The following is a 115,343-nucleotide window of genomic DNA, read 5'->3' on the forward strand; positions in this document are numbered from 1 at the left end:
TATGGAGGAAAAAATAATCAAGGCCTTTGATACCTTCGATATTAGTGAAACAGATAGGCTCCTTGAAGGTAATATAGAAATAAAGATAGATCCTGTTATATTAAAAAGAATAAAAATATCTACTTATGAAAAGGCAGGTATCAATAAGAAAAAAATCGTACCCAAAAAGAAGCTTCTATTAGCTGCAGCAGTATGTGCACTTCTTCTTACATGTATGTTTGCAATCGGTATAGGAAATGTTGCTGATGCGTTCACAAGGTTCTTTGGATTTGCTCCTGGTTATGGTATTCTCGAAAACAACCAGAGTATAGAATATATAATTGAGAGCCAGAACATAAAAGCAGAGGATGAAGAAGTAGCTATTACCATAAAAACTGCTGTAGCATCTAAAGATAATATAAGTGTTTATGTTGAACTGAAAAGAAAGAATTTTACTGAGGCTGATTTAATAAAACTAAAAAAGTTAGAAATGGATAATCTCAAAAAAGAAGAATCTTATAACTTGAAACCGTCCCTTATTTTGTATGCAGGTGATAAAGCTTATGCATCTGATTCAGGGATATATAGCAGTGGAGGTAAAGTTGATGATGCAAATGTCAGTTTCACTGTTGACCCTTCAGATATAAATACTGATATAACCTATAAAATAGTGTACAATAACAATAAAGCGATTCCAAGCTTTAAACTTAAAAAGATAAGTATCTTTAATACGTTAGATGAAATAGGATCTACACAAACCCATAACAATATTTCAATTACAGCTATAACAACTAAAAAAGACGGGCAGATTCAGGTGGACCTATACCCTATAAATAAAAGTAAATACAGAATAAAGTCATTTACAAAGGACCTATATAAAGGCTATGGAGATAGAGATCTCAAATTACAGACAAATAAAGAATTAAAAAGTTATTCTTCATCGGGCAATTGGTTAGGGTCAGCCTTTAGTATACCTTTCAACATTTTGCCAGATGAAAAAGCATTATTTATAAAAATTCCGTACTTAATTGTAACTACTAATGAGAGTAATATTATAAACATTAAAATTCCCGAACTTGGGAAGAAAATTTATTTAAATAAAGAAGTCAAATTCAGGGATTCAATAATGATTATAACTGATGTGGAGAAGATAAAAGAACAAAATCGTGAAAACGAGAATCTTAAGATAAATTTAAAATATAAAAACTTTGATAAAAACAAGATTATATTTAATGCCAGATTTGGAAAGCTAGATTTTTGGGGAAATCCTAAAGGTGGTGGATATTCTTTTACCAATTATGGCGATCATGTAAGTGCAATAAATCTGTATCTTGATAGAGATGATGGTGATAGTGTAAAACTTAAAATTGATCAGCCTGAATATTATCTCCTTAGCGAATACAATATAAAAATTAAGGAATGACAAACTTGCCTGATATATAGTATTATTTCCTATCGCATGCAGATAATAAATCATAGATTTATATGCTATAAAAAAATTCAACACTAAAGAAAAAGAGTGATACTATGTTTAATAATAGAAAGGATGCAGGAAAAAAGCTGGCTTTAAAATTGGAAAAATATAAGGATGATGATGTTATTGTTCTGGCAGTTCCAAGAGGTGGTATCGTAATTGCTCTGGATACCATTAAAAAATACGGCTTTAAATGGGACCTTGCAATATCAAGAAAAATAGGGGCTCCAAGCAATAAGGAAATGGCAATTGGTGCAGTTTCAGCTGATGGAAGCTATTTTGTCAACAAAGAGTATGTTGATATTTTTGATGTGTCAAAAAATTATATAGATGGGGAAATCGCTCAAGAAACAAATGAAATTAAAAGAAGAATGAAGGAATACAGAGGAGACGATTCCTTACCCGATGTAAAAAATAAAACAGTAATTATTATGGATGATGGTATTGCTACGGGATATACAATACTGGCTACTGTGAAATCAGTTAAAAAACAAGGTGCAGTAAAAACAGTTCTGGCTGTGCCCGTCGGCCCTAATGAAACTATCGAGGAACTTCAAAGTATCTTTGATGATGTTATATGCCTTGAGGTACCTAAAGGCTTTATTTCGGTTGGGATGTATTATATGAATTTTGACCAGGTTTCAGACGAAGAAGTATTTAAGATTATGAAGGAGCTGAGGAGCTAAAATATGAACTATAAGCTGGTTGCAGTTGATTTGGACGGGACACTGCTTACACCTGAGCTTGATATATCAGATGAAACTATTGATGCCATAAGAAAAGTTACGCATAAAAATGTTATGGTAACATTGTCTACGGGCAGAATGTTCCTTGCCGCAATTCCACTTGCACATGAGCTTGAACTCGATGTTCCGATTATAACGTGTAATGGAGCATTAACAAAGTGCTCCAGGACCGGCAAGGTATTTGATAAAAAGATCATACCCAAACAGCATTACTCCCAAATCATAAAATATTGCCAAAATAATGGATTATCCACAAGTGTCTATAGTGATGATGAGATATTTACTCATGAAAACAGTGCAAATATGGATATACATAGAGAAATGGATATAGCTAAACCTCGGATTATAAGCGATATGGAATCTTTGAATGGTGAGTCAGTGATAAAAATATTATTTAATTGCAATAAGAAATCCAAGCTTAATCATCATTCGGAAGAGTTGTACAATGCTTTTAAAAATAAGCTTACTTTCTATTTCTCCCTGCCATATTTTGTTGAAATAGTGAATAAAGATGCCAATAAACGTACCGCTCTAGAAAACCTTTGTGCTAAGTTGAATATTTCCAGGAAAGAAATCATAGCAATTGGCGATAATTTCAATGACCTGGAAATGATCCGTTTTGCCGGCTTAGGAGTAGCAATGGGTAATGCACCTGATTATTTAAAACAAGAAGCGGATTTTGTTACACACTCAAATGATGAAGATGGAGTACGATATGTTTTGGAAAAGTTTGTTCTAAAAAACAACTAAATAAATATATTTAGGGCCATTATTGGATATCAGAGAGAACTGTACCGATTCCGACCTTTTCCAAGATTTTATGGACGTATAATATTACCAGTACAAAAAATATCAGTGCGATAATTAAGGAAAATATTTTACAAAAATTAAAAACTAAAAATACAGCTAATCAGGAAACTGTGTATTTCCAGGTATTATAAAGTTCCCTTCTGTTCCTTCCTCAGGAAGGGAATTGATAGTATCCAGAACAGTATATCCCCGAATATCGGTTATCCTAATTTTAGGAATTGTTGTCCCCATATTGGTGGCTATAAAATGATTCCATGGTGTCTTTTCCATGTTAATCCAGTTTCCATCCTGATAGTATTCCATTTTCAGTACAGGGTAAATGTGATTTCTTACTTGAATCGCAGCCCAGTGTGGACTGCTGCCCTCCTTGATATGGTAAGAAAAGTTGCCCGTAATGGGTGCTTTTATTATATGCCACTTGATATCTATTTTACCATCAGCCATATTTCCAATTTTTCCAAAAGAAATAGGACTAAGGTCACATGCTCCGTCAGCACCTTCAGGATACAAATCAACTACATAGACAATGGTGCTTCCTTTAGGTCCTGTTACTTCCAGATATGCCCCCGCCAGGGCTGATTTAACACCATAACTGTTATAATCGGTAGGATTTAATGCAGTAATCTCCATATCAGAAGGTATTGGATCCAAATTGGCACAACCTCCGGTATACCCTGAACCGGTGAAGGTAGCATAACTTGAATGTTCCCTCTCCCAATAGGGATAAGGATTTTCAGTTTCAGGTATGGTAACTGTTTTTATTTCAACTTCCGGATAGTCAGCAGGTGTTTTATTGAAGTGTGCCGCCATAATTATCAAATCAGACATATTTATGATACCATCTTTATTAAGATCATAGTGTTCCACAAAGCTCTTATCGGTTTTTATAGAATTAAAGGACAATGCAAGCAGAAGTACATCGGCCATATTAATAGACCCATCCTGCTGCAAGTCCCCTGCCCAAATCAGTATTTTTGAACTTTCAGTACCTATTTGTACATTACCCTTTATCGGTACATTTTTAATCTCCCTATGTAAGTAACCCTTCTTACTTATCTTAATGGTGCAAAAAGTGTTTTCAGGTATATTGGAAATTTTAAAATACCCTTTTGCATCTGTAATTGAATTATCTATGCCGGATACTTCTACAGCAATTCCTTCATTCGATTTGGAATTTGCATCAGCTGACAAGTAGCCTGATATAGAGTATTTTGTGCCTTCAATTGCGTATACTTTCGGTACTTTGACTTGGAATGCAAGTATTATTGGAATCAATATTGCAATGGTCATTAACCTTTTTCCCCTCATTTCAATTCCCCCCCTACCTTCATCACTATCGCCAATATCTAATATATATAATATTTTATTATATTAAAAGGAAATAGTAAAACCATAATTTGGGGACATGCTTGATTATTCTGCAAAACATTTATATAATATAATCATCATCTGTAAACCAATATTAACATTTAATCTAAATAAAGATTTACACACAGAAAAGAGGTCTGGATTATGAGTCTAAAAATCATATTTAAAAAAATCGTTACTCTTTTATCTATTACTATGATGTTATCAATACCTGTCTATGTTCTAGGTGAAGATAATACATCAACAGCTAAAATTACAACTGTAATCACATGGACAAACCCAACCGATAAGCCATTTGGACCTACACTAGGCGGACCTCATGAACTTTCAATATCGTTGACGGATGCTAATGGAAATCCCCTGACTGACAAAAGCATATCGTGGGAAACATTCGGAGCCAATCTATCTCAAAAAACGACCTTAACTGATCAAAATGGAGTTTCAAAAAATAATCTTTTCCTATACCATAGAGACGTAAGTGAGACCTATACTCTCAGCATATCCATTAGATTTGAGGGGGATGATATTTATGGAAGGTCAAGTTATGACATCAAATTAAAGTGTTATGACATTGGGCCTCCAACACCTACCCCAATGCCAAAACCTTCTGCCAAAATTACTCCAGGTCCTGAGATACTTGATAATATTCATTCAATTTTAGGTTTTGTATCTTTTGAAGAGGGTAACGGTAAAGGCTCAATTTCGCTCTCCGACTTTGACGTTAACATACTCGGTACAAGCAACAGCACTAAAACTCAAGAGAATGGTTATTTCTGTTTGGATGATGTTTATACAGCCGGACTACTCCGAATCAGCAAGCCAGGTTTTATTTCAAGGGAAGTCCAGCTTGAGAACTTTTTGTCTAGGGAATCTATCCCAAAAGATTTCCCGAGCAGAGGTAGAAGTGTTAAGCTCTTTGCCGGGGACATAAATCAGGATAATACCATAAATATGAATGATATAATTGAGTTAGCTAAATGTTTTGGCTCTAGTAATGAAAATGATTTATATAATGAAGTATGTGATTTTAATAAAGATCAAGTTGTCAATTTTTCCGATGTAATAATAGTCGCTAAAAATTTCAACAAAACCTCGTCAGATTACATGAATCTTAGCCCAAATTTTTCAGATAGCTATTATTGGCTTGATTTCAGATATGAACCTGTAAAAATTAATCCTGAAAGTGTTACTCTTAAAGCTTACATATATCAAAACAAGGGAATTAATGCAGTTGCCCCTGTATGGATTGAATATTGGAATGCATCAGACTATAAAGTTGTTATGACAAGCTCAGACATGCTTTTTAGCTCTTCTGATTATATTGAACGGACATTAACAGGTCTAAAACCTGGAACAACTTACTGGTATCAGGTTAGATCTGTTGTAACAAGTGGAATATCCAGTTTCACTACTATGTCAAGTGATTTTCAATCGGAGGAAGCCAATTTTAAATACTGACCTGTTAATTTACTAAAGTTAATTCATAAACCAATAAAAGTAAGATATGAGACCTTTTTTAGGCCATGCCTCCAAAAAATCCTATTGAGCTTATCTAAAGGCTAATTTTACAATTTAATGAGTAACTGTAACAGGAGAAATTATTGACAGCAACAATAAAGAAAATGTAAATATAATTATGAAAAGTGTTTCAAAAGATTTAATAACTGATGCAGAGAATGCATTAATACCAAGTTAAAGGATTGTAGCATCCAGCAATTCTAAATTAAAAATTGATGGATATAAGTGGTTTCAAATAACTGATGGCAAATTTACAGTTGTTATTGACACTTCAATAATGAAAAGCGGAACATATACTTTGGTTGCTGAGATGTAGCGTCAAGTAATGTGTAGCATCGATGGATAAATATTCAATGAAAACGGCACATTGAATGCGTCTATTGATGTTACTCCAGATCCGTCTACAGTTGAGGATTATTATGAATACTCCAGTGAAGAGTATAAGGTTGGCAATAATGTAGTTATATACGAGTTTCTAAACAATGAAATGAAAAAAGTTACAAACTTAGCTGCATCAGTATCCTCCTATGGTACAGAATTATTTGAAAAAGCTGATGTTTTCAACACCTTTATTATTAAGCTAATGAATAGAGGTACAGATGATAAGCTTAACTACATATGGAACAAATTGCCTAAAAGCTTTTCAAACGATATTTCCGATCCAGATAAGGACAAATTCGAAATTGTATCTAAATCATTAAATACTTACATAATAAAAATCCTGACTTTTATAGCAGTACCATATTCAAACCAAGCGATCCCCAAATAACACAAGCCATAAACGCACTTTCAGGAAGAAGAAGCCCGGGTGTGGATTCAGTTGAAAACCGCAAGCTGAACAGGTTACTCCTTGAAGCATATTTTCCTCAAGACTTTTCAACAAACATCAAATGCAGCATTAACCTAAATTTCAAAAATACAACAAAAACAGCGGATGGCTATATGATGATTGCTATGTCGAAGGAGAAAACAAAGGCACTAGATATGTAAATCTCGGTAGTTTGACTGAAACAACTTTAAACGGATATACCCTGTATACAAAAGCAGCAGATAATGGAAGTATATCTTTAAAGCCTGTAGAACTTAGAATTCGTATTGTACCATATAAATTTATCGATCCTTCAAAAGGGTTTATTTATAATTATGGTATAGATTTATGGCCTCATGATTTTGATATTGAAAAAGAAGAATACAATATCGAGCTTGGTCCCATTTCTGATGAAGTGATCGTAAAGCTTGAGAAAAGGGATGCCTTTATGAATTGCTCTTTTTCAATGACAGTGCCACCAGGAGGTTTCATGGTACCTGTTGAAGAATCGGCTGATATTACAATGCAGATTTCATTAGTTTATGATGTGACACTAAATGCTGAAGTAGATAGTGTTACTTCAAGAACAGTTACTGAAAATGGAGTATCCGCTGAAATGGAAAATGTTTCAGTATTATTTGAAAATAGTAAGGTTCAAATTCCAAAGGGTAGTTCAATTAGTTTTCCTTTCAAAATCATTGCAAATATTGATGCTAATGAAGTTTCTTCCTATAAAATAGGCTTTGTGAAATTAAGATTGACTAATGCAAATAATCCTGATGATTTCAGAATTGTATCAGTACCATACAATTTTACAATTTTACTGCCAAAAATTAACAATGTATATCCGGAAATTATTAATAGTACCACTGGTGGAATTATTGATATCTATCGAGAAAAATTTGTAAAGGGAGCAAAGGTATATCTAGGAACTACTCAACTGGCTATAATAGAAAACGAAAGCGGTATTGGCAGAATAGCAATAAGAGTTCCAGAAAACTTTAATCAAGGTCAATATGATCTAAAAGTTGAAGGTCCAGGAACTTAAACTACGGTTATATGGAAAAATAAAACAAATATTGTAACCCCTCATTACCAATGGATTTCAATAAGAGATACCGGAAAAATAAAAAGTGGAACATCCGGCAAATTCTATGTTTCATTTGACTCAAAAACAGGATATTTAGGAAAAGCATCTATACGAGTAAAAAGTATCCCCGCAGGTTGGGGCTTTATAACAAGCAAAACCACAATAGATATGAATGAAATAATTGAAATAACTGTTACAGTCCCTGCAGGTGAACCAGCAGGTAAAAATGAAATAGTTCTTGAAGGAACCGATTCTTCAAATAGCGGTTTTTCTGTTGTAGGCAAATTTAATGTAGAAGTTACCACCACATCTTTAGCTCCAGTAATCTCACACATATCAAAAAATAAAGGGTATGCTGGAGTTGAAATTACTATCTGCGGTGAAGGCATTGAAACAACATCTGTTGCAGAAATTGTTTCAAAGGCAGGAGCTGCAGCAATGCTTGAAATTCTTCCATCAGACAGCAACTATTTAAGGGTACGCATACCTTCATCAGCAATATCAGGTAATCTGCGTATTAATAATTTGGGTATATATTCAAATACCCTTCCATTTACAGTTGTACCAACAGGAATTATAACCAATTTCAACGAATCTGCTATTTAAATGGTATTGGTTCCTGGTGAGTCAAGAACTGTTAATTTTAAAAACAACAGTTATCCAATTAGTGTATCATCTGGAATGTATATAAAATCTGAACCTGATGATACAACAGGAAATATTAAGTTTTCAGTTCCCAATAATACATTGCCCGGCACTTATGATGCAAATGTAAATATAAAATATCCAAATGCAATAGTACAAACTCCAGTAATAATATATGTCATAAATGAAGGCAAATCTAGCGAAGAATTGTCCAGACAGGTTATACTGGAAGGTAGAAATTTATCTATAAAAATTAAAGGAAACAACATTAGTGCACTAAGTTTGGCAAGTCTTACAATAGATGGGACACCTCTTAGTGTTATTCCTCAAAGTACTCCAAATGGATGGCTTATTGATATTGGAATGGTAAATGACGGATCTATTATCTCCTACAAATTCAACCATACTGCATATGGTAACACTTATTTAACTCCTGAATATGACTATGTTGTAAATTATACCAATAAAAACAGCGATTCAGATATCTATGAAGTATGTCTTCTGGAAAACACAAGCGGTGATGTTACTTTAAGACTTGTGCCTAAAGCTCAATTTAACCCATCTCAAATAGCTGTCACTTATAAGATAAACAATGGTGCAGACGCAACAGTAACTATGACAAAGATGGGCTCAAACTGGGAAATATCACTGGGTAAACTAAATGATGATACTTATGTAAGCGGCCATTTTGTATATGGCAAAGGCACAGTAAGCATAACGTCTCCAAAATTCCTGCTGCATTATGACAGCACCTATCCATCAAATATAACAATACCGTGGACCATTGAAAGAAATGTTGATGGTGATGCAATAATTAGAATACCTTCTTCATGAATCATACTTGATGGAAATCCTATAACGCCCGAATCTTTAATAGCATCAGTCAGAATTGGCACAAGTGATACAATGAATATTAATTTTATACTCACAAGCTGAGTATATTCGGCTAATTTAGGAAGCATCAGCAATGGAACACAAGTAACCCCAACATTTACACTTCTGGTGGATGGTAAAAAATACAAAAATACACAAAAATGGTGCAATAAAGCTGGAATGGAAAGCAGCCGCCAATCAAGGGGAGTAGTTCCAATGTCAAGACTATATGCAACAAGAGTAGAGATACCTTCAGGCGATGATTATGACGAAGATGCACCAAAGGGTATGCCTAAAGTTCAGTATACAAATGAGGTCAACGAACTTACAACAAATCACCTAAAACCTGTCTTTAGAATTTTTAATACTTCATCAAAAAGCATTCCACTATCTTATATTAAGTCCAAATATTGGTATACATTTGAAGCAGACACGATACCTACAACGACTTTCACCTTATGTATGCAACTGGCTATAAGAAGAGTAGCTTCTCCCCCCTTAGTGCACCCAATTAACCCGACCACTTTGTTGTCAATGCCAAGCTGCTTTAACACCCAATTTATTGCTTGTTGAAGTATTCTATGTGAATTTGCTCCAGAGTGCCAGGGAGGCCTTCAAGCAGAAGTATGCAAGAGATAGAAGTGCATACCCTTTTTCAAGTAAATATCCCTTTACACATTTTCAACACCCCTTTAAAAGCTTAATATTCTAGCGTCTTTATATTCAATTATGTCATATTTTATGCAAATATTAACCTCAAAAACAACTAATTTACCTTAAAAATCATATTTAATGCAGTCAACCTTACTATAAGTAAAGGCGGAATGTTATGCCCTGTCAAACTTGTTCATGCATGCTCAAACCTTATACATATCCATTTGCATCGGATCCGTATAATTTTATTAATCAACAATTCAAGTGTGCTTATAATTATTTTTCTAATTCATATACAATCTCATATCTTGGCATTTGGAGCATATCAAATCCTACCACTACTAATTTCCCAATGTTTTTTAATATTTCTTTTATACTTTCAACCAAGATGCCATTTTCATAAACCGGGACTTTCTCAATTTTGATAGATTCCAGCTCTTGAATACCATCTTCTTTAGAGGTCCAGTTGCCCATTGACTGATTGGTCGTATTGTACCAATGTCTTAGTTTAGGTATTATATCCATAACATCCAAAACAGATGTTTTTTTCGAGTAGGCCACTGCAAAAACGCCAGATGTTAAATTATCAAAGTCAGGAGCTGTTTTATATATGCGGATAGAATTAACGAATTTTGAATTTAGAATTAAATCAAAATTACTTTTTTTCAAATCCGATACTTTTAATGTTCCTAAATCAATGATGCTATCCTTTGGATCTCCCCATAATTTTTTTTGCTTTTCTCCTGATAGAGCTCCAATTTTTTCAAATGTACGATATTCATTGGCTCCGTCTATAGTCGCATGTTCTCCATTGGGATAATAGCTGAATGCTCCTTCTTTGGGAATGTAGAATTTTTCAAATTTAAGGGTAATGTAGCGTTCTATCAATTTCCTTGTTTTTTCTTTGTTTTCCTGGGAGACTTCATTCCAGAGATACTTAAAAAGAGCACTCATAGATTTGGATGTTTCTTAATTCCACTCGTGCCATTCGTCAAGTTCATCGTCTTCAGGAAGATTATTAATTAACTCATCAAACTCTTCAAGCATTGAGTCGGCAAGTTTATCCTTATACCTTAATTTATATGAATCATAAATATCTTTGCCATCATAATTTACAAATGTCTCTAAAATTGATTTTGTGTTACTTACATCCTTTTTTCTAAGTTTACCGCTTTTTGACTTTGGACCCCAAAGTCCTGTATCAGGATCCTGATTTTCATAAAACCACTTCAGTAACGCTTCTTTAATTTCAGGTGAAATATTATGTAAGTTATGTTTCTCAATAACACTATCTTCGAAATATAAACTCAAAACATCCCTTGTATTATGAAAAGTTGTTTGAGGTAATTTTGAAGCTATCCATCCCACTGTAGACACATCTTCCAAATAAGCTTTCATTTTTTCCGGAGTATTAATTTCATCAAGGTATTTCAAAGGATATTTTAGTTTTATGGGTTTACCTAAACCCTACGATGCCTAAAAAGGTTCATCCTCACATGTTCAGGAGAACAAGGGCAACCAATTTGTATCAAAATGGAGTTGAACTTGAACTGGTATCAAGAATCCTTGGACATGCATCAACACAGACTACGCGTATATATGCTACACCATCTATAGAAATGATGAAGGAGGCTATGGGTGCGAGTGTTAATGGCATACCAGAAGAGCAACCTTTGTGGCTGAAAGATGAGGAAGAATTGGCTCGTCTTTGTGGATTAAGATAAAATATTATCCTTATCTTTTTAGCAAGAAATCCTTGGTTTTCAACCTTTCACTAAAAAGATGAGGATAATAAAAAGATAAGCATACCGACTTGCATCGTGGAATCGATGGCCTCGCTGGAATTGTCCAAAATGAATTCCGGTTGGATCCTTTTTAAAAAATCCTATTTCTTTTCTGCGGAAGGAAAACCGTTAAACAACTAGAAGATATAAGATATAAGATTGACATACTTGTACAATAATTCAGAAGAAAGAATACCTTTGCGAGCATTTGTACAATCAATAAAACCCCATAAAAAATAACAGATCCCTTGCTAACAACTCTAATATCTGATTGTGACACTTCAGCATTGCTTCACTATAGTCATTACACCGTAGGATCCTTTTAAAAATGGACTATAGTGAAGGCAATGCGAATTGTGCACAACCAGGTGTCGTGTAACTGGCAAATCTCCACCGCGGCGCAGCACCGAGGTATAAAGGCCAAGGAATCTGTTAATCTTTATTAACTTGAATTTAGTATAACAAACGCTACATCTAAATTCAACTAATATTTTTTCTGAGTAAAGGGGCTGTTGCACTAAAAAATTAGTGTATCAGCCCTTTTTACTTGCAAAAAAGCAATTGCCAGACTATTCAAAGTCCGGCAAAAGGTGTAGAATATTTTTATGCTAGTATAAAATTTAACACATAAAGATTATACTACGCACGGTGGTTTCTATCAATTAAAATTGCCGTTAAATGTTGAATGTATGATTCCGAATGATGATTCTGTAAGGTTGCTGGGTCAAATTGTAGAGGAGATGAATTTATCAGAATTATATAAGACTTATTCCCGTTTAAGGAAAAAACAAGCAACCCCAACACAGATGCTGAAGATCATGCCATATGCTTATATGAATAATAATTATTCTACAAGGAAAATCGAAAGAGCCTGCAAGCGGGACATTAATTATATGTACCTTCTTGAAGGCTCGCCTGCTCCGGATTATACAACAATTGCAAGATTCAGAAGTATTGATTTTGCACCTGTTTCAGAAAATCTTTTGGCACAGTTTACGCAGGTGCTTGCTGAAAACAAAGAAATTTCAATGAAAAATCTATTTATTGATGGGACAAAGCTTGAAGCTGCATCAAATAAATAGTTTCTACTCAGGCATTGACATAGATGCAAAAATAAACTGTTGGTAATATTTTATCAATGAAAAACCACTAATTCAAGCAATATAATAGTATCAAAGATTGAATGGTGGTGTAGGAATTGGATGAAACAACAATAATAAAAACTTATAATGACGGGATAAATGCTGTAGTATCGCTAGTTAAAGATTTAAACGGACAAGTATCAAGCTTAGCTGGTCAGGTAAATGCTCTCAATAATAGGATTGCAGAGCTTGAAGCTCGTCTTAATAAGAACAGTGGTAATAGCAATAAGCCCCCATCTTCTGATGGACTTAAGAAGCCAAAGAACATGAGGGAGAAAACTGGTAAACCAACAGGCGGTCAACAAGGACATGAAGGCAAAACACTAAATAAGGTTGAAAATCCGGATAAAACTGTAGATTTGAAACCTACACAATGCGAATGTGGATGCTGTCTATCAAGTGTTGATGGAGTTACCCGCACTAGACAGGTAATTGAACTGCCTACTATTAAAGGTATTCACTACTGAATATAGGACTCACGAATTGGTATGCCCAGCGTGTACTAAGGTACACAAAACAGAATTTCCTGAGGATGTAAAGCAACCAGTGCAGTATGGTGAGAATATACAGGCTCTTATGTCGTACCTGACAAACTATCAGTTAATACCACTTGAGAGAACAGCTGAAATTTTAAGTGATATTATAGGACAAAATGTCAGTGAAGGAACACTTGTTAATGTAAATAGTAGACTCTACAAAAAGCTTGAAGAAGTTGAGACTTCTACAAAGCAACAGCTTATAGCTTCTTCAGTTGTGCATTTTGATGAGACAGGTATGCGTAGTGGCGGTAAAACTCAGTGGCTTCATAATGCTTCTACAGACAAACTTACACATTATGAAGTTCATGAAAAAAGAGGTGCTCAGGCAGCTAACGATATTGGCATACTCTGATTTTAAAGGAACAGCGTGTCATGACCACTGGATACCCTATTACACATTTGGTGATTGCAGCCATTCGGAATGTAACTCTCATAACTTGAGAAATCTCAAGGGCATAAATGAGGATTACAATCATGAATGGGCAAAGAACATGTCTAGTCTTCTGATAGAAATTAAACAGAGGGTTGATACTTTGAGGTCTGAAGGTCGAGCAGAAATGGACTTCAATGAGACTGCAAAGTATAATGCCATTTATAAAGATATTATATCCAAAGGCAAGTTGGAGTGTCCGATACCAGTGGCTGAAAAGACAGGCAGGCCAAAGAAAAATGCTGCACATAGGTTGCTGGCGAGGCTTCAAAAATATGATGTTGAGACGCTTTCATTCATGTATGACTTTAACATACCCTTTGATAATAACTTGGCCGAACGAGACATACGAATGGTAAAGCTGAGACAAAAGATCTCAGGTTGCTTCCGTGGAAAAGAAGGTCCCATTGTATTTTGCAGGATTAGGAGTTATATTTCTACCTGCAGGAAGAATGGTCAAAAGGTTATGGAAAGTCTGGTGAAAGCGATAAAAGGTGAACCGTTTATACCTCAGACACTTTAGCAATTATTAAATTGTAAGATATGGGGATGCCACTACGGTATCCCTTTATTTGAGCTATCTTTAGGCATGGGGTCAAAGACCATGTCTAGATATTAACACAGGCACTCCCGGTGTGAGAATGCCTGAGCAGTAACAAAAAATTTATGTTAAAGGCCATGAGCTTTATTTACTATACCCTTTTTTAAAATTAAGAAAAAGAAAGTAGTGTTTTGAAATAAAATATTTTGCTAATTTTGAGATGGGCTTTGCAATATGATTTTTAATCGCTATTGCAACAGCCCCTTTCTCACGACAACGATCAAGGTTGATAAAATCATTATATGATTTTATTTATATCTCTAATAAGATCATATGCATCTGTTATTATACTCTTGTACCTTTCTTCATTAACACACTTCAGCCAGGCTGCCATGCCCGATATCTCACTAACTATTTCATAAGGCACTTTTCCTTTAGCCATAGCCTTACGGGCATTATATATTGCAGCTCTTAAGGTTTTCACCCATTTCTTGCTTACTCCAAGCTGGTGGCTATTTACCACAACACCAGTTATTGACTGGCAGTTGTTTTTCTTTAAAAATCTGGTCTTTTTAAAATTTAGCTTAAAACCCTCATCTGAAATTATTTTAGTGACAAGCCCGCATAATTTGCCGGCATCAGCTAATACAGTTTCTTTTGTGCTAAAGCTCATATCATCTGCGTATCTTGTGTATATGAACCCAAATTTTGAGGCAAGACCATTGAGCCTTTTATCCAATGAACGGCAAAGGATATTGGTAATCATGGGACTCGCAGGTGAGCCTTGAGGAAGTATTCTTCCCGTCGTTGCAACAAATTTTCGTTTACCGTTAACTTCTATCTCCATGCGTTCACAATACGTGCACAGCATGGCTAGCAAAGAGGCTATATAACCTGAATAACCAAAGCCGACAAACATTCCTCTTACCCTTTGAAAGGTGATGGTAGGGAAGAAGTCCTCTATATCCATATTTATCAATAAAGCCGGACTTTTTACATGAATATCGGCACCTGTAACAACCGACCTTCCTTTAATAAAACCATGGGCGTTATCCGAACAGGCGTTGCTAAAACGGTTATTACCTAAACAGTCATTATCTTGACATGCCAGTTTTTCAAGAATACCCTCTAGTATTTTCTTCTGAACGTTTTTCAATACTTTTTTTGGTGCCGCTATATTACGAGTTCCGCCTTTTCTTTTTGGAACCTTGTAATGGTGGTAATGATCCATTGTAACAACATCACGATGATATACCAAAAATCTAAGTGCTCTGTATTCCACTCCAAGAAAATCTGCCAACTCCCTGTCGGTATTTATAATGGGTAGCCCGTTTGCGACCAATCTGTCTTGGTTTCCTGATTTATAATGGAGCATTGAGGAATAGCCGTTACCAATATAAACAATGCTGTCTTCCTTCTTTTTCTTCCATGCTGACGACTTCTGTTCCTTTGCCAGTTCCAGCTGTTTTTTTCTTTGCTCACGGCGTTCTTTGGATTCTTTCATAATCCGCTGAGCGATATCCTTGCGGATTCGCTCTTCATCCCAGGAACCGTTATATTGTGTTTTAAGCTCCCGAAGTTTAGTATCTATTTCGCTCTTTTCCTTATAGACTTTTGCAATTTCATCTGCAATTTTTTTGTACTCGGAAAAAAGCCGTTGCCTCTCTTGATATTGCTCAGGAGTTTCATTCGCCTGTCTTTCAAAAGGTGTGGGCAACCCTTTGGGCCAGAATCCATATTCAATCATTTTATAAATGGTGAACTCTTTCTTACCCATACTTTGAACATTATCTCTATATTCTGCTCTTCTATCCCTTTCAATGTTATTATCCATCATAGCAGCATCTCCAAAATATCATTGATTTTATATTCACGATCAGGTCTGAATTCCAGTTGCATAAATTTGGATGTAGTAGCGTAAAGTGCAAGAATATGGGAGCATGGCTCCGATATATTCCCTGAGCCTCTATTAAATTCACTGCATTTGCACTTTACTTTTGATATCTGACCGTCCTGATCAATAACCAATTCAGCGTTGCCATCCTTATATACATTTGCGGCAATAAGCTCCATTTCATTGTTTACCTTGAGAGTAAAATTGGACATTCCTTCCTGCATATGTTCCTGTACTTTTATCTCCATATTAGTTGTTTCATACAATGATTTATCAATTGGAACATTGCACAGTTGACGAAATCTTACCACATCTAAGACGGGATCAAAATACCCTTCGCCACGTCTTAGAAGCATACCTACTCCGGCTTTATTTATGGTTTTTGACGAACTGTTTAATTTTTCGCTAATACTGTCAACAGATAAAAATCTATGCTCTTTTAAAAGCGAATAAACACTTTCGTAATTTCCATTACCGATAAAGCCGCCTAATATATTAAAAGCAGTTCCTTTAACCCAGTCATTGGAGGACCATGATGAAAAACCTATAGTCATTTTCATGGAACCCATATCACCAATTATGAATTGAGGCATCCCAAAGCCTAAAAGCCTTATGGTAAATGACTTTACGTGAGGAATGATTTTTTCAATTACAAGCCATCGTCTTCTGCCCCAAATCTTCTCTTCACGCTTCTTTTTCCCATGATAAACGGATTGAAGCTCCATTGCTTTCCCAAATGGCTCAAATACAATTTTAACGGGTTTTTCCGGTTCAAGTATCCATTTCATATATCTAGGGCTTTTGTTTGCTTTGAATCTTCTTAGAAAAGAGCAAATATCGTACATGTCAACAGGGGTAAGCGTAATGTCAACACCACCAAGGCTTGCGGCCCCGGATACCTGATTGAAGCCTTTAATCCACGATTCTGGAAGATCTATTTTTTTCTCCACATATTCAGGCATGACACCTGAGTCGATAGTGAAACCACCAGGGTTTACAGACAGCTCTACATTTGTGTATGTTCTGAAACGTTCCATTTCTCTTGCCAACTTGTCGGAGAAATCAATATTGGTTGTACCCAACTGTGGTTGTTGCTTTAACTGGAACTCATCCATGTTTACCGAAAGACACCCGTATGTTGATTCATCCAGCGAAAATGCTTCGAAGGATACCTGATCAGGATGTACCGTTATAACAGGATCGAGCACATACCAAAGGTTTATGTCACGAGCCTTAATAAACTGCCAGAATTTCCTTTCAAGTTTATAATAGTCACTCCATACATCATATTTGTCAATTTCCTTTTTCAATTGGTTCTGAGCTTTTGCCAGGCCATCTATCTTTATATTCAAACTTTCCTTATAATTTTGCAGGTCGTTAATTTTGTTTTGCAAATCGGATTTTAAACCTGCTGACATATACTTTTCATGTGTTGAAATTTGCCTTTCTATTTCCTCATTGAGCCAGGTAAAAAACTCAGTTCGTTCTTTCTTTTTCTGCCTGGTATCCGAAATAACGATTTGACGAAGCATAAGCATGGCATCTCTGAAGATAAGAGGCTTTTTTAGTGTTCCTACGAAGGATACTTTTTCCGCCCTGGAAAGATCGGGACTTAGACCTAAAACTGTCTGGTCTCCGTTGTGGATACACATGGACGGACTTGCGTACTGATAATTAACCTGCATGTACAGCACCTTCCTTTCTTATTTTAGCAAGAGCTACCAGTGCCCTCTCTGCATCAATAATAATATTAGAGGCACCTATATTTATCAGTATTGACTCAATCTCGCTGAGTTTATCTGGAAATGTTGAAACAAATCGCGGCAAAGAATCATAAACACGTTGTTTGCTCTTTGAATTCCTATTTGGTAATAATAAAAGGGTTTTTACATAGTATATAAAAAGCTCCTTTGTTTCTATGCTAAAGTTTTCAATAGTACTGTCAACTTTACTTGAAATATATGCTTTTACTTCCGGAGATCCATGTTCTAACATTTGAACTATAAACTCACCCGGTATCCGCTCTCCATAAATGCTGTCAAGCTGCAGGAGGCCAAAGCTGTATGCTCTTTCCACAGGGGAATCGATAATCATGGAGTGGAGCTTTTTCTGTTTTTCCTGCGGCAAGCTGGAAAAAACTTCTTTTGCCAGCTGATTTGCAATAGGAACCTCTGATTCTAAAAGAATGAGGATTGTAGAAGGCTTATCAATAAGATTTTCTTTAAACATAGCTATTATATCTAAAAGCATGCTGATAATTCTTGAGGTTGATGATTCCAAAACATCAAGAATTTGTGCATCCATTGGAATGTTCTTGCATTTAATAGCTTCAAGGATTGAAATAATCTTTTTATTTCGTGATGAAGCAGCCCTTAAAGGTATTGCTACTTCCTTTAATATTTCATCAAGCTCTTCAAATGAATAAGCGAAAATTACTTCTTCAAGGAACGCACAATGCCATTCAGGCAGCTTTGGAATATCAAACAATGCATTAATTATGCTGTCAAATATTTTTATCCTCAAGCTTGGGTCAGCTTCTCTTACCTTGCTTGAATGCTGCATCAGGATATCGTTGATATTCTCAGAAACCTGATCCGGGTTCAAACCTTTTTGATGGTTATGAATTATATGGTTTAAAAAAGCTGCGAATTGCTCAACAGAAAGATTATGTATTCCTGTTGAGAACAAGTCAGCCCAATCAGACAGGTTTGGCAGCATAATAAAATTTGCTGCAAATTCAGGGGTAAATCTTCCGCCGGTTCTCTCAAAATAAGCAAGTGCCATGGATTTAAGTCGCTTGTCTGAGCACCTTATAAATGAAAGCAACAACATCATATCAAAATCGTTTGTACTGTCAACTTTTTTTACAAGAATATCCATGAACATGCTTGCAAGGGGATAATATGAAACAAGTGCCAGTTTTACAAGCTTGTCATATTCAATATTGGAAATAAACATATTTAAATTTGGTGAATCCTTCAATATGAAGTAACAGGCTTTCACAACAGGATCAATATTAGCTTCTAATGCTATATCCGCTGCTGCATCCAAATGTCTGTCCCATATATCCTTGCGGTACTCATAACGTCCTTGAATTCTCATAAAATGATCGGTGTTGAACCATTCGTAATAATCTCTCCATTGCTGCCAAGTTTGCATGTTTTCAGGAGGCTTTTCATTAAAATCATTGTATAGATAAAATTTTATAAACTTATTAAAAGTAAAGCTTTCTCCCTTATCATTTACATAGTCAATATTTGTATAACTTGTTAGGAGTGCTTTAAGAGCCTCTATAAATTTATCTTCATCTGTATCGGCATAACAGTTAATAACCCGCCGTATATATCGCTGAAAATATTCCAATGCTTTTTTATTGGAGTTGCCTTTAAAATAATATGTCAAACGTGGTGCATCCACAAAATAACCTATTTTTCCAATGATATCTGCAAGTCCTAATACTTCCGCTTCCTGTAGTGTATTCTTGAAGTCTATAATCTTCAAGCTTTTGCCATCAGAATAATGACTTGCTTCGTAGTGTTCGGGATAGTTTATATACTGGCGTGTTTGCCAGTTATAATACTGCTGCAGTGACCTCAAATATCTTTTTTTAGCGAACTTTCTATAGGCTGCACCATCAAGAACTTTATCTTGGGGTAAATCCTTTCCTCTAATTCGTATAAGCTTTAAATCCATTTTTGAAACATTTATATTTATCCAGTAAATTTTACCTTCCCTTAAAATAGGATCCAATGCTGTAATATATATATCTGCACAACGTTTTACACCCTTTGCATAGCCTATTTCAGCCCAGGTCATATTTGAAGGAATTAATGCCTTTGCCTCATCAAATAAAATGGGATTACTTGTTTTGGCAAGTTCAAGGAACAACCCTGAAATAGCCTCAGTGCTTGCAATACTAAATAGCAGCGTATACACTTCTTTTGGCGGATTGCTTTTAACAAGCTGGTTTAACATCTTCTTTCTCATATAAATATTTTGATTTCCAAGTATACCTACAAAAAGGTTAAAGTGCTGGGAATAACATTCTGGAAGCTTCATAACCATATTTGGGTTTTTAGCAATCCGAAATCCATGAAACTTTGTATTCTGAAACTCAATTTTTTCTACTATCTGTTCATAAGTGAGGCCTATAAAATAAGGCAGCACAATCTTTTCATATGGAGCTAAGTGACTAAAGTCCCACGAATTCATTTTCTTTATTGATTTAAAGGCGGGTAGATGCCCTTCTTTACCCTTAAATATGAGATATTTGTCATACTTGACATCATCACAAAGAATATTTCCGTTTTTAAATTCATGTTCACCATATAGAACAAGAAAAGAAGGGTTTTGGTCTTCGTCCCATCCCCAAAGCACCAGGTGCCGTAGTGGTTGAACCTTTTTATCCCAGGTTTTCTTCAAATTAAGAGGCCTTGAAGTTGTATTTGCTGTTTCGCCCCCAGTTATTGGTGGGGTTATTGTGGGTGACTCCACTTCCAATCCATATAAATTGCAGATTCCAGCAAGTCCATTAGTAAAACCGCTTCCGACAGCAGCAAATTTCCATTTATCCCTATACTTATATATTTCAAAAGCTACAATAGCTCTTTCATTGCTAAACATATCCTGACTTAAATTATATTGAAGCAGCACTTTTTTTGTAACTGTACAAATTACTTGAACGTAAGCTCCGTGTAGTTTGCTGAAATTATCAATTTTCAAGTCATCATCATATATGGAAAGGCTGAAGGCTATTTTGGTAATCCTTTCGGGAATTTTTACTAAATCAACATTGATGGACTTGCCATCATTTGCTAAAATAATTCCGCCATCAAATGTATGTGGGTTATTATAAAATACAAAATCGTCATCAAATTGAACCTTTTCTGAGCTCCCTAGAGGAAATGCAGATACATCCAATGAAATGCTTGAATCTGCCCATCCAAATGCCAGTAAAAGCACGGATGAATTTCCAAGGTAATTTGCCAAGTCAATTCTTTGACCTTTTACAAGATAGGTGCACATAAAAATTCGCTCCCTCTAAGGGCATTTCAAAAAATACATTATTTAGGTATTTTTTGCATAATAACTTCAATTCAGTTTTTGAAATGCCACATTGATCAGTTAGTTATTTGTTAATACTTTATTGAGAATTATTATTTTAATATGAATTACAATTTACAAATATAATATCATGTATCTTACTATTGGTGTATAGAAATTTTAAAATGTGTTTTGAAACTTAATTAAATTGAATATTAATTATTAATTAATAATATTTAATTTAAAGGGGTCAAAACAATGACGTTTTATGTTGTTAAGGCAAAGAGAGTGCTTCCTGTTGTTTTAGCTGTGGTAATAATATTTGCTGCTGCATTTATTATTCTGATGTCTAATTCCGAGGTGTTAGGAGTGTTCGGCACCGATAAAGATTTACCCATATATTCAGTTGATTACCCCGATAAAGTCGTGGCAATAACATTTGACTGTGCCTGGGGTGCAGATGATATACCGGATATTTTAAGCACTTTAAAAAAAGAGGATGTAAAGGCAACCTTTTTTGTTCTCGGTCAATGGGCCCAAAAGAATCCTGAAATGATAAAAATGATGGCTATGGATGGGCATGACGCTGCGAATCATTCATACTCACACTTCAGGATGGGGGCGTTAAGTGCTGCAAAAATCAGAGAGGAAATTGATTTATGCGGAAGGAAACTAAATGAGTTAAGTGGAAGTAAGGTTGATCTTTTCAGAGCACCATATGGTGATTACAACAGCTCTGTAGTGAAGATTGCCAGGGAATTGGGGTATTATACAATTCAATGGGATGTTGACAGCCTTGATTGGCGACCTGGCATTTCGCAGACCGAGATAATGAACCGGATTGTGACAAAAGTAAAACCGGGATCAATCCTACTTTTCCATAATGACACACCTCATACAGCAAGAATTCTTCCTAATATTATATCAGCACTAAAAAATAACGGATATGAATTTTTGCCTGTTTCAAAAATGATAATGAGGGAGGACTATTATATTGATTTTGACGGAACGCAGAGAAGGAATAAATACTAATTATTTGTGATAAGGTAAATACTTTAAAGCTATTGAAGAAGGCATTATGTCTTCTTTTTTTGATGTGTGCGTCCAGTGAAGTTGGATTGTACTTACCGGTGAAATTCCGGTACGGGGTAGTTGCCAAGAAGCCCGTTAGCTAATTCCGGTGCGTAGCAATAATTCTGGGTACTGAGCGGGAGGATAAAGTACCTGTCTAAACACCAGAGCAAGCGAAAATGCAGTACATTTTGAATTGAAAGCAGAAGGGTGTTCTGCAAATGAGCCACAAAGGCTTGTTGATGCATTTTTAGAAGGCAAACTCATAATAGTAATTATGAGCAAAGGACATTTTACACAAGGAGGACACTTTATTGTCTTAATGGGATTTACTAACGACGGCAATATCTTGGATACAGATCAAATAAGTAAAGCTAGAAGTGAGTAGAAATGGGACATATCAATTATAACAGGTGAGGCTTGTAAACAATCAGGAGCAGGCGGACCGTTCTGGATTTTATCTGATAAGTAGGGAGGAAGGGACTTATGAATAAGAAAACATTAAGTGTTAAAGAATTGACTTCACTTGACAGTACTGAATAATGTTTGGGTAATATCTCCTCTGGACAATAATTAAATTGTAAGGAGGAGATTTTTATTATGACAACACAGGAACGAATAGTGTTCAACTTCAAACGGTCAAACTGTTCAAACTAAGCGGTCAAATGTCAAATTTCAGGCGGAATATTCAGTCAAAGGTTCAATATCATATCAATGACATACTATATCTTAAAAACTAACTTTTTCGTAGAAAATCATTAGTTAAAAGTCCCTCACAAATTTTTTGTTATAAATTCGACTATAAAAAAATCATGACTTAAGTAACTTCAAAAATTACTTTCACTCTGCTATAATTCTATTTAAGTATATTGAAAAGTTTGAAAAATGGTAGATTTACGATTTGTATTTTAAATTTATTAATTTATATATTCAAATAAGTAGGGGGGATGAAAATGAAATTAAAAAGACTTTCAGTAGTACTAATTATTGGTAGTTTAATTTTTTGCAGCATTTTTACAAATAAAGTGTATGCAGCAATTAATCCGTCAATCTCAATGGAGCATAGTACAATATGCCCAATTGCCGGACAATACATTCAGACAAAAATAAAAGTAAAAGACATTTATGGCTTTGCCGGTTATCAAGTTAGAATTAAATATGATAAAACTTTACTTGAACCATATGTTCAGTACAATGACTCCGCTATATACACTGGAAATTATGAGCCAATGGATAATTATACAAAGCCAAATCCAGGGGATATTTTGCTTCATAGCAGAGAATGTAAAAAATCAGACTTTATTCCAGTATCAATTGCAAAAAATGATATTTCAAATGGAATTTTAAATTTCGGTAGATATTATATAAAGGCTTCAGCATATAAATCTTCTGGCATATCTGAATCAACAGGTACAATAGCTGTTATATATTTTAAAGTACTCAAAAATTCTGTAAATCCACTTACAAGTATATCTTTTGAAAATTCATCAACAACTACAACAGGACCAATTACTGGGGATTTAAACGGGGATAATGCCGTTAATATGACAGATGTTGTGGAAGTGTCAAAGTACTTTAACACTTTAAACACTGACCCAAATTACAAAAAAGAGTATGATATAAATCTGGATAATGCAATAAATATGATAGAAATAATGATAATAGCAAGTAAATTTAATACTATATCAAACTCAATTAATGGAACTTGTTTATATAATTGGGATGCTTTACAAGTAAAAGAGTATTCGGTTTACCAAAAAGAAAATCAAGCATATGACTTCTGGACATGGAATACTGGAAATAAAGTGCTGGCTGATAAGGGTAGACATTGGTTTGAAGATGTCGATGGAGACGGAAGAAAAGATTTGATAGGTATAGGTGCATCGGGTACTGTAGATGCAGGTTGGGTATATGTAGCACTCAATAATGGAACAGAATTTAATTTTTGGTCATGGAATTCAGGAGGACAAGTCATTTCAGACAACAGCCATATATGGCATGAAGATGTCGATGGAGACGGAAGAAAGGACTTAATAGGTCAGGGAGCTGCTGGAACTCCTACTGCAGGCTGGGTATATGTGGCACACAATAACAAAACAGGATTTGACTTTTGGTCATGGAATTCAGGCGTAAGAGTGCTAGGGGATCAGGGAAGACATTGGTTTGAAGATGTCGATGGAGACGGAAGAAAAGATTTGATAGGTATAGGTGCACCGGGCACAGTAGATGCAGGTTGGGTATATGTAGGACACAATAATGGAACAGGATTTGACTTTTGGACATGGAATTCAGGAAGACAAGTCATATCAGACAATAGCCCTATATGGTTTGAGGATGTTGATGGAGATGGAAAGAAGGACTTAATAGGCCAGGGAGCTGCTGGAACTCCAACTGCAGGTTGGGTATATGTAGCACTCAATAATGGAACAGGATTTGACTTTTGGACATGGAATTCAGGAGGACAAGTCATATCAGATAACAGCCCGATATGGTTTGAAGATGTTGATGGAGATGGAAAGAAGGACTTAATAGGCCAGGGAGCTGCTGGAACTCCAACTGCAGGTTGGGTATATGTAGCACTCAATAATGGAACGGGATTTAATTTCTGGTCATGGAATACTGGAAGGCTAGTCATAGCAGATAACAGTCCTATATGGTTTGAAGATGTGAACGGAGACGGAAGAAAGGATTTGATAGGCCAGGGAGCATCAGGAAATTCTGATGCAGGCTGGTTATATGTGGCACTTAATAATGGGAAAGGATTTGATTTTTGGACATGGCATACAAGACAAAGAGTGATGGCTGACAATGGGAAGTATTGGTTTGAAGATGTGAATGGAGATGGAAGAAAAGACCTGATACGCCAAGGAGAGCCTGGTACTGCCTATGCAGGTTGGGTCTATGTAGCAAATTGTTCATGGTAATAAATTATTGTAATTAATCTGAAGAACTATACCTTTGTTACTTCCATACCTACCTACCTACATGATTACTACCCACACTATAGTTTCCGCTTTCAGCTGCATCATAAGCTTTCTTACATAAAATATTTTCTGAAACAAGCATTGGTTTGTTATTTTCGATTTTTACACATTTCCAAAGGATTGGGTCTCCATAGTATTTACCAAATTGAACATATTCACCAACTTTTAAGGTCCCTGTCTCAGATAATTTAACTGATGGGTTCCAATTGTGTATGCCATCGAAGATTAATTTAAGATGAATATTAAAGGAAATACAGCTTTTTTAAAATTAAAAGGGAAATACCTAAAGAACAAAAAATATATTTATTTACATTGATGATCTGGTCACAGGAATTGCAGGATAAGAAAGGATAAATTTTATGCAGGATGTTAAATTAACTGATGAAGAGATAGAGAAGTTTAATAAAATTTATGATAAAGCTTGGTCATTACATAAGGGGAATGTTGTTTTAAGGCAAATTTACTATATGAAATTGAGGTTTATAAGAAAGTTAAGATTAAGGAAATAAATTAAGCTTTTTAAGCAGTGTTTTTTGGTATGCCCTCAATTTGGGCAGTCAGCATGGGCTATTGGAAAAGCGAATCAAGCATTTGGTAATGATAAAGAGCATTGAAATGGTCTGATCAAACTTATAAAATTGATCAATCTGAGATAAACGTGCCACGTGAAGCTTCATTGCAGTGCTTAAACTTGGGTTTAGGTGAAAAAGCAGTTTACTATGCTAAAGCAGCAGTTGAACTAGATAGAGAGAATGATGGCTTACATGCAAACTATGGTTTGGCGTTATTAATTAATAAGCAGGGCAACGATGCATTTGCCGCTATCAACAAAGTATTGGAAATGAATAATCAGGATCAAATAAATAAAAATATATATCAACTAATTTTAGAAGTTATATCAGGTAATAATCCTTATCCAGATAGGATTGGTCCAAGAGTCAGAGAAGAGGAAAAAATCCGATAAAGCTTCTATCCATAGGTGAAATATAACCAATATGTATCAATTTGCAAATAAAGATATTATTCTTTTGTGCATTTCAACACACTTTTAAAATTTTAATGTACTTATGTCGTACGTGATGATTTATGGAAAAGATGGATTGGTAGTTATTTATTGACCGACTATTCCACATGTTATATAATAATAGTATAATAGGTTGAGGAGCGTGTCTTATGTCTTTGCCGTATGCATTACTAGGTTTTTTGAATTATATCCCAATGGCAGGTTATGACTTGAAGAAAATTTTAAATGATTCCATAAAGTTTTTTTGGTCGGCTCAAACAAGTCAGATTTACCGTGAATTAAAAGCACTGGAACATGAAGGATATATTGTTTCAGAGGTAAAGCCCGGTGAGAAAGGCCCGGATAAACGTATATACAGTATTACCGAAAGCGGTATATCACACTTAAAGAACTGGATTTCGGAAGTGCATACCAACGAGAATATACGAAATGAGTTTATGGTATGGCTGCTCTTTTCATCACAAATTGATTCGGGTGAATTATACGTGGAAATGAAAAAGAAGTTAAAAGAGTACCAAAAAGAATATCAATCATTAAAATTTGTTGAGAATAGAATCCGGGATTATTTACAAAGGTTTAGGAAAGAGGGTGAAGATTTTTATTGGAAAATAGTTCTCAAAAGAGGGCTATATGATGTTGAGGCAAAAATTAAATGGGCTGAAGATATAATAAGTTCATTAGAATTGAAAAAGAGCTGACAGCTCATTTAGATATTCCTCATTGTAAAGATTTACAGTTAAAAAAGTCTGACATGGAAAGGTTGAAAAAAGCCAGGGAAATCAGATTCCTAAACATATGTGAGAAAGGGGTTAAGATGATGAAACACAAAAAAATAATTCTATCAACTTCAGTTATTCTAGTCATTCTAATAGCTTTTGGGATTTATTTGGGGCTTCGAACAAAAACTCAAATCAAGGAACTTTTCCGAATGAACAAGGAACTTCAAGAACAAGGTTACTACATGGCGGAGTTCGAATTCAAGATGCTGGGGATTGCTTATTACCTGGATAAAGGGCATTACCTCACTTCATTATCAAGGATTAATCACCTCCACAATCAGCTGAAAACAAAAAATGGGCTGATAAAGGTACCCAAGTTTAAAAATAAAGAAGAAGAAATGCAATTTTATTTGAATCTCCAAAATCCTAAAACCGGAGCGTTTATGGATGAGTCTTACCCTTATTGTACATACACCGGTCCGACGGGAAATGTACTGGAACATCTTGATGCATTAGCAACATCATAATGTTGTACACATTATTAATGTATCATCTAAATATTGTGAAGGTAAACAAGTAAAAACTACCAGTGTGGCCTCAACAACCATGGCAACAACCATTTGGAACAAACTATGTGCGTGATATATTTATTTATCAAGGTTCAAAACTTTTGCGTAAGTACTGTGAACTTAATTTTGCTGAAAAGCCCTTGCTTGTACCTTGCGAAGCTTTTGACTTTTTTGGGGGATGGGTTTACCCCGGAATCACTCCGACAGGCGGCTTCAATAGTCACTGTAAGAGACAAACAAGAGAACCAGAATAAAAATATAGGATTTTTTGTTCAAGTTCTCTTGTTCTTGAAGTGTTACGATTGAATCAAACAATAATTTCACTAAAAAGCCTCTGCTTGTGGAGAAAGTAGTCGATAAAACTTTTATCAACTACTTTCTCCAGCCTGACTCTGCAAGACCACTGCGAAGCAGCTTTTTAGTTGCCTAAAAGTTGCTATACAGGTTCTAAAGCACCGCTTCGCCAGCCATTCTAAAGGGTGGGGGGAAATTGATTTTCTCAAGACTCGCTACGTCAGCAGCTACAACGACAGCTTTAAAGCTATTCTTAAAACTCAATAACTAGACTGGAAAAAATCATTATAATTTTTGTATTTTTACTATGCTACTCTATTGTTTTGCTTCAGTTTATATAGCTCTGGAAATTATTGCATAAAAATCCCGTGTAACAGTTGAGTCTTAGTATTTCGGTAATAATTCGACGCGTCGAACTTTTTTGAAAATTGGAAGTTAATTAAGGAAATCTTACTTTGATCCGCTTTTTGTTCATGTGGTTGCTAATTGCACCACTTAATAGATCAAGTTGTTTTTTTAAAAGACACTTTCCCATATTAGTGGTCTTTTTACTTAGTACTGTTTTGAAAATTACTCTGTTGTGGTAAAATAAATTTATAAAAGTGGAATGGCGGTGATAATATGAAATGGGAAGAAGTTAAAAATGCCCATCCTTCTGCATGGCTTTTGATTGAAGCAATAGAAGCACATACCGAAGGTGAAAACAGAATTATTGATAGGATGTCGGTTATTGATTCATTTCAAGATAAATCTAGCAAACCAGCACTTTTGAGATATTTGGAACTACACAAGAATTTTCCAGATAGAGAATTCTATGTTGTTCATAGTGAAAGAGAGCATCTTGATATAAAGGAACAAAAATGGGCAGGTCTAGGAGTGAGGGCACAAAATGAAGTTTGAACTTAAATATGGAATCACTTTTATAAGTGCCATTTTTAAGCATGGTGATAAGGAAATTCTTATAGATAATATCGTTATTGATACTGGTTCAGGAGGAACAATTTTATCCACTGAAATTGCATTTGAGTTAGGTCTTGAGGCTGAACAAAATGGTACCCTTCACAGGATACGCGGTGTTGGAGGTACAGAATTCGTTTATGAAAAAGCTATAGATTCCATTCAATTAGGAAATGTAGAAGTATGTAATTTCCAAATTCAGATTGGAGCAATGAACTATGGTTTTGGCATAAATGCTATCTTGGGAATGAATTTCTTAAATGCTGGAAAGCTACTAATTGATTGCGGAAATTTAGAAATTCGACAATAAAGAAAAAAGAGAAACAGAACTATAGCAACCTGTCTGGCTCTCTGATATTCTCTGCTGGTCGTCAGAAAAGAAAGAGCTGGATTAATCCAGCCCAGTATTGTTAAATTTCATGTACCCTGCATTTCAGTTCTAATAATATTGCATGAACTGCAAAAAGAAAAATATACATAAACTCCGCCTAAGATAAAATCAACACCAGCTATTATATTTCCAGAATATCCATATATTTCTCCAGTTAAAGTTGATATTCACCTCTTAGATTTATTGTAATCCTCTGTAAAAACTATTTATCCTATTTGGTACTTTGGAATTTCCAAAGCTATCAAATTTTAATAGAACTTCCATTTTACCTATATTTGATACTATACAAATTAAAACAGCTATTTACTTAACTTATTTTGAATGTTAAAATTTACTTAACATAAGATTCCATAAAGCAAATTGAGACATTAAAAATTAATAATTGCTTTTATATTGAAAGTTAATTATTGTGAATTTATAGGTGGATTGAAATGAAAAACAGAATTTTAGTATTTTTTTTGCTTTTTTCAATAGTTCTTACTCAGATATCTTCAAACTGCTTTGCACAAGATATAGTTGAACAAAGCTCTAATCAATTTAAATTTAAAGCTGTTTCTGCCGGTTCAAGCTTTTCAGTGGCGTTAAGGGAAGATGGGTCTGTCGTTGCCTGGGGACGCAATAATTATGGTCAGTGCCAAATTCCTGAAGGTTTAAAGGGTGTAAAAGCTATTGCTGCTGGTGAAAAACATGTGGTAGCATTAGAAGAAGATGGAACTGTTGTTGCCTGGGGAGATAATAGCATTGGACAGTGTAATATCCCAGAAGGATTAACAAATGTAAAAGATATTTCAGTTGGATTTAATCATACAGTAGCATTAAAGGAAGACGGAACCGTAGTTGCTTGGGGAAGGAATTTTAATGGTGAGTGCAATGTTCCAGAAGGATTAACAAATGTAAAGGCTATTGCTTCTGGCGGAGAATTCACTGTAGCATTAAAAGAAGATGGAACACTAATAGCTTGGGAAAGAAATGATAGAAATCAGTGTCAAATTCCGGAGGGATTAACAAATGTAAAGACTATTGCGGCAGGATTTGCTTATACACTGGCATTAAAGGAAGATGGAACAATCGTAGCTTGGGGATCAAACAATAGTAAACAATGTGATATTCCAGAAGGATTGACTAATGTAACGGCTATTGCTGCCGGTTCAGACCATTCAACAGCATTGAAAGAAGATGGGTCTGTTGTTGCTTGGGGTAGAAATGATTTAGGTCAGTGCGATATTCCTAGTGGATTAAATGACATAAAAACTGTTTCTAATGGCTATCACCATACAGTAGCATTAAAAGAAGATGGCACTATTGTTGCTTGGGGTTCTAACTTTGACGGTGAATGCAATAACTTAAGAGAGCTATTAGATGTAAATGTTATATCTTCTGCAGATTATCAAATACAAGCAATAAAAAATGATGGGTCCATTTTTACTTGGGGATTTAATAATGGCATGCCAAAAGGATTATCAAATGTTAAAGAAATTACAGGTGGTTATAAACATACGGTTGCATTGAAAAAAGATGGGACTATTGTTGCTTGGGGGGAAAATGATTATGGACAGTGCAATGTTCCGGAAGGATTGACTAATGTAAAGGCTATAGCTGCTGGGGATTATCATACAGTAGCATTAAAGGAAAATGGGACTGTTCTCGCTTGGGGTTTTAATCTTGACGGACAGTGTAATGTTCCAGAAGGGTTAACCAATGTAAAAGCTATTGCTGCCGGATTTGGACATACACTGGCATTAAAGGAAGATGGGACTGTTGTTGTTTGGGGATGGAGCGAATATAATATTTGCGATATACCAAAAGGATTGACTAATGTAAAAGCTATTGATGCTGGACAAACATTTTCAATAGCATTAAAAGAAGACGGTACTGTTATTGCTTGGGGTAATAATAATAGAGGGCAATGCAATATTCCTACAGGGCTAAAAAATGTAAAAACTATTGCTGCTGGGGGAGAACATACAGTAGTTTTGAAGGATGATGGAACTATTGTTGCCTGGGGTTTTGATTTTGCTGGGCAGTCTTATGTTCCAAAAGGATTAACAGATGTAAAGGCTATTGCTGCTGGAAATTGCCATTCAATAGCATTTAAAAAAGACGGTACAATTATCGGATTTGGTCAAAGGAATTTCCTAATGCCGATTCTCAATACTTATCATAATATTGCAGGATTTGTCTCCCATGATTTTGATGAACCTTTTGAAAACTCTACCTTGAAGGAAGGGTTTAAAGTTGAGATATTAGGAACAAATTTCTGTATTTACACTAATATTGATGGAAGTTTTAAAATATTAAATGTTCCATATAATTTTGAGGGATATACTGTTAGAATAAGCAAACCTGGTTACTTATTTAGAGATATAAAAATTGTAGACTTGTACAAAAGTATAGGTTCTATTGATTCTCCTATTTTATTATTGGCTGGGGATAATAATGGTGATGGTTCAATTAACTTTGCAGATGTAGTGGAAATAGCAAAAGTATTTAATACTAATTCAAACAATGAAAATTACAAAGCTGATTGTGATATAAACAAAGATAATTCAATAAATATAGCAGATGTTATAATTATTGCAAAACACTTCAATGAAACAAGCGGATAACTTCCAGCTCAATGGATACCAGGAAATATGTGATTAAAATAAAGTTAGAAACAAGTAACTACTTCAAAATAGCAGTTCATCGTTCATACTAAATATTCTTTTGGGATATTGATTATTGTAATAAAAAATACAAGATTAGAGTTCAAAATGAAAAACAAAATAGTATTTTTCTTGATTTTCTCGCTAACATGTTAAGTGTAACTCAAGAAAGGTCAGATTTAGTACAAATAGAGGACAAACTTAAAAAGTTCTCCAGTACCATTCCCACCATATGGCCAGTCCGTTCTATATCAATTGCCAAGATTCTATTTTGGCCTTCTTTGGATGCCCAGCCAGACCTGTACATCATCCATAAAAAGGGAAGTTTAATCTATGTCATTCTTTGAATTTTAAAGTAAGTAACCGAATGTTCCTAGTTTTATTGCTTCATCTGCTATTTGGTTGTTGTAAGCTTGATATATTTTAATTGTTCTTTCATTATACTGAGCAAGTATTAATTTACTATTTATAATTTTTTCATTTTTATTCAAATATACTACCTCCATACAAATATAGATAGAATAGGTTTCCATTGTACCCCCCCTGTGTTAGGATAGTTGTCGTGTGAGGGAAAATATGATAACCTCGTACAGAAGGAGTTATAAATAATATGAGAAAAAGAGTAACGACAACTTACACAGAAGAACAAAAGGAAGCTTTATTAAAACGCATGTTGCCTCCGCAAAATACACCTATCACGGTTGTCTCTGAGGAAACTGGTATCAGCAAATCAACATTGAATACATGGAAAAGAAAAGCTCAGGACGGGAAAAATGGAACCTCTCAAGCCTATAAAGTCGGCAAAGATTTGTCATCAAAGGAGAAGTTCTTAATCGTAATGGAAACATATTCAATGCCCGAAATAAAGCTGGCTGAATATTGCAGAATAAAAGGCCTGTATGTTGAACAAGTAAAAAAGTGGCGTGAAACCTGCATGGTAGCTAATGGGCAGGAGAATGAAATCTACAAAGATCTTAGAGCTGAATTGCAGGAAGATAAGAAAAAAATTAAGATTCTTGAGAAAGATTTAAATAGAAAAGAAAAAGCTTTGGCAGAAACTGCAGCGTTATTGGTACTAAGAAAAAAATTAGGAGCGATTTTTGGGGACCAAGAGGAAGAATGATCAGCACCCAGAATCGCGTTACAATAATTGAGCTGATAACTGAAGCAGTAGAAGCAGGAGCCAGGATAAGTCCATGTTGTAATATTGTTGGGATTACAATAAGAACTTACGAGAGGTGGATTTTCGGAGGAAATATTAATATAGATCAAAGACCTTTAGTAAAAAGACCTGAACCTAAAAACAAACTTAGCAAGGATGAATATGAAAGTGTATTAAAGGTGTCAAATCTTCCGCAATACGCTGACTTGCCACCTTCCCAGATAGTCCCCTCAATCGCTGACAGAGGTATATATATAGCCTCGGAATCTACCTTTTATAGGATACTACGACATGAAAACATGCAAAATCACAGGGGCAGAAGCAAGTCCCCAGGAAAGGCTAAAGAACCTGAAACACATATAGCATATGAACCCAACAAAGTATGGACTTGGGATATTACATACTTAAACACAAGCATTAGAGGTAGATACTACAAACTCTACATGATAGTTGATATTTTCAGCCGCAAAATAGTTGGTTGGGAAGTCTGGGAAGATGAAACAGGAGAACATGCCAGTGAATTAGTTGAAAAAGCAGTAATTGCAGAAAATGCAAGAAATAACCTATTAGTACTCCACTCTGACAATGGAACTCCTATGAAAGCCTCCACGCTAAAATCAAAGCTTGAATTGTTAGGTGTAATGGCTTCTTATTCAAGGCCAAGGGTAAGTAATGACAATCCATATTCAGAGTCACTTTTCAGAACCTGCAAATACAGGTCTAATTACCCCTCAGAAGGATTTAGTGACATAGAAGAAGCACGGAAATGGGTAATGGAATTTGTAGAATGGTATAATAATATTCATTATCATAGTGGTATGAACTTTACAACGCCAAATTCAAGGCATACAGGGGTTGCAGGAGAAATAATGGAAAACCGAAAGAAGGTGTATACTGCAGCTAAGGCACTACATCCTGAAAGATGGTCAAAAGGAATTCGAAACTTCTATTTACCAGAGTTTGCAGCATTGAATCCAATTGATGAAGAGAAAACTAAACTAAAATCAATAGGTTAACTGCTAATAGAATTAAGCAGTGCTTTGTGGCGACGATTGCTGTAAAAAAGATTTAATAAGTGCGGTTTATAATGAGGAGTTCCTGTATGATAGCCTGTCAAGGCGTTAGACGCCTTTCCCTCATTGTTCATTCTCCAGAGACATTCCTCGAGGGATAGGAGGCTGACCGCTTTGGCTAACTATTCATATAGGGGAGGCTTGTTGTAAACTGGATTCTTGTAAAATGTTTTTCCGCCTGAGGAGCCAGACATAATATTTATGAAATTTGAAGTAATCGGGAGAAAATGAGAGAAATGAATTTTCTTAAAAGCTATATAAAAACGCATAATATTTAAAAAGCTAAATTGGAATATTGAGCTAAAACAATCAAATATGGGACTTGACCAAGGAATTCGGCAAGCAAAATATTTATTTTGTTTAATCAAGCAAATCAAGCAATTAATTTTAGGAATCATGATACACTTTGCTCGAATGTAAAACCTTTACACGACAACTGCCTTGACAAACGTCGAAGCTATTAAAGCCTTTTTTTAAAATATAATCACAAAGGTTGAAAACGCTATACTTGTATGATCTTACAGTACTATGTTCATGGAAACTTCTAATAAGCCAGCCGAAATAGCTCTCAATTGCAGATTTGCACCAATCTGGATAACATGACATCCGATCAATCTTTGGAAAATACTTGTTATTAAATAAAATCTTTTCACCAGATATGTATTCACCTAAGACTGCTAATACTCTACGCCATGCCAGACAGCTGTTACCTATTACTGGAGTTATAACGTCATACCAGATGGAAGCAATCTCAGGATTATAGTTTAGATCATTTATTGATAAGAACACATATAAGGTGCGTATTGTATGACTTGCGTTTTTTAAGCTAGTGTAGGAATAACCATTATTATGATACAGTTCATTAATTGCTTCTAAATATCCTATCATTTCATCTGCACTACAAACTGGCTTGGATTGGCTTAGATACCGTATTCTCTCAATCTGTTTTGAGGAAAAACTTTGGATAACAGCTACATATGGGAATACATCTTCATCCAAAATCATGCTATACGCTGCAGGGCAAAGTCTCTTTTCTTTACAGAAATCAAAGAACTGTCGTGCATGACTAAGTAATATATATCTTGTGCCTTTGTTACAGTGAAAGCCATCTGCATATAAGAAAAGAAGATCATTATAGGATACCTCCTGAATATTTGAAGCTCCATGCTCATAGATTATTAATAAAATATCTGAAGCATATGTTTTTGCATTCTTTAAAGAACTCTTTGTATAATCTTGACTTCTAATCTCAAGATATGTATCAAGCAATTCTCTCCAAGAATTAGGAAGCTTGTCGTAACAGGGTTTAATTAGTAGTAGATGATCATTGATAACAGTCCCTGTTGCAATGAATTCTTCTAGTTGCTCCATATACTTCCAATAAACGTTAAAAGCCTGCCTAGTTTGATCTTTTTTTACTATCTTCATTAACCAGTGCCTAATAGTTTCGTGTGATAAAGATCTTTCCTGTTTTTTAAGATACGTGCCGAATTCCATATAACAAGTCTTATGAGACCTACGGCTAGACCAGCATACTTTTCGCTCTTTAAGTAGTTTCTGCAAGCCTTCTACATATTCATAATACTGATTCATAGAACCACCTCCTGTTTTTGATGATTCTATTATCCTATGTTACGACATTATTATCCTCATCTTTTTAGCAACCAATCCTTCGTTTTCAACCTTTCACTAAAAAGATGAGGATAATAAAAAGATAAGCATAATCCATATGCAATATATATACGATCAAAACCAGTAGCATCATTAAACATGGTGAATTACCTTTAGGACAGCCTCTAGTAATTTAGAACTGGTTTGATTCGCAAGTTCCAACCGGTAATCACCAGTACTTATAACCAAACCCGGTCTGAACATATCTGATTGAGAAGTTTCTTTATGACAAATATGAATCGGAAGTTCTGCAAAAACGGTTGGTTGTTCCTTTTCTGGTGCTTGTGCAGATGTACACAGCTCTTCTCGTACCCTCCGTTGCCAATAAAAAAATTGTTTTTCATCTACATTGTTTTCCTGACACCATGCCTTTACAGTCATACCACTAGTACGACATTCCCGGACAATGGGTGTCCATTTTGAAAGAAGGTATTGATGTTTTACTTTCCTGGTATCCATCTTTAAATTCTCCTTTAAGGTTTTTCTAGTTTACTTGAAAAACTCTTACGAGTTATTAAAGTAAACTATTATAGAAGAATTTTCTCATACATCTTAGCTCTTTGCGAGGTACTCATTGTTTACCGTTTACGCTTAACATAATGTTCAGTATACATTATTGATCCTATTCTATTGTTTATTGTTTTGTAAGCGTAAATTACATCATCACATAGTATAACAAGTACAAAGCTGATATAATCACGAATGATTAGGTTGAAAAAGTCTAAAAAGTAATGAAACTTTTTCAACCAGAAATGGAGTGATTGTATGAATACACAAAAAGTTGCAGAATAATATCGATTATCACAATGGGCACAAGTAATTCAGGCACAACAGGAAAGTGGGCAAAGTATCAAGGATTTCTGTGAGTCTACAGGCATACGCAAAAACAAATACTTTTACTGGCAAAAGAAGTTACGAAGTGAGGCTTGCACTGAGCTTGCTAAGGCTGAAGAGTCAAGAAATATTGTGCCAAGCGGATGGATGCAGCTGGAATCTAAACAAATGCAAGACATAAAAGAATCTTTGGATATTGAAATTAATGGCTTTCATATAACTTTTACGTCCGAGACCAATACTGAACTTCTAAAAAAAGCTTGTTGTACACTGAGGTCGCTATGATAAGATGGAGTGATAAATCTGTATATCTCTGTTGTGGCTATACCGATATGAGAAAATCCATTAACGGTATGACGATGCTGGTAAAGGAGAGTTTTTCCTTGGATCCTTTTGATGATGCACTATTTGTTTTTTGTAACAAAAGCAGAGACAGACTGAAGATCTTGGAATGGGACGGCGATGGATTTTGGTTGTACTTTAAGCGTCTGGAACGAGGTTATGTTAAGACTTTCGTTATGTAAAGAAAAGCACAAGAATGAAATGTTTAAGCGGAAGTCTTAACGTATATCTTTACATAATAAACTAAATATTGTAATCATAAGTCATCGCAATAAATAAAAAACGAGGAGGCGTTGATTTATGCAAACTGATGTGAAACGGTTGATTGAATTATGCCGTGAAGAACTGGAAACTAGGGATTATAGCGAAGACTATAAATGCCGTATTTCCAAGGCATGGGACACTCTTGTGGAGTGGATGGATACCAATCATGTATCAGAATTCGATACGGATGTGGGAAATGCTTTTTGTGATAGAAAAGTTGGTACTCATCTGCCGAACAAAGACCTTATCAAATCTCAAAGGGTTTATGTCAGGGCTATCAGGATGCTCATATCTCATCAAAATGAAGGGAGCATCGAAGACCATGCTCCTAAAACAGAGCACGTTTTTTTAGGAGCACTAGGCGACACTATAAAGCAATATATTGATTACATGGCAAATGTTCTTAAGAGAAAGAAGTCGACCATTAAAGGCAATGAATACTGCTTGTTCCTGTTTTACACTTTTCTAAAATCTCATGGGTATGAAATAAAAGACATCAATTTTGACATTATCGAGGATTTTCATCATGAACAGGGATATTCAATGAATACGCTGCATACCTGTGCAGGGATAATCCGTCGATTTCTGAAATACTTATACGAGTCATGTAAAATTGAAAAGGACTATTCGATTTATGTGGTTCCGGACAACTATCGAATCAGGGAAAGTAAGCTTCCCTCTGTGTATACCGAAGAAGAAGTTCGGAAAGTTTTGTCGTCCGTTGATCGTTCTTCCATTATCGGGAAGCGGGATTATCTCATTCTTATACTTGCTGCTGAATATGGCTGGAGAAATGGCGATATCCGCCATTTCAGGTTGGATCAAATAAATTGGGACAAAAATGAAATCTGGTTTTATCAAGACAAGACCGATGTACCAGTATCATTTCCGCTTCTCGCATCTGTTGGGAATGCTATTATTGACTATTTGAAGAACGGGAGGCCAGCCACATCTGTGTCGGAAGTAATACTGTCCGTCAAACCGTCGAGAAAATCCATGCCTCTATCGGCTCAGGCTGTCAGTCACATCGCAGCAATGTATTTTGGGAAATCAGGGATATCCTCATTAAATGCCCGTCACAGGGGAACACATGCATTTCGCCATAGCCTTGCGTCAAATATGCTTAGAAAAGAAGTTCCTCTACCAGTAATTAGCGGTGTTCTTGGTCATAGCTCTACAGAAACAACAAAGATTTATCTTAAAGTGGATTTTAAGCAGTTGAAGAAATGTGCCATTCCCATGCCGGAAAACAACTCTCCTTTCTATAAAAAAGGAGGAATCTGGTTATGAGAAAGATAAACCCATATGTACTAAAGTCTGTTTTCGCCGATGAAATGCGGAACTACCTTGACATAAAAGTATCCCATGGCTTTCAGATGACAAGCTATTTTTATCAACTGAAGATATTTGATCAATTCTGTATAGAACGAGGTATAACTTCTCCGGTATTCACAATGAAGGATGCTCATGCCTGGATACAGGCAGATGGCGATGAAGGAGATAGAAGGTATTGTGGTCGTCTCAGTATTGCAAAAAACTTTCTCACTTATCTTAACGCTAAGAATTATGATGTGGCAATACCTGACTCTGTACCGTATAAAGGTTCGGATTTTAAGCCGCACATTTATACGGATGATGAAACCACACGGTATTTCAACGCAATCGATCGTTATTATACGGCAAGAGCTAAAATCAATTCGATACAGTTTCCTGTTATGTTCAGGCTTTTTTATTGCTGCGGAACAAGGCTGAACGAAACCTTGGGCATTCGGTTAAAAGATCTCGATCTTAAAGAAGGGATCGTCCGCTTGTGTGAAACAAAGAACCATAAAGAGCGATTCATTGTATTGGGTGACGACCTCTTGGAACTGATGATTGCCTATGCGGACAAGTATTTTTATCAGCTTGACGGAGATGATTTTATTTTCAATTCAAGAATAGGTTCCCGTTACAGTAAAGATAGAATCTACACCATACATAGAGAGACGTTGCAGTATGCTGGAATCCCCTATTTAGGAGACAAGGAAGGTCCTCGAATTCATGACTGGCGCCATACTTTTGCGGTTAGGTCGTTCAAGAGGATGATTGATTCCGGGATGGATATGTACACTTCCCTCCCAATCTTAAGCACCTATCTCGGACACAAAAGCATCTATGACACTGAAAAATACCTCCGTCTCACGATGTCAATATATCCTTACATTGAGGAGAAATGCAGGTGTCAGATGGAGTATGTATTTGGAATTGTGGAAAGGGGTGATTTCAGATGAAGAACACAGATTTTGCTTTCTGCCTTAATAAATTTTTTGTCAGATACCTCCCAAGCGTAAAAGGGAGCAGTCCTTCAACGATTGATTCCTACAGGTACTCATTCATAAATTTTCTTGAATACTTACAGGAAACATCGAAAATCAAAGCAAATAAAATTAAGATAAGTGACCTCTCTTATGAAAACGTGTGTGGTTATCTAGATTGGCTTGAAGAATGCAAGCACAACGGGCCTAATACCAGGAATCAGCGACAGGCAGCCATAAACTCTTTTGTAAGATTCCTTATGATGGAGCAACCGGAATATATGAATGAATATCAGCGTGTTTTGGCGATTCCTGTCAAAAAAATCCTTCGGCCGGAAATCTCATATGCAAAAACAGATGGCATAAAGTTGATGATGAACCTGCCAGATGCCACAAGTGCCATGGGATTGAGGGATTATGTCATTCTGGCAATTCTTTACACTACCGGCATAAGGGTAAGCGAGTTGATTTCCATTAAGGTCAAGGATTTATCTTTATATGAACCAGAGACGCTGCTGGTTCATGGAAAGGGCAATAAATACCGATACGTTCCGCTAATGAAGTATTTGATCCCTTCAATCAATAGGTATCTCGATGTACTTGGATACAATCGACCAGGAAGGGAAAATGAATGGCTTTTGAAAAATCATATGAAAAAGCAATTTACACGGCAGGGAATAAACTACATAGTTTCAAAGTATACATTGCTAGCAAGGTCTCAGAATCCGGGCTTGGTTCCGAAAGATTTCAGTCCTCACAAGATAAGGCATAGTTCAGCTATGGGGCTTGTGGATGCTGGTGTCGATCTTATCTATATCCGCGACCTGCTCGGACATGTCAGCGTAAAAACGACGGAAGTCTATGCGAAAACAAATGCACAGCTAAAACGCAAAGCAATAGAGGCAGCAGGAAATGAAATAATACTAGATGAATTGCCTGAATGGGAATCAAATACCGATTTAAAGTCATGGCTGAAAAGTCTTGGCACGCGTAAAATCTGACATCTATTATGTAAAGATATATGTTAAGACTTCCGCTTAAACATTTCATTCTTGTGCTTTTCTTTACATAACGGAAGTCTTAACATAACCTCGTTTACGTAAAGATTAACGTAAACGAGGGCGTTTTCGCTGGCCTGCTGAAGGAAATGACAAAACCATGATTCTTAATGCTAACGAATTGACTTGTCTGATTGACGGTGCCAGATTAGAAAAAAAGCTTAAGAGAAAAGAGGTTTTTGAACGAGAAATATCTTAAAAATATTCTATCGAAATATGCCTTAAAACCTTGGAATTATGCGGGTTTTGTGGTATAATTCTCTTATGAAAACAAAAGAAAATCCAACAGAAAATTTCATCAGAATAATAAAAGAATTAAAGGAAGAAAACGAGCAACTAAAGCAGCAAAACCAGTGGCTGATGGAGCAGTTTCGTCTTTCAAAGCATAAGAAATATTGTGCATCTAGCGAACATAACACAGTAGACCAGATGTGCCTTTTCAACGAAGCAGAAGCGACTTCAGATTTGACTATATCACAACCTGGGTTTACTGAGGTGAAGGCTTATCATCGCAAAAAAAGCCGCTTAATAACTGATAAACTTCCTGACGATCTACCTATAGAGGTAATTGAACACGAATTGCCGAAAACAGAGCGTTTCTGTCCGGAATGCAGCAGCGAGTTGCATGAAATGGGAAAAGAAACACGTGAAGAAATAAAGATTATTCCTGCCAAAGCAGTAATTATACGCCATGTACGATACGTTTACTCTTGTCGGAAATGTGAAAGCACCTCTGATCATGTACCGATTAATAAGGCGGATATGCCTGAGCCTGTTATAAAAGGCGGATTTGCTTCTCCAGATACAATTGCCCATATTGCATCACAGAAATTCATGATGGCATCGCCATTATACCGACAAGAGCAGGAGTGGAAGCAAAATGGAATCATGCTTTCACGCCAAACTATGTCTAATTGGCTCATCAAGGCTTCTGAGGACTGGCTGGAGCCAATATATCTGGTGATGAAACATAGATTGTGCAAACATGATGTACTTCATGCAGATGAAAGTGCTATACAAGTGCTAAAAGAACCGGGAAAAACGCCACAGTCAAAGAGTTACATGTGGCTGTTCCGAACCAGTGGAGAGGCAAAGCACCAGATTGTGATTTATGAATACCAACCAGACAGGAAGCATATACATCCACAAAAATTTTTAAAAGATTTTTCTGGATATATCCACGCAGATGGATACGATGGGTATCATAAATTACCGGAAAACATTATGGTAGTTGGCTGCCTGGCTCATCTGCGGAGGAAGCTTTTTGATGCGTTGAAAATCTTGCCAAAGGACAAACAGTCTGGTTCAAATGCTGCCAAAGGAGTAGAATATTGTGATAAGCTGTTTCATCTCGAGAAACAGTTTGCTTCGTTGTCCCCAGAAAACAGGCATAAAGAGCACGAAAGGCAGTCCAAACCTCTGATAAATGAATTTTTTAGCTGGATGGAACAATTGAATGCATTACCAAATACACTACTTGGAAAAGCGGCATATTATGCAAAGAGCCAACGAAAGTATCTTGAAAGATATCTGCTTGATGGCAGGTTGGAAATTTCAAACAACCGTGCAGAACGGAGTATAAAACCTTTTGTTATCGGGCGCAAAAATTGGCTTTTTTCCAATACACCTAACGGTGCAAAGGCAAGCGCAATTTATTATAGCCTGATCGTGACCGCAATCGAAAACAGCTTAAATCCATTTGAATATTTATCATGGATTCTTACAAACGCTCCTAACCTTGGAAAATCAGGATATGTAACAAAAATTGAAGATTTATTGCCTGGCAGCGATAAAATACCATCCAACGTGTTTATACCAAAACCAAAAGGAACAGCACCCGAAAAATATGCATGGGAGGAAGACAAATGAGTTACAAAAAGCACACTTCATTTATGGTTGAATTCATCTCTGATTTCGTAAATGGTGAAATAGAGCGTTATTTTTTTGATTTGGATTATTCTGCTTATGTGATAGAGCATTTTCCTCATATGGAGCTTGAGGACGCCAGATTTGCAGACTGGTTTGCCCATACAATAGATCAGACATATGAGCGTGGAACTGATCTTGGTCTACCAGATGAAGAGTTTAGGGTTGAAATATCTAAGGCTCTGGATGAATGGCTTGGTAGGAAAAGATATTGATATTATTTAATTGAGATGCCTATATGTCTGCTTGTATTTGACGCTTACATTGTTTTACATTGAATGTATACGTTTAATAACTTGGTGTATAGACTAAATTATAAGGCCATGAGATAATACCCTAAAAATTAGTTTAGAGCCTTCAAAATTTTTAATTTATATTGCAGGATGAAATCCGGATTTATGTTTATAACAACACCAATATATTGGAGCCTATTTTTTTGGTAGTTTGAGAATACCATATAATATAGAAATTAATATATTATCAGTTAATAAAATATCAGAAAAACATATAAAAAACTGTGAGAATTTGAAAGATGCAATGAATAACCTTTTAAGCAAGAAAACAATTCTCAACACCTAATTGAGTTGCATTCAAATATCAATAATCTATCTGATAAACTTATTTACTAAATATGATAGCATGAACCCTACACCCACTAAAATAATCATTACTTCTAGACAAAAAGTAAATATACTAAAAATGCTTGGAACTCTTGGCATTATTATGTCAATTATATCCCACATTTTTACCCTCCTTGTAATTAATACGAATTTCTCAGCTAATGTCTAAATAGTTCGATTCCTTACGATAATTTTTGGCAGAACTATTACGATCCATTATCTCAAAATGTTAACATGAATTTAGTACAGTATTTATATTTGCCTACATTTTACATTCTTACAAATTATAGCTTTCCCTTACTATCATTAATATATTGAACAATATGCTTTTATTATTGACAACACAGATACATGGACATGCAATAGCATGATTAATCCAGAAAAAAGATATTGTCAGACAATTTCTTCGGTATATCCTTCTATATCTATCAGTATAACCATGAAAAATTAAAAAAGTATTTGTTACCTTTACGGTCTACTGATCATGATCTATTTGGTCTATGAAGTATAATAACAGAAATTGCACTTTTTCAGTAATAGTTAAGTTATATCTTAGTGTCAATACAACAATAATTATATATCAATTCGAACATATCTTCTTTAGTTAAATATTAACTTTAACAAATTTGCATTTTTCCATACATCTTATTAACATTAAGTTACTCATGCACTTTAATGTATTTTAAAATTTGTTACAAAATTAATTTGGACCATCTTTTTCTTAACTATATTATCATATAAGATTTTTATAATATACCCAAATAAAAATATATTTATTGTTGAAATAATCATTGTGACTATTGTAGCAATTTCAACAGAATTAATTACCTTACTATTTTCATATAATATAATATGTGTATTAACATAAGAAGTTATACTAAAGAAAAAGGCACAAACTAGTAATCTATTATCTCTAATATATATATACGATAAAATGGCTAAGGCTACTGATGTAAAGATATATCTCTCATGCATCCTTGATGAGAAAGTAAATACTCCAGCAAAAAGCAATAATGCAGTTATAAATATATAAGAAGAATTTTGTGATTTTATATAAATAAGCCAAGAAAATAGAGTAATCAAACAAATTGATATCATCCCCCAGTTATAGTAACTAAAAATAAATAATGTTTCTGAATCATCTTGAAAATTCGCCCCTAAAAGCTGAAATAAATTAAACGCATTTAAAGTTGCAAATTTATATTCTCCCATAGTATTTAAGTATAAACGAAAAATCCATAATGGCCCTAACTTTAAAGCAAAAGGAAGCACAATAATTATTGCTGTACAAATACAAGATAAAGCTGATTTTATAATATCTTTAAGATTTCTTTTTCTAAATAGTTCAAAAAATAAAATTGGTAAGAAAATAATACCTTGAGGTTTCATTAATACTGCTATAGAAAATAAAATAGATGAAAAAACAATTTTATTTTCAGTAAGCTTAAATAATGCTAAAACAATAATTAGTGTAAAAAAGGAATCTACTTGTCCCCATAATGTTGAATTAATGAAAACAGCAGGATTAAAAACATAAAAAATAGATAATAAAATACTCATTTCAATTGTTATATATTTTTTCGCAACCCTAAAAACTATACAAGCGGTGGCAACATCTGCTATAATTGATGGTAATTTCAACAAAACAACATAATAATGGCCAATATTATCAAAACTAGCTATCTTGCCGATTATAAGTAATATATACATATATAGTGGAGGATAATCACTTGGAATTTTCATCTTATATACATCTGTAAAGCCTCCAGATAATACTGATGCCCATTTTTTAAAACATACAATATCATATGTAAACCCTTCCATTAAAGTAACGGAGGCTAGCCGTAATAAAAACCCTATTCCAAGCAATATAAATACAATAAAACTGATGTTTTTTGTATGTATCTTATATCCCTTATTATTAATTAAATAGTAAAATAACATAAATATAAAAATGAATATAAAAAAATATATAACTATTTGAATTGCATATTTATGTGAATCTCTTGGAATCGGATTTACATTTAAATTTCTTAGATTGTCTTTCTTTTGATTTATTTCATTTTTTTCTTGGACACCTTTATCTTTTTTTCTAACGCTGTAATTGTTTTTGATTTCATTAACATTTTGTCGTTTGTTCTGTAGACTTTTATCAATTTCAACACTATTATTTGAAATATATCCATTATATCTACTTAATGAATAACCTGCAATAATGCCTGATAATATTAGAATTAATAATAAAATTATTCTTAAGTAATATTTTTTAATTATCAAAACAATTATCCCCCTTAAAATAATTTAACATCTCATATTAACAATTTACTATTATTTTCTTCATACATGTTGATTCATAACAAGTTTGATACTTTCTTACTGTACTTGTCAAGTATATCTCCTATAACTAAATAAATCAAATAAATCAATATTTATTAATTTAAATAGGTTGATTTTATTCCACTTACATATGTCTATGTATTATAATCAATTAGATAAATTATTTAAACCAAGAAATAATAAAAGGAAGCATCAATTAATAATAGAGCTTCCTTTATAGTACTTATGCTTATTTCTCTACAATCTCAGTGCCAGTATTAATTATACTGTTCATATATATACCGCTAACTTTAGGTGACTTTATATCATTGTTCAGTACCACAAAGTAATCATATTTATATTTATTTTGCTGCCCTATTATACCACTCATCATTTCTATTGTAGCCTCAAACTTCACTATATATTTGCTCTGTTTCTTTGTATAAGCTGGATGTGGTATTATTTCAAAGTTACTCAATTTCAGAACTTTTCCCATATTAGACTTTAAAGGAAATGAATCAATATTAAACTTAGTTTTGTATTGATCATCTATTTGCATTATTTCCTTTTTATCTTTATCGATATTAAGCTTTAAAATACCCTTTGAATAATCAGCAAATTCCTTTTGACTTGAAAACCACTTAGATTTTAATAAGTTCATTCTTTCATTATCTAATTCTTTAAAATTTGTAAAGAATTTTTCAATTAGTTTTGATTCATTATCAAACCTGCTTCCATCTTCTTTATTTGCATATTCTTTACCATCTGGTGTTTTATCTGTATTGATGTATGGAAACCTTTCAACAAAGTCATTGTTTATAAGCAACACCCTGTTTTGATATCCAGGTCTTGTGCTAGATTCTACAGCTCTTTTTATCTTATAATCACTACTATCTTTTACAACTGTTATATCATAACTTGCTACTATCCTAAAATAATCATACTTGTTTTCATCAATATTTACCGCTTGTTTTTCATATAGCTTTGTTGTTGGATTCTGCTTATACGCTAAATAAAAATCTATATCCGGCAAGCATTTAGCCATTAATTGAACCTTTGTATAGTACATTAAATCATTGGTACTTTTGCCTATATATGTAGTTTCTATTCCTTTATCCTTTAGTGCATTCATTAACTGATACTCAACAACAACCATTCCATTAAGCTCTATATACCTTGGCAGATGTATACCAATTTCAGGATTATTCTCCCCCTCCGAAATAGTACGCTTTGAAATAAATGGCTTTATATCTTCAGGTACAATCGCCGTATTATTATATTTTTCAATTGGCTGAGAAAAAGCTTTAATAAAATAATCTGATACAACCTTCTTAACCTTCTTAGTAGCAGCCGAATTCTCAATTGTCACATTGTTATCTTCGCTATTATCGGTTTTATCATCGCCACCTAGAAATGATGGCATACTACAGCCAGTATTAATTATAAGAATAAGTGCAATAACTGTGATTAATGCTAATCTAAAGTTTTTTTTCATAATTCCACCCCGTTTAAGAATTAAATAATTTGTTTAGTGCATTTTTGATATCATCATTAGTATACTGATCAATTAGATATAGTAAGTTATCCTCCGGATCTAGCTTACCGTTATTATTTTTATCAATGCCAAACTCGTAGTTTACAGTAGCTGTTCCTTCAAAAACAACAGCTGCAAATTCGCCTGAATCAAGTAGATTTATATTACTTTCAATAACATTACCATCGGAGTCTTTTTTCATATAAATATAAGGCATACTATCAGCCGCTGACCCATCTGCTTTTTTATTAATTGCATCATAGCCTTTACCGGCTGCAATAATAAATCCGTTTAATTTTGAACCCGGTGACATAATAACTTTTCCCCTTGTATAAACTATCGCGTTTATTGTGTCTTTAATAACAAGAGTCTTTCCCGGATCATTTACTACAATAATGTAATATTTGGTATTAATAGGAGTAAATCCAATTTCATATTTATCAATACTACTACTAATAAGCTTAAGCTCACCATCAGTTATTACCGTGCTATTATCCATAAGATTACATTCTTCTAATTCTTCTCCAATATAATTAAAAAAATTCTTTTTTGCTCCTGAATCATCAGTAACCTCTTTATATTGGTGACTAATTACACCTGCTTGATAACCTGGATCCCTTTTAACAAAATCCTCAGTAATTTTCATAAGTGGTTTTTTTATTTCCGGTAAAAATTTGGTTTCAACAGTATTATAGTAGTCAAAGTATGTACCTTTAAGGTTTAACAAACCGTTCTTACTCACACTATCCCATTCCCATTGCATACTACCACCTGGAAGATACTTCTGTGTTTCCTTATCATTTATGTTTAGGTAATACAATGAATTTTCAAAATCTGTTTTAGAACCGACTAACGAACTTTCGTCTACTTTTTCTAAGTCTGATTTATTTCCAAGGTCAACATCTGAAATATCCATAAAATACATTTTGCCATTTGCCGCCATTTCATAATTACAAAAACCTTTTAATTTTGACGGATCATTTTCTGGACTATAGAAGCTAAATGGCTGGTTAAACATTTTCAATTTACTAAACCAAGTGCCTATTTCTGATTCATTTTTAAAATTATATACTTGGAACAAATTACTATAGCCTTTTGCCAAATTGCTTTTATACTGGTCTGCTATCCATGAAGTACCTTTATTATCCGTATCACTATGAAATTTCTGTCTATCTGCCGCTGTTCCCTGCGGCTCAAAATTTTTGTATGAAGCAATCTCGTCTGAATCGTTCCATGCACATGAAGCGTCCTCAATCTGAGGTGCATCATTTGGAAATACTGGGGTTCCCTTTATTGGATCAATAAGGAAGGTACCTCCATTTATCATTACATTCCCATTAATTATTATCTTGGATTTCATTGCATCTAATATAGTATCCTCAAACGGATGATGTATTACTGAACTATTAACAATTGCACTTGAAGCATCGTGGTACTGGTCAGTTGAACTTCTACCGTCTGATAACCCAAAATAATTTCTGTTTATAGCTATAATAGAATTTAAACCATTCATTTCAACATCATCAAATGTATAAACATCTTTATGTCCCAAAAAATAATCTTTTTGTCCAAACATTTGTATGCACTGTGCTACTGCATTGTTGTTTACTTCAATAGTACTATTATCTGCAACTGAATTGTCTGGATTTCCGCATCTAATAAAAGCCCTTACAAATGCATTTCCGCTAATATTCAACTTGGAATTTGAAGTCGCGTACAAACCACCATAAGTATATTGTTCAAACTCATTTGATTTTTGTGGTGCAGTACCGACAACTTTAACATCACCGTTTATAATGGCATTAGAATTTTTAACATAAATATCTCCTATAGCATTAATTGCTGCAGGTCTGAAATATTTATCATTATTATTTTCAATTGAAATAACAATTTGAGAATACACATCACTACCTGTTGATACATTAACCCCTTTTTGATATGTTGAAGTAATTGTCAATCCCAATGTAACCCAAATTTTATTTCCATCTACTTTAAAACCGACTCTAGCTATATCACCTTTCAATAAACTCTTTGCACCCTTAGATGGCTGTACCGTAATAGTTCCAATCTCTTTATTTATTTCTTTCTTTATATCTAATAATATAGTATCTACATAGTTACTAGCATCTGATATATACGGAACTTGTTTCGTATATGTTTTATCCTGTATATATTTTTTTATAATTTTAATAGCTTTCTCAGTACTTGAACCGCTTGCCAAATACGAATATCCAATAACAGATTGGCTCTTACTAACCTTCAGTTGCTGTACTGATAGATTCAATAAAGGTACCATCATCATTAGCATAAGCGTACAAATAATAATAACACTTGGTAAAGCCATCCCATCTTTTTTGTACACTATTCTCCTGATGCACTTCATAACCTTTCACCCCACTAACTCAATTAATTCTTAACATTTCTATTTCAAACTAATCAACATTCACCTGGACATTAAACTTTTCTACAACCTGGAAATTTGCTCCCTTTTTTTTATATAAGGTTATAAGATACTCCTGAGTAGACCCATTAACACCAGTAACACCCTTATATTCAGAATCATAAATAAAATTACTTTTTCCTTCACCAACTTTTATTCCCTTTAATAAAGTGGCTCCTCGAATATTACCACTTCCACTTTCTAAGGTGACTGAAGAATTCTTCTTAACACTATCAATAACCTCCTGCTGAACTTGATTCGCAGCAGCATTAATTTCTATCTGATTTTTAGTTAGCTTATTTATCATAGCTACATTTGCAAACCCCGCCATAAGAGGCACAGTAATTATTGCAAATAATGTTATTGCAATAATTAACTCAACAATTGTAAGTCCTTTTTTTCTCTTTAATAATTCTCCCATAACAAATCACCCTTAATTTATACTTACTTTTTCTTTCTGACTTTTCCCAGTAATTATGGAACCGGATCTATCTATCACCTTTACTCTGCCACCTGGATCAAAAACACTCAAATGAAGTTTATGAGATGAGTTATTAACAATTTTATAATTTACTTTTATTTTTTCACTTTCTTTTAAGTCACCAACATCTACTTTTAGATCTGCATTAAGATCTCTGTTAGGGATACTTCCAGAAATTGTCTTGCTCTTTCCTACAGCATAAGTAACAGTCATAGTGTATCTACTTTCTGTCAAAGCAAGCTGAACATCAGTTCTTCCTGAAGTCTTATACATGAAAACTTCTCTGGATTTGTCCGTTCCTAATACTTGGAAATTCTCCCCAGCTGTATAATATCCTGATTGCTTAAGGATGAAATCAGGCTCTAGAACTGTATTTGTTGCTGTGCTATTTTGTGAAGAAGTACTGCTGTTATTATTTCTAACAGCAGTACCATTATTTGTAGTTCCTGTATTCGATGGTACAGTAAATATCAAACCTGAACTCTCATTGTATTTGTTAAATCTATTTTTACTTGAGCTAAATATTTTATTAGCTTCTTCAATATCCTGAGCATAAATCTTTATTTTTCCTGTAACACTATATATCTGACCTACAGGGACTATGCCACCTACCTGGCCAACAGCTGGAGCTGTCTTATTAGTAGTATTGGCTTTATCATCTTTGGGTTGATCAATAATGAACTCTGCTACCTTAACCCTTCTTGATCCACCTTCTATAAATGAAAGTAGCTCCCAAATTTCATTGTATGCAAGGTCTGATTTAAAATCAACAGCAACAGAGTAATATTTGCTTCCTCCTTGCGTATTTGTAGAAGGTGTAGTAGTATCATCTAAGCCTGTATCGCTTCCTCCTGCATTAACCTGTTCAACATTGTTTGTTGAACTATTATCATTGCTGCTTACTGATACATTAACAACCTCAGGCTGATTTATCTTTACATCTTTTAATTTATTTCCCATTAACTTCTGTAGCTTTATCATATAAGATATACAATCAAACATGCCACTAACATCAGGGACATAATTACCAATTCTTTCACTAACTACCTTTTTCGATTTTAATTCGCTTTTCTTTTGCTCTATATTCTCCAAGTCTCTCTCCAGTGCACGTTCTTTTTCTTTTGCCTCTGATAACTGAGCATTAACATCATTTATTTCAGGAATATAGTTGTTCACAAAAATGGTATAAAATAAAAACCCATATACAAGCAATCCAAGGACAATAATAAGCCTGATTTCTTTTTTACCGATTGTCATTTTACTTTCCGCCCTTTCTCGTAATAGTTAGTTCATATTTAAATTCGTACTTTCCATCCTTAAGCTCAACTGAAGAATTATTAACCATTACGGATTCTATTCTAGAAATATAAGACAGAAATTCTGTTGCCTGAATTGGATCCATTGAATAGCCCTCAACATTCAAACTTCCTTCAGTAAATTTTATTGTTTTAAGGGAGCACCCTTTAGGAACAGAATTTCCAATAAAACTTACTATCTGCCCAACTAATATATTCTTACTATCAATATCTAACACTATATTATTCTTTTTTGATATTTCACTTTTAATAGAAACAATGTCTGTATTAACTGCTTTTACTTCATTATACTTCTCACTTTCAATATTTTCATTTATCATATCAAGCCTTGTATTTTGCATTATTATATAGACCTTAGGTAGAACTAATGATACCCCAACTAAAGCCAATATTGCAACTATAAGTGTAACAACTTTTACTTTCGATACCCCTTGCCTTTCAACCTTAACAGGCTCTTGAGGATTTCTTATATCTTCGGGCAATAAATTAATATCTTTCACAATATTTCCCCCTTGTCCATTCTATTGGATTTCTTTATATCTAACAGAAAACTCTGTAATTATCGGCTTTGAAAAATTTCTGTTGGTGAACTTTTTACTGTTGGTCTCAATTGGCTTTATTGTCAATACAACATACCCTTCATCTACTAAAATTTTGTTCTCCCAATTTGGAGTGGGTGCACTTGGAACCCTCTTTTCAAACTTACAGCTGGATGAATCGATATCTTTAGCAACTATCGTAGTACCTACTTTTAGAGTGTTATCAGAACCAAATTTCCAAGTCTTACTTTTTCCATCAGGAAACGTTAATTGCAATTCTTTATCAGAAATAATCTTTATTATTTTTGAAGCTTCAATATCTTTTCTAAGCAAGTTAGATACATTAGATACCATGTCCTCTTGCCTTATATAATTATAGTTTGATTTATATGTGTCAAAGCCATACAATAATATGGATGACATAACAGGCAAAATAATCCCAAGCAAAGCAGTATAAATCAATACTTCCACGAGGGTTAAACCTTTTTTGTTTTTTTAAGATTTATCATGATTTAATCACCTCTTTACAATTATCCAACCCGGCCAATTGACCGGGTCGGATGAACATTTTATCAAGTTGATGTAGCTGCAGCAGCTGAAGATATTGGATATAATAATTTAGCACCGGCTGTAACATGGATTCTATTTGCAGGAGTTGCATTTTTTGTTAAACCTACTGTAACTGCACCAGTATCAGTGTCTACAGCAACTTCAAACCAAACATCTTTTTGACTCAATTTTGCTTGCTTTGCATTAAGATAAGGTCCAAATTTCTTATCAACCCCATCATCAGTAGTGTAGGTTATAACCTTTGTGAAGCTATCCATTAAATTTTCTACAGTATCTTTTTTAATTTCACTATCTGTTAGACCAACATCATCTGTTTCTGCTATGTATGTCTGAATTGCTGTTTGCAAATAACTGCATGCAGCTTTGTCTGACTTTTCTTTCTGCTTACCTAAAACACCACCGAATAAGTTGATGCTGATTGCAGCAAGTATTGCCAATATAGCAACAACTATCAAAAGCTCGATTAATGAGAAACCTTTTTTACTCTTTAACATTTTTTTCATAACTTTTCCCCCTCTGATTTTTTGGTTAATTTTTTTACTTTGCCCTTCCGATAAACCACTAAGCATTGTTTATCGTCCACCCCCTTCACTCTGGTTTATTTATGGACACTTTTTGATCCCAACAATTTATTCTAAACCCTGATATATTGAAAGCATTGGGTAAAGAACACTTAATACGATAAATCCTACTAACACTGCCAATACCATTATTATGGCCGGATTAATAAAATCAGTCAGCATTTTCAATGAAACCTCAACTTCTTCGTCGTAGAAATCAGCACATTTATTTAATGAAAAATCAAGGTCTCCAGACTCTTCTCCGACTTTAATCATCGACATTACCATGGGCGGGAAGAACTTCATAGATGCGAGAGGCTGACTTAACCCTCTGCCCTTCTTAATTTCAGCTATAACTTCTTCAAATGCCTCAGCTATTGCTGCATTGCCTATAACATTCTGAACTACTTCCATGGATTGTATTAGCATTACTCCACTAGATATAAGAGTTCCTAGAGTTCTTGTAAATCTAGCTGTTATTGTATTTTTTACAACAATTTTTATTATCGGCAGTTTAATTGAAAGACTCCCAAAAAATCTTTTACCATTTGGAGTTTTTATATACTGCCTTATGAATACAACCAAACCACCAATTGCTAGAAATACAGCCCACCAAAATGCCTGAAAAAATCCACTTACAGCAATTAAGATCTTCGTAAATATTGGCATTTCAACCCCAAAATCACCTAATGCTGATGTAAACGAAGGAACAACAAAGGCCATTAGTATTATTACAACTATAACTGCTATAGAGATAACTATGATAGGATATGTCATTGCACTCTTCAACTTCTGATTTAATTTATATTGCTTTTCCATCTGCTCTGCCAGTCTGTTGAAAACCTTGTCCAACTGACCGCTAACTTCTCCGGCTTCGACCATAGTAACAAATAACCCTGGAAATATATCTGTCTGCTTTTTCATGGAAGACGATAATGAGATACCCTTCTTTATATCATCACCTATATCAGTTATCACCCTTTTCAATGTAGGGTTTGTAGTTTGCTCTTTTAATATATCTAAACACGCTGCAATTGGTATTCCTGCTTCAAGAATTATGGCAAATTGTCTTGCAAAAATTGATAAATCCTTTATAGTTATTCTCTTCTGAAATATTTTTATCTGAGTTATATCGGTAAAAGCATTTTTTTCCTTTATCTCAACTACTGAATAGCCTCTTTCAATAAGCATCGATGTAAGGTCCGATTCTCTTTCAACTTTGGCCTCACCAGTGAAAATCTTACCCGATTCATTTTTTACCCGATAAGTATATAACGGCATTTACTGAACCCCCAAACTGATTTCTTATTTATAATGCTATCCCTATGGCATTTATTAGGTAATTTATCTTTTCAATGTTTAGCTCTGGAGCAAACTCAATTCCTCTGACATCAACATAATTTATTGGATATGTGGGTACTCCGAAGGCTTCCTCGAAATACTCTCTTATGCCCTTTAGCTTTGAACCTCCACCAACAAGGAATATTTTGCTTATTTGCTCTCCGGCACATCTATCTATATAAAAATTAAAACACATTTTTATATTCTTTGTTATTTCACCAATTATCTTTTTGGCACATTCACTGCACTGCCATTCCAAATCATTATTTGGATCTCTGAAGGCTACCATTCCATACATCTTTTTATATCTTTCTGCCTTATCGGTATCTTTTACATTCAAAGACAGTTGGTCTATGATAACCTGATCTATATTGCTGCTTCCTAAAAGCACAACTCTATTGAATTCTGGAATTTTATTTTTTAGAATATTAACTATTGTGGTTTCAGATCCTAGATCGATAACTGCTACAGTATTTGTTGTAGTTTTAGGAAACCTTTGTTTTCTTGATAATATATCAGTTTCTTTAAACTCAATATCCTTTTGAAAAAATTTTGATATGCTGTTTGCCGGAATGTCAACTGAAACCGGCTTCAACTTGAGATCCTTCAAAATCTCTATATAGCTGTCAATTATGTTCTTAGCTACCGCAGTTACAAATACCCTCATTTTTTCCTTGCCATTATCATTTATGACATCAAGCAACTTGTAATCCACACGGTGCTCATCAAACTTAATAGGTAGAAAGTTGTGTATTTCAGACCATACCTTTTTGTCAACTTCTTTTTCTTCAACCTTATCAACCATAATTATTCTTGTTATGATATTGGTTCCAGACACTACTATCTTAGCCTCTTTTGCACTTAAATCGTGCTCATCAATAACCCTTTTGATCTCAGAAACAACTCTAGCCTTATCCTTAATTGCCCCATTCTTAATACACCCCTTTGGCGTATCACCAATGCCATAGTTGATTACCATCAAATCATTATTTTTCTTTTTTCTGAGTTGGATTATTTTAATGTACCTGAATCCTATATCAATAGTCATAAAATCACTGGAGAATAATTGCAATGCCATCTTATGCACCTCATTATATAAATCAGATTTAGAAGAGCTTTACTGCTATTTGCCTTAAATTACATCATAATAACATATATTATATCATGTTTTATTATAAAAAGCCATCTAAACCGATTAAATTCGAAATAATTATGTTGAGAGCAGTTTTTTCAAATTATCTATATCAAGTGCATACTGACAAGCACTTTCAAAATCTATGAGTTTTGATCTATAAAGATTTGCAACACATGAGTCCATTGAGTGCATTCCGAACTGTGATCCGGTATGAATACAGGTATTGATTTGCGGTGTACGTGACTCACGTATCAGGTTGGCTATTGCAGGAGTCCATATCATTACTTCAGTAGCAAGCAAACGTCCTCTTCCGTCAGCTCTTTTTATAAGCTGCTGTGATATGATACCCATTAGTACCGTTGAAAGCTGACTTCTCACCTGAGACTGCTGATATGGCGGAAAAACGTCAATTATTCTGTCGATGGTTTTTGCTGAACCTACTGTATGTAATGTTGATAACACAAGATGGCCTGTTTCTGCTGCAGTAAGTGCCGTAGATATTGTCTCCTGGTCACGCATCTCACCTATGAGTATAACGTCAGGGTCTTCTCTTAATACAGCTCTCATTGCATTTGAATAAGTTTTTGTATCACCGCCAATTTCTCTTTGGTTGATAATACTTCTATTGTGCTTATGTAAAAATTCTATAGGATCCTCTATGGTAATTATATGACATTTTTTTCTATTGTTAATATAATCTATCATTGCAGCAAGCGTTGTTGATTTACCGCTTCCTGTAGGTCCTGTAAGTAATACAAGCCCTCTTTGCTTCATTGCCAGTTCGGCAGTTATTTCAGGCAAACCCAGATCCTCAATTTTAGGGATTTCAGTTGGAATTGTTCTTGCAGCTATCGCATAACTGCCTCTTTGCCTGAATATATTTATCCTGAATCTTGCTATGCCAGGGAGAGAATATGATGCATCCACCTCACCTGTCTCTGCGAGACTATTAAACAAATCACTAGAAAGACACTGCTTAGCCATTCTTTCACAGTCCTGAGCCGTCAACACAGGCTCATTTAGATAAATCAGATCTCCATGTATTCTTATAACCGGTGATACTCCGGTACATAAATGAAGGTCAGATGCATTGTTTATAACTGTCTGTTGTAGCAAATAATTCAGGTTCATCTCTTCTCATCCTCACATTCTACTCTTTAGAATAAGTAACACGGACCATTTCATCCACTGTTGTAACACCCGATAATACAAGTCTTGCACAGTTTGCTCTCAATGTCTTCATTCCGCTTTTTATAGCTGCGGCTTTTATTGTATCTGAGGTAACATTCTTAGCTACAAGATCCCTAATTTCACTATTTATAGTCATTATTTCATATATGGCAATTCTTCCTCTATACCCGGTGTTGTTGCAATTCGGGCAACCCTTCTTGGTATAGATCTTTACATCCTCATCTTCCCCTATCTCTAAGCCTTGCCTATCGCTTAATGTAGGAGTATATTCTTCCTTACATTTAGGACATAACCTTCTTACAAGTCTCTGTGCTATTATACCAACAACGGAAGATGATGCAAGGAATGGTTCTATTCCCATATCTATCAATCTTGTAACGGTACTAGGTGCATCATTGGTATGGAGTGTACTTAAAACAAGGTGACCTGTTATAGCTGCTCTAATTGCAATTTCGGCTGTTTCACCGTCACGAATTTCTCCTACCATTATGATGTCGGGGTCCTGTCTTAAGAACGATCTTAAAGCTGCCGCAAATGTAAGACCCGCTTTAACATTAACCTGAACCTGATTAACACCTCTAACGGTTGATTCTACCGGATCCTCTACTGTCATTATATTAACATTCGGCTTGCACAATTCCTTTAATGCTGTATATAATGTTGTGGATTTACCACTTCCTGTAGGACCCGTTACAAGCACAACCCCATGGGGATGTGATAAAATGCTATCGAATTTTTCCAAATCATCATCAAAGAAACCAAGATCTTTTTTAGTTACATTAAAACCTTCTTTATCTGCAATTCTTATAACGATCTTTTCACCAAACATAGTAGGAAGAACAGATACACGCATATCATATGCGGAATTATCAATTTTCATCGAGATTCTTCCATCCTGGGGAACACGCTTTTCCGCAATGTTAAGGCCGCTAATGATTTTTATTCTGGCAACAAGGGATGGAAGTACTTTTTTGTCATATTTCATTATTTCCAAAAGCTGACCATCTACCCTGAACCTTATCATAACGCAGTCTTCGTATGGTTCTATGTGAATATCACTGGCATGGCTTGCAACAGCTTTATTGAATACTATGTTAACCATACGCACTATTGGTGCATTATCAACGTCGCTTATCTCAATGATGTCATCCTCTTGCTCATGTTCTTCATTTATTTCAACATTTATTTCTTCATTAACCTTTTTTATTTCTTCTTCAAGATCCAATGCAACTTTCTGTGGTTCTTTTACATCGGTTTTCTTATCCTGTGTCGCTGGAACAGATTTTGCTACTTTTTCATAGTAACCGTTTAATATTGTGACAATCTGCTCTTCATCCGCTAATAAAGGTATTATTTCCATACCGGTAACAAGCCTGAGATCGTCCACAGAAAATATATTCATAGGGTCACTCATTGCAACCTTAAGGAGATTATTATCTTTTTCAACAGGAACCAATTTGTGCCTTCTTGCAATATTTTCATCAACAATCGCAACTATATCTCCAGGTATATCGGCATTTTCCAGATCAACATGAGGTATACCCATCTGCTTTTCAAGGAATTCGTAAAGGACCTTCTTCTTTATAAACCCTTCTTTTGCAAGAATTTCTCCAAGTCTACTTCCTGTCCTAGTCTGAATATCCAAAGCACTATCAAGCTGTGCCTGAGTTATAACACCAGCTCTGACAAGCTGCTTGCCAAGTCTTTCTTTAAATAATGACGGCTTATACTCGCTATCATTATCTATAAATGTCGGATTTTTAACTTCACTATTATTTATATCGGAATTTGATCCGAAATTACCATTTGTATTATTTACCATTGAGGCATTGTTGGAATTAGAATCATTGTCATCAAAATTATATTCTATTTTTTCACCTGATGTATAATCATTGCTATACTGCATAAACCCATCATAATCATGATTGTTGGGTATTTCAGCAGCAACTGTAGCAGCGGTAGCTGCTATTTCAGAGTTTGTATCTTCATTTATCTGATCAACCGTATCAGCATCTGATTGACTCATACTTTTAACAAATATTTTTGATATGAGATTTTCAATATGCTTTGCATCTGCAAATACCGGCTTAATTTCAAGGCCTGTTGTAAGTCTAACATCATCTGTCGCAAATATATCTGTAGGATCCTTCATTGCTACAATTAGAGTATCGCCATTCTTTTCAATAGGTATCATGCAATATCTAGTCGCCATACTTTCACTGATAAGAGTAGGAACACTATAATCACTAAAATCAAAATTCGAAAGATCTACAAACTCCATTTCCATCATAGATGCACTGGCATTTACCAAATCACTTTGTGTGACTAATTGGAGTTCTAAAAGTATATCTTCAATTTTTTACCTGTTTCTCTCTGAATACCCCAAACTTTTTTAAGCTGCTCGATATTCAGAAGGCCTTTTTCCAAGAGAATCTCATCGATACTCATTTTGCTCTTATCAATCATGTCAGACCTCCCCAAATAATCACTGGTAATCTATTAAATGAATTTATTACCTCAATAAGATGCAGTACAATATCACAACTAGCAAATTATCAATAATTACATAACCTAGAATTATTAATTTAAATCACAAAAACGATATCAGGAATAAACTTAGGCTGGTCAGATAGAAAATTTTTAGACCCCCTGGCAAGTTTACTTTTCCCCTTAAAACACAAATCAATAATAAAACTGCTATATCGTTGATTTATTAATAAAAATTACACTTTTGAAAATAAGGCATCCTAATTTATAATTATTTAAAACAAAATAAGATTAATATTATTTATACTCGCATTTTCACAAGAATAAACCGTACTTATATAATTAGAAAAATATTTAGCAAGAGCATTAAACACTTCACACAAATATTATTAAAAGAACTGCACTGATTATCATTTTTGCACCGAGAATTATTATTACATAAATACTTTAAACAATCAACTACTTTTATGAATATTCTTACTATTTTAGTAATTTCCTGCTGCGTATTAACTTGGAATACTATTATTAAAACATCTGCTTCGGCACATTGCCATCCATTAATTATGTACTTACTATTTTCTTGACTACTTATATTTATTATATGCTATGCAAAACTATAAAATCACATAATTATTTTGATAAATTTAAACTCACATCATACTCTTTAAGGACTTTCGCTGTTTCTTATATATTTATTATAAATAAGTATTTAAAATTTTACAACCACTTTTATATGATAATTCTTTTGATTTCATGATATTTCTTTTTAAATATAAATTTTTTCTAAATAATATTAAATAATTTTAAACAACTCATCCGATTCTGGTTCATTAATTACCTCTATTCCATTATGACCATACAGTACTCGATTCATTTCCTTTGTAATCTTTCCTATTAGGGCTGCATTGATCCCATTTCTATTTAACTCACTAATAAGTTCTCTTCCGTTATCGCATGTAATAACCATGCTTCCACTTGAAATAAGCTTTAAAGGATTCAAGTTCAACAGATCACATATAACAGAAGTTTCATTTTCAACAGGAATCAAATCTTCGTATACTTCCATACCTACCCCAGATGCCTCTCCAATTTCCCAAAGAGCTCCCAGTATTCCTCCCTCAGTAATATCATGCATGGAATTAACTCCAAATTTGCCGGCAATTATACCTTCCTTTACAACGCTTAATTTACCGACAAAGCTCTTTGCCCTTTTTAGCTGCTCTTTTGTCATCCTATCCCTAAGAAGATCTTCGTGATCTGATGCTATTATTACAGTGCCTTCTATGCCTGCTGACTTTGTCATTATAATATCATCTCCAGGTTTTGCACCCGACGTAGTTACCAACTTATCCTTAAGTATTTTGGCAACAGCCGTGCTGATTATCACAACCTGGCTGACAGCAGCAGTAATTTCAGTATGGCCGCCTATAATGTCCACATTAAGAGCATTCGCAGTATCACAAATTGCCGTCATTATCGTCGCTATATCCTGCTCAGTCGTTTTCGGGGGAGCCAGTAATGTTATAAGAAGTCCTAGAGGCTCCGCTCCGGATGAAGCAATATCGTTGCATGCAATATTTACAGCTATTTTTCCAACCTGGTTTACAGCACCGGTTATAGGATCTGTTGTAAGAACACAGGCATATTCTCCAAAGTCAACAGCACAACAATCTTCTCCAATTCCAGGCCTTAGTAGTATTTCTTTTCTATTATTGTTCAATTTCCCCAATACAATTTCCTTCAATATGCTATTTGGTATTTTTCCTATTTCCATTCTTCCCCCACCTATATGTCATATCATTCCTCTTCCTACCTTGACCTTAGCTTTAACAGGTGCATAAACATCTTCAGATATTTTTTCTCTAAATAAAAGCACCCCGTCAGACCCATATATCTCTCTGTATAATAAAACTTTGTAACCGGTTTTCGGTTCTCGCAGCACTACACGCTCATTCTCAGGAATTTCATCTACATATTCCACTTCTTCTCCCTGAGGTTCATATTTCTCTACAACCTGTGATTTTAACACAACTTTCATTCCGTTTTCCCTATCTTTCCCAAGGATATAAACTTCGATTACATTACCCTTTACCAATGAAAATATTGCTATAGGATAACCGCTGCTGTTCCTAAACTTGAAATCAATATAGTTTTCAGCTATAGTTGCATCCCGCCCCATATCAACATACCCTAAAGGCATTGAATGATGTGTCCTTTCCAAAACCTTAAGCTTTGAAAGCAGTACTGCGTTATAAAGTGTAGTAGTTACCTGACATACACCTCCGCCTGTTCCTTTTACAAGCTCATTTTTAAAAATAACTGGTGCCTCTTTATATCCATTTGCAGCTGTTCTCGGACCTAATGACTCATTCATAGAAAAATTCTGCCCCGGCATTAACAGTATACCATTTATTTTACTGCAAGCAAGTTTTATATTATAGCTCCTGTTTGCATCTCCTTCATTAAATCTTGTTGAAAACTTTCCTATTATATTTTCGATATGATTTATATCCGTTTCTTTTATTTCGGGTTCTACTTCCTCAACAATTAATTCATGAGATGTAAAATTCTTAGCTTCCAATTTGGATGTCCAATTATCCAGATTTTTATTTATATCCAACCTCTTACCTGTTTCATGCCCCACAATTGTAATTTTTCCTTGTTGGAATTTTACTGCCGCATTCATTTCCTGTCTGTCTACATCTTTTTTAATAACCTTTAGAACTTGTATCATCAGGTTCCTATCAAAATGCAGTTGAGAAATTATATTATGCTTTTTTATCCTTGTTGCTATAATACTATACAACCGGTAGAATATATTGCCGCTTCTACCAATGCTATATGCTTCTTCTATAGCATTTTGTATTTTAAAACCTATACCTAATTCCTCAAAATCATACTGCCATGCATTGCCCGCATATTCAAGCACAACCTTTTTAACCGGGTTCACTCTACCAATCGCGTCGTTTAACCGCTCTTGTGCAGTATTGATATCAAGACCTGACACATCAATTCCATCGATTGAGATACCCAAGTATATGGTTTTATCTTTTAAAACAACTGCTGCAAAAATTGAAATAAATATAATAACAGCGGCAACAGTTGCCCAAATAATCCTTACTTTTTTACTATAACTTTTTTTCAGCATCCATCATATCCTGTTTCATTAAACCTCCTTATAATAAATATTCAATTCAAAGTTATTTATACTGTTATTCTTATAATTTCTGTATCAGCTATGGCTTTTTCAACCAATTTCTCTATATTTAAAAGCTCTTCCGATTTGAGTATTTTTTCCAGCCTTGGTTTGGTTTTAGGATGTTTTGCTACAAATACTGTACAACAATCTTCATATGGTAGTATGGACGTCTCAAAAGTTCCAATTTTCCTCGCCCTATCAATAACCTCATTTTTATCCATACCTATCAGAGGTCTGAACACCGGCATATCAACTACAATGTTTGTAACAGCAAGACTTTGTATTGTTTGACTGGCCACCTGCCCAACACTTTCTCCGGTAATAAGTGCCATAGCCCCCACAGATTCTGCTATTTTCTCTGCAATCTCCATCATGACCCTTCTCATAATTATAGTCAACTCATCCTCAGGACATTTATCGTTAATTTCCAATTGTATATCTGTAAAAGGAACAATGTGTAATTTTATCTGTCCGCAGTATGATGCAAGAATTTTTGCCAATTCAATAACTTTATCCTTAGCCCTCTCACTAGTATACGGATAACTGTAAAAATGTACAGCTTCTATTTCAACTCCACGTTTTGCTATCATCCAGCCAGCAACCGGACTATCAATCCCCCCCGATAGGAGCAGCATAGCCTTCCCGTTAGTTCCGATGGGCATACCCCCGTTTGCAGGAATAATCTCAGAATATATATATGTAGACTCACGAACTTCCACATAAAAAATAAAATCCGGATTGTTTACATCAACCTTTAACTGCTGATTATTTTCCCAGATATGGGAGCCTAATTCCCTGCTTATTTCCGGTGATTGCATAGGGAACTTCTTATTTCCTCTTTTTGCCTCTACTTTAAACGAACTGTAACACTTTTTTTCTATAAGGTTTTTAACCATTTTAGCTGATTGTTCCTTAATTACATTAAAATCCGATTCAATCTTTAATACAGGACTCACTGAAACAATACCGAATACCCTTGTAAGTCTATCTATAGCTTCATTATAATTATAATCATATTCATCTTCCACTGGCTCAACATATATTCTAGCTTGGGACCTTATTACTGCTATTTTACCCAAGCTTCCAATAGATTTTTTTATATTGTTCACAAGTTTTTCTTCAAACACAGGTCTGTTTAAGCCCTTTAAAATTATTTCCCCAACTCGAACCAATATTACCTTTTTCATTTTATCCTCCACTTTTATGTTTTACATAAATTTATTTAATATACTAAAAGCATAACTTCCAAACAATTTTACCACAATATCCTAAAGCATTATACAAATCATGAAGTAATTTTGCAACCTTGATTGTTGTAACAGAAAATTGTGGCACGGAATACATCATGATTTCCTAGACATCAAGAAATTAATAATCTAAAATAGTATTTAAATGTTATAAATGTTGAACAGTTGGGTATCAATATAATAAGCAATTTTAATGTTTCTTTTTGAAATTTGATATATTTTTTTATTTTTTTAAAAAGAACTATTGTTAACCGGGATTTACAATACTATAATATAATTATAGCAATAATAATTAATAAAATTTGAAAATACTATTTGCTAATTCAATTTCTTTTTGTATAATATATTGTGATTTATATAACATAAAAATGCAATAGTATTAATAATTTCTGGAGTGATTAGATGGGTCATTTAAGTAACTTGATTAAAACCAGAAGGCAAAGTGCCGGTTTCTCACTGAGAGAATTTTCAGAAAAATGCGGCCTTAGTCATACTTATATTAAAAATCTTGAAGAAACAGATCCAAGAACAGGGAAGGAAATCGTTCCAACTGTAGAGTCATTGGATAAGATAGCACGTGCTTTAAATATGACTCTGGAGGAACTGTTAAAGGAAATCGGTTATATCAAGAAAGACACTAATTTAAGTTTTGAAGGATCAAACCTTAAGATGATAAGAGGTAGTAAGTCTTATAAGGATATTACCGATGATATTTTCTTAAAAACAAATAGAAAAATAGATCCTTCAATCTATGAAGATATGGAGAAAGGAAATGATGAAAGTCCTTCCCCTATTTTGGTTGATATTTTAGCAAACTATTCAGGTGTCGACAGATCGTTCTTTTATCGCAGGAATAACCCAGATGACTTAAGAAGGGCACAACTCATTGACCCTTATCGTGTTTATGATGATCACAAAAAAAGTCCTTTAGATCACATAAAGAACGCAGAGTTGAAGGAGTTTATAGAAAATCCTGAAAATGTTGATTATCTGCTTCTTGCTAAAGAATTGAAAAGCAAGAAGATAAAAGTTAAGTTCATTCGCGATATGATTTTTGACGATTAAGCAAATCATGATTGAAATATAACTTAGTTATTTTTGATCATAACTAAGAATGATTAAGGGGTATTTTTCCAGACCGGCTATTTTGACCGGTCTTTTTGTCATTTCATATTAATTTTGAAATTTACTTTCTGCCATTGTCTTTCTTTTCCAGCAGATCAATAACATGGTCGGTCTTTTCTTCCATCAGAAGCTGTTTTATAGTATCAAGCTCAGCTTCACGCTTTTTCTGGTTAATATGTATCTTCTTCTTCATTTTGATTGTAGCCATTATAAACCATCCAAGAAATGCTATAATTACAACGAATATAGATAATATAATTTTTGTCTTTAATGTAATTCCACTTTGTGAAACTTCGCTTTCACTTTCTTTATCATTATTTCCTTTCTGAACTATAGCAGTCGGCTTTGTCTCCATTGTGCTAAAAGCTTGACTTCTATCAGTAACCGCAACTACGTCATCAGTTGTTTGTATAGGTGTTGTAATTATGCCACCTATTTCTGTCGGTGCTATAGTCACAGATATCACTTCAGTTTGAACAGCAACCGACATAGCCTCCGCTGAAGGGCTCCGCTCAGATAACTTTCTAAGTATGTTATATGCCTTAATATTGTATAAATATGATTTCTGAGGGTTTAATCCAATATCTTTAAACTTGCAGGCAGATGTAGTTCCAATAAGTTTATTATCCCTAAATACTTGATAAATAACATTACCGGTAGCATCCTTTATACTTGACCACTCCAAAACACAATAATTTTCTTTTCTTTCTGTTATATTGAGATGTGCAGGTGAAGAAGGCGGATAATCACAGTACCTCTTGTCTGCCCAAAGCTCAATCTGTGATATATTTGGAGGCTGCTTGGAATCTACCCTGCTTACATGAAACCTCCAGAATCGTTTTTTCACAGGTATTGAAAGTATTATATTTGCATGGCTTTCAAAATCCAGATCCATTCCTTTTGCATAGACCAGCTTATATGTTCCGGACTTGGAGTTTAGGTCATTAATAGAATCAGCTGCTTCCAAAACAAGCCTGTCCGTCTCGTGACTCCCTTTATCCTTACCAACAAAAAATCTGATTCTATTTATCATCACTGATAGATCACCCATATCAACAACCACATTTGTAGGATTACTTTTCCCAGCGAAAAATGTGGTTGGGTTCCCATCAAAGGCAGCATTAACATTGTTATTTATAACATTATCAACCTGCACTTTTATGTCTTTAGATTTTATAAAACTCATCAAATCCAGGTTTATCCCCTGATAATCAGACCATAATTGCAGCTCAGGTATCTGTACTGAATCCTCGCCAATTGCTTTCAGGGTAAACCTCCATATTTTCCTAGTCACAGGTGTAGATAACTCCATCTCATCCCATATACTGTCTATTGTAGTGCTTTTTTTAGATATCACCAATCTATAGGAATTTGTCTTGTTATCCATATCAACCTGGCTGTCAGCACATTCAAGCCACCAATCGTATACAGTATCATAATAACCTGGCTTTCCTAACGATACTTTTGCATTACTAATTTCAACTCTTTCAGGATATTCTATTTGAACCCAGGCAGGATTCACTTTAGCTGTACGTGCATATGTATTTATATCTCCATCAAAACAATCGCTTGCAATCCCCTCATCAACGGGAGAAGATCTAATACGTGCACCTGCAATATCAGGCTGGTAGGACCACCCTGCACTATTAACACATATAGAGTTAAGAAATATAATAATTATAGTACATATTGATATTTTTAGGAGAGCTATAATTCTTTTTTTCATAAATCACCTTGAATAATAAATTGTCAATTCCTCCAGATTTGCTGCTCCAGAAATCACTAAAAAAGTAGCTAAAAAGCATTCATGGGCATAATTTAATAATACTATAATTATAATTCAAAGTAAATACAGCACTATAAAACATACATTTCTTACCTCAAACTTTTTTGCAAGAATCAGCTTTTTAACTTTCATTTTTTTGTTTTAAAACTATTGTACCCACGGAATTTAAGTGTTATAATGAGTTAACTAAGATATTTTTGCAGCATTTTAATATTTGAATTGCAAATTTAATCAAGTATTTAATCAAGTATTTATTAGATTAAATTAAACTTAGTAATATTAATGTTTACTTTAAGCGAGTTCTAAAAATAACTGATGAACTGAGGATGAATTATAAAAATTAATCGGTTTTTATAGCTAAAGTAAATTTAATATATTAATAAATTTAGAAAGGTTGCTTTAGGATGATTAAGAAGAATGGTTTACCTCCAAAGCAGGGTTTATATGACCCTCTGTATGAAAAAGATGCTTGTGGTATTGGATTTGTAGTAAATGTTAAGGGTAAAAGATCCAACAAAATTGTTGGTCAGGCCTTAACTATACTCAATAACCTGACACATCGTGGTGGCTCAGGTTCCGAACCTAATACTGGCGACGGGGCTGGTATTTTGATACAGATACCTCATACCTTTTTAAAAAATGAATTATTATTATCGGGAATAGACCTTCCCGAGTATGGAAGCTATGGCGTCGGAATGATATTTTTACCGCCTGATGCGGATCAACGTGATATGTGTGAGAAAAAGATGGAAGAAATAATAAGGTCCGAAGGTCAGACTTTATTAGGTTGGAGAACAGTTCCAACCGATGATTCTACACTCGGAAGTTCTGCAAAAGCATGCATGCCGTTTATACGTCAGGTATTCATTGGTAAGAGCTCCGATTTGAAAGATGACCTGGATTTTGAAAGAAAGCTTTATGTAATTAGAAAACTTGCCGAGAAAAGTATACGATATGCCCAAAAGGACAATAATGAATTTTTCTATATAGCAAGCTTATCCTGCAGAACTATTGTTTATAAGGGTATGCTTACCGCACAGCAGGTTGGAGAGTTTTATAAAGATCTTAGCAGCGATAGCGTGGATACAGCAATGGCACTTGTTCACTCACGTTACAGTACAAATACATTTCCTAGCTGGGAAAGGGCTCACCCAAATCGCTATATAATGCATAACGGAGAAATTAATACATTAAGAGGAAATGTCAACTGGATGAATGCAAGACAATCGGTGATAAAAACTGATAAATTCGGCGATGACATATCAAAAATATTCCCAATAGTAAATGAGGATGGCAGTGACTCTGCCATATTTGACAACTGTCTTGAGTTTCTTACACTTTCAGGGCGTTCCATTCCTCATGCTGTAATGATGATGATACCTGAACCATGGTCAAAAAATGAAAGTATGGACGATAAGAAAAAAGCTTTTTATGAATATCATTCATGTCTTATTGAGCCTTGGGACGGTCCTGCTGCCATCTCCTTTACAGATGGTAAAATGGTAGGTGCTGTACTTGATAGAAATGGTTTAAGACCAGCAAGATATTATATAACAAAAGATGATATGGTGATTTTATCATCTGAAGTGGGTGTTTTGGAAATTCCTCCTGAAAAGGTTATTGCCAAAGAACGTCTACACCCCGGAAGAATGCTTCTTATTGACATGGAAGCCGGTAAAATAATAAATGATGCTGAGTTAAAGGAAAAAATCGTCAATGAAAAGCCATACAGAGAGTGGCTTGATAAAAACCTTGTGACATTGGAAGAGCTTCCTGAGCCTAAATCAGTTATTGAACCTGATCATGAAACTGTATTACAGCGTCAGAAAGCTTTTGGATACAGCTACGAAGATCTTCGTACAGTTCTTTTGCCAATGGCAAAGGATGGAGTTGAGCCTATTGGAGCCATGGGTATAGACACCCCATTAGCTGTATTATCCGATAAACCTCAGCTTCTATATAACTACTTCAAGCAGTTGTTTGCACAGGTAACAAATCCACCTATAGATGCTTTGCGTGAGGAAATAGTTACAGGTACAGAAACCTATATGGGTTCTGAGGGAAATCTGGTAGATCCTACTCCTGAAAGCTGTCATCAATTAAAGCTTAAAACTCCTGTAATTGATAATCATGAACTGGAAAAGCTGCGTAGCATAAAAGAACCTGGATTTAAAGCAGTTACACTCCCAATATTATTTAAGGTTTCTGAAGGAGGTCAGGGTCTTAAAAAAGCTATGGATGCTCTTTTCGCAGAAGCTGATAAGGCCTTTAGCCAAGGTGCAAATATCCTTATACTATCAGATAGAGGTTTAGATAGAAACTATGCACCAATTCCTGCACTCTTAGCGGTGTCAGGACTTCATCACCACCTTATACGCAAGGCTACAAGAACACAGCTCAGTATAGTTCTTGAGTCCGGTGAACCCAGGGAAGTCCATCATATTGCTTTATTGTTGGGCTATGGTGCATCTGCTATTAACCCATACCTGGCATTTGAAACAATTGATGATATGATTGGTCAGGATATGATAAAAAATACAGACCATAAATCAGCTGTTAAAAAATACATTAAGTCTTTGACTAAAGGTGTAGTTAAAGTATTGTCAAAAATGGGTATATCTACTATCCAGAGCTATCAGGGTGCCCAGATATTCGAGTCTATTGGTATTAAAAAGGAAGTTGTGGACAAATACTTTACCTGGACCCCTTCAAGAATAGAAGGTATAGGACTGGAAGAAATTGCAGCAGAAGCTGCACTTCGCCATAAAACAGCCTTTTCTGAACGTGTAGTTGATGAATATGTATTGGAAAGTGAAGGTCAGTATCAATGGCGTAAAAACGGTGAATATCACATGTATAATCCCGAAACCATTTATACATTGCAAAAAGCTTGCCGTACAGGTGATTATTCATCATTTAAGGAATATTCAAAATTATTGAATATTCAGAGTCAAAAACTCTGTACCTTAAGAGGCTTAATGGAATTCAAACCTTCAATTACACCTGTTCCTATAGAAGAGGTTGAATCTGTGGAATCAATATGCAAACGCTTTAAAACCGGTGCCATGTCTTATGGTTCAATAAGCCAGGAAGCCCACGAAGCAATGGCTATCGCCATGAACAGGATAGGCGGTAAAAGTAATACCGGCGAAGGCGGAGAAGATGTTTCAAGATTTAAGCCTATGGAAAACGGAGATTCCAAATGCAGTGCCATAAAACAGGTTGCATCAGGAAGGTTCGGCGTTACAAGTGAATATTTGGTTAATGCAAAAGAAATACAGATAAAGATGGCACAGGGAGCAAAGCCTGGAGAAGGCGGTCAGCTGCCAGGACGTAAGGTATACCCCTGGGTTGCACACACAAGGCATTCAACCCCCGGTGTCGGTCTTATTTCACCGCCACCTCATCATGATATATACTCTATCGAAGACTTAGCCGAGCTTATTCATGATTTAAAAAATGCCAACGAGGATGCCCGTATAAATGTAAAACTGGTTTCCGAAGTAGGTGTCGGAACAATTGCAGCAGGGGTTGCAAAAGGTAGAGCTGATGTAATATTGATAAGCGGATATGACGGCGGAACCGGAGCTTCACCAAGGACCAGCATAAGGCACGCAGGTCTTCCGTGGGAGCTTGGACTTTCGGAAGCCCATCAGACATTACTTCTTAATAATTTAAGAAGCAGAGTTGTTGTTGAAACAGACGGCAAGCTCATGACAGGCCGTGATGTTGTTATTGCCGCACTTTTAGGTGCTGAAGAATTCGGCTTTGCAACAGCTCCATTAGTTGTATTAGGCTGTGTTATGATGAGGGTTTGTAACCTTGATACATGTCCTGTTGGAGTTGCAACACAAAATCCTGAGCTTAGAAAGAAATTTAAAGGAGATCCACAGCATTTAGTAAATTTCATGCAGTTCATAGCACAGGAAATGCGGGAAATCATGGCTCAATTGGGCTTTAGAACAATAAATGAAATGATTGGAAGAACCGATAAACTTGAGATGTTAAATGCAGTAGATCACTGGAAAGCAAAAGGTGTTGATTATTCCGCCATACTTTATCAGCCGGAGGTACCAGCTGAGTATGGTCGCTATTGCCAAATGTCACAGGATCATGAAATCGATAAAACACTTGATAAGAAGGTTCTTTTGGATCTATGCAAACCTGCCCTTGAAAAGGCTGAAAAAGTTAATGCAACTATACCCATTAAGAATATCAACCGTGTTGTGGGTACAATTGTTGGAAGTGAAGTTACTAAAAAATACGGAGGAAAAGGTCTTCCTGAAGACACCATAACCCTGAATTTTAAAGGTTCTGCCGGCCAAAGTTTTGGTGCGTTTGTTCCTAATGGTATGACAATGCTTCTTGAAGGTGATTCCAATGACTATGTTGGAAAAGGACTTTCAGGTGGAAAGCTCATTATTTATCCTCCAAAAGAATCAACTTTTATACCGGAAGAAAATATAATTATCGGTAATGTTGCTTTCTATGGTGCTACCAGTGGGAAAGCCTATATAAGAGGTGTAGCAGGCGAACGTTTCTGCGTTCGTAACAGTGGAGTTCATGCAGTTGTAGAAGGCGTAGGAGATCATGGATGCGAATATATGACCGGAGGAAGAGTTGTGGTCCTTGGCCAAACAGGCCGTAACTTTGCTGCCGGTATGTCAGGCGGCGTCGCTTATGTGTATGATATAGACGGCGACTTTGCATCAAAGAGATGCAACACGGAAATGGTTGAGCTTCAAACAGTTGTTGATACTGAAGATATCATTGAGCTTAAGACGATGATACAAAAGCATATTGAATACACTGGAAGCCAGCATGCCAAGAACATACTGGATGATTGGAGCAATTCCCTGTCAAAGTTTGTTAAGATCATTCCTAAAGACTATAAGCGAATGATTTCTGCTATTAAAAAAGCACAGGAAAGCGGTCTTACCGGAGACGATGCTCTTATGTCGGCATTTGAAGCCAATTTCCGTGATACAGCTCGAGTCGGCGGCAATTAAAATTGTTAGTAATCTTGCATTTGACAGAGTAAATAACAGCGATTTTATGTGATTTACGATAGGCAAATGCATAGATTACTCAATTTTAATAAATTAAAATTGACGGTATAATTTAAAGTTGATTATATATGGAGGAAATATTATGGGTAAACCTACTGGATTTATGGAATATAAAAGAGAACTACCCCCTGATCGTAGTCCTCTTGAAAGAATAAATGACTGGAACGAATTTCATCTACACCTGCCTGAAGAAGCACAACGAACTCAAGGTGCAAGATGTATGGATTGCGGCATCCCCTTTTGCCACACCGGATTACTTTTAAACGGTATGGCTTCAGGGTGCCCAATAAACAATCTTATCCCCGAGTGGAATGATCTTATATATAGAGGACGCTGGAAGGACGCAATTGCAAGATTATTAAAAACTAATAACTTCCCGGAATTTACAGGTCGTGTCTGCCCTGCTCCCTGTGAGGGATCTTGTACTGTAGGAATAAACGACCCTCAGGTTACAATAAAAAATAATGAATGTACAATAATTGACCGTGCATTCAAGGAGGGCTGGATAGTACCAAACCCGCCTAAAAAGCGTACAGGTAAAAAAGTTGCTGTTGTAGGTTCCGGACCTTCAGGACTTGCATGTGCTGACCAGCTTAACAAGGCAGGCCATTTGGTTACAGTATTTGAACGTGCTGATAGGATAGGCGGTCTTCTGATGTATGGCATCCCAAATATGAAGCTTGATAAAGGCATAGTTCAACGTCGTGTAGATTTGATGAAAGCTGAAGGCATAAATTTTTTAACCAATACAGAAGTTGGTGTAAATTACCCCGGAGACAAACTATTAAAGGATTTTGATGCAGTTGTTTTGTGCGGCGGTGCAACCAACCCACGAGATCTACCTGTTGAGGGACGCAAGTGTAATGGAGTTCACTTTGCAATGGAATTTTTGCGTGCTAACACAAAAAGCCTTCTTGATTCAAAATTGGAAGACGGTAATTACATTTCTGCCAAAGATAAAAATGTTATTATAATAGGTGGCGGTGATACAGGTACTGATTGCGTTGCTACTTCAATACGCCATGGCTGCAAAAACGTAGTTCAGTTTGAAATAATGCCGGAACCTCCAAAGGAAAGACAGCCTAGTAATCCATGGCCCGAATGGCCCAAGGTGCTTAAGGTTGATTACGGTCAGGAAGAAGCCATAGCACTGTACGGAAAAGATCCTCGTGAGTACTGTATAACAACCAAGAAAATGGTGTCTGATGATAATGGCAATGTAAAAGAAGTTCATACAGTAAAGGTTGAATGGAAGAAAGATGACAGCGGCCGTTTCATTCCTGTGGAGATTTCAGGAACCGAAAAGGTTTGGGCTGCTGACCTTGTACTTCTAGCGATGGGATTTTTAGGTCCGGAAGAAACTGTTTTAAATTCAATTGGAGTTGAGAAGGACCAGCGTTCAAATGCCAAGGCTGAATATGGCAAGTTTGAAACCAACATTAAAGGAGTATTTACTGCCGGTGATATGAGAAGAGGCCAGAGTCTCGTTGTCTGGGCTATTAATGAAGGCAGAGGAGCTGCAAGGGAGTGCGACAAATTCCTTATGGGCTCAACAATGCTTCCATAAGCTAAAATCACATACAATTTTACAATCCTGATTGTTGTCATGAGAAATTGCGGTATAGGAAACGCCACAATTTCCCAGGCATCAAGAAAGCTTCACATTTAAAACATGCTTTAATTAAGAGCATTTCTAAATAGTGAAGCTTTTATATGTTTTGTAATATTACTCAAAACAATATTGTACTAATTTTTGTACTGTTGTATAATATCTATCTAGATAGTATATATTTTTATTGGAAGGTTTAAAATACAGATGATACTACGGGAGTTAATGTGAGGTACATTCTGAAAGATCAGATTTTTACTGGAAAGAGGTAAATTTAATGAACATTGGAATATTCACCGATACATATCACCCGGATGTAAGTGGCGTTGTTACATCAATAGATATGTTGTCAGACGAACTAAAAAAAAGAGGACATAACGTATATATATTTACTATATCGAACCCAAGTATTACAAAGAAGCGCCCTGGTGTATTCAGATTACCAAGCATGGCATTTATTTTCTATAAATCCAGAAGGGTTGGTTTGTTTTATTCTAACAGAGCAGCTAAGGGGGTAAAGCGTTTAAAGCTTGATATTATTCACACCCAATCGGAATTCTCTCTTGGCATATTCGGTACAATCATGTCCAAACAGCTTGGAATACCATTAATACATACCTACCATACACTTTGGAAGGATTATGTACACTATATCTCCAAAAACAAATTCAAAAAAACTACCGACGATATTGTTAAAATATTAAGCCGGAATTTCTGTAATGCTTGCAATGCTGTTATTGCACCATCCAAAAAGACTTATGATATATTGTATGAATACGGAGTAAAAAGTCCTATTAAAATAATTCCTACAGGAATAAACTTAGATAGATTCAGCGAAGATAAATACTCAAAAAATGACCTTATGGCATTAAAGGAAATCCTTGGTATAAAAAAGGACGATCCTGTAATGCTGTTTGTAGGAAGAATAGATAAGGAAAAGAGTATTGACATTGCATTAAGACAGATGCCTGAAATAATAAAAAAGATACCTAATGTTAAATTTCTTATTGTTGGAGATGGCCAAGCCACAGATGATCTTAAAGAGTTAACATCGGAACTTGAAATAGAAAAGTCCGTTATATTTACAGGGGTTCAACCCTGGGAGAAAATCGGAATGTTCTACAGGCTTGGTGACGTATTTGTAAGCTGCTCTATCACTGAAACCCAAGGACTTACATTAATAGAAGCCATGGCATCGGATGTGCCTATAATAGCAAGGTACGACAGGAACATAGATGGTATCATTCAGAATAATAAAAACGGTAGAATATTTAAATATGAAAATGAGCTGTCTGAGACTATAATAGAAGTGTTAACAGATAAAAAGCTTGCAAAGAGCTATGCTAAAAATGCTAGACGGACTGTTGAAATTTTCTCCTCAGAAGAGTTTGGAAAGAATATTGAGAATCTTTACAATGAAATACTGGAAAGTCATAAAAAGATAAGGAAAAGGGGTTATAATTTCCGTAAGAAATTTAAAAGCTTCAGTATTAGGACCCCAAGAAGCGGTGCGTAAGGAATACCTTAAGTATACGCATAATATTGTAAAAGGAGAATAACTACTGATGTATTTAATAAATATGCTCTCTTCCGCTGATAAAATCAAAGGACAGGGAGTCGGTTCCGCTTATTTGGAGCAGGTAGAGCTTGTAAGAAAAGGCCTTGGAGATCGGTATGCCGTTGTTACAAATAAACTTAAATTAGCCGATATAATGCATTACCACACGTTTGATTTACAATTTTATTTTCTTTCTTCACTTGCAAAGTTCAAAGGAGTTAATGTAGGTTATGTTCACCTCCTTCCTGAAACTGTTGACGGGAGTCTTGAATTTCCTACCCTAATAAAGAAAATTTTTTACAAGTACATTATTTCATTCTACAAAAAAATGGATTATCTTGTAACAGTTAATCCATATTTTATAAAGCTCCTAAAAAATTATGGCGTTAATGAGAGCAAGATAACATATATACCTAATTTCGTATCTATTAAAAATTTTTATCCAATAAAGCCGGATAAGAAGCTGGAAATAAGGAGAAAATATGGTATCGGGGAAAATGAGTTTGTGGTATTAGGTGTTGGGCAGGTCCAAACAAGAAAAGGCGTAATGGATTTTATTGAAACAGCAAAAAATCTTAGCAATATACGCTTTATCTGGGCAGGCGGCTTTTCCTTCGGGCGTATAACAGCAGGTTATAAGGAACTAAAAAAAATAGTAGATGATCCTCCTTCAAACGTTGAATTTCCAGGTATATTGGATAGAGAGCATATGAATGAGCTTTACAATATTGCTAACGTCCTTTTTCTTCCATCTTACAGTGAATTATTTCCTATGACCATTCTCGAGGCTTTTAACTGTAAATTACCTATTTTATTAAGGGACCTTGACATCTATCCTGATGTTTTCTTTGATTATTATCAAAAAGGTAGCAATGTAAAAGAATTTACAGATATAATACGAGCCATGAGTGATGATGTTTTGATCAGATCATACTGGGAAAACCAATCCTGGAAAGGCCACCAGTTTTATTCGGAAGAAAATGTGCTGTCCATGTGGAAATCCTTTTATGACAGTGTTAACAGAAAAGAGCAAAAAGAGAGCCCAAAAGCAGCTTTATAATCTTTGAGGCCTTTATTACAAAAACAACTTAAAGAGGTATATTCGTGAAAAAAAACATTTTTAATCTCATAATAATTTTAATATCACTTGCAGTACCATTTGTTGTGGTTTTTTCAACTCAGAGTTTCGGAAATTTCCTGCAGCAAATTTCCAAACTCGATGCACGCTGGATAATTCTTTCACTTGCTTTCATGTTTTTGTATTGGTTTTTTGAGTCCTTATCTCTTCATGTAATTTCTGTTTTCCATGGTATTAAGGAAAAGATTAGTCATTCCTTTTCATATACAATGGTTGGCCAATTTTTCAACTCCATAACACCTTTTCAAACAGGCGGACAACCGGCACAGGTTGTGTATATGATGAAAAACGGTATTAATTCCGGAAATGCAAGTTCAATAGTAATGATTAAATTTGTCGCATTTCAGTCTGTACTTACGATATATTCGTTAGTGGTAATTTTATTTACATATAAAGACTTTAGTGCCAAGGTTCCTTTTTTATTTCCTTTCACTGTTTTAGGATTGGGAGTTCATGCTTCCATGATCGGTATATCCATGTTATTCTCCTATAACCGAACCTTGACTGAAAGAATACTGAAATTTATATTTAAGACATTAAAAAAGATAAAAATTTTTAAGGGTGATGAGGTAGAAGCTGAAAAGAACCTTGAAAATTCACTATCCAAGTTCCATGATAATGCTTATCTTTTAAAAAAGAATCCAAAGCTACTTATTAAGCTTTTTATATTAACCATGATTCAGTTATCCTTCTTCTTTTCAATCCCCTATTTGATTTATAGAGGATTTGGCGGCGGATCATCAAGTTATTTTGAACTTTTTGCTGCAGCAGTATTTATTGCTACAGTAATATCCATAATACCGCTTCCCGGTGCAGCAGGCGGTGCTGAGATAAGTTCATATACCTTCTTTCATTTTTTCTTCGAAGGTAATGCAGTCTTCACTGCAATGCTTCTATGGAGAATAATTACATTCTATTCCTGTATAGGTTTTGGCGGTCTATTCACTGTAGTTTGTCCTAATAAATCCAAGAAGGTTGTTAAGGAAAAAGAATAGCTTAAACTCTTCAGAAACAATTCTTATATCATATGTCTTGAAATAATCATTTTACATTTTTAATTATTGGAAAACATTTTACTTGATTAATATGTTGCAGTAAATTCATTTCTTTAATGCAAATGCAGGCGATTCAACTGCATTTGTTAATGTAAGATCTTTTTCGTAACAATATGTAGTTGACAATATTATAAATTACTCCTATAATAATTGTTAACCATACATGAAAATTTAGTTAACAATTGGAGGTTTTAATTTGAGCAAGGTACATAAGATGGTTTTAGTTTCAATGTTTGCTGTTTTAACCTGTATAGGTGCATTTATCAGGATTCCTTTTCCACTGGTGCCCTTTTCACTTCAGATTTTCTTTGTTATTTTGTCCGGATTACTGCTAGGTTCAAAACTAGGAATGCTTTCCCAGTTAGTTTATATTGCCATAGGCCTTGCAAACTTTCCCGTGTTTACGGGAGGCGGAGGCCCCGGCTACATTTTAAAACCTACCTTCGGATATATTGTCGGTTTCGCTGTAGCAGCCTTTATAACCGGCAAAATGAAGGAGATTTTTGATTCTAAGGGTATAACTTTTACTAAGCTTCTTATATCATCATTTATGGGTATATTAAGCTGCTACACCTTAGGGGTAGCTTATCTTATAATCCACACAAAGTTTATAGGCGGTGCAAATGCAGATGTTACCGGAATACTTCTTACAGGATTTTTGGCATTTTTGCCATGGGACATAATTAAAATTGCAATTGCGTCATGGGTTTCTAATGAAGTGATGAAGCGGATAGGAGATTATAAAATACAGGCATCGCAAGAATAATAACACATCTAATCTAAAAGATACTAAGGCATGATTGAAATATTACTTACCGTTTTGAGCTTGTGTTCACGAGTTAAGTTAACTTAGAAAGCGAAATTATACGGGAAGTTATATTTTCAACATGCCTGAACTGCAAAATTCTACCATTTGGGTATCTATAATTATATTGATTTTCTAAAGAACTCGTACATCAATATGCCTGCAGCAACTGATGCATTAAGGGATTCAGCTCTTCCAGGCATAGGTATTTTGATAAGATAATCTGCTGCCATTGCTGCTTCATCACTTATTCCATTTGCTTCATTGCCTATGATTACGGCTGCATTATGACATTCATCAATATCATAATAGTTCATACTGCCATCTAAATGTGAAGCATAAACTTTAATCCCTTTTTCTTTTAATTGATTTATGACACCTACAAAGTCATCGGTTCGATGAATGGGCAAATGAAAAACCGATCCCATTGTTGATCTAAGGACTTTACGGTTATACACATCAACGCACCCTTTTGACAAAATTACTCCTGTCATTCCTGCAGCATCGGCTGTTCTTATTATTGTTCCCATATTTCCTGGATCCTGGAGAGACTCAAGTATAACTATTTTATTATTGCTTTTTATAATGTCGCATAACTCCGCGTCCTTCTTTTTTATAACAGCTAATATACCCTGGGGTGTCTGGGTATCGGATATTTCCTTGAAAATTTTGTCCGATACCGTATAGCAGGATAATCCCATATTATGAATCTTATCAATGATATCCAGTCCTGTTTTGCTTTCTAAAAACATATTGGAAACAACAATTTTATCTATCTGAGCCTTCTCTTTTACCGCTTCCTCAACAAACCTTAGTCCTTCTGCAATAAAAAGCCCTTTTTCTTCCCTGTTCTTTCGTATTTCCAGTGCTTTTATTTCCTTTATAAGTGAATTTTGATTACTTGTTATAAAATCCATACTAACCCTCGGCCTGTTCAATTTCTTTGATATAATAATAAAAGGCTCTTGCGAGCCCATTATTTTAAAGTTCTATTGTAATTCTTAAATCATAAGTAATATTTTATTCATTTCTTACTTAACTACACTCTTTGCTTTTTCTGCTAACTGTGCAAATGCTTGAGCATCATTAACAGCCATATCAGCAAGAACTTTTCTATTTAAAGAAATTCCTGACTTCTTGATTCCGCTCATAAACTTGCTGTAGCTTAATCCATTTACTCTAGCAGCTGCATTTATTCTTGAAATCCACAATTTTCTAAAATCCCTTTTCTTAGCTCTTCTATCCCTGTATGCATATACCAAGGACTTCATAACAGCCTGATTAGCTAACCTAAAGAGTTTGCTTTTTGCTCCAAAATATCCTTTTGCAAGTTTGAGAATCTTTTTATGTCTTGCACGGGTTCTAACCGCACCTTTTACTCTTGACATTGATTAAACCTCCTTCTACTTATATGGAATCAACATTTTAACAGTTGCTGCATTAGCAGGCGATGCAATAGCTGATTTCCTCAAGTTTCTCTTTCTCTTAGTAGTTTTTTTGTTCAAAATATGGCGCTTAAAAGCTTTAGCTCTCTTAACCTTACCAGTTCCAGTCAAACTAAATCTCTTTTTTGAAGAGCTGTGCGTCTTAATCTTAGGCATTTTTATTTTTCCTCCTTAAATCCTATATTACTGCTGCTTTGGGTTAAGTATCATAATCATACTCTTACCTTCAAGCTTAGGCTTTCTTTCAACAGTAGCAACTTCTTCAACCGCTTCAGCAAATTTACCGAGTACTTCTTCGCCTAATGAGGTGTAATTCATTTCTCTGCCTCGGAATTTGACACTGACTTTAACTTTATCTCCATCTTTCAAAAATTTACAAGCATTCTTTACTTTAAAGTTAAAATCGTGATCTTCAATGGAGGCTGAAACCCTTACTTCCTTAATGCTTATAACCTTTTGATTTTTCCTAGCTTCTTTTTCTTTTTTTGCAAGTTCAAACATGTACTTGCCATAGTCCATTATCCTGCAAACAGGCGGAACCGCTTGAGGAGCAATTTTAACCAAATCAAGATTCTTCGAGCTTGCGAGTTTCTGAGCTTCTTTTGAAGAAATAATTCCTAGCATAGTACCATCACTATCAATCAGTCTGACTTCTTTATCTCTGATTTCCTCATTTATCATCAATTCTTCTTTGCTAATAACCAAACACCTCCAAAATAGATTCCACGAACAAATTATACTCGGCAAAACAAATAAAAGCAGATCATAATGGATCCGCTCTTTTAGCTAAGTTAGACTTACCGATTAACTTTCACTATTAACCTTACAAATAATATCCGTAAGGTGAGAAGCGGATAACTTCTTCTTTATTTTACTAAATAATGATATCAAAATCTTAATTGATATGTCAAGTATTTTCTTAATTTATTTTACAATATTTTTTTATTAATATATCTACAAAACCTGAAGTTTATATCATTATATGCCTTAGCATCACTTTCCTCAATCAATTCCCAATCATCTTCCAAATCCAGATTTACAAAAAACTTGTCCGCTCCAAATTTTGTTTGAACTTTTGTTACATAGGCCTCGCTGCAAAACGGCAGCAGCTGTTTGTATACAGTTTCCCCTCCTATGACAAAAACATCGTCAAAATTATATTGGCTGAGCTTTAAGTTTAAATCAAAAATAGAACTGCATTTAATTACACCGCTAGGATTATAATCATTATTTCTGCTAAGGATAATATTAGTCCTATCTATAAGCGGCAGTCCTCCAGGCAGAGACTCGAAAGTTTCTCTTCCCATAACTACTATCTTTCCAAGGGTTGTTTGTTTAAAAAATCTCATGTCTTCAGGAATTCTTACAAGAAGTTTTCCATTACATCCTATACCCCAATTCAAATCTACGTTTACAATCGCTTTCATAAAATCACCTTTTTATTGTATGATATTTCTCAATTCCACTGTAGATTTTACTGTAAATTTGTCTTTTCTACAACATCTCTGATCACTTTTTATATAATTAATAATTAATTCTATACTGCAACAGGTATTTTTATCTGCGTACCTTTTTGATACCCTTGAAGTACAAAATCATCAACAGTAAACTTATAAAAATCGTCCTTATCTGGATTTATTAAAAGCTTTGGTGCATCATATATCTGCCTTTCCAACAGCTCATTTATGAGTGGGATGTGCCTGTCGTATATATGAGCATCTGCAATAACATGAACAAGTTCTCCAACTTCAAGGCCACTTACCCTTGCAAACATATGTACCAATGCTGCGTACTGGCATACATTCCAATTGTTTGCAACAAGTATATCCTGGGATCTTTGGTTTAAAACTGCATTAAGCTTTCTTCCCGTAACATTAAATGTCATACTGTATGCACACGGATAAAGATTCATTTCATTTAAGTCCTCATGGTTGTACATATTGACAATTATTCTTCTGCTGTACGGATTGTTCTTAAGATCATACAAGACCCTGTCCACCTGATCAAAATAACCTTCGGGGTACTTATGTTTTATAGAAAGCTGGTAGCCGTAAGCTTTTCCTATTGAGCCGTTTTCATCAGCCCAACTATCCCATATTCTGCTATTAAGCTCCTTGATATCGTTTGACTTCTTCTGCCAAATCCATAACACTTCATCAATAGCAGCTTTAAGGTTGGTAGGTCTCAATGTCATAATAGGAAATTCTTCATTCAAATCATACCTGTTAACAACACCAAACTTCTTTATGGTATGTGCAAGAGTGCCATCAGACCACTTTGCCCTTACAACTTCACCTTCGGATGAAACCCCATTCTCTAATATATCCCTGCACATTTTAATAAATATTAGATCCGCTTTACTCAAATTATCACCTCATTTAATAACCCTTTTTGCTACTTCTCTAACTTTGCTCATTACAAGCTCTTCATCAATGATAGTAAGCACCCTGTTCTCCATAACTATTTTACCGTTTATTATACTTGTTTCAACATCGGAACCCTGAACTGAGTATACAACAGCTGCTATCGGATCGTTTACAGGGCATAGGTGAGGCTTGTTCATATCAATAATTATAAGGTCTGCTTTCATTCCCTTTTTTATAACTCCGGTAACCCCTCCAAGTCCATTTGCAACAGCCCCATTTGAAGTTGCCATTGTAATAGCTTCCCTTGCATTGACCAGAGCAGGTTCATTTTTATAGCCTTTATGCAGCAACGCTGCTATATGCATCTCTTCAAACATGTTAAGGTTATTGTTACTTGCAGCTCCATCAGTTCCAATAGTAACATTTATTCCACGCTCTAAAAGGCTTGGAATAGGTGCAATCCCGCTACCAAGCTTCAAATTGCTTGTAGGATTATGGGCTACACTAACATTTTTGGCTTTTAATATATCCATGTCATCATCGGTTAGATGTACGCAATGTGCTGCAATTACAGGAACATCAAATATACCGGTTTCAAGGCACATCCTTGAAGGAGTAATGCCATGTTTCTCAATTGACTCTAAAAGCTCTCTTTTAGTCTCCTGTATATGTATCTGAATACCTATTCCAAGATCCTTTGCAATCTCTGAGGACTTATTGAGCCATTCCCTGTTAAAAAGGTAGGTTGAGTGAACCTCAAGGCTGACTATTAACATTCCATCATCTTTGTTATGCCAATATTTGTAAAAATCATAAACCTTACTTGTCTCATCAATGATTTTATTACCTTCTTGTGCATTGAACTTTATAGGACTTATGGACAGATTTGCTCTAATGCCTGATTCTATAACTGCTCTTGCAACCTCGTTCATATCCAGATACATATCTGTAAATGTGGTTGTTCCTGTTTTTATCATTTCTGCAATCCCAAGCATTGCTCCCCAATATATGTCCTCTCCCGTAAGGCAAGCCTCAACAGGAAAGATATTGTCAAAGAGCCATTCATGCAAAGATAGGTCATTGGCATAATTTCTCATCACTGTCATGCTGGAGTGGGTATGGGTATTTATAAGTCCCGGCATAACCAGTTTGTTTTTTCCGTCTATTACCTTCTGAGCCTTAAATTCAGGCTGCAGTTCATCTGCAGAACAAACAAAATCAATAATGTCATCTTTTATGCCTACAAAGCCTTCTTCTATATGAGGATTATCAATACCGCCTGTTATAATACCAATATTCTTCAACAAAATGTTCATAAATTATTTCCCTCATAATAAAGTTCTTTTATTTTATAGAAACCGAACTTATATATAGCTTTGCAGTTCGATATCTATATTATATTAATTCAACAATCTATACTTCCCCATAGTTTTCCTTATATCTTGCTTTATACTCATCAATTGTATAGTGGTGCTCTGTCGCACCTTTATGTTCAACGGCAAAAACAGCTGATACACTTGCATATCTACCCATTTTCTCCAATGATGAACCCTCAAGGTATCCTTTTATGAGCCCTGCTCTGAAAGCATCACCGGCTCCAGTTGGATCAACAACTCTTTTGGGCTTTGCTACACTTACCTGAACCATCTGATTCCTTCCGGATATCAGAGATCCTTTTTCTCCCATGGTCACTATCAAAATATCAACACTGCCTAAAATTTGGTCCTTAGAAAGGCCTGTCTTTTCTTTCATAAGGTCATATTCATACTCATTGAATATTGCAATTTTTGCTCCCAAAATGCCGTCTTTAAGATCCTTTGGAGACAACCTGGGTATTTGCATACCTGGATCATATATATAGGAAATTCCAAGTTGCTGGCATTCTGTTGTCCATTTAGTCATAGCTTCAGGCTCTGTAGGTGCGATAATAACCAATGATATGCCTGTTAAATCCATATCTTTTAATGACAATTGAGGATCCAGAGCCATGGCACCAGGATAAAACCCGGTTATTTGATTATTAACATTATCAGTTGTTATATAACACGTTGCTGTATAATCATCTTCGGCTATTTTTATATGGCTTGTATCAACGCCGTTTTTATCGAGCCAATCCCTGTACTCGTAGAAATCCTTCCCTGCAGTACCTAATATCATAGGCTTCTCACCCAAAAGTGAAAGGCTGTACGCAATATTAGGTGCTGTACCACCCTTTACCCTTTTCATGCTCTTTACAAGAAAGCTTACGTTCAAAGAGTGAATTTTATCCGGCAATATCTGTTCTTTAAACAATCCGGGAAAATCCATTATGTTATCATAAGCTATTGAACCACAAACCAGTACCTTACCCATCTTAAAACCCCCATCAAATATTATTTCTCAGCAGTTAAAATAAAAATGCCTGCACCCGGTATGGATTTGCCCGATTTCCTAGTGCGGCCTGCAAGCTTCTCAATTCTTACTTTCTTAAACCCGGAAGCTTTAAACCACATTTTTAAATCATCTTCGCTAAACCCCTGCCATATATCATGCATTTTTTCCACCAATTCTTTATCAGAGTGCTCGTTATAATCTGCCAAAAAAACTTTTCCACCCGGCTTTAAGATTCTTTTCATCTCTTTTATTGCCATTTCAGGATCTGCTATATGATGCAGATACATACTTGCACACACCACATCCCCGCATGCCTCAGGCACGGGAACATCAAGACCATCGCTTTCCACCGTTTCAATATTTTTTATTCCTTCATCACTAGCTTTCTTTTGCAGTTCTTTTAGCATTTCACCTGAAATATCTACAGCAATTACTTTTTGGGCAATCTTTGATACCTCTCTTGAAATATAGCCATCGCCTGCACCAAGGTCAACCACCAGCATATTATTATTTATTATATCCAAATCAATCAGTTTATTCTTGATAGATTCATCATAATAATCCTGTCTTAACTCTTCCCACTTTGAAGCAACATCATTAAAAAAATCCTTTGCCTCACCTTCGCTTGCAGAATATTGCTGGGAGTCTCCAACAGACAGCCAGTTAATAAGTGCCTGCCTGCTAAATCTCCATTCCCTGCCGATTTTCCTTGCTGGTACCTTTTCCTCTTTAAGAAGCTTTATAAATGTCTTAACACTTACACTAAAAAGCTCAGCAGCCTCTTCCATTGTAAGAATTTCTTTTTCCACAATAACACCTCGGATTTTTAATGTCTAGAAAATTAATCTTATACATAAACATTATATATCACTAAGGCAACATTATCAAACACTACTTCTTTTAAATTCATTAAATTTATAGTTATTTATAGCTAATTTCATTCAAAACACACCACTCAGATCCTTTTGCTTATATACGCCAGCTTTCAACAAACTTCATAACCACTGAAACAAATTTATTTTCAACATCCCTTGTTGTTTGTATAACTTCCTCATGATTCAGCTTCTGGTTGAGTATCCCGGCAGCCATATTTGTAATACATGATATACCTAGAACCTTCATGCCTGAATGAACTGCAGTGACAACCTCTGGAACGGTAGACATGCCTACAGCATCAGCACCCATAGCACGAAGTGCAATTATCTCTGCCGGGGTTTCAAACATTGGTCCCTTAGCATAGGCATAGACTCCCTTTTTTATTTCTATTCCAAGTGCCGCTGCAACCTTTTCTATAAGATCAACAGCATCCTTGTCATATGCCTCTGTCATATCCGGAAATCTCGGACCGAATTCATTAATATTTTTTCCCCTAAGTGCGGAAGGTGCAAACAATCCTATATGGTCTGTTATTGCCATTATGTCTCCGGGCTTAAAGTTTTTATTGATCCCGCCTGCTGCGTTTGTGACTATTATATTGTTAATTCCCATTTGCTTTAATACTCTTACCGGAAAAACTACCTGTGAAATATCATATCCCTCATAGTAGTGAAACCTTCCCTTTAAAGCCAGAATCTTCTTACTTCCAAGTGAACCAGCTATCAATTTGCCAGCGTGACCTTCCACCGTTGTAATAGGAAAATTGGGGATATCACTGTATTCAATCTCTTGCCTGTCTTCTATTCGTTCTGCCAGAGGTCCTAAGCCCGAACCCAATATTACAGCAATCTCCGGTTTAATGGTAAGCTTGGTACTTATAAATTCTGCTGTCTCTTTTATTCTGCTCATCGTATCATACATGGTGCTGCCTCCAACAAATTATAAATTTTTTATTGCAAATAAGTACTTGTAGATATCCAACTGATATATAACTTTACAATTCGGTATCTATATTATGTAATTGTAATTATATTATATTGCCATTAAAAAAACAATTTAAACGTCACCAAGAACAAGCTAAGGCATAATGAAAAAATAACTTCCGCTATAAATTTCTCTCAGGTGTTGACTTAACTCATCAACATCCGCGTAGAAAGCGGAAGTAATATTTCAATCATGCCTTAGTGACGTCGTATTAATTCATAAAATGATCTATTTAGACTATCTTTCTGCATTCAAGATAAAATCGCTTTTCTTCAGCTTCTCCCATGGAAAATGTCTTCTTTGGCAAAACTCCGTCTAATACAACAGTCTTGTAAAGATCATTTTTATCCATTACAGGCAGGTAAAACCCTATATTTCCGCTTTTGCCGCCGAGAGAATCAACAACTTCTTCTCCATGTATATAGTCTATTTCAACATTTTTATCGTCCACAATAAGCTGATCAAGAAACAACTGCAAAGTACCAACTTCAAGGTTGCATTTTGGACATTCAACCTTTATTATAGCAAAGCATGTGCCGGCTATAAGCGGAAGGTTATGAACACCTTTATCTTTTGGCATACTATCAAGCTTAACTTTCATGTCGTGTTTCGAACTGCACTTTATAAGTTCTATCTTTGCAGATTCTCCATAAAAATTTTGCATTTTACCAACAAAATCATCCAGTCCGATATTAAAAACAACCCTGTGAATAGGCTCAAACTTAATGCCCTCATCATGAACGTTAACCAGTTCAACTAATGCAAATCTTGCCGGATGAGATTCCTTTTCCTCTTCAGTACAAGATTTCTTGACATTCTCCCAGTGTGCTTTTGCTGAAGCAAGTGAGTGATTGCCATCTCCAACTGCAAAAAGCAATACACCCTTTTCATCTCCTACTCCATATCTCTTTTTAAAGTCTTCAGGATCTGCAAGCTTTTCTATGGCACTTAAAATATTGTCAGTAATTTCTTTATTTTCTATCTTATACCCCTTAATATGTCCTCCGCTGAGCATTAATTCAAAGTCATAAAGGCATGTCAATTTATCTTTCATATCAAACAAAGGCTCGATAACGGTTTTATCCGGATCATCTATCAGCACCATAATATGAGGCAATTCCAAACTTGCATTTTGCCTTATTTTTATTCTGGGCGGAAGTCTGTTGACATCTGTACGCTCTGTAGCTCTTATTTGAGATTGGGATCCTTCATTGTAATTGTATTTCTCAAGGTCCATAAGAACGATTAATCCCTTTCTCGATTCGGCATGGGAAGTTTTTCTATCGATAAGAATAAAACCCGGGTTCTGTTCTTCCAAAACTCCATTTTCCACGTATTCAATCATATTTTTATTTATTTCGTTGATTTTATTTGATTCTTCAGCCTTTCCCAAATAAACCTCTGGAAGAATCAACTTTAAAGTGGATGGACTCTCCCCTACAATCTGGTCTGCCTTTTGCCAGTATTCAGGCTGGGATGAATACTGGTCACAAGCCACTACCGCCCACTTTTCCATATTATTTTCTTTTCCAGGCATCAGTACCGTAGGAATCCTGATCCCCAACTTTTCATATAAGCTATACATTTTATCCGCCCCTCAAATATCTATTTTGCACATCACATTGTATAAATTAGCCAATGCAATGCCATTATTTTCTTTACCATTATTTTCTTTACATAAATTAAAGATAATTTATTTATATAATATTATATAAAAATGCAATTGTAGTCAAATGCTTTATTATGAATTTTTTTATGTGAACATTGAAATAATAAAAATAATAATAAATAGGAGGGCATTTTGGAAAGATATAGCGAGGTAATGGGATTACCTGTGATATGTGTTGATGACGGAAAGAAAATAGGCACCGTATGCGATTTGGTTTTTTTCCCAAAATACAAAAAAGTTAGAGCTGTCTTGCTCGAACGAACGGGATGTCATATCAGTAAGAAAGCAATCCCGTTGGAAGAAGTTTTAAGTATGGGTAAAGATGCTGTAATTGTCAATGATTGCTCATGCACCAAAAAAATTAGTGAGCTGGAGAAAAACGAAAACCTAGGCAAAAAAGGCAATCTTATGGGGTTGCGCATATACTCAAAGTCAGGTGAAGATTTCGGAACCGTTAAAGATATATTATTTGATTATAAGACAGGGACCATTGAAGGTCTTGAGCTCTCTGATTGCCTTGTTTACGATATAATGCAAGGCAGAAATATAATCCCGTTATTCGGTAAGGTTGAGTTTAGTGAAGAAAACATTCTGGTTGATAAAGAAGCTATTGATGAAATGCAAAACACAGGCGGTGGTCTTATAAAAAAGCTACTTCCATGTGAAAAAGAAGAAAAGAGGTGAATATATGAGAGGTGGTTTTACAAGAGGACTAGTTTTAGGCGGCTTAATAGGTGCATCTATAGGAATGATGAAAAATTCAGATATGATGAAGCCCAGAAGCAGAAGGCGTATGATGAGAGCTGGCAGGAACATGGTTAGACGAACAAGTAATGCAATAGGCGATATGATAGATTTATTAAGATAATAACATTAAATTGTAAAATAATTATTTCAAAACATATAGATACCGAACTGTACAGTTTTATATAAGATCTATTGTATATTACAGTTCGGTATCTTTACAGATAGTAAAGTGTTTATTCAGGTGGTTTGTAAATTTTTTGAAGTCTCCTTATCAATTCTTATTCCAAAAAGGTGGCGTATGATGCATTTTAAAAGAAAACTATTAATATATATAGTTCTAATATCAGCATTAACTTTATCATGCCTGTTTATAATAAGGAATAAAGATAAGATTATAGATATCGTCATTCCTTTTTTTATTGCCATAATAATTGCCTACACACTAAAACCATTGGTATTAAAAATGGAAACAAAAAACATTCCACGCTCCTTAAGTATAATTTTAATTTATATTGTTTTAACCTCGGCAATAATTGCTACGACAATTTTTATTATCCCTGAGCTTATTGCCAACACAAAAGAAATTATGGATAAACTCCCGGAGTTTACAGGTAAATACCAAAAGTTGTTCAATAGCTACATATCCAATATTCAATCAAGTAAATGGTCACCCGAAATAAAAAATGCCATTCTCAATGAAATTCAGAATGGTTCAGGTAAATTGCAGGACTTCATCATGCGTACCCTCTCAAAAGGCTTAAATACGACCATGAAAGCAGTTACTATATTTTTTGACCTTACACTGTCTCTGATTATTGCATACTATTTTATTAAAGACTCTAAATCTTTCAGGGATGGATTCCTTTCACTTGTTCCAAGAAAATGGCGTAACGGGCTTATTAATACTGGAAGAGAAATTAACCAGATTTTATCCAACTTTATTCAAGGCCAGCTTCTAACTGCACTTATTGTAGGAGTATTAGAGGCATTAGGACTCCTGCTTATTAATTCCAAGTATCCCTTCATACTAGGTCTGATCGGTGGAATCGCAAATATAATACCTTACTTCGGGCCATTTTTAGGTTGCCTGCCGGCTGTTGCACTGGCTTTAATCGAATCTCCAATAAAAGCACTGTGGACCATTATTATTTTTTCATTGGTTCAACAGATAGATAATGCATTCATATCCCCCAAGATAATTGAAGGAAAGCTTGGCCTTCACCCACTAACTACAATTGTTGCTGTTCTTATAGGCGGTGAGTTTTTCGGAATTATCGGAATGCTTGTTTCTGTTCCCATATTTGCAATTATAAAAGTCATTTTAAAAAGGTCAGTTGAAGCAATAGTATAATTTCTCGTCAGTCTTGACACTAAAGGCCATCTTTTATATATTTATTAATATACATTTTTTAATTTCCCAAGCTTTGATACGTTATATGCTTTATGTAAATCCAGGATGAATACTAAGCTAAAATAACTTTTGGTCATTCGTCAACACTTGAGCAAAATTTATAGCTGAAGTTACTTCTAATTATGATGAGTTACATAAGCAAATTAATATAAGAATACTTGAGAGGAAGAATAACAATGCAAAAACTAGGTTTAAATGAGCTGCGAGAAAGATATTTGAGTTTTTTTGAAAGCAAGGGCCACTTACGCCTCCCCAGCTTTCCGCTTGTCCCTCAGAATGATGCAAGTCTCTTACTTATAAATTCGGGTATGGCTCCTTTAAAGCCGTACTTTACAGGAAAAGAAGAGCCTCCTAGAAAAAGAGTCACTACCTGTCAAAAATGTATCAGGACACCTGACATTGAAAACGTAGGAAAAACAGCAAGGCATGGTACTTTTTTCGAAATGTTAGGAAACTTTTCCTTCGGAGACTATTTTAAAAATGAAGCTATTCCCTGGGCTTGGGAATTTGTTACCAAAGATTTGAAGATCCCTGTTGAGAGGCTTTGGGTGTCAATTTATGAGGATGACGATGAGGCCTTTGAAATATGGACTAAATCCGTCGGTATACCTGCCGAAAAGATAGTTCGTATGGGTAAGAAGGACAACTTCTGGGAGATTGGCACAGGTCCTTGCGGTCCTTGTTCAGAAATATATTTTGACAGAGGTGAAGACAAAGGATGCGGCAGTCCAGATTGTAAAGTAGGCTGTGACTGCGACAGATATATAGAGTTCTGGAACTTGGTTTTCACACAATTTAACAGAGATGATGAAGGTAACTATACCAGGCTTGCAAATCCTAACATCGATACCGGAATGGGACTTGAAAGGCTTGCTTGCATCATGCAGGATGTAAATAATCTTTTTGAGGTGGATACTGTAAGGAATGTCCTTAATAATGTGTGCAGTATTGCAGAGGTTAAATACGGTGAAAACAATAAGACTGACGTATCAATCAGGGTTATTACCGACCATATCAGAAGCACAACAATGATGGTTTCTGATGGTGTTATACCATCTAATGAAGGAAGAGGCTATGTTTTAAGGAGGCTTTTAAGAAGAGCCGCAAGACACGGCAAGCTCCTTGGCGTTGAGGGTCAATTCCTTTACAATCTGGCAATGGTGGTAATAAACGAATCAAAAGAGGCTTATCCAGAGCTGTTTGAAAAAGCTGAATATATTCAGAAGGTAATTAAAATAGAAGAAGAAAAGTTCCAACACACCATTGATCAGGGACTTGCAATATTAAATGGATATATCAGCGATCTAAAATCCAGTAGTGATAAAGTGCTCTCAGGTGATAAGGCGTTTAAGCTGCATGACACTTTTGGTTTCCCTTTTGATCTTACACGTGAAATAGCAGAAGAAAATGGTTTTTCAGTAAACGAAGAAGAATTTAGGGCTGAAATGGAAAAACAAAAAACAGCAGCTAAAATTGCCCAAGGCAACAAAGATGGTGCCGGATGGGATGATAATATTTACTCAACACTTGATAAATCTATAAAAACGGAATTCCTAGGGTATGGTAGTTTTGAGTGTGATTCTAATATTTTATATATTGTAAAAGATGGTCAGCTGGTTGATAACATTCAGGAAGGCGATGAAGCTGTTATAATACTTGATAAGACTGCATTCTACGGCGAAAGCGGTGGTCAGGCAGGTGATACCGGCTATCTGCAAGCAAAAAATGTACTTTTCAAGGTTAACGATTGTAGAAAGACTGCTGATGGTAAATTCCTGCATATCGGAATTGTAGAAAAGGGACTCCTTGAAAAAGGATCATCTATAACTGCAAAGGTTGATGTGGCAAGCAGAATGTCCACTGCCAGAAACCATACTGTTACACATCTATTGCAAAAAGCTCTTAGAAATGTGCTGGGAAGCCATATAAATCAGGCCGGTTCTCTGGTAGAACCTAACAGGCTTAGATTTGACTTCTCACATTTTTCTCCTGTTACAGATGAAGAACTGGAGAGAATAGAAAATGAAGTAAATGAAAAGATATTAGAAAACCTCCCTGTATCTGCAACTGAAATGAGTCTCGATGAAGCGAAGAAATTAGGTGCAACAGCACTCTTTGGCGAGAAGTACGGCAGCACGGTAAGGGTTGTTAAGATCGGTGATTACAGCATGGAATTATGTGGAGGAACTCACCTTTCCATGACCTCACAGGCATCACTTATAAAAATAGTCAGTGAAAGCGGTGTTGCAGCAGGTGTAAGGAGAATTGAGGCACTTACAGGTCTAGGTGCAATACAATACTATAGCCAAAAGGAAAAGCTCTTAAACGACGTTGCAGCAGCTTTAAAATCCAGTCCTACCGACTGCATTAAAAAAGTTGAAATATTAACAAATGATATAAAGACCGGACAAAAGGAAATTGAACAGCTCAGAAGTAAGCTTGTAGCAGGTTCAATTGATGACATCCTTTCAAATGCAGTTGATGTTAAAGGAGTAAAAGTTATTACAGCTAAGTATGATGGCCTTGATATGGACGGACTCAGAAACACTTCTGACATGCTTAAAAACAAGATTGACTCAGGTGTTGTAGTAATCGCTTCCAATTATGAGGACAAGGTAAACTTTGTTGTTACGGCAACAAAAGATTGTCTAGCAAAGGGAATCCACTGCGGTAATATTATCAAGGAAACAGCTAAAATAGCAGGCGGCGGCGGCGGCGGACGTCCAGATATGGCCCAGGCCGGCGGTAAGGATGCCTCTAAGATAAAAGACGCCTTGGAGTATAGTATAAAAGTAATCGAGGCTCAAATTAAATAAAGATAATTTACTTATTCCATATATAAAACTAAGGGAGGGCCTAACATGAGCGATTGTATATTTTGTAAAATTATAAATAAGGAAATTCCTTCAACAGCAGTTTACGAAGACGACAAAGTCTATGCTTTTAAAGATATAAACCCTGTAGCTCCTGTACATGTTTTAATTGTACCAAAGCAGCATATATCAAATATAAATGAAGTTGATGAAAGCAACTCTTCTTATTTGATAGACATTCATATGGCAGCTAAAAAAATTGCAGCAGACCTCGGAATTAAAGACAGCGGCTTCAGATTAATCAATAATTGCGGTGCTGATGGAGGCCAGACAGTTTTCCACCTGCACTACCATTTGATTGGTGGAAAAAATTTAGGGCCAAACTTATTGTAATTTCCTTAAATATTATATATAATGTTATGTACTTGTTCATAGATACCAAACTACGTTGATTGGTATCTATGAAATAATTATATATTACTTAATTTTTATAGAAATTTTACTAATAGGTAATAAAAGCCACAATTCCTTGAAATAAGGCTAGTTTAGTACTAAATTTCTATTGACTTTATTTTGGTAGTTGAGATATAATATAATATGTGCTTCACTTTGTCTTATTCCCATAATTAGACAGAATAGTGATAAAAGCTTATTCTTGGCACAATTGCTACCATCGGAGGGAGGGAAATGCATGTCTGAAGTAAGGGTTAAGGAAAACGAATCCCTAGAAAGTGCTCTTAAGCGGTTTAAAAGACAATGCGCGAAAGCTGGCGTATTATCTGAAATCAGGAAAAGGGAGCACTACGAAAAGCCTAGTGTTAAGAGAAAGAAAAAATCCGAGGCTGCAAGAAAAAGAAAATTTAAATAAGCCATTAAATAGGAGGCTATCTTATGTCCCTTAAGGAAACACTGCTTGAAGATATGAAAACTGCCATGAGGGAAAAGGACACTCTTAAGAAAAATGCTATCCAAATGGTCAGGTCAGCAATTCTTCAAGTGGAAAAAGACAGTAGAATAACCCTTGATGATGATAGTATAATTGATGTTATTGGCAAAGAAGTCAAAAAGAGAAGAGATTCCCTTTCTGAATTCGAAAAAAGCGGCAGACAGGATCTTATCGATAATCTTAAGACTGAAATAGATGTTTTACTGAAATATCTACCTGAACAGCTTTCAGAAGAAGAACTTGAAAACATTATTAAAGAGACAATTCAAGAAACAGGTGCTTCATCAATGAAAGATATTGGCAAGGTTATGCAAGCTGTAATGCCAAAAGTTAAGGGTAGAGCTGATGGAAAAATCATTAATCAGATAATTAAAAAGATTCTAGCATAAAGCTCGATTAATATCGAGCTTTTTTAATGCAGAGAAATTTGGATGTAGCATCCACAATAATTTCCTGGCATTAAAAAATTAAATACATCCCCCTTTTATCAAGAAGGATGTATTTTTTTACTTATATATTCTTTATTTTTGCTAATTCCTTAATTAAAAAACTCTTTGTATAACACCTTTATTGCCATATCACATTCATTTGCCCTAACACCAAACATCATACTAACCTCAGATGAGCCCTGGTTTATCATTTCTATATTTACTCCGGCTTTGGACAAAGCATTTGTTGCCCTTGCCGCTAAACCAACTGTATGCCTCATACCCTCTCCTACTACCATTACTAATGCCAGGTAAGGCACAATCTCAATATCATCAACCGATAACTCATTCTTTATTTGCTCTATTACTTGCTTTTCCTTTTCTTCTGTCAGCTCCTTAGTCCTTAAAACAACCGACATGTTGTCAATTCCTGAAGGAACATGTTCATATGATAATCCTTGTTCTTCAAGTATTTGAAGGACTTTGCGGCCAAACCCCACTTCCCTGTTCATCATATATTTGCTTATGTATAGTGTGCTAAACCCTACATCACCAGCTATACCTGCAACATGGTCACTGTTTACGCCTCTCTCCTTAACAATCATTGTTCCGGGTGCACTTGGATTATTAGTATTCTTTATGCATACAGGTATTCCTTTTCTGTATACAGGCTCAAGAGTCTCTTCATGAAGTACTGAAAAGCCCGCATAGGATAATTCCCTCATTTCCCTGTAAGTAAATACGCTTATGGCTTTTGCATCAGGCACAATGTTTGGATTTGCTGCAAAAACCGAGTCAACATCGGTAAAGTTCTCATAAACATCAGCACATACGGCAGCAGCCAAAATTGATCCTGTTATATCGGAACCGCCTCTTGGGAAGGTTACCACATCACCTGCTTTGGAGTATCCAAAAAATCCTGGGAATATAATGATTCCCTCATAATCGTTAAGGGCTTTCAAGTTATCGAAAGATTCAGGCAGAACCCTTGCATTCCCAAACTCATCACTTAGGAAAAGTCCTGCATCTTTTGGGTTTAAATACTTTGCATCATAGCCTTTGCTCTGTAAGTAAGCCGCAACAACCTTTGCCGAATTATCTTCTCCAGCAGCCTTCAAAAGATCCATAAACATTCCTTCATGGGTTACCGGACCTGATAACCTTTTTTTCATATCCTCTGCTATAACTTCTGTTATACTGCCGTCCAAACCTAACCCTTTTGCAATATCATCAAACCTTGCGATGACAGCATTCATCTCATTAACTGCTTCACCTGTTTTTATATACTTCTCAGCACAACTGATAAGTAAATCAGTAACCTTGATATCCTCCTTAGAACGCTTTCCCGGTGCAGAAACAACAGCAAGCCTTCTTTCAGGGTCAGATGTTATAATATCACATACCTTTATTATTTGTTCAGCTGATGCGAGGGATGTTCCTCCAAATTTACATACTTTCATTTCTCTTCCTCCTAATTCTTAATCCTACCTAAAAAATTTCTCTAGTCTTCTAAAACTCTTATAAACCCTGCAACTTCTTTAATACAAGAATTGTGGGCTAATTCCTTCACTTTTTTCCTTAACACACCTTCAGCTTCTTTTTCAGAAATAAAAACCAATTCTTCTTTTGCCACTTTAATTTCAGAAGGTATCCAATCTACTTGCCCAAACATTGTTTTAACAAGTTCCTCCGCCTCATCACGGTTTTTAACCTCTAGCCTTATATAGAAACGTGTTTCCATTAAATCAGCGTCCATTATATTTTCATCGGTATTTATTGTCCATATATTTTTACCGTTGTTATCCTTGTGTTTTACAACATCAATTACATCTGCTACTACAGCACTTGCAGTAGGTAGTTTTCCTGCTCCGCGGCCATAAAACATAGCATCTCCTATGGCATCTCCCCTTACAACAATTGCATTAAATACATCTTCTACATTTGCAAGAGGATGACTTTTATTTATAAACGCAGGACTAACTGTTGCATATATTTTTCCGTCTACCCTTTCACTTCTGCCAATCAGTTTAATGACTGACCCTGATATCTCTGCATAATGCATATCAGCAAGTGTAAGCTTTGTTATTCCTTCAGTAGAAATTTTTCTATAATCTATATATTCATTATAAGCAATAGATGATAATATTGCTATTTTTCTACATGCGTCATGTCCCTCTATATCTGCAGTGGGATCTGCTTCAGCATATCCATTGGCTTGTGCCTCCTTCAATGCTGTGTTAAAATCCTTACCATACCTGTTCATCTGAGTGAGAATATAATTGGTGGTTCCGTTTAAAATACCCGTAATTCCGTTTATTTCATTGGCAGCGAGGCAGTTGTTCAAAGGTCTTATAATTGGTATACCTCCACCAACACTAGCCTCAAAATGATAATGTACATTATTGTCTGCAGCCATTCTAAGAAGCTCAGGTCCATGAGTTGCAACCAATTCCTTGTTGGATGTTATTACATGCTTCCCTTTGGATAATGCCGTCTTGGTAAACTCATATGCAATACCTTTACCGCCTATTGTTTCCACAACAACGCTAATTGAGTCATCATTAAATACATCATCGGAATTTTTGGTTAAAAGCTCCTTGTCGGGGCAATCATCAAAATCACGTATATCTAATATTTTTTTTACATATATTTCTTCTCCGGCTCTTTGGCTTATGCTGAGCCTGTTTTTCTTTATAACTTCTACTACTCCTGAGCCAACTACTCCGTAGCCTAAAACTGCAACAAAAATCATATTTACCTCCTATTACTCTCTTGCAAGGATTTCTTGACGACGAACTCCTTCTATTCTTCCAATTTCATTCATCAACTCTTTAATATCCTTAATCATACCCGCGGTTTCAATGGATATTGTTACATCAGCAAGACCATTGATAGGTATATTTTGATTGATTGTTAATATATTGGCTTTAGCTAATGCTATCTGGTTGATTATACTTGATAAAATACCCGACAAATCTTCTACTACAAAAAACAGGGTCATTACCTTACCCCTTGAGGTCTCATAAAAAGGAAAAACATAGTCCTTATACTTATAAAATGCACTTCTGCTTATCCCAACCTCTTTTACAGCTTCATTAATAGATTTTATCTTTCCTTTGCCAAGTATCTGCTTTACCTCAATCACCTTGGAAAAAACCTCTGGAAGTACTGAAGCATCAACCAGCAGGTAAGTTGAGTCCTTATTCATTCATCTTGTCACCGTCCTCAATAGACGCACATTTGTTTTTCTATCGTGAAATTATAATAACATATAAACTCAGCAAATTCAATAGCCAATGTAATTAAAATTGATTAATATTTTAGTTATTTAAAAATAAAAGAGGTGCCTTTTATAAGACAACCTCTTTTTGCTTTTATTTATTCTTTGTAATAATCACATTATAAAAAATTCTTTAATAATGTATTTTTGAAATACCCTTATTTAAATTTCAAGAATTTTCTCTACTTCCTTTTTCATATCTTCCTTGGGACAAACATTTTTATGTTTTATTTCCCTCTTATCAAGGTCTTTAAGTCCTACTGGAATAGCAAGACCGCACTTTTCGGACAGAATCCTTAAAAGCTCAAATTCATCCTTGCCAGCTATGCTTTCTTCACCAAAAATGGCTTTTACAACACTGTCATTAAATTTAAATGGGCTTGCAGTTGAAACAATAACTGTTTTTGTCATATCACCTGTAGATATGACATACTTGTCATAAACATCTATTCCCACTGCTGTATGGGTATCAACTACATAATTATATTCATTATAAATACATTCTATTGTTTTCAAAGTATCAGCTTCGCTTGAGAACCCACCCCAGAAGTATTTTGAAATTTTCTTCTTGGTATCGGAGTCAACTGTATAAATACCATCATCCTTCAGCAATTTCATCCATTCATTTATTAGCCATGAACTGTGTTCTGTTATTTCATATAGTAATCTTTCAAGGTTACTGGATATTAAAATGTCCATAGATGGCGAACTGGTCTTTTTAAATTCTCTTCTTTTGTCATAGACTCCGGTATTTATAAAATCAGTAAGCACATTATTCTCATTGGATGCACATACCAACTTGTTAACAGGAAGTCCCATTTCCATTGCGTAATATGCTGCTAAAATATTTCCAAAATTTCCTGTTGGCACAACAAAATTTACTTTTTCTCCTGCCTCGATCTCATTTCTTTTTAATAGATCTGCATACGCGGAAAAATAGTAAACAATCTGAGGCACAAGCCTTCCCCAATTTATTGAGTTAGCAGAAGAAAACTTATAGCCGCCTTTGCCCATCCTATCATTCATCTCATCATCTGTAAATATAGCTTTAACGCCATTCTGTGCATCATCGAAATTTCCATAAACCCCTATGGAATAGGTGTTATTACCTTCCTGGGTTACCATTTGCATCTTCTGAACATCACTCACACCGTCATTTGGGAAAAATACAATTACTCTGGTGCCCTTAACGTCTTTAAAGCCCTCTAATGCAGCTTTACCGGTATCGCCTGAGGTGGCAACAAGAATAACTGTTTCATCAGTTTCACCTGTTTTTTCAACCGCCTTAACCATGAAATGCGGCAAAATCTGAAGTGCCATATCCTTAAATGCACATGTAGGCCCATGCCATAATTCAAGCACATGGACATTATCATTCAGCTTTATAACAGGTGCTATCTCATCTGTACCAAACTTCTCTTTTGTATACGCAGAATTTACACATTGCGTAATTTCATCTATGGAATAATCGTCAAGAAAATGCTTAAGAATAAAAACAGCCCTTTCCTGATAGCTCATTTGGACCAAATTGTATATCTCCTCAGGGTTAAGCTTTACCGGGGTACTTGGAACAAATAAACCTCCATCAGGTGCAATCCCCATCTTAATAGCCTCAGCAGATAGTTTAGACTTAAGACCCCCTCTTGTACTTTCGTATAACATATTATTCCCCCTAATTTTTATCATATAATTAAAAGCGATTAATCTTTTAATATATACTACTTATTTGATAATCATACTCATCAAAGCTGTATTTTAGTCATTCCTCATATTAAAGTTCCTTATTATAATAATACAAAAAACATAAAAAATAAAGAAATTTTTATATTAACCTATCTAAATATGAACGGATACCGACGAAACCTTGCATACCTTAACCTCATATTGTATTCCATTTTGCTAATTAAACCGGCCGCTGCATTTTTCCCTTGATTAAATAAATATTCTTTTTCTTCTTCAGTCAAACTGAAATCCAAGCTGGAAACATTTCCCGTAGCTATCTTAGCCAATATTTTATTTTCATAGTTTTTCGTTTTTGGAATACCTATATCATGAACTGCCGAAATTAATGATTTTAGTACATTTAAAGGAGTATCCAGACTAAAAAACTTCTTTTTTTCATCTCCATCAAGACTAAAACCTATTGTCTTAAACTTATTATCATCCCCTATCATCCATACGGGATAATTATCAAAGACGCCTCCATCAACTATATTGTAGGTTTTCTTTTCCTTTCCACTTCCGACCTGTATTTCAACAGCTTTAAAAGCAAACGGAACACTTGCACTCATTCTGACAGCCTTTGCTACCTCCAACTTATCAGGGTTAATTTGATAAAACTCAATATCATCGGGCAGAACCAGTGCTTTCCGCCTTGTGGCATCAACAGCTAAAAACCTTGCTCTATACCCATTTGGATTGCAGCTGTCAACTATTCCACCCCTCAAATCTTCAAAGGTCCTTATCCCCTTCTTAATCAGATGGCCATAAAGCCACTCTTCGAGATAATCTCCGTCAAAAAGGCATCCCTCTTTACTATAAAGGGACACATTCTTTATTATATCTCCCCTGAAATTAACATCGGAATTTTCATCTTCATGCTCTTTATGGATTATTCCTCGTGGTCTTTGGCTTAAAAAATCAATAACAGAGTTATTATCTTTTCTGTTCCTACTTCTCCATTCTTCAAAATAAGCCACTGCTGAAACTAACTTAGGAATATCCTCCATTTTAATTTTCCCAAAATCAAGACCATCCAATATTCCTCTTAAATCAGACGCTATAAACCCTGACCCAATAAGTGAGCCTGCAATAGCACCTGCTGACACTCCGGCAATGTTTCTGAAGGTATATACGTTTCTTTCAAATGCTTCACAAACACCTGCAAATGCTATACCCTTTACTCCACCACCGCTTAAAACCAGATTATACATCTTATTTGCATTATTTATTTTATTCACTTTATATCAATCCAGAAAATTAGTCTCTTATATATTATATTATTTTTGATTGATAAATGCTTACTTTGATAGATTTGCCATTTCTTTTATTCTTGCCTGAGCATAATAGGCTACCTGACTTTTAGGATATAATTTGACTACCGTCTGAAACAATTCAAGGGCTTCCTTATTGTTATTTATGCCCTTATAAGCTACGCCCAGCTTATATAATGCACTATCCATGAATTTCCACTTATCACCATAAATTCTTACTTTATTGAGTTTTTCAATAGCCTCGTTATACTTTCTGCTGTTGCAAAGGCTATATCCCTGGTTATAAGCACTATGTGCAGCATTTGGAACAATGCTTTCAAAAAGTTTGTCATACTTTCGTTTGTCTGCAGCACTAAACTTAGTATCTTTCATAAGTATCAACATATCGGCTGCTGCTTCATAATTCCTCGAATTTGCTAGGCCCTCAGCTTCACTGAGCTTCTTTACATTTTTATTATACTCAAGCTCGTTTTCTAACAAAGCTTTATTGCTTTTTAAAGTTTCATAATCCTTAGTTAGTTTACTAAGACTGCTCTTTAATTCTGTTACTTGTTTATTTAATTTGTTGATTGTTTCCACTTCCGTATCAACCTTATTCACAGGCGATGAGTCCGTTTTGCTTAAATATAAAGGTATATTGCACAACAATACAATAACTGCCCCCAGCAGCACGCAACATATGTATTTAATTAAATCACCTTTTAGGAAATTGAGTTTTTCTGAGATATTAATGTTATTATTTTTTATATTTTTATTCTCTTCCTTGACAGGAGGTTGCTTATTAAAAGCAGTTTTAACCTCTTTTTTGGGAGAGGATGCTTCACGTTCTTTTATCAATTTATAGAGCCTCGTTGCCTTAATATTAGACCCTTTTAACTCCATAATCTTTTCATATACAAGTCTGGCTTTATTGTAATCATTTATGTATAAATAACAAACCCCAAGCAGATCCATTGCTTGGCAAAATTCAGGATTTAGGGATATGGCTTTCTTTAACTCTATTATAGCCATGTCTTCACTTTTAGCGTTAATACTGTCTAAAGCTTTATTATAAAGGTTTATAGAGCTTCTTACATTATCCGGGATAGTCCGATCTTCAAAACCCAATGCCTCGGCGTCAATATGGGTGTAACTTTCAAACTCCTGCTTCAAATCAATCAATTCATTCCCTCCTATATGTTTTGCAATAATCATTTGACATCTTTAAATATTGCAAAACATTTTCCTTGATCCATATGTTGCGAAAAATTCATTCTTATAATGCAAATGCAGACGGTTCAACTGCATTTGCCATTTTATGTGTTTTTCGCAACATATATAGCTCCTGAAACCTATTATGTAGTATACACTACAAACTATTAAACATTAAAAAATTTCCGAACCTCTCCAATATAATATAACGAACCATATGCACAAATTATGCCGCTTTTTGAAACCTTCTTCATACTATACCTTATAGCATCTTCAATTCTATCACTCACACTGACCTCATTACAATAGCTTCTTAATATTATAGCCAACTCTTGGGCTTCCATACCCCTATTACTTTGAGGCTTCACAGCAATAAATTCAGATGCGATTGGTACCAAAGGCTCTATGATGGCTTTGTAATCCTTGTCCTTTAATACACCAACAATAATTATTATTCTCTTTCCTGGGAAATATTCCTTAAGATTTTTAGCAAGGGTTAAAGCACCTTCCCTATTATGTGCACCATCTATCAAAAAAACAGGATCTTTACATACAACTTCCAGTCTACCCGGCCATACAGCTTTTTTAAGTCCTCTATCTACAGCAGTTTCACATATCCTGTCAAAACCCTTTTCTTTAAGAATATTAACCGCTTCAAGTGCTGTTACTGCATTTACCGCTTGATGTTCACCCGGGATATGTATTTCAAATCTTCCGTACTTTTTGTGAAAAAATGTACTTCCCCATATGCTTGATTCTAATATATCAAAATCTGATACAAGAATTTTATTAAGCCTTGAATTTTTGTCATTACACACCTCTTCAAATACTTTTAAGGCTTCATCCGACTGCGGGTACAACACAACATCAGTATTTTCCTTAATAATTCCAGCCTTTTCGTAAGCAATCTTTTCCAAAGTGTCACCTAATATATTCATATGATCATAGCTTATTGTTGTAATAACTGCGGCTAAAGGGCAATCTATAACATTTGTAGAATCAAACCTACCTCCAAGTCCTACTTCCAATACAACAACATCGCAGTTATTTTCAAAAAAATATTGAAATGCAACAGCTGTAACAATTTCAAACTCCGTTGGATGATTGCCTCCATTTCTAATAAGTTCATCAACTTTTTCCTTAACAAAATAAGTTATTCTCGCAACATCAGTATCTGATATCTCTTCAATACCTATCTTTATCCGTTCAGTAAATCTTTCCAAGTATGGCGACGTATATATGCCTGTTTTATAGCCTGATTCCATAAGAATACTGCTAATAAATGCTACAGTAGACCCTTTGCCGTTTGTTCCTGCTACATGGATAAACTTTAAGGATTTATGAGGATCTCCCATTAATGAGAGAAGTGCAGTTATATTTTCAAGTCCTAATTTTACTCCAAACTTTAATGTTCCGTGGATATAATCCAAGGCTTCAGCATAGTTCATTGATTTCTCCCCAATCTAGAAGTAAAGATGTATCATATGGATAATACCCTCATACGATACATCTCTAGATTTATTTCTTCAATCATTTCCTGGAATGTTGCAGACCAACTCCCCCTAACTTCGCTTCCGTGTTGACCTTGTTCGTCAACACCCGCTCTGCATGGGGAGTAGCTCTGCAGTCATTTCCTCGAATGTTGCAGACCAACTCCCCCTAACTTCGCTTCCGTGTTGACCTTGTTCGTCAACACCCGCTCTGCATGGGGAGTAGCTCTGCAAGCATTCCTTAATTACTGCCGCAGCACTTCTTAAACTTCTTGCCGCTTCCACATGGACAAGGATCGTTAGCACCAACCTTTGCACCCTTTGAAACAGCCTTTTTAGGTTCGTCTCCATGGCTGGCACTCGTTGGTTCTGCCACCCTCTCCCTCTCAACACTTTGATCTTTTTCTATATGTGTATTCAAGATAAGCTTTAATGCATCTTCCTGAATATTCTTAATCATTTCTTCAAACATTTCAAAGCCTTCAAATTTGTATTCAACAACAGGATCTCTCTGACCAAAGGCACGAAGACCTATTCCATGTTTTAACTGTTCCATGGCGTCTATATGATCCATCCATTTCTGGTCAACAACTCTTAAAAGTATTACTCTTTCCAATTCACGCATGAGATCGGATCCAAGTTCTTCTTCCTTGCTATCATATCTCTTAGTCAAAAGCTCTATTATATTGTCGCTTACATCTTCTTTAACCATTCTTTCCATCTCTTCCTTAGTAGGCTTTATTTCACCTTTAGAAAGAAATCCACTTGCTAAAAAGCTGTCTATTGCTTCCCAATCCCATAAGTCAGGATGAGGAGATTCTGTACAATAAAGCTTGGCAACACTCTCTGCCAACCCTTCAATCATTTTTATATAATTTTCTTTAAGATTTTCTCCGTTCAATACCTTGCTTCTTTGTCCGTATATAACCTCTCTCTGTTTATTCATAACATCGTCATACTGCAAGACATGCTTTCTTATCTGATAGTTCTTGCCCTCTACCCTTTTCTGTGCATTTTCAATTGCACCTGACAGCATTTTATGCTCTATTGGCTGATCCTCTTCAAGACCTAATGCATTGACAAGCCCTTTTATTCTATCAGTACCGAAAAGCCTCATAAGGTCATCTTCCAATGATATATAAAACCTAGATGCACCAATATCCCCCTGACGGCCGGCACGACCTCTCAGCTGATTGTCTATACGCCTTGATTCATGCCTTTCGGTACCCATTATGAAAAGTCCGCCTGCCTCATAAACCTCTTCTTTTTCCTTATCTATTTGCTTCTTGAACTTTTCATTGAGCTCACGATAAGTCTTTCTGGCATTTAAAACAATCTCGTCCTTGGTCTCACTAAAGCTTGTTGATTGGCTTATAAGCTCCTCATCAAAACCCTGCTTTCTCATTTCCTGCTTTGCCATGTATTCAGCGTTACCACCTAGTACTATGTCGGTACCTCTACCAGCCATGTTTGTAGCTATGGTAACAGCACCTTTTCTACCTGCCTGGGCAATGATTTCCGCTTCTCTATCATGATACTTTGCATTCAATACTTCATGCTTTATTCCACGTCTTCTAAGCATGCTGCTTAAAAATTCCGACTTCTCAATGGAGATTGTACCGATAAGTACCGGCTGCCCCTTTTGGTTGCATTCAACAACATCATTAATAACAGCATTGAACTTACCTACTTCTGTTTTATATACACAATCCGCATGGTCTTTCCTTTTTAAAGGCTTATTTGTTGGAATAACTATTACATCAAGCTTGTATATATCCTGGAACTCCTGCTCTTCTGTCTGTGCAGTACCGGTCATACCGGAAAGCTTCTTGTACATTCTGAAGTAATTCTGGAACGTTATAGTAGCAAGGGTTTTACTTTCTCTCTCTACCTTTACTCCTTCCTTTGCTTCTATAGCCTGATGCAAACCATCACTGTATCTTCTACCATACATAAGACGACCTGTAAACTCATCAACAATAATTATTTCACCATCTTTTACAACATAATCCCTATCTATCTTCATAAGGCCATGTGCCTTGATAGCCTGATTTATATGGTGGGAAATAGTAAGATTTTCAGGATCTGACAAGTTTTCAAGCATAAAATACTGCTCTGCTTTTCTTACGCCATTTGAAGTCAGGTTGGCTGTATGAGCCTTCTCATCAACTATATAATCCTCTTCAATATCGTCATTATGCTGCTTATCATCAGTTTGTGTAAATACCTTTGCTTTAAGCCTGGAAACAAAGGAGTTGGCCCTTTTATAAAGATCTGTGGACTTATCCCCTGCACCTGAAATTATAAGCGGAGTTCTGGCTTCGTCAACCAAGATACTGTCAACCTCGTCCACTATGGCATAGTGTAGATCTCTCTGAACCTTCTCTTCCTTGTAAATAACCATATTATCCCTAAGGTAGTCAAACCCGAATTCGTTATTTGTTCCGTATGTTATGTCACAATTATAGGCTTTTCTTCTTTCGTCATTATCCATATCATGTACAATCAAACCGACAGTAAGTCCTAAGAATCTATAGATTTTACCCATCCATTCGCTGTCACGTCTTGCAAGATAATCATTAACTGTAACAACATGAACACCTTTTCCCTCAAGGGCATTCAAATAAACAGGAAGCGTTGCAACAAGGGTTTTACCTTCACCGGTTTTCATTTCTGCAATTCTCCCTTGATGCAAAACAATACCACCTATTAACTGCACATCAAAGTGCCTCATTCCAAGAACCCTTATACCTGCCTCTCTTACAACTGCAAAGGCTTCTGCCATTATGTCATCTACAGTCGCCTCTTCTTTTGCAATCTTTTCTTTAAATTCAAATGTTTTAGCTCTTAACTGTTCATCAGTCAATGCTTTTATATCCGGCTCAATTTCATTTATTTCATCAACTATCGGTTGAATTCTTTTTAGTTCCCTATCGCTGTAACTACCAATAACCTTTTCAATAATACTTTTTATCATCATAAAGATATCATCCTTTCCAATTTAAAACAAATATTAACTCTGACTTGAGGAACTCCTAACTGCCAAGAAAACCAGCAGAAAAATTCCAACTGCTACAATTAGATCTCCGATACTTACTATAGGCATCAGCCATCCCAAAAATGGAGGCATCTCAATAATATCAGATAGTAACGGAAGCTTTGTAGCCTCATTAATAAGAATGTGCTTGCCGTCAGATCCATTTTTCATGAGTTCCAAGCTGCCGGACAAATCTCCTATTTTTTTCAGAAGCTCAGAACTGACAGGCATCAAACCACCATTTAGCATCATGACCAAAATATTAGAAAGCGTTCCGACACCAATAACCACCACACCAAAAAGCCGCCTGTTATACCATAACACAACCATCAGAAGAGTAAACGCAGCTCCTTGAGTCACAAAACTGTACCTTCCTGCATCAATCAACCCTCTTAAAGCTAGAAGCCTTATTGCAGTCTGAATACATACAACAATCAATAGAAGCCATAATTTCTCGAATTTAAGATTAAGAATATTGGAAACCCTGCCTTTGGCGAGAACTCCCAAAACAACTCCTAATACAATAACAACAAGGTATAGCATAAAATCACCCCATTGCTGCTATAATTGATACTGCCTAAAAGCACGCAACTATTAACTTTTATTTACTAATTTCTTAAGAGAAGTCTAAGGCATACAGCATAATTATACTGTATAACAGGAAGGCGGTGACGAGTCAGTATAGTTAATGACTAGTCCCTTATTCTTATAACTTGGTAGTATAGATATATATTGTAATTCTGTTATACTTTCAATTAAATTATTTTTCAGAGAATATTTATTAGTTCCACAAAATAATCCTTTTTTGCATAAAGGTTCTTTAATATCAAATGCAACACTATACCTTATGTTAAACCCATTATCCATCAAAGTATAGTTCAAAGCATCATCGGATATGATACCATTAGCATCACCGTTTGGTGCTAATGATGGTCCTTCATTTAATACATCCAATACATCGGATCGGCTGTCAATAAAAACAAGCATGTCATAATAGGCTGCCGGAAAAACTGCAGTCCCATCGGTTGTCAATGCTGATAATATTATAAGGCTTATGAACAGCTTCTTGAACATATACCAACCCTCAATATTCCTAAATAAACTAATTTACATATACATATAATACATATAGTAATAATACCTGAATAACTCAATTTAATCAAGCAAAAAATCACAAAGAGTGTTTTCAGCCCTCTTTTTCAAGCCTTTCAATAATCATCCTATAACCGTCGGCACCGTAGTTGAGACATCTGTTAACTCTGCTGATTGTAGCGGTGCTTGCTCCCGTTTTCTCTGCAATTTCAGTATATGTTATTCCGTTTTTTAGCATCTTGGCTACTTCCAGCCGTTGAGCCAATGCCTTAATTTCGGATATGGTACATAAATCCTCAAAAAATTTATAACACTCATCTACATCAGTGAGTATCAATATAGCCTCAAAAAGCTTATCTGTATTTTCATCCCTAATCTTGGAATTCAAATCCATCAACTCCTGTTTCTTTTTAAAACAATATCTCCAAAATTAACGCCCAGACATTTGGCAACCAGAGGACACTTGGCTCTTAAAACAAAGAAAGTCTTATCTCCTGCTCTTTTATCACCTTCAAGAGACTCAAAATTCGCCTGTCCTTTGGATATTATAACATCTGCCTTTTGAAAGGCTTCCATAAACTTCGGTGAACTTTTTTCAAATACCACTCCAAGTAAATCATTACCTGTATCCACTACCTCGCAAATAGAAGTCAATCCCACCTGTATTGCATCTTCCATAGTAGAATCGTTCAGCATAGGTCCACCCTTGACGGAATATATTACGTTTAACCCAAGTCTCTTTAATTCTTCAACTAGTACCATATCAAATACTATTTCTCCGCTGTTATCGCCAATAATCATAACATTTTTAGATTCTTCAAGCATTGATTTAAGCTCATTGTAATCATCCAGGTCAAATTCCCTGTCGGTTATCTCATTCATGGCCAAAGCTACATCAAAATCCGGAGTAATTCCCATATCTATTATATTACCAGCTACCGCAATTTTAAATGCTTTATGCAACCTGTCATCGGACTCTTCTACCAGTTTGCAAAACAGCCCATATTGCCCTAATGCATAGTCGTTCCATTGAATTTTGGCTTTTTTATAAGGGTCAACAATACCTATCATATCATATATTTTCTTAAGAACAATTGTGGAATTATAGCCGGGTACTCCATCCAGACTCAATTCACTTATAATTCCAAGTACATTGTTGATAGTTTTGCTTATTTCTTTATCTGGGATCCCAGCTATCCTTAAGGTTGATATGCCCTGTTTCAAATAGCATGGAATACAATCTGCTTCTACTCTCATATTAGACTCCCGCTTCTATTATATTAAAAACAACTATTATTTTAATTTATATACTTGATAAAGTCAAAAAAAATAAGAAATTGATTTTTCATTTTTTATATAAAAAATACTATAGCAATATCCATCATTAGGTGGTATAATATTTTCGTGAGAAGTAATAATAATTCATTATATTATGTAACATTATTACAGCAAACGATCGACTCAATAAATCAGCTTACTTTATTCAATTGCTTCACAAAATCATTATTTAATTTTACATGTACCATGAACTAATAGCATCTTTAAATAATCAATTGTATGAATTGTTAATTATTAGCAACCTTTTATCTTACTGAAGTCAATTTTACTTTGAATTATTTATATATAACATAAATCTTGATTATTGTTCTTTAAAAAAGCCTTAATAATCATTAAATTTTCTTCAATTTAGTATTAACAAATTGTTGCCCCCCTTAAAATTCACAACAAAAACCAATACAATCTGTTGCATTTTGGTGAAATTCTTGTCGTTTTCTGCATATTTATAAAAAAGTATTTATTTTTTTTAAAATATATTATATATTATTCACGAGTAATTATTAACTAGTTACTCCCCTATGTCCCGTTGCATTCTCCCTTCTCAAATAGAATGCACGGGTATTTTTTTTATTGTTAGGGAAATAAATATATATATTATTTTTAAATAAATTGAGCAATTCCGAAAGGTGTGACGTTTTATGGGAAGTGAAATAGAAAGAAAGTTTCTAACACAAAGTAACAACTATAGGAATATTTCAGAAGGCGTACCTTATATGCAAGGATACATCTGTTCCGGTAAAGGTAAAGTTGTAAGAGTACGAGTAGCAGGTACCAAGGGCTACATTACCATAAAAGGGCCTCATAAAGGAATAAAAAGAGCAGAATATGAATATGAGATTCCTCTAGATGATGCTAAGGAGATGTTGGAAAACTTATGTTCAAAGCCTCTTATTGAAAAAGACCGATTTAAAGTTAATTATGAGGGATTTGTTTGGGAAATAGATGAATTTCATGGGGAAAACGAAGGACTTGTAGTTGCAGAAATAGAATTGACTGATGAAAATCAGCACTTCACTACTCCTGAGTGGATTGGCAAGGAGGTAACAGGTGATTCAAAATATTACAATTCAAGTTTAATCAAAAACCCATATTCAAAATGGAATTATGTTTAAGATTTTTTTATTTTAAGGTTTTGTCCTCATAATATTTATGATAGAATTAATCTAGGTTATAGTATTAAAATTGCATAATTCTATATTTTTATAAATAATTCGTGTTATAATGGTATAAGAGGTAATTTGTACCACTAATTAATAAATGAACATTTACTTAACTTATTAATTAAAAAAGCAATAATTAGCGAATGTATCATACACAGTTCTCTTATGACGCAATTTGTATTTACGCACTATTCTTTCCAGTTATTTTTCATCCATCATAGTTATACATCTGGCACTTTACCTTGTTCCATTTATAAATTATTTATGATATTATTAGCAAATGCAAAATAATATAGCTTTTAATGAGTAAAAGCCGGGTTTTGTTAACCTACACTCCTTAACATACAAAGTAATTATTAAGCTTTGTAAACCCGCTTTTAAGTTAAAATCATAATTCTTTAAACTAAATTCTATATAATTAAAGTTTAAAGTTTAAATGATTTTGACATATATTATTTTAATTATTTTATTTATCTAGATTAGGAGGTGTAAACAGATTTAATGATAATCAAGCATAAAGCTTGTTATCAAGATCAAAAGAGTAAAAGATAATCACTTTTGATCTATGAGGTTAAGGTATAAGAATGTATATGTGTGCTATAACATTAATTTTTTTCTTGGAGTGTAGCTTTAAATTAAAATGAATTTTGAAAGGGGAAATTATTTAAAATGAAGAAGTTAGGTTTATTTTTCTTAATTTGTACATTAATAGTATCTTCCATTGTTTCACTTAATGTCAGCTATGCTGCTGATCTATCGTTTCCTTATAACGCAACTTATGCCGCCGGTTTCAATTCCCAGGCTGACGATCAGGCACAAGCCAATGAAATGCTTCGTAATGAATATAATGAATGGAAAGCTGCCCGTGTAACACAAAACGGTGCAGGCGGAAACCTTAGGGTTCAAAGAGGATCCTCCGACAGCTACGATACAGTATCTGAAGGTATTGGTTACGGTATGGTACTTTCTGCTTATTTTGATGACAGGACAACATTTGACAGTCTTTGGAAATACGCAAAAGCTCACTTTAATTCCAACGGCTTAATGGGATGGCATGTTGATGCGAACGGAAATTTTGTAGGTACAGGCGGCAGCGGTGCTGCTACTGACGCAGAAGAAGATATGGCTATAGCCCTTATTATGGCAACAAAAAAATGGGGTACATACGAATCAGACGCTAAAACACTTCTTAGAAATATGATGTCTAAAGAAGTTGAGCCAGGTACATATGTGTTGAAACCTGGAGATACCTGGGGAGGCTCAAATGTAACAAATCCTTCATATTTTGCACCTGGTTATTACAGGGTTTATGCTGAGTTTACAGGAGATCAGAATTGGCTTAAAGTTGCAGACAAGTGTTATGAGATACTCAATAAATGCAGAAACAGCAATACAGGTTTGGTTCCAGACTGGTGTACAGCACAAGGTACACAGGCCAGTGGTCAGGGATATGACTTCAAATACGATGCTGTTCGTACTCCATGGAGAATTGCAGTCGATTACAGTTGGTATGGAACATCAAGTGCAAAAACTGTTTGCGACGGAATGTCCAAGTTCTTTAAAAATGGTGGCATTTCAAGTATTGGTGATGGCTATTCAATATCCGGTAACAAGATAAGCAACAACCACTCATCAACCTTTGTATCTTGTATTGCTTCAGGTGCAATGACTGGCTTTGATGCAACTTTTGCAAAAGATATGTACAATGATTGCTTGAAAACAAAGGATGCATACTCTACAGGCTGGTCCTACTATGGAAACAGCTTGAGAATGATGATTTTACTTCATTTGACAGGTAACTTCCCAAATCCTTTAAAGTATAGCCCTGCATCAGCTACTCCAACACCTACTTCTACTCCGTCAAGACCATCAAACACTCCTACTCCAACAAAACAGACAGGTAATCAAGTTGTAGAAGATGTTAATAGAGACAGAGCTGTTAATATGGCAGATGTTGTTCAATTGGCTACATGCTTTAATGCAACAAGAGGTACAAACAAGTACATTGCAAATTGCGATATAAATAATGACGGTTCAATCAATATGAGCGATGTTATTATGATAGCTGTAAAATTCAATTATACTTATTAAAAAATAATATGGCATAATTAGAGTTATCGGTTTATTTCACCGATATAAATCAATAAATGATTAATACAAGGGCTATTCCCGAGCACAGGCTCAGGATTAGCCCTTGTATTTTATGAAAAATTAAAATATTTTTTATTATTTGTATTGACAATTATATATAGGCCTTGTATAATGTTAAAGGTCGGTGAACGAAGTGCACAAAGTAAAAAGATATGCGGGTGTAGTTCAATGGTAGAACCTCAGCCTTCCAAGCTGATTGCGTGGGTTCGATTCCCATCACCCGCTTTAGAAAAATTATAATATGCGCCTGTAGCTCAGTGGATAGAGCAACCGCCTTCTAAGCGGTTGGCCGCACGTTCGAGTCGTGCCAGGCGCGCCAAATAAAGGGGCTGTTGCAATTACGATTTATAATCGTAGTACAACGCCCCATTTCTATAATGATAGTGAAATATTTTAACCAAAATATTATATTCTTTTTCTTTCTTTTGAAAAAAGAGTATAGCAAATAAAGCTTACTGATTTATGCTCTTTATTATAAACATTTTTATCTAAGCTGTTTTTAATGGATGTAAATATGTAGAACATCGTTCTGACTGAATTTTGTTGTGCAGTTTGTTTACATTATGAGCTAAGCCAAGAAGAATACATTCTGCCAAGATATTCTTTTTCCCTTTACACAAAAAACGTCTGAATCCCATATCTTGTTTTATTTCTCCAAAAGCACCTTCAGACTGAATACTTCGGTTCATTCTGAGCTCTTTTCCCTCATCACTAAGGATTCTGGTTATCGCTGCCTCACGTTTTTGCTGAAATAGTTTTGAAACTTCAAGATGCTTGGTTCGTTCTTCCAATGGCTTTTTGCTGTTTCCCTTAATGCATTTTGATTTAATAGGGCATTGAGTGCAATCTTCACATGTATAACAGGTTTTCTCACTTCTATAGCCAGTCTTGCTTTTGCTGAATTTAATCCCTGTGGCTACAAGCTTTTTACCGCTGCTACATATATAAAAGTCGTTTTCTTTGTCATAGCTCATATTTTCCTTCCTACTGATATCAGTTTTATATTTCCGTGTCTTACTAATTTCATAATTGGAAGGTTTGATAAAAGCAAGCTGACCGTTCTCATCGAGATAGACGTAGTTTTCCTCACTTTCATAGCCTGAGTCTGCAACTATATTTCTGTAAGTATACTTCAAACGACTCTTTATGCTGTCTAAAAATGGTATTAGCGTGGTTGTATCTGTAGGCTGTGGTCCAGCACTAATCCATACTATATATTCAGCATCTACCCCAAACTGAATGTTGTAGCCGGGTTTTAGTTGCCCATTCTTCATAGCATCTTCTTTCATCCTCATGAAGGTTGCATCAGGGTCTGTCTTTGAATAGCTATTTCTATCCCCCATGAGATGCAGATGCTTATTATATTTCTTGAGCCTTGATATGTATTCATCCAGCTGTTCAAATGTTTTTTGGAGAGGAGATTTTCTTTTTCCTATACCAGAGACAAATTGAATATCTTCATCGTTTTTTATTTTGCAAAGTTTACGTCTGAGCTTTTTCAAATGGTGCATCTTGATTTCTTCACCATATAAAATCTTAAATCCAAAATTCTCTTCTGTTTGTTTTAAAAAAGTTGGGAGCTTATCCATCAGTTTTTTCTGATTCTTAGTGACAGAACCTTTCCAGACAAAAGTATATTTATTTGATGCAGCTTCAAGCTTTGTCCCATCAATAAATAGATTTTTCATTGAAATTTCTTTGTTTTCAGCAAGCATCTGCGTAAACTGTGCCAAAAGATTTTCTGAAACAGGTGCAAAATGAATACTTCTGAATCTTGCAATTGTTGTATAATCCGGAGCAGGCGAGCCTTCAAGAAGGTACATATAATTAATGTCCCGCTTGCAGGCTCTTTCGATTTTCCTTGTAGAATAATTACTATTCATATAAGCATATAGCATGATCTTCAGCATCTGTGTTGGGGTTGCTTGTTTTTTCCTTAAACGGGAATAAGTCTTATATAATTCTGATAAATTCATCTCCTCTACAATTTGACCCAGCAACCTTACAGAATCATCATTCGGAATCATACATTCAACATTTAACGGCAATTTTAATTGATAGAAACCACCGTGCGTGGTATAATCTTTATGTGTTAAATTTTTTACTAGCATAAAAATATTTTACACCTTTTGCCGGACTTTGAATAGTCTGGCAATTGTTTTTTGCAAGTAAAAAGGGCTCCTACACTAATTTCTTAGTGCAACAGCCCCTTTATTATTTTTATCACAGGAATCACAGTTTCCTCAGCTGATAAACAAGACAAATTAAAAGGCATGCAATTTTACTTTATATCACATACTTGATTGTGTCATGAGAAACAGTGGTATTGAGCAGTATAAACCTAATTTCCTTCCCTAGACATCAAAAAAGCACCTTCATATAAAAACTAGTTATTTTTACATAAAGGTACTTTTCTATAACGATTTTTATATCTTATTCAGTACTCATTTGAAAATTAAATCTCACTTAAACTTTGAACAATTGACTTATAAAGAGCTTCTGCAGTCTTTTGCCTGAAACTCTCACTCTGAAGCAATGCAAAATCATCCTTGTTTGTCATAAAAGCAACTTCCGCTAGTGCTGCAGGCATCTTTGTAGCCTTTAACACTACAAGATTTGGCCTTTCAACCAGTCCTCTGTTTTTAGTATGCAATGAACCTACAAGATTATCCTGTATTAACTGTGCAAATCTCTTACTGGTAAATCCTTTGCTATTGGAACGGTTGGGGTAATACAAAGTTTCTGTACCTTTTTCTCTTGAATGAAACGCATTGTTATGTATACTTAAAAACAAGGTTGCATTTAAGTCATTGGCTATATACGCCCTCTCGTAAAGGCCAATATAAGCATCCTCTTCTCTTATAATGTAAGATCTTATTCCTGCTTGTTTAAGAAGTTTGTCCAACCTTATCGAAATATCCAGGTTAAAAGTCTTTTCTACTGTGCCAAAGCTCTCTGCCCCAGGTTCACTGCCTCCATGTCCCGGATCAATAACCACGAGCTTTTCTCCTGGTACTGCAGGCTTTAGAATAGTAATGGCGGTATCATTCAGATTTGACCTTGAAAATACCTGATATACAAATTTCTCATTAGCACTGAATACAATACTTGTTGTATTTTGGGAGCTGTCCTTTTTTATTTCAATAGTCTTCAAATACTTGTCATCTATGTACATTATACCTGTATCAAGATTCGCCTGACCAGACGGAAATGTAATTGTATAAACAGTATTATTTTCGCCATAACTGCCTGAATAAAGCTTCTTTAAGTTTTCTCCACCCTCGGTAAGGGTTGCTCCGCTAATTGTTAAACCTACCCTGTCTCCCATATTGCTGTATTTTATATTTCTAAATACAGGGGGATCAACTCTTACAACCAGCTTGCCATCTTCAATATCGGATTTGAATTGAACCTGGCCTGTAACATCTAAAACCACCCTTGCCGTCTTATCGTCAAACATTGCGTAACGAATCTTTTTTATGTACTTGCCGTTTACGTTTACAGTCTGTTGGTCCTTGCTTGTTTTTGCATTAGGGATATCAACTGCAATTCTATCCGGCTCGGTAAATCTTGTTATATTGTACCCCTGATAGCTTTCTGCATCTATTATTACCTTTTCTTTGCTATTTTCTATAGAAAACTTAACATCTAACCCACCAATGTCTTCCGAATCCGGAGGTGGTGTCTCTGTGCTTTCCGCACTACCCGATGGCTTTTCAGTAACACTTGGGGTGGGGGTATATGTAGTTGTTGGAACTGGTGTATTTGTTGGTGTTAAAGTTGGCGTTTGCAGAGGTGTTGGTGTGAATTTGGGAG

General features: G+C 35.2%; 99 protein-coding genes, 2 tRNA genes, 3 pseudogenes and 1 other annotated feature (1 of these 105 only partly in view). Of the genes and pseudogenes, 51 read left to right on the forward strand and 53 right to left on the reverse strand.

Translation table 11 applies throughout. The features are described 5' to 3' along the window. Window position 1: 1 nt before the first annotated feature. From Bccel_RS16445 to Bccel_RS16455, 3 genes are all read left to right on the forward strand, one after another. Window positions 2-1,402: a hypothetical protein gene (locus Bccel_RS16445; protein WP_036945531.1), complete on the forward strand. Its 1,401-nt coding sequence runs from the start codon at window positions 2-4 to the stop codon at window positions 1,400-1,402. A 104-nt stretch (window positions 1,403-1,506) separates the two neighbouring features. Continuing rightward, on the forward strand, window positions 1,507-2,139 hold the full coding sequence (locus Bccel_RS16450; RefSeq protein WP_036945532.1) for a phosphoribosyltransferase: 633 nt from the start codon (window positions 1,507-1,509) through the stop codon (window positions 2,137-2,139). 3 nt (window positions 2,140-2,142) lie between these two features. Beyond that, window positions 2,143-2,949: a Cof-type HAD-IIB family hydrolase gene (locus Bccel_RS16455; protein ID WP_036945533.1), complete on the forward strand. Its 807-nt coding sequence runs from the start codon at window positions 2,143-2,145 to the stop codon at window positions 2,947-2,949. A 156-nt stretch (window positions 2,950-3,105) separates the two neighbouring features. On the opposite strand, the gene Bccel_RS32140 is transcribed toward Bccel_RS16455, so the two are convergent. Then, window positions 3,106-4,317, reverse strand: coding sequence for an expansin EXLX1 family cellulose-binding protein (locus Bccel_RS32140; RefSeq protein WP_160317739.1), 1,212 nt, complete (start codon window positions 4,315-4,317; stop codon window positions 3,106-3,108). A 204-nt stretch (window positions 4,318-4,521) separates the two neighbouring features. On the opposite strand from Bccel_RS32140, the gene Bccel_RS16465 reads away from it, so the two are divergent. From Bccel_RS16465 to Bccel_RS32615, 7 genes and pseudogenes are all read left to right on the forward strand, one after another. Continuing rightward, the gene (locus Bccel_RS16465; protein ID WP_036945534.1) at window positions 4,522-5,835 is read left to right on the forward strand and encodes a dockerin type I domain-containing protein; all 1,314 of its coding nucleotides are present in this window, start codon (window positions 4,522-4,524) and stop codon (window positions 5,833-5,835) included. Window positions 5,836-6,262: 427 nt separating this feature from the next. Then, complete coding sequence (locus Bccel_RS16470) at window positions 6,263-6,664, forward strand: hypothetical protein (RefSeq protein ID WP_036945535.1); 402 nt, start codon at window positions 6,263-6,265, stop codon at window positions 6,662-6,664. A gap of 41 nt (window positions 6,665-6,705) precedes the next feature. Further along, a complete protein-coding gene (locus Bccel_RS16475; RefSeq protein WP_036945536.1) occupies window positions 6,706-6,885 on the forward strand; it encodes a hypothetical protein in 180 nt (59 codons plus the stop codon). A gap of 11 nt (window positions 6,886-6,896) precedes the next feature. Beyond that, window positions 6,897-7,751, forward strand: coding sequence for a hypothetical protein (locus Bccel_RS16480; RefSeq protein ID WP_036945537.1), 855 nt, complete (start codon window positions 6,897-6,899; stop codon window positions 7,749-7,751). Between the two features lie 210 nt (window positions 7,752-7,961). After that, entirely contained in the window at window positions 7,962-8,399 is a 438-nt protein-coding gene (locus Bccel_RS16485) for an IPT/TIG domain-containing protein (protein WP_036945538.1), read from the forward strand. Then, window positions 8,400-9,272 carry a hypothetical protein gene (locus Bccel_RS16490; protein WP_036945539.1) on the forward strand — a complete coding sequence of 291 codons (873 nt, stop codon included), beginning with the start codon at window positions 8,400-8,402 and terminating at the stop codon, window positions 9,270-9,272. 327 nt (window positions 9,273-9,599) lie between these two features. Beyond that, window positions 9,600-9,731: pseudogene (locus Bccel_RS32615) on the forward strand (cellulose binding domain-containing protein); the annotation flags it as partial. On the opposite strand, the gene Bccel_RS32620 reads toward Bccel_RS32615, so the two are convergent. The 3 genes from Bccel_RS32620 to Bccel_RS16505 form a co-directional block, all read right to left on the reverse strand. Then, window positions 9,704-9,865 (reverse strand): acyl-CoA thioester hydrolase/BAAT C-terminal domain-containing protein, encoded by a 162-nt coding sequence (locus tag Bccel_RS32620; protein ID WP_409372139.1) that lies wholly within the window; start codon window positions 9,863-9,865, stop codon window positions 9,704-9,706. The pseudogene Bccel_RS32615 and the gene Bccel_RS32620 overlap by 28 nt on opposite strands. A 376-nt stretch (window positions 9,866-10,241) precedes the next feature. Beyond that, a complete protein-coding gene (locus Bccel_RS16500; protein ID WP_050753556.1) occupies window positions 10,242-10,919 on the reverse strand; it encodes a hypothetical protein in 678 nt (225 codons plus the stop codon). Between the two features lie 15 nt (window positions 10,920-10,934). Further along, window positions 10,935-11,363 carry a hypothetical protein gene (locus Bccel_RS16505; RefSeq protein WP_152966034.1) on the reverse strand — a complete coding sequence of 143 codons (429 nt, stop codon included), beginning with the start codon at window positions 11,361-11,363 and terminating at the stop codon, window positions 10,935-10,937. A gap of 74 nt (window positions 11,364-11,437) precedes the next feature. On the opposite strand from Bccel_RS16505, the gene Bccel_RS16510 reads away from it, so the two are divergent. The 5 genes from Bccel_RS16510 to Bccel_RS16530 all read left to right on the forward strand — a co-directional run bounded on the left by Bccel_RS16510 (window position 11,438) and on the right by Bccel_RS16530 (window position 14,383). Beyond that, window positions 11,438-11,689 (forward strand): tyrosine-type recombinase/integrase, encoded by a 252-nt coding sequence (locus tag Bccel_RS16510; RefSeq protein ID WP_036945542.1) that lies wholly within the window; start codon window positions 11,438-11,440, stop codon window positions 11,687-11,689. Between the two features lie 749 nt (window positions 11,690-12,438). Continuing rightward, window positions 12,439-12,831, forward strand: a complete 393-nt coding sequence (locus Bccel_RS16515) for a transposase (RefSeq protein WP_242857023.1) — start codon at window positions 12,439-12,441, stop codon at window positions 12,829-12,831. Between the two features lie 116 nt (window positions 12,832-12,947). Then, a complete protein-coding gene (locus Bccel_RS16520; protein ID WP_050753558.1) occupies window positions 12,948-13,358 on the forward strand; it encodes a DUF6444 domain-containing protein in 411 nt (136 codons plus the stop codon). Window positions 13,359-13,374: 16 nt separating this feature from the next. Further along, window positions 13,375-13,782: an IS66 family transposase gene (locus tag Bccel_RS16525; RefSeq protein ID WP_160317740.1), complete on the forward strand. Its 408-nt coding sequence runs from the start codon at window positions 13,375-13,377 to the stop codon at window positions 13,780-13,782. Continuing rightward, window positions 13,769-14,383, forward strand: coding sequence for an IS66 family transposase (locus Bccel_RS16530; protein WP_050753560.1), 615 nt, complete (start codon window positions 13,769-13,771; stop codon window positions 14,381-14,383). Before Bccel_RS16525 ends, Bccel_RS16530 begins: the two co-directional genes overlap by 14 nt. 316 nt (window positions 14,384-14,699) lie before the next feature. Here Bccel_RS16530 and Bccel_RS16535 read toward each other — a convergent pair whose 3' ends face one another. The 3 genes from Bccel_RS16535 to Bccel_RS16545 are packed head-to-tail and all read right to left on the reverse strand — an operon-like array spanning window position 14,700 to window position 21,320. Continuing rightward, window positions 14,700-16,238, reverse strand: coding sequence for a reverse transcriptase family protein (locus Bccel_RS16535; RefSeq protein ID WP_036945415.1), 1,539 nt, complete (start codon window positions 16,236-16,238; stop codon window positions 14,700-14,702). Beyond that, a complete protein-coding gene (locus Bccel_RS16540) occupies window positions 16,235-17,980 on the reverse strand; it encodes a hypothetical protein (RefSeq protein WP_036945413.1) in 1,746 nt (581 codons plus the stop codon). Before Bccel_RS16540 ends, Bccel_RS16535 begins: the two co-directional genes overlap by 4 nt. After that, entirely contained in the window at window positions 17,970-21,320 is a 3,351-nt protein-coding gene (locus tag Bccel_RS16545) for a TerD family protein (protein ID WP_050753561.1), read from the reverse strand. The genes Bccel_RS16540 and Bccel_RS16545 overlap by 11 nt, the downstream gene beginning before the upstream one ends. 276 nt (window positions 21,321-21,596) lie before the next feature. Between Bccel_RS16545 and Bccel_RS16550 the strand changes: the two genes are divergently transcribed. The 9 genes from Bccel_RS16550 to Bccel_RS16590 all read left to right on the forward strand — a co-directional run bounded on the left by Bccel_RS16550 (window position 21,597) and on the right by Bccel_RS16590 (window position 31,953). Further along, window positions 21,597-22,370: a polysaccharide deacetylase family protein gene (locus Bccel_RS16550; protein ID WP_036945410.1), complete on the forward strand. Its 774-nt coding sequence runs from the start codon at window positions 21,597-21,599 to the stop codon at window positions 22,368-22,370. Between the two features lie 235 nt (window positions 22,371-22,605). Further along, window positions 22,606-22,797, forward strand: a complete 192-nt coding sequence (locus tag Bccel_RS16555; RefSeq protein ID WP_050753562.1) for a cysteine peptidase family C39 domain-containing protein — start codon at window positions 22,606-22,608, stop codon at window positions 22,795-22,797. 565 nt (window positions 22,798-23,362) lie between these two features. Continuing rightward, entirely contained in the window at window positions 23,363-25,333 is a 1,971-nt protein-coding gene (locus Bccel_RS16560; RefSeq protein ID WP_050753563.1) for an FG-GAP-like repeat-containing protein, read from the forward strand. A 670-nt stretch (window positions 25,334-26,003) separates the two neighbouring features. Next, window positions 26,004-26,357 carry a tetratricopeptide repeat protein gene (locus Bccel_RS16565; RefSeq protein ID WP_036945406.1) on the forward strand — a complete coding sequence of 118 codons (354 nt, stop codon included), beginning with the start codon at window positions 26,004-26,006 and terminating at the stop codon, window positions 26,355-26,357. 209 nt (window positions 26,358-26,566) lie between these two features. Beyond that, window positions 26,567-27,115, forward strand: coding sequence for a PadR family transcriptional regulator (locus Bccel_RS16570; RefSeq protein WP_050753564.1), 549 nt, complete (start codon window positions 26,567-26,569; stop codon window positions 27,113-27,115). Between the two features lie 116 nt (window positions 27,116-27,231). Then, a complete protein-coding gene (locus Bccel_RS16575; protein ID WP_201781968.1) occupies window positions 27,232-27,663 on the forward strand; it encodes a hypothetical protein in 432 nt (143 codons plus the stop codon). Between the two features lie 957 nt (window positions 27,664-28,620). Beyond that, the gene (locus Bccel_RS16580) at window positions 28,621-28,899 is read left to right on the forward strand and encodes a hypothetical protein (protein WP_036945400.1); all 279 of its coding nucleotides are present in this window, start codon (window positions 28,621-28,623) and stop codon (window positions 28,897-28,899) included. After that, window positions 28,889-29,266 (forward strand): retropepsin-like aspartic protease, encoded by a 378-nt coding sequence (locus Bccel_RS16585; RefSeq protein WP_036945398.1) that lies wholly within the window; start codon window positions 28,889-28,891, stop codon window positions 29,264-29,266. Before Bccel_RS16580 ends, Bccel_RS16585 begins: the two co-directional genes overlap by 11 nt. Window positions 29,267-29,778: 512 nt before the next feature. Next, complete coding sequence (locus Bccel_RS16590; protein ID WP_036945397.1) at window positions 29,779-31,953, forward strand: dockerin type I domain-containing protein; 2,175 nt, start codon at window positions 29,779-29,781, stop codon at window positions 31,951-31,953. A 202-nt stretch (window positions 31,954-32,155) separates the two neighbouring features. Here the strand turns inward: Bccel_RS16590 and Bccel_RS32625 are convergent, their stop codons facing one another. After that, the gene (locus Bccel_RS32625; RefSeq protein ID WP_207642414.1) at window positions 32,156-32,302 is read right to left on the reverse strand and encodes a DUF4291 family protein; all 147 of its coding nucleotides are present in this window, start codon (window positions 32,300-32,302) and stop codon (window positions 32,156-32,158) included. Window positions 32,303-32,342: 40 nt separating this feature from the next. Further along, on the reverse strand, window positions 32,343-32,483 hold the full coding sequence (locus Bccel_RS32145) for a DUF4291 family protein (RefSeq protein ID WP_160317741.1): 141 nt from the start codon (window positions 32,481-32,483) through the stop codon (window positions 32,343-32,345). A gap of 119 nt (window positions 32,484-32,602) precedes the next feature. Here Bccel_RS32145 and Bccel_RS16600 point away from each other — a divergent pair, with 119 nt between their 5' ends. Both Bccel_RS16600 and Bccel_RS16605 read left to right on the forward strand, forming a co-directional pair. After that, entirely contained in the window at window positions 32,603-33,115 is a 513-nt protein-coding gene (locus Bccel_RS16600; protein WP_036945395.1) for a transposase, read from the forward strand. Further along, complete coding sequence (locus Bccel_RS16605; protein WP_036945393.1) at window positions 33,112-34,170, forward strand: IS3 family transposase; 1,059 nt, start codon at window positions 33,112-33,114, stop codon at window positions 34,168-34,170. Before Bccel_RS16600 ends, Bccel_RS16605 begins: the two co-directional genes overlap by 4 nt. 444 nt (window positions 34,171-34,614) lie before the next feature. On the opposite strand, the gene Bccel_RS16610 is transcribed toward Bccel_RS16605, so the two are convergent. Both Bccel_RS16610 and tnpA (Bccel_RS16615) read right to left on the reverse strand, forming a co-directional pair. Next, the gene (locus Bccel_RS16610) at window positions 34,615-35,820 is read right to left on the reverse strand and encodes a hypothetical protein (RefSeq protein WP_036945392.1); all 1,206 of its coding nucleotides are present in this window, start codon (window positions 35,818-35,820) and stop codon (window positions 34,615-34,617) included. Between the two features lie 171 nt (window positions 35,821-35,991). Continuing rightward, a complete protein-coding gene (tnpA, locus tag Bccel_RS16615) occupies window positions 35,992-36,357 on the reverse strand; it encodes an IS66 family insertion sequence element accessory protein TnpA (RefSeq protein WP_036945390.1) in 366 nt (121 codons plus the stop codon). Window positions 36,358-36,711: 354 nt separating this feature from the next. Here tnpA (Bccel_RS16615) and tnpA (Bccel_RS32630) point away from each other — a divergent pair. The 7 genes and pseudogenes from tnpA (Bccel_RS32630) to Bccel_RS16650 all read left to right on the forward strand — a co-directional run. Beyond that, window positions 36,712-37,017, forward strand: a pseudogene (tnpA, locus tag Bccel_RS32630) (IS66 family insertion sequence element accessory protein TnpA); the annotation flags it as partial. After that, window positions 37,014-37,256, forward strand: coding sequence for an IS66 family insertion sequence element accessory protein TnpB (gene tnpB, locus Bccel_RS16625; RefSeq protein WP_082225155.1), 243 nt, complete (start codon window positions 37,014-37,016; stop codon window positions 37,254-37,256). The pseudogene tnpA (Bccel_RS32630) and the gene tnpB, both read left to right, overlap by 4 nt. Window positions 37,257-37,374: 118 nt before the next feature. Further along, window positions 37,375-38,628, forward strand: a complete 1,254-nt coding sequence (locus Bccel_RS16630; RefSeq protein WP_050753566.1) for a tyrosine-type recombinase/integrase — start codon at window positions 37,375-37,377, stop codon at window positions 38,626-38,628. A 44-nt stretch (window positions 38,629-38,672) separates the two neighbouring features. After that, window positions 38,673-39,608, forward strand: coding sequence for a tyrosine-type recombinase/integrase (locus Bccel_RS16635; RefSeq protein ID WP_242857024.1), 936 nt, complete (start codon window positions 38,673-38,675; stop codon window positions 39,606-39,608). Further along, window positions 39,605-40,633 carry a tyrosine-type recombinase/integrase gene (locus tag Bccel_RS16640; RefSeq protein ID WP_050753567.1) on the forward strand — a complete coding sequence of 343 codons (1,029 nt, stop codon included), beginning with the start codon at window positions 39,605-39,607 and terminating at the stop codon, window positions 40,631-40,633. The genes Bccel_RS16635 and Bccel_RS16640 overlap by 4 nt, the downstream gene beginning before the upstream one ends. Before the next feature lie 321 nt (window positions 40,634-40,954). Further along, window positions 40,955-42,559, forward strand: a complete 1,605-nt coding sequence (tnpC, locus tag Bccel_RS16645) for an IS66 family transposase (RefSeq protein WP_050753568.1) — start codon at window positions 40,955-40,957, stop codon at window positions 42,557-42,559. Beyond that, entirely contained in the window at window positions 42,556-42,831 is a 276-nt protein-coding gene (locus Bccel_RS16650) for a hypothetical protein (RefSeq protein WP_050753569.1), read from the forward strand. Before tnpC ends, Bccel_RS16650 begins: the two co-directional genes overlap by 4 nt. Window positions 42,832-43,908: 1,077 nt before the next feature. On the opposite strand, the gene Bccel_RS16655 is transcribed toward Bccel_RS16650, so the two are convergent. The 16 genes and pseudogenes from Bccel_RS16655 to thiI all read right to left on the reverse strand — a co-directional run bounded on the left by Bccel_RS16655 (window position 43,909) and on the right by thiI (window position 63,532). Continuing rightward, window positions 43,909-45,513 carry a DUF2029 domain-containing protein gene (locus tag Bccel_RS16655; RefSeq protein ID WP_050753570.1) on the reverse strand — a complete coding sequence of 535 codons (1,605 nt, stop codon included), beginning with the start codon at window positions 45,511-45,513 and terminating at the stop codon, window positions 43,909-43,911. A 289-nt stretch (window positions 45,514-45,802) separates the two neighbouring features. Then, complete coding sequence (locus tag Bccel_RS16660) at window positions 45,803-47,047, reverse strand: hypothetical protein (protein ID WP_036944677.1); 1,245 nt, start codon at window positions 47,045-47,047, stop codon at window positions 45,803-45,805. A gap of 13 nt (window positions 47,048-47,060) precedes the next feature. Continuing rightward, entirely contained in the window at window positions 47,061-49,469 is a 2,409-nt protein-coding gene (locus tag Bccel_RS16665) for a hypothetical protein (RefSeq protein ID WP_036944675.1), read from the reverse strand. 49 nt (window positions 49,470-49,518) lie between these two features. Beyond that, window positions 49,519-49,947, reverse strand: coding sequence for a PulJ/GspJ family protein (locus tag Bccel_RS16670; protein ID WP_036944674.1), 429 nt, complete (start codon window positions 49,945-49,947; stop codon window positions 49,519-49,521). Between the two features lie 12 nt (window positions 49,948-49,959). Next, a complete protein-coding gene (locus Bccel_RS16675; protein WP_036944673.1) occupies window positions 49,960-51,264 on the reverse strand; it encodes a hypothetical protein in 1,305 nt (434 codons plus the stop codon). A 1-nt stretch (window position 51,265) separates the two neighbouring features. Beyond that, window positions 51,266-51,823, reverse strand: a complete 558-nt coding sequence (locus Bccel_RS16680; RefSeq protein ID WP_036944672.1) for a PilN domain-containing protein — start codon at window positions 51,821-51,823, stop codon at window positions 51,266-51,268. A 21-nt stretch (window positions 51,824-51,844) separates the two neighbouring features. Next, a pseudogene (locus Bccel_RS16685) lies at window positions 51,845-52,351 on the reverse strand (PulJ/GspJ family protein); the annotation flags it as partial. A gap of 83 nt (window positions 52,352-52,434) precedes the next feature. Beyond that, the gene (locus Bccel_RS16690) at window positions 52,435-52,935 is read right to left on the reverse strand and encodes a type II secretion system protein (RefSeq protein WP_160317742.1); all 501 of its coding nucleotides are present in this window, start codon (window positions 52,933-52,935) and stop codon (window positions 52,435-52,437) included. A 126-nt stretch (window positions 52,936-53,061) separates the two neighbouring features. After that, window positions 53,062-54,273 (reverse strand): type II secretion system F family protein, encoded by a 1,212-nt coding sequence (locus tag Bccel_RS16695; RefSeq protein ID WP_036944669.1) that lies wholly within the window; start codon window positions 54,271-54,273, stop codon window positions 53,062-53,064. Between the two features lie 28 nt (window positions 54,274-54,301). Continuing rightward, entirely contained in the window at window positions 54,302-55,411 is a 1,110-nt protein-coding gene (gene pilM, locus Bccel_RS16700) for a type IV pilus assembly protein PilM (RefSeq protein ID WP_036944668.1), read from the reverse strand. 132 nt (window positions 55,412-55,543) lie between these two features. After that, entirely contained in the window at window positions 55,544-56,599 is a 1,056-nt protein-coding gene (locus Bccel_RS16705) for a type IV pilus twitching motility protein PilT (protein WP_036944666.1), read from the reverse strand. Between the two features lie 19 nt (window positions 56,600-56,618). Continuing rightward, window positions 56,619-58,970: a GspE/PulE family protein gene (locus tag Bccel_RS16710; protein ID WP_242857025.1), complete on the reverse strand. Its 2,352-nt coding sequence runs from the start codon at window positions 58,968-58,970 to the stop codon at window positions 56,619-56,621. A gap of 26 nt (window positions 58,971-58,996) precedes the next feature. Continuing rightward, on the reverse strand, window positions 58,997-59,125 hold the full coding sequence (locus Bccel_RS32150; protein ID WP_276326225.1) for a hypothetical protein: 129 nt from the start codon (window positions 59,123-59,125) through the stop codon (window positions 58,997-58,999). Window positions 59,126-59,939: 814 nt separating this feature from the next. Then, window positions 59,940-60,920, reverse strand: coding sequence for an AIR synthase family protein (locus Bccel_RS16715; protein WP_036944664.1), 981 nt, complete (start codon window positions 60,918-60,920; stop codon window positions 59,940-59,942). A gap of 18 nt (window positions 60,921-60,938) precedes the next feature. After that, on the reverse strand, window positions 60,939-62,294 hold the full coding sequence (locus Bccel_RS16720) for a VanW family protein (protein ID WP_036944662.1): 1,356 nt from the start codon (window positions 62,292-62,294) through the stop codon (window positions 60,939-60,941). Window positions 62,295-62,350: 56 nt separating this feature from the next. Then, on the reverse strand, window positions 62,351-63,532 hold the full coding sequence (gene thiI / locus Bccel_RS16725; RefSeq protein ID WP_036944661.1) for a tRNA uracil 4-sulfurtransferase ThiI: 1,182 nt from the start codon (window positions 63,530-63,532) through the stop codon (window positions 62,351-62,353). 462 nt (window positions 63,533-63,994) lie between these two features. Here thiI and Bccel_RS16730 point away from each other — a divergent pair, with 462 nt between their 5' ends. After that, window positions 63,995-64,657: a helix-turn-helix domain-containing protein gene (locus Bccel_RS16730; protein WP_050753573.1), complete on the forward strand. Its 663-nt coding sequence runs from the start codon at window positions 63,995-63,997 to the stop codon at window positions 64,655-64,657. A gap of 121 nt (window positions 64,658-64,778) precedes the next feature. Here the strand turns inward: Bccel_RS16730 and Bccel_RS16735 are convergent, their stop codons facing one another. Continuing rightward, a complete protein-coding gene (locus Bccel_RS16735) occupies window positions 64,779-66,443 on the reverse strand; it encodes a fibronectin type III domain-containing protein (RefSeq protein WP_036944659.1) in 1,665 nt (554 codons plus the stop codon). Window positions 66,444-66,907: 464 nt separating this feature from the next. Here Bccel_RS16735 and gltB point away from each other — a divergent pair, with 464 nt between their 5' ends. The 6 genes from gltB to Bccel_RS16765 all read left to right on the forward strand — a co-directional run bounded on the left by gltB (window position 66,908) and on the right by Bccel_RS16765 (window position 77,698). Next, on the forward strand, window positions 66,908-71,512 hold the full coding sequence (gene gltB / locus Bccel_RS16740) for a glutamate synthase large subunit (protein ID WP_036944658.1): 4,605 nt from the start codon (window positions 66,908-66,910) through the stop codon (window positions 71,510-71,512). 142 nt (window positions 71,513-71,654) lie between these two features. Next, complete coding sequence (locus tag Bccel_RS16745; RefSeq protein ID WP_036944657.1) at window positions 71,655-73,139, forward strand: glutamate synthase subunit beta; 1,485 nt, start codon at window positions 71,655-71,657, stop codon at window positions 73,137-73,139. A 319-nt stretch (window positions 73,140-73,458) separates the two neighbouring features. Next, entirely contained in the window at window positions 73,459-74,697 is a 1,239-nt protein-coding gene (locus Bccel_RS16750) for a glycosyltransferase family 4 protein (protein WP_050753574.1), read from the forward strand. Window positions 74,698-74,746: 49 nt separating this feature from the next. Next, a complete protein-coding gene (locus Bccel_RS16755) occupies window positions 74,747-75,799 on the forward strand; it encodes a glycosyltransferase family 4 protein (RefSeq protein ID WP_036944656.1) in 1,053 nt (350 codons plus the stop codon). 44 nt (window positions 75,800-75,843) lie between these two features. Continuing rightward, complete coding sequence (locus Bccel_RS16760; protein WP_036944654.1) at window positions 75,844-76,872, forward strand: lysylphosphatidylglycerol synthase transmembrane domain-containing protein; 1,029 nt, start codon at window positions 75,844-75,846, stop codon at window positions 76,870-76,872. 256 nt (window positions 76,873-77,128) lie between these two features. After that, a complete protein-coding gene (locus tag Bccel_RS16765) occupies window positions 77,129-77,698 on the forward strand; it encodes a biotin transporter BioY (protein ID WP_242853177.1) in 570 nt (189 codons plus the stop codon). Window positions 77,699-77,859: 161 nt separating this feature from the next. Here the strand turns inward: Bccel_RS16765 and rlmB are convergent, their stop codons facing one another. The 11 genes from rlmB to Bccel_RS16820 all read right to left on the reverse strand — a co-directional run bounded on the left by rlmB (window position 77,860) and on the right by Bccel_RS16820 (window position 87,366). Beyond that, window positions 77,860-78,654, reverse strand: a complete 795-nt coding sequence (rlmB, locus tag Bccel_RS16770) for a 23S rRNA (guanosine(2251)-2'-O)-methyltransferase RlmB (RefSeq protein ID WP_036944653.1) — start codon at window positions 78,652-78,654, stop codon at window positions 77,860-77,862. A 114-nt stretch (window positions 78,655-78,768) separates the two neighbouring features. Further along, window positions 78,769-79,125 carry a 50S ribosomal protein L20 gene (rplT, locus tag Bccel_RS16775; RefSeq protein ID WP_036944651.1) on the reverse strand — a complete coding sequence of 119 codons (357 nt, stop codon included), beginning with the start codon at window positions 79,123-79,125 and terminating at the stop codon, window positions 78,769-78,771. A gap of 15 nt (window positions 79,126-79,140) precedes the next feature. Next, a complete protein-coding gene (rpmI, locus tag Bccel_RS16780; protein ID WP_036944650.1) occupies window positions 79,141-79,338 on the reverse strand; it encodes a 50S ribosomal protein L35 in 198 nt (65 codons plus the stop codon). 27 nt (window positions 79,339-79,365) lie between these two features. Next, window positions 79,366-79,863 carry a translation initiation factor IF-3 gene (gene infC / locus Bccel_RS16785; protein ID WP_036944687.1) on the reverse strand — a complete coding sequence of 166 codons (498 nt, stop codon included), beginning with the start codon at window positions 79,861-79,863 and terminating at the stop codon, window positions 79,366-79,368. A gap of 63 nt (window positions 79,864-79,926) precedes the next feature. After that, window positions 79,927-80,055 (reverse strand) — a sequence feature (ribosomal protein L20 leader region). A gap of 56 nt (window positions 80,056-80,111) precedes the next feature. Further along, on the reverse strand, window positions 80,112-80,609 hold the full coding sequence (locus Bccel_RS16790; RefSeq protein ID WP_036944649.1) for a dihydrofolate reductase: 498 nt from the start codon (window positions 80,607-80,609) through the stop codon (window positions 80,112-80,114). 110 nt (window positions 80,610-80,719) lie between these two features. Continuing rightward, window positions 80,720-81,547, reverse strand: a complete 828-nt coding sequence (gene thyA / locus Bccel_RS16795) for a thymidylate synthase (protein WP_036944647.1) — start codon at window positions 81,545-81,547, stop codon at window positions 80,720-80,722. A gap of 9 nt (window positions 81,548-81,556) precedes the next feature. Then, complete coding sequence (locus Bccel_RS16800; protein ID WP_036944646.1) at window positions 81,557-82,864, reverse strand: amidohydrolase; 1,308 nt, start codon at window positions 82,862-82,864, stop codon at window positions 81,557-81,559. 97 nt (window positions 82,865-82,961) lie between these two features. Further along, window positions 82,962-83,900, reverse strand: coding sequence for a carbohydrate kinase family protein (locus Bccel_RS16805; protein WP_036944645.1), 939 nt, complete (start codon window positions 83,898-83,900; stop codon window positions 82,962-82,964). 20 nt (window positions 83,901-83,920) lie between these two features. Further along, window positions 83,921-84,730, reverse strand: a complete 810-nt coding sequence (locus Bccel_RS16810) for a methyltransferase domain-containing protein (RefSeq protein WP_050753575.1) — start codon at window positions 84,728-84,730, stop codon at window positions 83,921-83,923. Between the two features lie 160 nt (window positions 84,731-84,890). Next, window positions 84,891-85,718: a purine-nucleoside phosphorylase gene (locus Bccel_RS16815; protein ID WP_036944643.1), complete on the reverse strand. Its 828-nt coding sequence runs from the start codon at window positions 85,716-85,718 to the stop codon at window positions 84,891-84,893. Window positions 85,719-86,013: 295 nt separating this feature from the next. Continuing rightward, the gene (locus Bccel_RS16820) at window positions 86,014-87,366 is read right to left on the reverse strand and encodes a DUF1015 domain-containing protein (RefSeq protein ID WP_036944642.1); all 1,353 of its coding nucleotides are present in this window, start codon (window positions 87,364-87,366) and stop codon (window positions 86,014-86,016) included. A gap of 216 nt (window positions 87,367-87,582) precedes the next feature. Between Bccel_RS16820 and Bccel_RS16825 the strand changes: the two genes are divergently transcribed. The 7 genes from Bccel_RS16825 (at window position 87,583) to Bccel_RS16855 (ending at window position 93,756) form a co-directional block, all read left to right on the forward strand. Then, entirely contained in the window at window positions 87,583-88,134 is a 552-nt protein-coding gene (locus Bccel_RS16825; protein ID WP_050753576.1) for a PRC-barrel domain-containing protein, read from the forward strand. A 4-nt stretch (window positions 88,135-88,138) separates the two neighbouring features. Beyond that, window positions 88,139-88,318: a hypothetical protein gene (locus Bccel_RS16830; RefSeq protein WP_036944639.1), complete on the forward strand. Its 180-nt coding sequence runs from the start codon at window positions 88,139-88,141 to the stop codon at window positions 88,316-88,318. Between the two features lie 177 nt (window positions 88,319-88,495). Then, complete coding sequence (locus Bccel_RS16835; protein ID WP_322787011.1) at window positions 88,496-89,548, forward strand: AI-2E family transporter; 1,053 nt, start codon at window positions 88,496-88,498, stop codon at window positions 89,546-89,548. Window positions 89,549-89,784: 236 nt separating this feature from the next. Beyond that, window positions 89,785-92,424, forward strand: a complete 2,640-nt coding sequence (gene alaS, locus Bccel_RS16840; RefSeq protein ID WP_036944636.1) for an alanine--tRNA ligase — start codon at window positions 89,785-89,787, stop codon at window positions 92,422-92,424. A gap of 45 nt (window positions 92,425-92,469) precedes the next feature. Next, entirely contained in the window at window positions 92,470-92,814 is a 345-nt protein-coding gene (locus tag Bccel_RS16845) for a histidine triad nucleotide-binding protein (protein ID WP_036944635.1), read from the forward strand. A gap of 298 nt (window positions 92,815-93,112) precedes the next feature. Continuing rightward, window positions 93,113-93,289 (forward strand): 30S ribosomal protein S21, encoded by a 177-nt coding sequence (rpsU, locus tag Bccel_RS16850; protein ID WP_036944633.1) that lies wholly within the window; start codon window positions 93,113-93,115, stop codon window positions 93,287-93,289. A 23-nt stretch (window positions 93,290-93,312) separates the two neighbouring features. Further along, entirely contained in the window at window positions 93,313-93,756 is a 444-nt protein-coding gene (locus Bccel_RS16855; RefSeq protein ID WP_036944632.1) for a GatB/YqeY domain-containing protein, read from the forward strand. A gap of 149 nt (window positions 93,757-93,905) precedes the next feature. Here the strand turns inward: Bccel_RS16855 and Bccel_RS16860 are convergent, their stop codons facing one another. From Bccel_RS16860 to Bccel_RS16915, 12 genes are all read right to left on the reverse strand, one after another. Then, entirely contained in the window at window positions 93,906-95,255 is a 1,350-nt protein-coding gene (locus Bccel_RS16860; protein WP_036944631.1) for an aspartate kinase, read from the reverse strand. Window positions 95,256-95,296: 41 nt separating this feature from the next. Beyond that, window positions 95,297-96,547, reverse strand: a complete 1,251-nt coding sequence (locus Bccel_RS16865; RefSeq protein WP_036944629.1) for a homoserine dehydrogenase — start codon at window positions 96,545-96,547, stop codon at window positions 95,297-95,299. A 12-nt stretch (window positions 96,548-96,559) separates the two neighbouring features. After that, on the reverse strand, window positions 96,560-97,003 hold the full coding sequence (locus Bccel_RS16870) for an ACT domain-containing protein (RefSeq protein WP_036944628.1): 444 nt from the start codon (window positions 97,001-97,003) through the stop codon (window positions 96,560-96,562). A 234-nt stretch (window positions 97,004-97,237) separates the two neighbouring features. Then, window positions 97,238-98,737, reverse strand: a complete 1,500-nt coding sequence (gene thrC, locus Bccel_RS16875; protein WP_036944626.1) for a threonine synthase — start codon at window positions 98,735-98,737, stop codon at window positions 97,238-97,240. 170 nt (window positions 98,738-98,907) lie between these two features. Then, window positions 98,908-100,035 (reverse strand): patatin-like phospholipase family protein, encoded by a 1,128-nt coding sequence (locus Bccel_RS16880; protein WP_050753577.1) that lies wholly within the window; start codon window positions 100,033-100,035, stop codon window positions 98,908-98,910. Between the two features lie 60 nt (window positions 100,036-100,095). Further along, complete coding sequence (locus Bccel_RS16885) at window positions 100,096-101,229, reverse strand: tetratricopeptide repeat protein (RefSeq protein WP_036944625.1); 1,134 nt, start codon at window positions 101,227-101,229, stop codon at window positions 100,096-100,098. Between the two features lie 197 nt (window positions 101,230-101,426). Further along, window positions 101,427-102,707 (reverse strand): bifunctional folylpolyglutamate synthase/dihydrofolate synthase, encoded by a 1,281-nt coding sequence (locus Bccel_RS16890; RefSeq protein ID WP_036944624.1) that lies wholly within the window; start codon window positions 102,705-102,707, stop codon window positions 101,427-101,429. A gap of 283 nt (window positions 102,708-102,990) precedes the next feature. Continuing rightward, a complete protein-coding gene (gene secA, locus Bccel_RS16895) occupies window positions 102,991-105,726 on the reverse strand; it encodes a preprotein translocase subunit SecA (protein WP_036944683.1) in 2,736 nt (911 codons plus the stop codon). A 36-nt stretch (window positions 105,727-105,762) separates the two neighbouring features. Then, window positions 105,763-106,329 carry a DUF5317 domain-containing protein gene (locus tag Bccel_RS16900; protein WP_036944622.1) on the reverse strand — a complete coding sequence of 189 codons (567 nt, stop codon included), beginning with the start codon at window positions 106,327-106,329 and terminating at the stop codon, window positions 105,763-105,765. A 102-nt stretch (window positions 106,330-106,431) separates the two neighbouring features. Next, the gene (locus tag Bccel_RS16905) at window positions 106,432-106,860 is read right to left on the reverse strand and encodes a hypothetical protein (protein WP_036944620.1); all 429 of its coding nucleotides are present in this window, start codon (window positions 106,858-106,860) and stop codon (window positions 106,432-106,434) included. A gap of 112 nt (window positions 106,861-106,972) precedes the next feature. Beyond that, window positions 106,973-107,272: a YerC/YecD family TrpR-related protein gene (locus Bccel_RS16910; RefSeq protein ID WP_457920570.1), complete on the reverse strand. Its 300-nt coding sequence runs from the start codon at window positions 107,270-107,272 to the stop codon at window positions 106,973-106,975. Continuing rightward, on the reverse strand, window positions 107,272-108,135 hold the full coding sequence (locus tag Bccel_RS16915; RefSeq protein WP_036944619.1) for a damage-control phosphatase ARMT1 family protein: 864 nt from the start codon (window positions 108,133-108,135) through the stop codon (window positions 107,272-107,274). Before Bccel_RS16915 ends, Bccel_RS16910 begins: the two co-directional genes overlap by 1 nt. A gap of 719 nt (window positions 108,136-108,854) precedes the next feature. Here Bccel_RS16915 and Bccel_RS16920 point away from each other — a divergent pair. The 4 genes from Bccel_RS16920 (at window position 108,855) to Bccel_RS16935 (ending at window position 111,846) form a co-directional block, all read left to right on the forward strand. Continuing rightward, window positions 108,855-109,328, forward strand: coding sequence for a CYTH domain-containing protein (locus tag Bccel_RS16920; RefSeq protein WP_036944618.1), 474 nt, complete (start codon window positions 108,855-108,857; stop codon window positions 109,326-109,328). A gap of 717 nt (window positions 109,329-110,045) precedes the next feature. Further along, window positions 110,046-111,467, forward strand: a complete 1,422-nt coding sequence (locus Bccel_RS16925) for a glycosyl hydrolase family 8 (RefSeq protein WP_036944617.1) — start codon at window positions 110,046-110,048, stop codon at window positions 111,465-111,467. 214 nt (window positions 111,468-111,681) lie between these two features. Then, a tRNA-Gly gene (locus Bccel_RS16930) sits at window positions 111,682-111,752 on the forward strand. An 18-nt stretch (window positions 111,753-111,770) separates the two neighbouring features. Beyond that, window positions 111,771-111,846 (forward strand) — tRNA-Arg (locus tag Bccel_RS16935). A gap of 169 nt (window positions 111,847-112,015) precedes the next feature. On the opposite strand, the gene Bccel_RS16940 is transcribed toward Bccel_RS16935, so the two are convergent. Next, entirely contained in the window at window positions 112,016-113,638 is a 1,623-nt protein-coding gene (locus Bccel_RS16940; RefSeq protein ID WP_050753179.1) for an IS1182 family transposase, read from the reverse strand. 344 nt (window positions 113,639-113,982) lie between these two features. Then, window positions 113,983-115,343 carry the 3' portion of an N-acetylmuramoyl-L-alanine amidase family protein gene (locus tag Bccel_RS16945; protein ID WP_050753578.1) on the reverse strand. The gene runs 844 nt beyond the window's last position, so 1,361 of the gene's 2,205 nt are visible here — the last part of the coding sequence; its start codon lies off the right edge, out of view — the gene reads right to left on this strand; the stop codon is at window positions 113,983-113,985.

The organism is Pseudobacteroides cellulosolvens ATCC 35603 = DSM 2933 (assembly GCF_001262605.1).
GTDB classification, from domain to species: Bacteria; Bacillota; Clostridia; order Acetivibrionales; family DSM-2933; genus Pseudobacteroides; species Pseudobacteroides cellulosolvens.

Coding starts and splice junctions, on each gene's coding strand:
- Bccel_RS16490 (WP_036945539.1), top strand. CDS start 8,400: ATGGTATTGGTTCCTGGTGAGTCAAGAACTGTTAATTTTAAAAACAAC.
- Bccel_RS16720 (WP_036944662.1), bottom strand. CDS start 62,294: ATGCTGAAAAAAAGTTATAGTAAAAAAGTAAGGATTATTTGGGCAACT.
- pilM (WP_036944668.1), bottom strand. CDS start 55,411: ATGGCATTGCAATTATTCTCCAGTGATTTTATGACTATTGATATAGGA.
- Bccel_RS16465 (WP_036945534.1), top strand. CDS start 4,522: ATGAGTCTAAAAATCATATTTAAAAAAATCGTTACTCTTTTATCTATT.
- Bccel_RS16815 (WP_036944643.1), bottom strand. CDS start 85,718: ATGTATGATACGATGAGCAGAATAAAAGAGACAGCAGAATTTATAAGT.
- Bccel_RS16670 (WP_036944674.1), bottom strand. CDS start 49,947: ATGGGAGAATTATTAAAGAGAAAAAAAGGACTTACAATTGTTGAGTTA.
- rplT (WP_036944651.1), bottom strand. CDS start 79,125: ATGTCAAGAGTAAAAGGTGCGGTTAGAACCCGTGCAAGACATAAAAAG.
- Bccel_RS16635 (WP_242857024.1), top strand. CDS start 38,673: ATGCGGAACTACCTTGACATAAAAGTATCCCATGGCTTTCAGATGACA.
- Bccel_RS16675 (WP_036944673.1), bottom strand. CDS start 51,264: ATGACAATCGGTAAAAAAGAAATCAGGCTTATTATTGTCCTTGGATTG.
- Bccel_RS16925 (WP_036944617.1), top strand. CDS start 110,046: ATGAAGAAGTTAGGTTTATTTTTCTTAATTTGTACATTAATAGTATCT.
- Bccel_RS16585 (WP_036945398.1), top strand. CDS start 28,889: ATGAAGTTTGAACTTAAATATGGAATCACTTTTATAAGTGCCATTTTT.
- alaS (WP_036944636.1), top strand. CDS start 89,785: ATGCAAAAACTAGGTTTAAATGAGCTGCGAGAAAGATATTTGAGTTTT.
- Bccel_RS16820 (WP_036944642.1), bottom strand. CDS start 87,366: ATGTATAGCTTATATGAAAAGTTGGGGATCAGGATTCCTACGGTACTG.
- Bccel_RS16485 (WP_036945538.1), top strand. CDS start 7,962: ATGAATGAAATAATTGAAATAACTGTTACAGTCCCTGCAGGTGAACCA.
- rpsU (WP_036944633.1), top strand. CDS start 93,113: ATGTCTGAAGTAAGGGTTAAGGAAAACGAATCCCTAGAAAGTGCTCTT.
- Bccel_RS32140 (WP_160317739.1), bottom strand. CDS start 4,317: ATGAGGGGAAAAAGGTTAATGACCATTGCAATATTGATTCCAATAATA.
- Bccel_RS16715 (WP_036944664.1), bottom strand. CDS start 60,920: ATGGAAATAGGAAAAATACCAAATAGCATATTGAAGGAAATTGTATTG.
- Bccel_RS16605 (WP_036945393.1), top strand. CDS start 33,112: ATGATCAGCACCCAGAATCGCGTTACAATAATTGAGCTGATAACTGAA.
- infC (WP_036944687.1), bottom strand. CDS start 79,863: ATGATAAATGAGGAAATCAGAGATAAAGAAGTCAGACTGATTGATAGT.
- Bccel_RS16695 (WP_036944669.1), bottom strand. CDS start 54,273: ATGCCGTTATATACTTATCGGGTAAAAAATGAATCGGGTAAGATTTTC.
- Bccel_RS16610 (WP_036945392.1), bottom strand. CDS start 35,820: ATGAATCAGTATTATGAATATGTAGAAGGCTTGCAGAAACTACTTAAA.
- Bccel_RS16735 (WP_036944659.1), bottom strand. CDS start 66,443: ATGAAAAAAAGAATTATAGCTCTCCTAAAAATATCAATATGTACTATA.
- Bccel_RS16505 (WP_152966034.1), bottom strand. CDS start 11,363: ATGAAAGCTTATTTGGAAGATGTGTCTACAGTGGGATGGATAGCTTCA.
- Bccel_RS16660 (WP_036944677.1), bottom strand. CDS start 47,047: ATGAAAAAAAACTTTAGATTAGCATTAATCACAGTTATTGCACTTATT.
- Bccel_RS16940 (WP_050753179.1), bottom strand. CDS start 113,638: ATGCTAGTAAAAAATTTAACACATAAAGATTATACCACGCACGGTGGT.
- Bccel_RS16845 (WP_036944635.1), top strand. CDS start 92,470: ATGAGCGATTGTATATTTTGTAAAATTATAAATAAGGAAATTCCTTCA.
- Bccel_RS32150 (WP_276326225.1), bottom strand. CDS start 59,125: ATGATTGATAAGAGCAAAATGAGTATCGATGAGATTCTCTTGGAAAAA.
- Bccel_RS16835 (WP_322787011.1), top strand. CDS start 88,496: ATGATGCATTTTAAAAGAAAACTATTAATATATATAGTTCTAATATCA.
- tnpB (WP_082225155.1), top strand. CDS start 37,014: ATGATAAGATGGAGTGATAAATCTGTATATCTCTGTTGTGGCTATACC.
- Bccel_RS16560 (WP_050753563.1), top strand. CDS start 23,363: ATGAAATTAAAAAGACTTTCAGTAGTACTAATTATTGGTAGTTTAATT.
- Bccel_RS16790 (WP_036944649.1), bottom strand. CDS start 80,609: ATGAAAGCGATTGTAAACGTAGATTTGAATTGGGGTATAGGATGTAAT.
- Bccel_RS16455 (WP_036945533.1), top strand. CDS start 2,143: ATGAACTATAAGCTGGTTGCAGTTGATTTGGACGGGACACTGCTTACA.
- Bccel_RS16640 (WP_050753567.1), top strand. CDS start 39,605: ATGAAGAACACAGATTTTGCTTTCTGCCTTAATAAATTTTTTGTCAGA.
- Bccel_RS16805 (WP_036944645.1), bottom strand. CDS start 83,900: ATGGGTAAGGTACTGGTTTGTGGTTCAATAGCTTATGATAACATAATG.
- Bccel_RS32625 (WP_207642414.1), bottom strand. CDS start 32,302: ATGATGTACAGGTCTGGCTGGGCATCCAAAGAAGGCCAAAATAGAATC.
- Bccel_RS16705 (WP_036944666.1), bottom strand. CDS start 56,599: ATGAACCTGAATTATTTGCTACAACAGACAGTTATAAACAATGCATCT.
- Bccel_RS16865 (WP_036944629.1), bottom strand. CDS start 96,547: ATGATTTTTGTTGCAGTTTTAGGCTACGGAGTAGTTGGCTCAGGAGTA.
- Bccel_RS16580 (WP_036945400.1), top strand. CDS start 28,621: ATGAAATGGGAAGAAGTTAAAAATGCCCATCCTTCTGCATGGCTTTTG.
- Bccel_RS16515 (WP_242857023.1), top strand. CDS start 12,439: ATGATTCCGAATGATGATTCTGTAAGGTTGCTGGGTCAAATTGTAGAG.
- Bccel_RS16510 (WP_036945542.1), top strand. CDS start 11,438: ATGCCTAAAAAGGTTCATCCTCACATGTTCAGGAGAACAAGGGCAACC.
- Bccel_RS16450 (WP_036945532.1), top strand. CDS start 1,507: ATGTTTAATAATAGAAAGGATGCAGGAAAAAAGCTGGCTTTAAAATTG.
- gltB (WP_036944658.1), top strand. CDS start 66,908: ATGATTAAGAAGAATGGTTTACCTCCAAAGCAGGGTTTATATGACCCT.
- tnpC (WP_050753568.1), top strand. CDS start 40,955: ATGAAAACAAAAGAAAATCCAACAGAAAATTTCATCAGAATAATAAAA.
- tnpA (WP_036945390.1), bottom strand. CDS start 36,357: ATGGATACCAGGAAAGTAAAACATCAATACCTTCTTTCAAAATGGACA.
- Bccel_RS16535 (WP_036945415.1), bottom strand. CDS start 16,238: ATGATGGATAATAACATTGAAAGGGATAGAAGAGCAGAATATAGAGAT.
- Bccel_RS16910 (WP_457920570.1), bottom strand. CDS start 107,272: ATGGATTTGAATTCCAAGATTAGGGATGAAAATACAGATAAGCTTTTT.
- Bccel_RS16730 (WP_050753573.1), top strand. CDS start 63,995: ATGGGTCATTTAAGTAACTTGATTAAAACCAGAAGGCAAAGTGCCGGT.
- Bccel_RS16445 (WP_036945531.1), top strand. CDS start 2: ATGGAGGAAAAAATAATCAAGGCCTTTGATACCTTCGATATTAGTGAA.
- Bccel_RS16905 (WP_036944620.1), bottom strand. CDS start 106,860: ATGTTCAAGAAGCTGTTCATAAGCCTTATAATATTATCAGCATTGACA.
- Bccel_RS16870 (WP_036944628.1), bottom strand. CDS start 97,003: ATGAATAAGGACTCAACTTACCTGCTGGTTGATGCTTCAGTACTTCCA.
- Bccel_RS16650 (WP_050753569.1), top strand. CDS start 42,556: ATGAGTTACAAAAAGCACACTTCATTTATGGTTGAATTCATCTCTGAT.
- Bccel_RS16750 (WP_050753574.1), top strand. CDS start 73,459: ATGAACATTGGAATATTCACCGATACATATCACCCGGATGTAAGTGGC.
- Bccel_RS16890 (WP_036944624.1), bottom strand. CDS start 102,707: ATGAACTATGCTGAAGCCTTGGATTATATCCACGGAACATTAAAGTTT.
- Bccel_RS16545 (WP_050753561.1), bottom strand. CDS start 21,320: ATGTGCACCTATCTTGTAAAAGGTCAAAGAATTGACTTGGCAAATTAC.
- Bccel_RS16575 (WP_201781968.1), top strand. CDS start 27,232: ATGATGAAACACAAAAAAATAATTCTATCAACTTCAGTTATTCTAGTC.
- Bccel_RS16830 (WP_036944639.1), top strand. CDS start 88,139: ATGAGAGGTGGTTTTACAAGAGGACTAGTTTTAGGCGGCTTAATAGGT.
- Bccel_RS16630 (WP_050753566.1), top strand. CDS start 37,375: ATGCAAACTGATGTGAAACGGTTGATTGAATTATGCCGTGAAGAACTG.
- Bccel_RS16665 (WP_036944675.1), bottom strand. CDS start 49,469: ATGAAGTGCATCAGGAGAATAGTGTACAAAAAAGATGGGATGGCTTTA.
- Bccel_RS16550 (WP_036945410.1), top strand. CDS start 21,597: ATGACGTTTTATGTTGTTAAGGCAAAGAGAGTGCTTCCTGTTGTTTTA.
- Bccel_RS16900 (WP_036944622.1), bottom strand. CDS start 106,329: ATGCTATACCTTGTTGTTATTGTATTAGGAGTTGTTTTGGGAGTTCTC.
- Bccel_RS16500 (WP_050753556.1), bottom strand. CDS start 10,919: ATGAGTGCTCTTTTTAAGTATCTCTGGAATGAAGTCTCCCAGGAAAAC.
- Bccel_RS16855 (WP_036944632.1), top strand. CDS start 93,313: ATGTCCCTTAAGGAAACACTGCTTGAAGATATGAAAACTGCCATGAGG.
- Bccel_RS16690 (WP_160317742.1), bottom strand. CDS start 52,935: ATGAAAAAAATGTTAAAGAGTAAAAAAGGTTTCTCATTAATCGAGCTT.
- Bccel_RS16800 (WP_036944646.1), bottom strand. CDS start 82,864: ATGAACATTTTGTTGAAGAATATTGGTATTATAACAGGCGGTATTGAT.
- thiI (WP_036944661.1), bottom strand. CDS start 63,532: ATGAAAAAGGTAATATTGGTTCGAGTTGGGGAAATAATTTTAAAGGGC.
- Bccel_RS16540 (WP_036945413.1), bottom strand. CDS start 17,980: ATGCAGGTTAATTATCAGTACGCAAGTCCGTCCATGTGTATCCACAAC.
- Bccel_RS16915 (WP_036944619.1), bottom strand. CDS start 108,135: ATGAGAGTAGAAGCAGATTGTATTCCATGCTATTTGAAACAGGGCATA.
- rpmI (WP_036944650.1), bottom strand. CDS start 79,338: ATGCCTAAGATTAAGACGCACAGCTCTTCAAAAAAGAGATTTAGTTTG.
- Bccel_RS16570 (WP_050753564.1), top strand. CDS start 26,567: ATGTCTTTGCCGTATGCATTACTAGGTTTTTTGAATTATATCCCAATG.
- Bccel_RS16755 (WP_036944656.1), top strand. CDS start 74,747: ATGTATTTAATAAATATGCTCTCTTCCGCTGATAAAATCAAAGGACAG.
- thrC (WP_036944626.1), bottom strand. CDS start 98,737: ATGTTATACGAAAGTACAAGAGGGGGTCTTAAGTCTAAACTATCTGCT.
- Bccel_RS16860 (WP_036944631.1), bottom strand. CDS start 95,255: ATGAAAGTATGTAAATTTGGAGGAACATCCCTCGCATCAGCTGAACAA.
- rlmB (WP_036944653.1), bottom strand. CDS start 78,654: ATGGATTTTATAACAAGTAATCAAAATTCACTTATAAAGGAAATAAAA.
- Bccel_RS16590 (WP_036945397.1), top strand. CDS start 29,779: ATGAAAAACAGAATTTTAGTATTTTTTTTGCTTTTTTCAATAGTTCTT.
- Bccel_RS16600 (WP_036945395.1), top strand. CDS start 32,603: ATGAGAAAAAGAGTAACGACAACTTACACAGAAGAACAAAAGGAAGCT.
- Bccel_RS16920 (WP_036944618.1), top strand. CDS start 108,855: ATGGGAAGTGAAATAGAAAGAAAGTTTCTAACACAAAGTAACAACTAT.
- secA (WP_036944683.1), bottom strand. CDS start 105,726: ATGATAAAAAGTATTATTGAAAAGGTTATTGGTAGTTACAGCGATAGG.
- Bccel_RS16745 (WP_036944657.1), top strand. CDS start 71,655: ATGGGTAAACCTACTGGATTTATGGAATATAAAAGAGAACTACCCCCT.